This is a genomic window from Streptomyces altiplanensis (genome assembly GCF_053591575.1).
The window spans coordinates 1-84,397 of the sequence record NZ_JBSFUB010000022.1 but is presented as its reverse complement, the minus strand read 5'-3'; the positions used below and the strand labels follow the sequence as shown (position 1 = coordinate 84,397).

The window sequence follows — 84,397 nt, the reverse complement described above, 5'->3', positions numbered from 1 at the left end:
AGGAACGGACGCTTCCTTCGTACTCACCCTCGCGGGCTTTCCTCCGGGCTTTCGTTCGGCATTTCGTGTTCCCGACTCTATCAGACCCTTTCCGGCCCGACTTCCTCGGCGCCTTCCGGTTCCCGCTTCCGCGTTTCCCTTTCCGGCGATTCCGACTCTATCAGTGCTTTTCCGTTTCTCTGACCGTCGTTCCGCGAACATGCAGAATTCAGATCCGAGATAGGGTCTGGACTTGATGGAGGCTGCCGACCTGCGCCCCACTCAGAGGTGGGTGCTGGTGTCAGGCAGGACTACGAGACTACCTCGCTCCGGCAGACGAGGCAAATCCTTCCGGTGCACCCCCTAGGTCCGCCAAGCGGTAGCTCTCATGCGGAACCGGGACTTCTCGTGACTTACCCTTCTGAACAGTACGCCGTCCTGGACAGGTAGTGACGGCGGCACACGAATCTCTCCGCCCCCTGGGAGGCCCCCATGACCAGCGTGACCTCGCCACTTGCTGGACGCGCCATCGGACTTGCCGCAGTCCCCGACCCGGTGTTCTCCGGTGCGATGGTCGGTCCTGGCACCGCCATCGACCCCGTACGTGAGCCCTCGGAGGCCGTGGCCCCCGTTGACGGTGTCATTGTCTCCCTGCACCCGCACGCCTTCGTGGTCGTCGACGCCGACGGGCACGGCGTTCTGACGCACCTGGGCATCGACACCGTGCAGCTCAATGGTGAAGGCTTCGAGCTGCTCGTGAACAAGGGGGACACGGTGACGCGCGGCCAGGCGGTCGTGCGGTGGAACCCGGCAGCCGTCGAAGAGGCCGGCAAGTCGCCGGTGTGCCCTGTCGTGGCGCTCGAGGCCACGGCCGACTCTCTTGTCGACCTGGTCGAGGACGGCGACGTGAAGCCCGGCGACGCGCTTTTCAGCTGGCAGTGACGCCGGCGCCGTCATAACGGCCGCGGGTACGACATCCATCGCGGTGGACTGGACAGAGTGCCGCCGCAACTATCGGAGACGGTGAAATGGAGACAACGCTGCGAGGCGTCGGCGTGAGCCACGGTGTGGCGATCGGCGAGGTTCGGCACATGGGCACGGCGGTTCTGGAGCCGCCGGCCAAGCAGATTCCCGCGGAGGAGGCGGAGCGCGAACAGGGGCGTGCCCGTCAGGCCGTGGAGGCTGTGGCCGCCGACCTGATTGCGCGCGGCAACCTGGCCGGCGGCGAGGCACAGCACGTGCTCGAGGCGCAGGCCATGATGGCGCAGGATCCCGAGCTCATGGCTGACGTGGACCGGCGCATCGCCGTCGGGAGTACGGCCGAGCGTGGCGTGTACGACGCCTTTGCCGCCTACCGGGCTCTGCTGGCGAATGCCGGTGAGTACCTGGCCGGCCGGGTCGCGGACCTGGACGACGTGCGGAATCGTATCGTCGCCCGTCTGCTGGGCGTGCCGATGCCGGGTGTCCCGGACAGTGACGAGCCGTACGTGCTGATCGCGCGGGATCTCGCTCCCGCCGACACGGCGCTGCTGGACCCCGCGCTGGTGCTCGGCTTCGTGACCGAAGAGGGCGGGCCGACCAGTCACAGTGCGATTCTGGCGCGTGCGCTGGGTGTGCCGGCCGTGGTGGCTCTGCCGGGCGCCGGTGAGCTGGCCGAGGGCACGGTCGTCGCGGTGGACGGCAGCACCGGCGAGATCTTCGTCGATCCGAGTGCGGAGAAGCGTGCCGAGCTCGAGGCGGCTGCCGCTGCTCGCAGGGCGGCCTTGTCGGCTTCTACCGGGCCTGGTGCGACGTCCGACGGCCACAAGGTGCCGCTGCTCGCCAACATCGGCGGTCCCGCCGATGTGCCGGCCGCGGTCGAGGCCGGTGCTGAGGGCGTGGGTCTGTTCCGTACGGAGTTCCTCTTCCTCGACGACAGCAAGCAGGCGCCGTCGGAGGAGAAGCAGGTCGAGGCGTACCGCAAGGTTCTGGAGGCGTTCCCCGAGGGCCGCGTGGTCGTGCGGGTGCTGGATGCGGGCGCGGACAAGCCGCTCGATTTCCTGACACCGGCCGAGGAGCCGAACCCGGCGCTCGGTGTGCGGGGCCTGCGGTCTCTGCTCGACCACCCGGACGTGCTGCGTACGCAGCTGACCGCGCTGGCGAAGGCCGTCGAGGGCCTGCCGGTGTACCTGGAGGTCATGGCGCCGATGGTCGCGGACCGTACGGACGCCAAGGCGTTCGCGGACGCGTGCCGTGCGGCCGGGCTGCGGGCGAAGTTCGGCGCGATGGTCGAGATTCCGTCCGCCGCGCTGCGGGCGCGCTCGATTCTCCAGGAGGTCGAATTCCTTTCGCTGGGGACGAATGACCTGGCGCAGTACACCTTCGCCGCTGACCGGCAGGTCGGTGCGGTGTCGCGGCTCCAGGACCCGTGGCAGCCGGCGCTGCTCGACCTGGTGGCGGCCTCGGCCGACGCCGCGAAGGCTGAGGGCAAGAGCTGTGGCGTGTGTGGTGAGGCTGCGGCCGATCCGCTGCTCGCCTGTGTGCTGACCGGGCTGGGCGTCACCTCCTTGTCGATGGGCGCGAAGGCCATCCCTTATGTCCGCGCGACGCTGGCGAAGCACACGCTCGCCCAGTGCGAGCGTGCCGCTGCTGCGGCGCGTGCCACGGACACCGCCGACGAGGCCCGGGCGGCCGCGCAGGCGGTGCTGTCCGGCGAGTGACCGGACGGTTCTTGTGTGGATCCGAGGGCTCCCGGCCGAAACGGCCGGGAGCCCTCGGGCGTATCAGTGGTGGATGTCGGGCTCTTCGATGTCGAAGCCCGGGCAGTACTCGACGCCGGGCTCGGGGGATACGGGATCGCCGGTCTCCGCGTCCGTGCAGTAGGCGCTGAAGACCTCCCCCGCTGTGAGTGCGACCAGTCGGCCCTGCTGGAGCCGCCAGCCGTGGAGCCGGTCGGGTGCCCCGGGCTCGGTGGTCCTCAGTACCACTCCCCCGGGGCTTTCCACGGCGATGCCCGCTGCCAGGACCGTCACGAATTCCGCGCCTCCGGGCTCGGTCAGGCGGACCGGCTCGTTCGCGGTGCGCTCCGCGTGGAGCACGGCGAGGAGCTGTTCCTCTTCGGCCGGGACGCTGCAGACGAGGTGATGGCTGCCGGGGCCCGCCTGTTCGAGCAGGCGCGTGACGAGGCGCGAGGCCCGGTCGAGGGCCTCGCGGCCGATGTCCTCGCCGCACTCGGCGCAGTTGCCCAGTCGGGCCAGGAGCAGGGTCGCGTACTCCCAAGTGGTCTGCCGGACGGCTTCGTTGACGAGCAGGGGCACGAGGCTGTCGATGGGCTGGCCGGTGTACGGGAGGGAGGCGCCGCAGACCGCGACTTCCGCGGTGAAGCGGGTGCGGCTCTGCGGCGTGTCGGGATCGATTCCGGTCGCCCGGCAGAACTCCAGGAAGTCCTCGGGGTCGAAGAGCGCGACGGTGGTGTGCACTCCTTGTGCCGCGAGGGCCCGCAGCAGGCCTTCGACCTCCTTGAGGTAGGCCGTGTGGTCGTCGAAGACGAAGGTCTCGTAGCCCGTCATGGCCGCGAAGTCCTGTTCGTCGGCCAACAGACCTACCGTGCTGGGCGCTTCGCGGCGGAGTGTGCGCCGCATGGCCTTGCTCTTGTGGTGCTTCGTGGACTTGGTGTGCGCCATGACTCCCCCTGAGCGCAGTCGATCATTGCTCACTCACCGTAACCGGCGGCACTGACAACGTACGCTCCGTGAGGTGGCCGCCGACGGTCCGATGTGGGGCGGGCGAGGCCTTCAGTGACGGGTGCGGGCGAGGGTTTCGTAGAAACGGAGGAGGTCGAGGTTGTCGACCGAGCCCGGATTGACGGCCTTGGCGAGGGCCGTGCCCTGGAGGAGACGTTTGACGGGCACCTCGATGCGCTTGCCGGTGAGGGTGTGCGGGACGCCGGGGACCTCGATGATCTCGTCCGGGACGTGGCGCGGGGAGAGCTCGGTGCGGATGGCCTGCTTGATGCGGGTGCGCAGGGCGTCGTCGAGGGTGGCGCCCTCGGCGAGGTGGACGAAGAGCGGCATCCAGTAGCCGCCGTCGGGCTCTTCGAGGCCGATGACGAGGGATTCCCTGATCTCGGGAAGGCGCTCGACCACCTCGTAGATGTCGGCCGAGCCCATGCGGACGCCCTGACGGTTGAGGGTGGAGTCGGAGCGGCCGTGGATGACCACCGAGCCGTGGTCGGTGAGGGTGATCCAGTCGCCGTGCCGCCACACGCCGGGGTAGGTGTCGAAGTAACTGTCGTGGTAGCGGCTGCCGTCGGGATCGTTCCAGAAGTGGACCGGCATGGACGGCATGGGGTTGGTGACGACCAGTTCGCCGACCTCGTTGATGAGCGGCTTGCCCTGGGGGTCCCAGGCCTGGAGGTCGGTGCCGAGGCAGGCTGCCTGGAGCTCTCCGATGTGGACGGGGAGGGTGGGGACCGCGCCGGCGAAGCAGCTGCAGACGTCCGTGCCGCCGCTGACCGATGCGATCCAGAGGTCGGACGCGACTTCGTCGTGGAGCCAGCGGAAACCGTCGGGCGGGAGCGGGGATCCGGTGGTGGCCACGCACTTGACGCGGGAGAGGTCGTAGTCGCGTGCGGGGTGGACCTCTGCCTTGGCGCAGGCCATGACGTACGCCGCCGAGGTTCCGAAGAGGGTGGCTCCGGTGCGCTCCGCGACGCGCCACTGGGCGCCGGTCCCGGGGTAGCCGGGGCTGCCGTCGTACAGGACGACCGTGGTGCCCGTGAGGAGACCGGAGACGAGGAAGTTCCACATCATCCAGCCGGTGGAGGTGTACCAGAAGAAACGGTCCTCGGGACCGAGGTCGCAGTGCAGGCCGATCTGCTTGAAGTGCTCCAGGAGGATGCCGCCCTGGGACTGCACGATGGCCTTGGGCAGACCCGTGGTTCCCGAGGAGTACAGGACCCACAGGGGGTGTTCGAAGGGGACCTGCTCGAAGACCGGTTCCGTGTCCGAGGAAGTGAGCGCGGACCAGTCCGTGGCGCCTTCGGGGGCCTCGGTGCCGAGGAGGGGGATGTGGATCACGGCGCGCAGGGTGGGGAGCTCGCGGCGGAGCTCGGCGACGGTGTCCGTACGGTCGTGCTCCTTGCCGCCGTAGCGGTAGCCGTCGACGGCGAACAGGACGACGGGCTCGACCTGCTGGAAGCGGTCGAGGACGCTGCGGGCGCCGAAGTCGGGGGCGCAGGAGGTCCAGACCCCGCCGACGGCGGCGGTGGCGAGCAGGGCGACGGTGGCCTGGGGGATGTTGGGGAGGTATCCGCTGACGCGGTCTCCGGGGCGTACGCCCAGGGCGCGCAGTCCGGCGGCGAGGGAGCCCACCTGGCGGCGCAGCTCGGACCAGCTCACCGGGACGGGTTCGTGGGTCTCGTCGACGTGGAGGAGGGCGGGGTCGTCCGCGCGGGAGGGGTCCTCGGCCGTGCGCAGGGCGTGTTCCGCGTAGTTGAGGGTGGCTCCCGGGAACCACTGGGCGCCCGGCATGGAACGGTCGGCGAGGACCGTTTCGTACGGCGTGGAGAAGCGCACGTCGAACCAGTCGGCGACGGCCTTCCAGAAGGTGTCGAGCTCGTCGACGGACCAGCGGTGCAGCGCCGCGTATCCGCCGTCGGCCGGTGCTCCGTACCGCTCGGCCGCCCAGCTCTGGAAGCGGGTGACGGCTGCGGCGGCGATGCGGTCCGCGTCCGGCTGCCAGAGGGGCGCGGTGTTCGCTGCTGAGGACATGGGGCGGCTCCCGGGCTGTACGCGTGGTGTGCGTGTGTCGCGCGCACGTGCGAAGGGTGTGCGCACGAGGCGGCTGAAAGGGACGATGCCACGTGATCGTCTTGCGCACCAGAGCGGACCGCCCACAGCCGGGCGTCCGGTCATGTGCGCGCACCACGGGTGAACGGCAGTTGAACGCCCCCCGTGCGCGTGCGTCCGGATGGCAGGGTGAGCCGCATGGACGGTCGTGACCTGGTGCGCTCGGTGAAACTGGTCGGCACGGTGCAGGGGCTGCGCGTCGCGCGCTCCGCGTGGCGGCGGCGTCGTACGGACGCCCGGGGACTGGAGCCGCGGGGAGCCGAGCGGGCCCGGGTGCCCGGTGCGGTGACCGGCGCGGAGCCGCAGCGGGGCGGCGGGGTGGTTCGTTTCGCCCGCTCGGAGCTGCGGGTGATGGTCGCGGTGGGCGGCGCGGTGTTCTGGGGCTGGGACGGTGCGGGTCCGGAGCCCTCGTACGCGCTCGCGGGTGCGTGCCCGGAGCCGGATCCCAGGGCGGAGCTGGAGCCCGACAAGGACGGCGGCTGGCAGGTGGTGTCGGAGCGGCTCACGGTCGCCGTTTCGCGGCACGGTGCTGTGGAGGTCCGTACGCCGGGCGGCGTGGTGCTCCGCCGGGAGCTGCCGCCGCGCTGGTGGGAGCCGGCCGGCGGCGGGCCCGCTCGCTGGCTGCAGCGCAGCGAGGTGCCGGCGGACGCGCGGTTCTTCGGTCTTGGCGGGCGGTCTTCGGGGCTCCGGCTGCGGGGTGGCCCGTACCGCCTGTGGAACGCCGGTCCGGGCGAGAGCCGCGCCCCGGGCGACGAGCCGCTCTCCGTCACCATGCCGGTGCAGTTGGTCGTCTCCGACGCGGGAACGCATCTCGCCTTCCACGACAACACGTGGGAGGGCCGGGTGACGTTGCGGGAGGGCGAGGAGGGGGCGGGGTCGGGCCATGACCGGCCGGGGACGAGTGAGCTGCGCATGGACGGCGGGCCGCTGCGCTGCTGGGTCGTGGCCGGTACTCCGGCGCGCGTGCTGCAGGGCTGGACCGCGCTCACGGGTGCTCCCGCGCTTCCGCCGTCGTGGGCGCTCGGTCCGCAGCACGCACAGCGGGGTCCGGGCGGTGAAGGGGAGGTTCGGCGGACCGTCGCCGGCTATCAGGAGCGGGGGCTTCCGCTGTCCGTACTGCACCTGGAGCCGGGGCCGGGACCGGACGTGGACCACTGCGACCGGCGTCAGGCCTTCGCTGTCGACCGCGGGCGTTTTCCTGGCCTTCCCCGGCTCGCCGCGGATCTCAGGGCGTCGGGGGTGCGGCTGGTCCCGGTGGTCGGTCCCGCCGTCAGGGCTGAGCCCGGCGCCGCGCTGTACGACAGCGGGAAGGCCGTGGGGGCGTTCGTACGGGACGCGCGGGGGGACGAGGTGCGCGGGGCGGGCAGGTCCGGGGAGCGTGTCTACCCGGATTTCACCGATCCGCGCGTGCGTGCCTGGTGGGCGTCGCTGTACGAAGAGCCGTCCGCCCGGGACTTCTGTGGGGTGGGGCACGAGTCGAACGAACCGGTGGCCTTCTCTCCCTTCGGTGATCCGTCGTTGCCGCGCTCCGCACGGCACAGCCTGGAGGGCCGCGGCGGCGATCATCGGGAGGCGCGCAATGTCTATGGGCTGGGGATGGCGCGCGCCGGTTACGAAGGGCTGCGGAAAGCGCGTTGCGGGGAACGGCCGTTTCTCTTCTCGCGCTCCGGGTGGGCAGGCGTACAGAGGTACGGCGGCATCTGTTCCGAGGGGACGGCGACGGGCTGGCCGGGACTGCGCGCCTCGCTCTCCCTCGCACTCGGTCTCGGGTTGTGCGGCGTGCCGTACTCGGGCTCCGGTGCCGGCGGGTTCGACGGCACGCCCTCCCCCGAGCTGTATCTGCGCCGGTTGCAGCTGAGCGCCCACCTTCCGCTGTTCCGTACACATGCCGCGGGCGGCGGGGAGCCCTGGGAGTTCGGTCCGCAGGTGCTCGAACACGCAAGGGCCGCGTTCGCCGAAAGGGAGCGGCTGCTGCCGTATTTCGTGACGCTGTCCCATCTGGCCCACCTCACCGGTGCGCCTTATGTGCGTCCCGTGTGGTGGGGTACGCCCGAGGACCGGGCGCTGCGGGACTGCGAGGACGCTTTTCTTCTCGGGGACTGTCTGCTGGTCGCTCCCGTACTGGAGCACGGTGCGGACCGCAGAGCGGTGCGGCTGCCGCGCGGACGGTGGTACGACACGGCGACCGGTGAGGCGTACGAAGGGCAGAGCCAGGTGCTGCTTGAGGCGCCCCTGTCGCGTGTCCCCGTGCTGGCGCGGGCCGGCGCCGTGATTCCCGTGCGGGGTGACGACGGCGGGCCGGCGCTTGAGGTGTGGGCACCGGCTGCCGGGCGTACCGGAGGAGGACTGTTCGTGAGGGACGCGGGCGACGGCTGGGAGCGGGCGGAGGTCGAGCGGTTCACGACGCGGGTGGACAGCGGCCGGGTGCTGGTGGAGCGGGAAGGCGGCGGAGAGGTGGGGCTTCCGGTGCGGGTACGGGGCTGTTGAGGCGGCGTACCCGGGAACGTTCATTTCGCGTGGCGGTAGCTTCCCGCGAACCATCGGCGCACCGCTTCGGTGTGCAGGGGGAAGGCCAGCTCGGCGGGCTCGCGCAGGAGGTGCCAGCCGGTCGTTTCGTCAGTGGGTGCGGACGGCGGCAGGCCGGCGACGTCGCGTTCGGGGAGCAGTCCGAAGAGGAGAAGGTGGCCGGCCGCGGAGCTCAGCGCGTCGGCGAGACGTACCTGCTCCGCCGCGGCCTCGATCCCGGTCTCCTCGCCCAGTTCGCGTACGACGGCCTGCTGCCAGTCCTCCGCGTGGTCGATGAAACCGCCGGGCAGTGCGGTTCCGCCGAGCCGTGGCTCGATGGCACGGGTGATGACGACGAGTCCGCCGCCCTGTGCGTCGCGTACGGGCAGCAGGGCGACGGCGACGGGCAGAGGGTTGCGATAGGCCGTGTCGCCGCAGACGGCGCAGGTGCGGGGCCAGTCACCGGCCGGCCGGTACGGCGTTCCGCAGCTGGAGCAGTGGGAGTGCCTGACGGGCTTCTTCGTGGGTGCGGACACGGGCGGACTGTACCGGGTCGCCCTTCCCTCCCGGGTCGTCGAACTGGTAGACGAAGGGCCCATGACACGACTTGCTTCCGCGCTGCGCACCCTGGCCACTGCCGCCGTCGCTCTGCTCGCGGCCGCAGCCGCCCCGTCCACGGCGCAGGCCGGCCCCGAACCGAAGGCCCCCGGGGAGTTCGTGTCCCTGCGGTCCGTGGACCCGACGATCATCCAGGAGATGCGCTACACCACCGCGCACAATTTCGTGGGCGTGCCGGTGGACGGTTACCGCCAGCCGGTCTGCATCCTCACCAGGCCTGCCGCGAAGGCCCTGCACGAGGCGCAGACGAAGCTGCTGGGCCGCGGCTACTCCCTCAAGGTGTACGACTGCTACCGGCCGCAGCGGGCGGTCGACCACTTCGTGCGGTGGGCGAAGGACCTCGACGACGAGGCCATGAAGGAGGAGTTCTATCCCCATGTCGACAAGTCGCGGCTGTTCGCGGACGGTTACATCGCGGAGAAGTCCGGGCACAGCCGGGGCAGCACCGTCGACGTGACGATCGTGAGGCTCCCCGCGAAGGCCACCAGGCCGTACGTCCCCGGTGAAGAACTCGTCCCCTGCTACGCGCCCGAGGATGAGCGGTTCCCCGACAACTCGGTCGACATGGGGACTGGTTTTGACTGCTTCGACACGCTGTCCCACACCGAGGACCCTCGCGTCCAGGGCGCGCAGCGTGCCAACCGCAAGTTGCTGAAGGGACTGCTCGGTGAGCTGGGTTTCGTGAATCTCGCCGAGGAGTGGTGGCACTTCACGTACAAGCCGGAGCCGTTCCCGGACACCTACTTCGACTTCCCGGTCACCCGGCGGTCGGTCGCCGGGCACTGACACGTGGCCTCCTGACAGGGCGGGCGACCGGAGCCACCCCCGTGGGTCCCGGCCGTCCGCCCTGTTCTCTTCCTTCGGACGCGCTACAGCCGTATCCGGTTCTCCGCCGGGCCACTACCGTGCGCGTATGGAGCAGCGGACTTTTGATTCGTACGAGGAATTCTGGCCCTACTACGTCGCGATGCACTCCAGGGCCGCGACCCGGTGGGTCCATCTCACCGGCACCCTCACCGGCCTCGCGGTCAGCGCGTACGGCCTGGCGCGCGGCCGGAAACGGTATGCCGCCGCGCTGCCGCTCATCGGGTACGGCGCCGCCTGGCCCGCGCATTTCCTGATCGAGAAGAACAATCCGGCCACCTTCGGGCACCCTGTCTGGTCGCTGCGGGGCGACGTACAGATGATCCGGACGATGCTGGCGGGCCGCGACCGGGAGCTCGCGGAGACCGCCGCCAAGTGGCTCACGGAGAACCGCTGACGCCGGGGCCCGCCCTGCCGGCCGGTTCCGGGCGTGGCGTTCCCGGAAGCCGTTGCCGTCCATGACCTTGACGCTCCATCACCGCCGGTGAACACTTCCCGTTGTCAGTCGGCGTCGCCGTACGACGGCTCCCGGGAACGCGGAGAACGCGTCTGTTCCCGGGGTCCCCCTGGTGCGGTCCAGGGCCTCCCCCACGGGCGATTCCACCGGCTCGGCATGCTCGTCACGGACGCCGGACAGGGCACGGCAAGCCCTGTCCCCGGCTCACCAGCCATGGGAAACGCACCCTGCACTTCAGGACCGGGGCCCGGCCCCGGGCGAGGGCCTAGGAGCCGCCATGAGCAACGGGGACATCTTCGCCGGTGAGATCATCGCGACGGTCGGCCTGGTGCTGCCCGTCCTGGCGTTCGGGATGACCGAGGGGCTCGGGGAGTCCGGCACCCAGGTGCTGATCATGGCGCTCCTGGTCGTCGGCATCGGTCTCTCGCTCGGCGGCCCCACGGGGTACGCCATCAATCCGGCCCGCGACCTCGGACCGCGCATCGTCCACGCCGTGCTGCCGATCCCGAACAAGGGCACGTCCGACTGGGGATACGCCTGGGTGCCGGTGGCGGGGCCGCTGATCGGCGGGGCGCTGTCGGGCCTCGTCTGCAACGCAGCCTTCTGAGCACTGAGAGCTTTCAGCCGAGTTCGGACGAAGGGGACGTCATGACGGAACAAACCGGGCACGCCGAGAAGTACGTCGCCGCAATCGACCAGGGCACCACCTCCAGCCGCTGCATCGTCTTCGATCACAGGGGTGCGGTCGTCGCCGTCGACCAGCGTGAGCACCGCCAGATCTTCCCCAGGCCGGGGTGGGTGGAACACGACGCGACCGAGATCTGGTCCAAGGTGCAGGCCGTGGTGGCGGGCGCGCTCGCCAAGGCCGGCCTGCGCGCCGGGCAGCTCAGCGCGCTCGGCATCACCAACCAGCGGGAGACGACGGTGCTGTGGGACCGGGCAACGGGCAAGCCGGTGCACAACGCGATCGTCTGGCAGGACACGCGTACCGCCGCCCTCTGCCACGAACTGGGCGGCACGGACGGCCAGGACCGCTTCAGGCAAGCGACCGGACTGCCGCTCGCCAGCTATTTCTCCGGGCCCAAGGCGGCCTGGCTCCTCGACAACGTTCCCGGGCTGCGCACCCGCGCCGAGCGGGGCGACATCGCCTTCGGGACCATCGACTCGTGGCTGATCTGGAACCTCACCGGCGGCACGGACGGCGGCGTGCACGTCACGGACGTGACGAACGCCGGACGCACCATGCTGATGAACCTGCGAACGCTCCAGTGGGACCCGGCGATCCTCTCCGCGATGAACGTTCCCGAGGCCGTGCTGCCGGAGATCAGGTCGTCGGCCGAGGTGTACGGGACGGCCGTCGGGCAGCTCGCGGGTGTGCCGGTCGCCTCCGCGCTCGGTGACCAGCAGGCCGCTGTCTTCGGGCAGGCCTGTTACGACGTGGGAACAGCGAAGAACACGTACGGAACAGGAAGCTTCCTGCTTCTCAACACCGGTGGCCGGCCGGTTCCCTCGAAGAACGGTCTGCTCACCACCATGGGCTACAAGATCGGCGGCGAGGCGCCGGTCTACTGCCTGGAGGGATCGATCGCGATCACCGGGGCGCTGGTCCAGTGGTTCCGGGACCAGCTGGGGATCATCCGTTCCGCGGACGAGATAGAGACGCTCGCGGGAAGCGTCGACGACAACGGCGGGGCGTACATCGTGCCGGCCTTCTCGGGGCTGTACGCGCCCTACTGGCGCTCCGACGCACGCGGTGTGATCACCGGTCTCACCCGGTACGTCACCAGGGCACATCTGGCGCGGGCGGTCCTGGAGGCCACCAGCTGGCAGACCAGGGAGGTCGTCGACGCGATGTACCAGGACTCGGGCGTGGCGATCACGACGCTCAAGGTGGACGGCGGCATGACCGGGAACCGTCTGCTGATGCAGCACCAGGCCGATGTTCTGGGCGTTCCCGTCATCCGGCCGAAGGTCTCCGAGACGACGTGCCTGGGCGCGGCGTACGCCGCCGGGCTGGCGACCGGCGTCTGGTCGGACCTGGACGAGCTGAAGTCGCACTGGCGGCGCGACGTCGAATGGTCGCCGCGCATGGAGGCCCGGGAGCGCGACCGGGAATACCACAACTGGCGCAAAGCCGTGGAGCGGAGCTTCGGCTGGGACGAGGAGGGCGGCCAGGGCTGACAGAGCCGGCCCCGGGCCCCGTGACCGCCGCCCGCACCCCTGTCGGCGGGGGTACGGACCGCTCGGGGCCGCGTGGCACTACGGGCCGACGCTTCGGTTCGTTCCGCGGACCGCTCGGAGTCCGTTCCCGGGAAGGCTCAGGTCGTCGCGGTCTGCCGGCGGTCGGCGGAGCGGGCCAGCGCGTGCTCGACCACCGCGATGAGCACCTCCTTGACGGTCTCCCGGTCCCGCGCGTCGCACAGCAGCAGGGGCACGCCCTCGTCGAGATCGAGTGCCGTACGCACCGTCTCCGCCGGATAACGGGCGGCGCCGTCGAAGCAGTTGACGGCAACGGCGAAGGGGATGCCCCGGCGCTCGAAGTAATCGATGCCGGCGAAACAGTCCTCCAGCCGGCGGGTGTCGGCGAGCACGACCGCGCCGAGCGCCCCCTGTGCCAGCTCGTCCCAGAGGAACCAGAAACGGTCCTGGCCGGGCGTACCGAAGAGGTAGAGCACCAGGTCCTCGCGGAGCGTGATCCTGCCGAAGTCCATGGCCACCGTGGTGGTTTTCTTGCTCTCGACGCCTGCGGTGTCGTCGACGGGGCGGCCCGCTTCGGTGAGCGCCTCCTCGGTGCGCAGCGGCCTGATCTCGCTGACCGCGCCCACCAGGGTGGTCTTGCCCACCCCGAAGCCACCCGCGACAAGGATTTTGAGCGTCACCGGTTCGACCGGTCGCTTCTTGCGGCTAGAGCGCCCGAAGACCATTGATTACCTCGCGAAGGATGCTCTCGTCCGGCAGCTCCGCCGGCGGTACGGGTCGGGTCACGTGTACCAGCTCGTCCTCGACGAGGTCGCCGACGAGGACTCTGACCACCCCCACGGGGAGGTCGAGGCCCGCGGCGAGCTCGGCGATCGACTGCGGCGTCTCACTGCAGAGTTCGACGATCTCGACGTGCTCGGGAGCGAGCGTCTGGTCGCGCCCGGGATCGTCGGCCGCGGGCTCGGGGACGACGAGCGCGATCAGGTCGAGCCGGTGCCGGCTCGCACTGCTCGTACGGCCACGCGTCATCGCGTACGGGCGCACCACCGGGCCCGCGTCGTCGTCGAACCAGTGCGGCGGTCCCTGCTGGCCTGCTTCGCTCATGTCAGCCCGCTCACCCTCCGGCGGGCAGACCGGAGCGGGGCGCGGTCGTCAGGTGGGCGCCGACCCGCTTGACCATCAGCGTCATCTCGTACGCGACCTGGCCGACGTCGGAGTCGGAGTCCGACAGGACGGCGAGGCAGCTGCCGTCGCCCGCGGCGGTGACGAAGAGGAAGGCGTCGTCCAGCTCCACCACCGTCTGCCGGACACGGCCCGCGTCGAAGTGACGGCCGACGCCCTTGGCGAGGCTGTGGAAGCCGGAGGCGACGGCGGCGAGGTGTTCGCCGTCCTCGCGTGTCAGGTCCTTGGAGGCACCGGTGGGGAGCCCGTCGCTGGAGAGCACCAGGGCCTTGCGGATGCTGCCGACGCGGTCGACGAGTTCGTCGAGGAGCCAGTTGAGCTCCCCGGAGCCCCGCCCCGTGGTGGTGTGTGCTGTGGCGTTCGGTGCGGTCATCGACCGTCCCTCTCTGGTGTCGTTCCTGGTGCTGTCTCGCCCGGGCCGGGTTCGTCCTCGGCGTTCTGCCGACGGCCGCGCTGCCAGCCGCGTTGGAGCGAAGCCATCCGGCTGCGCACTTCCTCCGCTTCGCGCTCGGCCTGCTGCTCGGTGACCGGTGCGTCGTTCGCGGGTTCGGTGCGGTCGGCGGCCTCGCGCAGCTGCGGGGCGAGGCTGGCCTGACGGACGCGGCGGGGCAGTCCGCCCGGCGGGGGGCCCGGATCCCCGCCCTCGGAGGAGGGTTCCCGTGCGGGCGGTGTGGTGGGCGTGGCGGGGCTCTGGTCGCGTCCGCCGACACGGCGGCCGTGATCGGCGACGAGGGTCGGGGCCTTACGGCGGGGCAGCGGAACGGGGGCTCCGGGGCGCGCGCTTTCGCCGTTCCCGGGAACGTGGTCAAAGGCCTGCTGGTGCTGTTCGCCGGCGGCTTCCCGGGAACGGTCGCGGAAGCGTTCCCCGGAACGACCGCGGAAGCGTTCCCCGGAGCCTTCCCGGGGGCGGAACAGACCGCCGCGCTCGCTCTCCGTGTCCTCGATGTCGGTGACGCCCTCGAACGAGGCCTCTTCGAGGCCCAGCGCCCCCAGAGGCGGCTCGAGTTCGACCGGGCCGTCCAGTATCGCCTGAGCGGCGAGCTCGGCGGGCAGCCGCGAGAGCGTCGTCAGGGACTTGCGGCGTCCGCTGCCCCCCGCCGCTCCGGTCCCCGCCTCCCCGGCGGAGTGCTTGCGGTCGAGCCGGAAGCCGGTGCCGTTCGTCTCGGGCGCGTCCGTGAGCAGGGCTGCCGGAACGAAGACGACCGCGGTGGTTCCGCCGTACGGCGACTGCTGGAGCGAGACCCGGACGTTCTGGCGCTGGGCGAGCCGGCTGACCACGAAGAGGCCGAGCCGGTCGGTGTCCGACAGCTCGAACTCGGGGGTCTCGGCGAGCCGCAGATTGGCGTCGAGGAGGGCTTCGGGCGTCATGCCGAGGCCACGGTCGTGGATTTCGAGGATGAAGCCGTTGGCGACCCGCTCGCCGTGCACCTGCACCGCGGTGTGCGGGGGCGAGAACACCGTGGCGTTCTCCAGGAGTTCGGCGATCAGGTGGGTGAGGTCGGCGACCGCCGGGCCGCCGACACCGATGCGCGCCAGCCTGCGTACCTCGATGCGCTCGTAGTCCTCGACCTCGGCGACGGCGGCCCGTACGACGTCCATGAGCTGGACGGGCTTGCGCCACTGGCGGGAGGGAGCCGCGCCCGAGAGGATGACCAGGCCCTCCGCGTGGCGGCGCATGCGGGTGGTGAGGTGGTCGAGGCGGAAGAGGTCGGCGAGCTCGTCGGTGTCCTCGGTGCGGCGTTCCATGGTGTCGAGGAGCGTGAGCTGGCGGTGGAGCAGAACCTGGTTGCGGCGGGCCAGGTTGACGAAGACCTCGGAAACGCCGCGCCGCATGTCGGCCTGCTTGACGGCCGATTCGACGGCCGCGCGCTGAAGCGTGTTGAGGGCCTGGCCGACCTGGCCGATCTCGTCCTTGTCGTACTCCAGGCGCGGCACCTCGGTCTCCACGTCGACCTCCTCGCCGGCGGCGAGTCTGCGCATGACGCTGGGCAGCCGTACGCCGGAGACCTCGTGGGCCTCCCTGCGGAGACGGGAGAGGTCGCGGACGAGGCTGCGGCCGATCCGTACGGACAGGACCAGCGAAACGACCAGGGCGGCGAAGCCGAGCACGCCGGCGGCGCCCGCTCTGACGAAGACACCGAGAGCGACCGGGTCGACACGGTCCTGGTAACGGTCGCCCGCGTCCTCGCCCTCGCGGGCGAGGTGGTCGAGTACGCCGGTCGCGGTCTCGTTCCAGCTCTTCGCGGTGACGGCGCGCGGGCTCTTGGTGGCGCCCTCGGTGACGAGGTGTTCTTCGGTGGCACGGAGGGGCTCGGTGGCCGGGCTGTCCCAGTAGTCCGCGAAGGCCTCGCGCTCGGTCGCGGGGAGGAGTTCGAGATTGACGTCGTACAGCAGCTCGCGGTTGGCGGCCAGGGCCGAGATCTCGCGCAGCTCGGGCGGATCGAACCGGCCGGCGACGAGGCCGGAGGCGATGAGGGCGTCCTCGCGGGAGAGCATCTCGTGCGCGCGGGCGACGCCGACCAGGGCACGGCCCTGCTTGTCCAGCTCCACGTCTTCGAGGACGTGGAGGGCGGTGAGGAAGGAGTGGCAGGGGTCGACGAGCCGGTTGTAGCGGTCGAGTGCCTCGCGTCTGGTGACGGTGCTGTTCTCGACGGAGCGGCGCAGCGTTTCGATGTCCGCGAAGGCTTTGAGCAGGGAAGTCAGGCGTTTGGACGCCGAGGGCCGCATGCCGTCGCGTACCCCGGGGTCCTGTGCCCGGTCCCTGATCTTCGCGACGGCCTCGTCGGTGGTCTCGCGCTCACGGCGGAGGGCGGCGAGGGCGTCGGAGGCCCGGGGGTCCGCCAGATAGATCAGCGTCTGGCGCCGTTCCTGCCGGATCACCTCGACCGCGTCCTCGACGGGATGGCCCACCTGCTCGACGGTGTGGGCCACATCCAGCATGTGACCGGCCTCGCGACCGGTGATCACGGTGGCGAATCCCCAGAGCGAGGTGAGGGACACGAGCGGCACCAGCAGCAACGCCACGATCTTCCTGCGGATGGACTTCCCGCGAAAGCGCATGGCCTCCCCCAGCTCGACCCCTGCCGGGCAGGGGTGGTGTTCCGTCAATAAACGGCGTGAGCCTACTACTGACACTCGCGCAACTCGAAGGAACGTCCGGGCGATTTTCGGCCGCGCAAAGGCGAGTTGATCGCGAGTTTTCATGCGATTCCGGGAGTCGGCAGGCGCCGTTGTGGCGAAGGACACGTGCACGTACGCCTCTCACCCCGTTGGGGCAGATGGCTGGAATTCTATGGTCCGTGGGAATCTTCGAGGTCTGCCATTCGTCCTGCTGTACGAGGAGCGGACCGGATGAGGCCGTAGTACCTGCCACATTCGGTCCGGGGGGCGGCGTAAAGGGGCGCAAGGCGGGCAGCCACTCGTGAAAGCGCGCGTCGCGCGCCCGAGTTGAGTGCACGCCAGGCGCGGTGGTGGGGAGTGGAAGTTCGATGGATACGGAAGAGCGCCGTACGGCGTCTGCGGCGCCCGTGACGGTCGAGGCCGCCGGGGATTTCCCGGAGCCCGAGGCGGCCGGGGTCCAGCGGCAGTTGTGGGTGGACGAGCCGGCGGTACGGCCGCGGCTGCCCGATCCGGTCCGTACGGCCGCCGTCCGCTCCGTCCTCATCACGTCCCTGACGCTGATCCAGGCGATGGTGGCCTACCTGTGCACGCTGGCGGGATCGTGGCTGGCCTTTCCGATGGTGCTGAGCAGCGTGGGCAGCACAGTGGTCGCCACCTGGGGCGTTCTGGACGTGTGGGTCACCCGGCAGGTGTGGAACCAGCGCCACGGCGTGGTGTCGGTCCCGAGCAGTACGGCGCGCCGGCTGCGGCGCGAGCGGCGGAAAGCCCGCCGGGCGGCCCGCAGGTCCGCCCGGACACGGCAACAGGAGGAGCGGACCCGGCGGGGGACGGGCCGGCTCTCCCAGGCCTGAGACCTGGACGGGCCTGGACGGGCCTGCACGGACCACAGCCCTGGAGACCTGGGCCCCGGACATGCCCGGAACCGCCCGGGGACGGGCCTGCGCCGCGCCCGCCCGTCCCTCGCAGACGTCGCCGCTACTCGGCCCGCTCCGGCGTGCGCTTGAACATCCGCGTCGCCGTGATCTCGCCGTGCACCGTCTCACCGTCCGGATCCTGCTGCGGCAGGCCCGGCCTCAAGTGCTCCTCCACGCTGATGTACTTCAGCCCCGCCCTGAGGTCGGCGTCGTTGCGCAACCGGATGACCAGCGGGAACTCGGCGAGCGCGGTCGTGTCGAACAGTCCGGTCGTGTAGAGCAGCTGGACGCCGAGGGCGTCGGACACCGCCCGCTGGAGCTCCAGCAGGTAGGTGGCGTTGGCGCGGCCGATGGGATTGTCGAGGAACAGCGTCCCCGCGTGCCGGTGCTTGTCGCGGCCCCGGTCGTTGCTGCGCAGTGCGGCCATCGTGCAGTACAGCGCGATCGCGGCCGTCAGCAGCTGGCCACCCGAGAAGACGTCGCCCATCTGCCCGACCGGCACCCGCTCGGCGCGCAGCACGGCGTCCGGCTTGAGGATCTCGACCGAGACGCCCTTCGGCTGGAGCGCGGCCTGAACGCCCCGCAGCAGGAGTGACATTCCGTCCCGGCGCAGGTCCGAGTTCTTCTTGACGGCCGCGCTGGTCGCCTCGTCGATGACCTCACCGAGCCGCTCGACGAGCGTCACCTGGTCGGGCTCCTCGAAGCGGATCCGCAGGAACTCCTGGCCGGACCACTCGCCGAGGCCTTCCGGCAGCTGGGAGAGGCGCTGGGCCGAGCGGAGCGTCGCCAGGGCCGACTCCACGAGGCCCCGGAGCCGGTCGACGATGCTGTCGCGGTTGCGCTCCAGCTGCTCCAGCTCGTCGGTCAGTACGCGCAGCCGGGGCGCGAACGCCGCCGCCCACGCGGCGGCGTGCTCGGGCAGCGCGGCGGCCGGCAGCTCGCGGATCTGCTGGCGCGCGGGGGTGCGTACCTGTTCGTACCGCGTGGAGTTGGCATGCCGTACAAGTACGTCGCTCGCCTCGCGCACCGAGGCCTCGGCGGCGGACAGATCGGTCGAGCAGCCGCGCAGCGAACGGCGGGACTCGGCGGCGGACTGCCGGGCCTCCTCCAGACTGCCCGGGTAGGGGTCGGGCCCCTCGGCGGCCTCGTCCTCCTGGTGGTAGTCCCTGAGCAGGTCGCGCAGCAGCGCCGCCGTCTCGTCGAAACCGCCCGCCGCGTCCTCGGCCGCGCGGTGTGCCCGCAGCAGCTCGGCGTGGGCCGCGCGGGCCGAGTCCAGGGCGTCGGTGCGGGAGGCGAGTTCGGAGGTGGCGGTGCGCAGGAGCGCCTGCGCGTGCTCCGCGTCGGCGGGCACGAGGCCGTCGGGCAGTTCGGTGTGCGCCGTGCCGTCCTCGGGGGCGAGGCGCTCGGCCTCGCCGCGGAGCCTGCCGAGCTGCTCGCTCGCGGCGGACGCCCTCGACTCCAGCATCTGCACGAGGGATTCGGCGCGGGCGACGGCGGCCTGGCGGGAGGGGCCGTCGGCGCCGTCCGTGCCCTCCAGCATCAGGGCGGCCCTGGTGCGGACCTTGTTGGAGAGCCGGTTGAGCTCGGCGAGGGCGGCGCTCTCCTCGCTCTCCGCCCTGGCCTGCTCGGCGCGCAGATCGGCGCCGACCCCGACCTTCTCGTACAGCTGGGACGCGGCACGGTACGCCTCGCGCAGTGCGGGCAGCGCGATGCGCGGTGCGTCCTGGTCCGGCTCCGGCAGCGTCTCGGGAACGCCGGCGATCTCGGCCCGCTCGGCGCGCAGCGTGCGCGCGGTCCTGTGGGCGTCGTCGGCGGCGCGCTGGGCGGCGCGGCGGTCCTCGTCGGCCGCCTTGGCGCGCTCCAGGCAGACCGCGGCCCTGGCCTCCAGCTCCGCGGCCTCCTCGGTCAGCTCGCGCACCTTGACCAGCCAGCCGGCGCGCTCCCGCAGGCGGTAGGCGAGGCCCGCGAGGGCGTCGGCGACGCGGCGGGCACGCTGGGCGGCGTCCTGCCGCTCGTCCCTGACGCGCGCGGCCTCGGCCGCGGCCTCGTCGGCCTCGGCGCGGACCGTACGGGCCTCGGCGAGCGCCGCTTCGGCGGTCTCGGCCGCTTCGCCCGCCCTCCTGGCCGCCTCCGCCAGCTCGGCGAGCATCCCGGGCGGGCAGTCGGCGCGCCAGGAACCGAGGCGGGCCGCGAGCGTACGGTCACCGGTCAGCCGGGCGGCGAGCCCGCGGATCTCCTCGTCGCGGGCGGTCGCCCTGGCCCGCAGCGCCTGGCGCTCCTCGTCGGCCGCGTGTTCGTCGTGCATCGCCGGGTTCGGCGGTACGAGGAAGACGTCGGCGCGGCCCGACGGGGCGGCGCCGGGCGCGGGTACGGGCGCCAGGAGCGCGGCGGCGGTTCCGACGGCGACCGCCGAGCGGGGCAGCAGCGCGGCGCCGGCGAGGGTTTCGCGGGCCCTGACGTGCGCGTCGGGGTCGGTGATGACGACGCCGTCGACCAGCTCGGGCCGGGCGGCGAGCACGGCGGCGTGGTCGGCGGGGTCGACGGCCTGCGCGAGGTAGCGCCAGCCCGGCAGGGCGGGGATGCCGTGCTCGCCGAGGAACTCGACGGTGGCCAGGACGTCGGGGCCGGGGGGCAGCAGCCCTCCGTCGCCGAGTGCCCCGAGGATGCGCGCGTCGTCGGCGGCGGCGGTACGCAGTTCGAAGAGCTGCCGCTCGGCGGAGGTGATGCTCTGGTCGAGCAGAGCGAGAAGGTCCTCGGCGTTGCGGTCCAGCTCCTCGACCGTGAGCGGGCCCTCGGCGGCGCGTCGGGGGGCGTGGACGGACTGGAGCTGCGCGGATCCGGACGCGGAGGTGGTGAACCGGCCGAACGCGTCCGTGCGGGCACCGGCGCCACCGTCCGTCGGGCCCGCTGTGCCGTCGGCGGCTGCGGGGGCCGTGCCGTCCGGACCTGCCGACTCGGTGGTGGCGGTGCCGTCCGGCGATGTTCCGGCCGTGCCTCGGCGGGGCTGCGGTACGGCGGCGGCCACATGGGGCGCCGGCAGGCTGAGCAGCTCCGCCAGGCGGTCTTCCGCCGCCAGCGACTGCGCCGCGCGGCGCTCCGCTTCGTACGCGTGCTCCGCGCCCTGTGCGGCGTCCGCCGCGCGGGCCGCCGCCAGTTCGGCGCGGGACTCGGCGCCGGCGGCCTCCTTCGCCTGCTCCCCCGTCGCCCGGGCGGCTTCACGGGCCGTGTCCCAGGCGGCGACCGCCGCCTTCTCCGCGTCGGTGGCGGCCAGCGCCGCCCGCGCCGGGTCGGCGTCCGGGGCCGTGTCGTCGAGCCAGCCGACACGTACCGCTTCGGCCGTCTCCTGTTCGACCTCGGTGAGGCGCTGGCGCAGGTGCCCGGCCTCGCTGCGGGCGCGCTGCGCCTGGGTGGCGGCCGTGGTGGCGTCGCGGTGCGCCGCCTCACCCGCCTCCTGGAGGGCGGCCGAGCGCTCTTCCTCCTCGGCGGCCACGCGTTCACCGTCCTCGGCCGCCGCGTGCAGGGCCCGTACGAGCTCGCCCGCGGCCGTGGCACGGGCCGCCAGCGCCGGGGCGGCGTCCCGCTCGGCCTCGCGGATGGCGACGGCCACGCGCGCGGAGCGGTCCGCGGCGGCGCGGTGGCGCAGTACGGCCTCGGCGGCCTGCCAGGCGGCGTGCAGCGTACGGGCGTCGGCCAGCTCGCGGCGCTGCGCGCCTGCCGCCTTCTCCGCGGCGGTGAGAGCCAGCGAGGCGTGCCGGTAGGCCAGCTCGCTGGCGATGAGGGAGCTGCGGCTGCGGGCCTGCTCGGCCTCGGTGACGGTGTGCGCGGCGGCGGTGACCTGCTGGGCGAGCTCGGCGGTCCGGCCGCGCTCCTCGGCGGCGCGCGCGGAGAGCCTCCGGGCGAGCGTACGGGTCCTTCGCTCGGCTCCCGCGTGGACGTCGCGGGCGCGCACGCGCGTCTCGGCCGCCTCGACGATGCGTCCGAGCAGATCGACGGAGCCCGCCGTGAAGTCCCGCTCGGCAGTGAGCTCGGCCCGGCGGCCCAGCTTGTTGCCGAAGCCGTGGACGAGGTCGGCGAGGCCGTCGGTGTCCCTGGTGTCGGTGACGGCGCGCAGCAGCAGGTCGGTGAAGTCGGAGTCCTTCTTGACCGCGAAGAGACCGGCCGCCTCGCCCTCGTCCGCGTTCATCTCGCGCTGGTAGCGGAAGAGCTCGGGATCGAGGCCGAGGTCCCCGAGGTGCTCGTTCCAGCGGTCGTGGATCTCTTCCCAGTGGACGTCGAGGTGCGGGTACACCTTGCCCGCTTCGGTGATCGCGTCACGGAAGCCCTTCATGGTGCGGCGGCGGCCCTTCGCGCCCGAGGCGCCCTCGCCGGGCGTGCGGACGGCGGTGGACTCGGCGACCGGCAGCGAGTCGAGGCTGAGCCCGGGGCCGGGGCGGAAGGAGTACCAGGCCTCCGCGAACTTCCGCGGGTCGTTGGACACCTGCCGCCCGCGCCACTCGCTCACCTTGCCGACGACCACGCACTCACCGGTGAGCGTGTGCTGCCACTCCAGTGCCACGTGCCCGCAGTCGTCGGCGAGCAGGAACTTGCGCAGCACGCCGGAACTCGCGCCGCCGAGCGTATTGCGGTGGCCCGGCAGCATCACCGAGAAGATCAGCTTGAGCAGGACGGATTTGCCTCCGCCGTTCTCCAGGAAGAGCACGCCGGCGGGCGCGGGTCTGCGCGGCGGGCCGACGGGGTCCTCTTCGAAGAACTCCGCCTGGGTGGGGGCGGGGTGGGGGACGGGCTTGCCGACTCCGCGCAGGTCAAGCACGGTGTCGGCGTAGCGCGCACCGGCGGGCCCGATGGAGTAGAGGCGGACCCGGGACAACTCGTACATGGCGGCGGACTCTCGTCGTAAGTCGTGAAGCGGCAGGTGTGCGGTGGCCGGCCGGAGACCGGCCGGGAACCGGCTGGGTCAGGCGTGGAAGGGCAGGCCGGCCTCGGCGGTCAGTTCGAGGTCGTCGGCGTCCGGCGGCGGCACGAGCGTCGCGCTGCCGTCGGTCACCGGCACCACGCCCAGTTCCAGCAGCTCGGCCATGGCGGCGCTGCCCGCCATGTCACGGACCTGCAACTGGTAGCGGGCGGTGGTGCGGTACGCCCCTCCGGCGTCGTCACCCGTGCGCTGCAGGAAGCCGGAATCGGTGAGGAAGGCGACGGCCTTGCCGACGATGCCGGTGGTGGAACCGGCCAGCCGCCGCGCGTCCTTGGTGGCGCCGGTCGCGCTGCGACGGGCGTATATCCGCCAGGCCGCTTCGAGGCCGGGGGCCTCGGTGGCCGGGTCGGTGTTCTCGCCCTGGGCGTCGGCGCGGTCCTCGAGACGGCGGCATGCCTGCCGTACGAAGGCGTCGACGCCGTTGACCGTGATGCGGCCGATGTAGTTGTCGTCGGCGAGGTCTTCGGGGCGAGGGAACGCCAGCGCGGCGACAGCCAGGTGGGCGAGGCCGTGCAGGAACCGGTCGGCGGAGTCGGCGGAGGCACGCCGGGCGTAGTCGCCCATGCGTACGGCGAAGACGGAGTCCTCTCCGGCGGAGACCGCCATGCCGGCGCGCGTGGAGACTTCGAGGACGACGAGCCCGAGCCCGGTCGCGACGGCGTCGGCCAGCCGGGCGAAGGCGGGTTCCTCGCGGTAGCGGCGGAGGAGGTCGGCGTACTCGATGTCGCGGGCGGGCAGCAGCTTGGGCTGCAGCCCGAAGGACACGAGCCGGGCGGCGTCGGCGGCGTCGGCGGGCGTGACCGCGCCGTTCGCGGCGGGTGCGTTCGCGACGGGCGGGGGAGGCGAGGGAGCGGTCGTAAACGTCTCGGCCGGCTCGGCGGCGGTGGCCGCGCCGGCTGCGCCACCGACGGGCCGCTCCCTCCACGCGTCGGTGTGCTCTGCGTGGTGGTCACTCACGGCTGCTGCTCCTCGGTACGGAAGTTCTCGGTTTCGGGTACGGACGGGGTGGCGCGCCCGGCGTCCGGGGTGCCCGGACTCGCGGCAGCGACGGCACGGCCACCCGGCGGCGCCTGCCGGTGCGGCGCGTGATCAGTGGCGTGGGCCGCCGCCGCCGGGCCGGTGGCGGAGGAAGAGGCCGGCTGCGGGCGGACCGGGGGCGGCGGAGCCGGGGCGGCGGCCTTGTCCGGAGCGGTCCCGCGCCTCGTGTTCATGCCGTCTCCTTGCGGTCCGCGGTCATCCCGGCCGCGTCCAGCAGGGCCATGCCCACGATCAGGTCGGCGCCGCCGAACTCCGGGTCGTCGAGCTCGGTGCCGTCGTCCACGGCGAACAGCAGCCGTTCCTCGCCCTGCCGGTACGCGGTGCCGACCGGCGGGCTCGCCGCGTGGACCGCGAGCAGCGCGACGAGGTACGGGAGCTCGGGGTCGCGGCGCCGGGCGTCCGCCAGCAGCCCGGACAGCCTGCGCGGTGCGTCGTGCGGCAGGTCGAGCAGCTCCATCGCGCTCGCCAGCTGCTCCTCGCTGAACCGGCTGTCGTCGGGGGTGGCGATCAGGTCGGGCTCGGGCATCTCCGCGCCCAGGTGCTCCCGCTCCGCCGGCGGCGTCAGCAGTATGTCGACCAGGTCCCCGACGCGTACGGCCACGGGCGTGCGCAGCCCGGTGCCGCGCGCGAAGAAGGCGTCGGTGACCCGGATCGCCTGCTCGACCGGCAGCGGCAGCAGCGGGGCGACCAGCTGGCCGTACAGATCGAGTCCCGAGCGGGCCGTGGGCGTGGCGAAGGCCTGGCGGTCCTGCTCGGCGCGGAACAGCGGTCCCGCTTCCAGCAGCCGGGACTGCAGCTGCGTGTGCCTGCGGATGCAGTCCTTGACGATGTCGACGAGCTCGGCCGCGCGCCGCTTGTTCTCCGGGCCCTCGGCCTCGTCGCGCGCCTTGCGGATGTTGGTGAGAATCGCGTTCTCGTGCCGGTAGCGGTCGGCCACGTGGTCGAGCGCCTCGGCGATCATGTCGGGCACGGAGTTGAGCCAGTCGACGGCGCGCACATTGCGCCGGGTGGCCTCCAGCGTCCTGCGCAGCGTCTCGGCGTACTGCACGGTCCGGTAGCGGGCCTGCTCGGCGGCGAGCTGGGCGTCGGCGAGCCGGCCCCGGGTGATCAGGACTTCGAGCTTGACCTCGGCGGCGATCTGCGCGCTGGTGACATCCGTGTCCAGGGCGCCGACGAGGACGTTGACCGCCTCGTCGGTGGTCCGCAGGTAGACACTGCCGCCGTGTCCGGGGACCTCCTCGAGGAGCTTGAAGTCGTAGTCCCTGCGCACGTAGGCGCCGTCCGGGCCGAACGTTCCGTAGACCGCGCGGAAGCCGCGGTCCACGCTTCCCACGTTGATCAGGTTCTCCAGGACCCAGCGGGCGACGCGTTCGTGCTCGGCGAGCGGGCGGTGCGGGGCCTGGGCAGCGACGCGCGGGAGCAGTCTGGCCACTATCTGCTCATGGTCGGCGCCCGTGTCGAAGTCCATGTTGAGGGTGACCAGATCGATCGCGGCGAGGGCGACTTCCGCCATCGCGTAGACCGAGTACTCGCCTGCGAGGTTCGCCTTGCGGACGTCGAGATCATGGAGCGGCGCCGTGCAGGCGAGCGCGCGGAGCCGCCGCGCGAGCCCCTCGTCGGCGGCCGGGCCCTGTGCGGGCCGCGGCCCCGCGCTGAGCTGGGGCGGAACCAATTCCGTCGATGCAGGCGAAGTCACGTGGCCCAGATTAGGTCCTCGCACTGACACCGGTCGAAACGGCGCAGAAGCGACCCCTCGGGACGGGCCGGAGCAGGGGGTCCGGCAGGCGCTCAGGCCCCCCAGTCCCCGGCTTCCATGTGGCGCGCGTACACCTCGGCGAGCTGGGTGCGCGAGTCGTCGAGATAGCCGGCGAGCAGTCGTTCACCGGCCGCGTTGTCGCCCGTCCGCAGGCATTCCAGAATCTGCCGGTTCCGTACGAGATAGGGCTCGTGCAGCCGGCGCGGATCTGCCACCACGTGGAAGGCGAGGCGCAGTTCCGCCAGGACGCTGCGCATCAGCTCGTCGGTGCGCGGGCTGCCGGCGAGGGCGACGAGTTCGCGGTGGAAGTGGATGTTGGCCGTCGACACCCCCTTCCACTCCCCTCGGCGGGCCGCCCGCTCACCGTCGGTGACGGCCTTGTCGAGGCCGCCGAGGGGGAAAGGAGGTGCGCCCAGGCCGCGGACGACGGCGCATTCGATCAGCAGTCTGGTGCGGTAGATGTCCTCGACGTCCTCGACGGCGAGGACCCGGACGAAGACGCCGCGGTTGAGCTGGTGGACGAGCAGCCGCTCATGGGTCAGCAGCCGGAACGCCTCGCGCAGGGTGTTGCGCGAGACGCCGAGCGCCTTGCCGATGCTGTCCTCCGAAAGGCGCTCCCCCGGCGGGAAATAGCCCTCGGCGATACGGGTGCGGAGGATGTCCGCGACTCGCTCCGCCGTGCTGGTGCGGCCCAGCAGGGGGCGGTCGTCAGCCAGCCCTCCGGCCTCGGACTCCGTCGTGCTCACAGCGCCCTCTCCCTCGGTTCCCGCGAACCGGCCGCTCCCGGTGGCGTCCGGTGTCCATCGTAGAAGCAAGAACGAGCCGACATGACTCTTGTCGGATCGTTCAACAATCCCCTACCTTGACGACACCGCACGGTCTCAGCGCACTCCTCCCTCCTCCCCTCCTGCGAGGTGCAGATGAGTACCACCCAGGCACAGCCGGAGCAGAACGAACTCCCTGACGACAACGGAGCGTTCGCCTGGCTGCGCGCCCTCGGGCCGCGCGGCCGCCGCGCGTTCGGCGGAGCGTTCGGCGGATACGCCCTCGACTCCTACGACTTCTTCACGCTGCCCCTGAGCATGGTCGCGATCTCCGCGTACTTCAGTCTCAGCACCGGGCAGACCGGCCTGCTCACGACCGTCACCCTGGTCGTCTCCGCGATCGGCGGCGCCATCGCCGGCATCGCAGCCGACCGCATAGGCCGGGTGAAGGCGCTGATGATCACAGTGATCACCTACGCCCTGTTCACCGTCCTGTGCGGGTTCGCCCCCAACTACGAGACGCTGCTGGTCTTCCGCGCCCTCCAGGGCCTCGGTTTCGGCGGCGAGTGGGCGGTCGGCGCGATCCTGGTCGCCGAGTACTCCTCCGCCAGGCACCGCGGCCGTACGCTCGGCGCCATCCAGAGTTCCTGGGCGGTCGGCTGGGCGCTCGCGGTCATCGTCTGCACGCTGGTGTTCCAGTACCTGGACCCGGACACGGCCTGGCGCGTGATGTTCTGGACCGGCGCGCTTCCCGCGCTCCTGGTGGTCTACGTACGCCGCCACGTCAGCGACGCGCCGGAAGCGGCCGAACGGCGTCTCGCGAGCAGCCACAAGGGATCGTTCACGGCGATCTTCAAGAAGGACCTGCTGCGCACCACGCTTTTCGGCGTGCTCCTGTCCACCGGCGTCCAGGGCGGCTACTACACCCTCGCCACCTGGGTGCCCACCTACCTCAAGACGGAACGGGGCCTCACCGTCGTGGGCACCGGCGGTTACCTGACGTTCCTGATCTCGGGTGCGTTCATCGGTTACCTCACCGGCGGATATCTCACCGACAGGCTGGGCCGCAAGAAGAACATCGCGCTCTTCGCGTTCCTCTCCGCCGCCTGCATCCTCGCCTACACCAACATCCCGGCCGGGGCGAACAACGTGGTGCTCGTCCTGGGCTTCCCGCTGGGGTTCTGCATGTCGGCCATCTTCAGCGGCTTCGGCTCGTTCCTCAGTGAGCTCTATCCGACGGCGGTTCGCGGGACCGGCCAGGGGTTCACGTACAACACGGGCCGTGCCGTGGGTGCGTTCTTCCCGACCCTCGTCGGCTTCCTGGCGGGCAGCTGGGGCGTCGGGGGTGCTCTCATCTTCGGTGCCATCGGTTACGGACTCGCCGTAGTGGCGTTGTTCGGGCTTCCCGAGACGCGCGGGAAGGAACTCCGGTGAACGTCGCCGCGACGGCCAGGAGCCCCCGGGAAGCACGCGCCCTGTTCCGCACAGGGGCCGGCGCGACGACCGCGGGCCGGGCGCCCGGGTACGCGCAGGCCAACCTCCTCCCGGTGCCCGCGGACCGGGCGTACGAGGTGCTGCTCTTCTGCCGGCGCAACCCGAAGCCCTGTCCCGTGCTCGACGTCACCGGAGCCGGCTCCTGGACCACTCTGCTGGCACCCGGCGCCGATCTGCGCACCGACCTGCCCGGGTACCGGGTCCGGCGGGACGGTGAACTCGTCGGCGATCCGGCCGGTCTCGGCATCATGGACCTCGGGCGGCCGGACTTCGGCGACCCCGTGGAAGCACAGCCCGGTGACGTTCCGGTGTTCCGGGCCTGCGGAGTGACGCGGCAGGCGGCCGTGACGGCCTCACGGCCGCCCTTCGCGATCACCCACGCACCGGGCCGGATGTTCATCACCGACGCCCGCGACGAGCAGTTCCGTGTGGCCTGACCAGGAGACGGATCCGTACATGACCTCGGCATCGATCGATCTCAACGCCGACCTCGGGGAGGGTTTCGGGCGCTGGCGGCTGACCGACGACGACCAGCTGCTGTCCGTCGTCACCAGTGCCAACGTCGCCTGCGGCTTCCACGCCGGTGACGCGGCGACCATGCGCCGCGTCTGCGACCTCGCGGCCGAGCGGGGAGTACGGATCGGCGCGCAGGTCTCGTACCGCGATCTGGCAGGCTTCGGACGGCGCTCCATGGACGTCCCCGCGGACGAACTCGCCGCCGAAGTCGCCTACCAGATAGGCGCGCTGGAAGTGTTCGCGCGAGCGGCGGGTTCACGCGTCTCGTACGTCAAACCGCACGGAGCGCTCTACAACCGTGTGGTGCGCGACGAGGAGCAGGCCACCGCCGTCGTCGACGGTGTACTGCTCGCGGGCGGACAGCTGCCCGTTCTCGGACTGCCGGGGTCGCGGTTCCTCGGCATCGCCTCTCAGGCCGGTCTGCCGGTCGTCGCCGAGGCGTTCGCGGACCGCGCGTACACGGCGGAAGGGACGCTCGTTCCGCGCGGGCAGGAGGGCGCCGTCGTCACCGACGAGGTGACGGTCGTCGAACGCTCCCTCTCCATGGCCCGGTCCGGCGTCGTCACCTCGCACTGCGGCAGGCCGGTCGGCGTGCGGGCCCGCTCACTGTGCCTGCACGGGGACACCCCGGGCGCCGTCGGCCTCGCCCGCCGCGTACGGGAGCGCCTGGAGGGCGCGGGCGTCCGTGTGGAGGCCTTCGCATGAGGGCCATGAGTGCCATGAGGGCCATGAGGGCGCTGCCGGCCGGCGACCGTGCCCTGCTGGTCGAACTCGGCAGCGGCGAGGAGGCGGAGGCGTTCCACGCCGAACTGCTGCGCCGCCGCGCGCAGGGCATGCTCCCCGCCGTGCGGGAGATCGTGCCGGCGGCGCGCACCGTGCTGCTCGACGGCCTCGACGATCCCGGGGACTTCGCGCGGCGGCTGGCCGGCTGGGAGATCCCGCCGCTCGCGCCGGGCGCCGGGGGCACGGTCGAGATCCCGGTGCGTTACGACGGCCCCGACCTCGCGGCGGTGGCCGGGCTGTGGGGCGTACCGGAAGACGAGGTGGGGCGGATTCACGCGGCGACCGTGTTCCGGGTGGCGTTCTGCGGGTTCGCGCCCGGGTTCGGCTATCTGACCGGCCTCGACGAGCGGTACGCCGTACCGCGCAGGGGCACGCCGCGCACGGCGGTCCCGGCGGGCGCCGTCGCGCTGGCCGGCGCGTACACGGGGGTCTATCCGCGTGCCTCCCCCGGTGGCTGGCAGCTCATCGGCTCGACGGAGGCAGTGCTGTGGGATCACACCCGGACGCCCGCCGCGCTGCTCACGCCGGGCACCCGGGTGCGCTTCGTACCGGAGGAGCTGTGACGGACCGGGCTTTCGCGGTCGTACGGGCCGGGGCGCTGACCTCCGTACAGGACCTGGGGCGGCCCGGTCACGCCCATCTGGGAGTGCCGCTCTCGGGCGCGCTGGACCGGCCGGCGGGCGCTCTCGCGAACCGGTTGGCCGGCAATCCGCCGGAGGCGGCTCTCCTGGAGACGACGCTCGACGGGTGCGCGGTACGGCCGCGTTGCGCGGTCACCGTGGCGGTCACGGGTGCGCCGTGCCCCGTCACCGTGGACGGGCGCCCCGCCGCCTGGGGCGCACCGGTGCGCGTGGCGGCGGGAGCCGTACTGGAGCTCGGGCGTGCGGTGCGCGGCGTACGGAGCTATCTCGCGTTCGCCGGCGGGGTCGCCGCCGAGCCCGTGCTGGGCAGCCGTTCCACCGATCTGCTGTCGGGGCTCGGCCCCGCGCCGCTGGCCGACGGTGCGGTGCTGCCGCTGGGAGACGTATCGGGGCCGCCGGTGTACGCCGATGCCGTGCCCTGGCAGGGCCCTCCGGAGGAACTGGTGCTGCGGGCCGGCCCCGGTCCCCGTACGGACTGGTTCACCGGGCGGGCGCTGCGCACCCTGGCCACGGCGGTCTACCGCGTCTCCTCCGCGAGCAACCGCATCGGACTGCGCACCGACGGCCCGCCCCTGGAGCGCGCCGTGGCCGGTGAACTGCCGAGTGAGGGCATGGTGCTCGGCGCGGTGCAGGTGCCGCCCGACGGGCGCCCCGTGGTGTTCCTGGCCGATCACCCCACCACGGGCGGCTACCCGGTGGTCGCCGTCGTCGAAGAACAGGACCTGGCCGCGGCCGCGCAGGCCGCGCCCGGCACGCCCGTCCGCTTCGTCCGGGCCGGCCGGCGCTGAGGGCCCGCAAGAAAGCTCTCAGGCGTCCTCAGCCCTCAGCCCTCAGTCCTCAGTCCTCAGGCCGGCCGTAGCCGCCCCCGCCGGGCGTACGGACCACCAGCGTGTCCCCCGGCCCGGCTTCGGCCGTGTCACACCCCTCCAGCGGCGTGACGGTGCCGTCGGCGCGCTCGACGAAGTTGCTGCCGGTCGCTCCCGGCCCGCCGCCGGCCATGCCGTAGGGCGGGACACGGCGGTGGCCGGAGAGCAGCGCCACCGTCATCGGCTCCAGGAAGCGGATCCTGCGTTCCGCGCCGCAGCCGCCCCGCCACCGGCCGGCTCCCCCGCTGCCCTCCCGCACGGAGAAGCTCTCCAGGCGCACCGGGTAACGCCACTCCAGCACCTCGGGGTCGGTGAGACGCGAGTTGGTCATATGGGTCTGCACGGCGTCGGCCCCGTCGAATCCGTCGCCCGCCCCCGAGCCGCTCGCCACGGTTTCGTAGTACTGCACGCGGTCGTTGCCGAAGGTGACGTTGTTCATGGTCCCCGAGCCCTCGGCCTGGACGCCGAGCGCGGCGTACAGCGCGCCGGTCACCGCCTGCGAGGTCTCGACATTGCCCGCCACGGTCGCCGCCGGGTAGGCGGGCGCGAGCATCGAACCCTCGGGGACCCGCACCTCCAGCGGTTCGAGGCAGCCGCTGTTGAGAGGGATCTCCTCGGCGACGAGTGTTCTGAAGACGTACAGGACGGCCGCCATGACCACCGACTTGGGGGCGTTGAGGTTCCCCGGCTGCTGCGGTGCCGTTCCGGTGAAGTCCAGCACCGCGCCGCGCGCCTCACCGTCCACCCGCAGTGCCACCTGGATCACGGCCCCGCTGTCGGTCTCGTAGCGGTACGTCCCGTCCCGCAGCCCGGCGACGATCCGCCGCACGGACTCCTCGGCGTTGTCCTGTACGTGCCGCATGTACGCCTGGACCACCTCGAGTCCGAACTGGCCGGTCATACTGCGCAGTTCGGCGATGCCCTTCTCGTTGGCGGCGATCTGGGCGCGCAGGTCGGCCAGGTTGGTGTCCGGGTCGCGCGACGGATACGGGGCGGCGGCCAGCAGCTCGCGCGTCTCGTCCTCACGCAGCCTGCCGTCCCTCACGAGAAGCCAGTTGTCGAAAAGGACGCCCTCTTCGTGCACCGTACGGCTGAAGGCGGGCATGGATCCGGGGGTGATTCCGCCGATCTCGGCGTGGTGCCCGCGCGAGGCCACCAGGAAGCGCAACGGCCCTCCGTCCACGTCGAACACGGGCGTCACCACGGTGACGTCGGGCAGGTGGGTGCCGCCGTGGTACGGATCATTGATCGCGTACACGTCGCCGGGGCGCATGCTCCCCTCGTTGCGCCGCAGCACCTCCTTGATGGACTCGCCCATCGAACCGAGATGCACGGGGATGTGCGGAGCGTTGGCGATCAGAGCGCCGTGCGCGTCGAAGAGCGCACAGGAGAAGTCCAGCCGCTCCTTGATGTTGACGGAGTGGGCGGTGTTCTCGAGGCGTACGCCCATCTGCTCGGCAATGGCCATGAAGAGGTTGTTGAACACCTCCAGCATGACGGGGTCGACGTCCGTGCCGACCGCCGTCCTGCCGGGGCGCGGACGTACGCGCGTGAGCAGCAGATGTCCGCGCTCTCCTGCGGCCGCCCGCCAGCCCGGATCGACCACGGTGGTGGCGTCGTCCTCGGCGATGACGGCGGGCCCCTCCACGGTGTCCGCCGGCCGCAGGTCGTCACGCCGGTACAGCGGGGTGTCCTGCCTGCGCCCTTCCGTGAACATCCGTACCGTCGCACGGGGTGCCGGCGTTCCCGGGCGCGCGTTCCCTCCGGTGACGTTTCGCGGAACGTACGGTTCGGCCGCGCCCACGGCTTCCACCGAGACGGCTTCGACGACCAGCGGCTTGTCCATGGTGAAGCCGTACCGCGCGCGGTGGTCCGCCTCGAAGGCCGCGGTCATGTCCGGGAGGCCGCCCAGTGCCACCGGCAGGCTCGCGTCCGTACCGGCGTAACGGATCAGTACGCGCGCGTGCGTGCTGATCGCCGTGTCCGCGATGCCGTCGGCGCGCAGCTCCGCACGGGTACGTCCGGCCAGCCGGCCGCACAGTTCGCGTACGCCCCCGAGCGACGCCTCGTCGAACTCCGCCTCGACCGACTGCTCGCGCATGGCGGTGGCGTCGGCCAGCCCGATGCCGTACGCGGAGAGCACGCCGGCCAGCGGTGGCACGATCACCGTGCTGACGCCCAGCGCGTCGGCCACGGCGCACGCGTGCTGCCCGCCGGCGCCGCCGAAGCTGGTGAGGGCGTACCGGGTGATGTCGTGGCCGCGCTGCACGGAGATCTTCTTGACGGCGTTCGCCATGTTCAGGACGGCGATGCCGAGGAAGCCCGACGCGACCTCCTCGGGGCTGTGCCGTACACCGGTCGCCTCGGCGACGTCGTCGGCGAGCCGCGCGAACCCGCGGTGCACGGCCCCGGCGTCCAGGGGCCGGTCGCCGTGCGGACCGAAGACCGCGGGGAAGTGATCCGGCTGGACACGTCCGAGCATCACATTGGCGTCGGTGACCGTGAGCGGGCCGCCGCGCCGGTAGCAGGCGGGCCCCGGGACGGCGCCCGCCGAGTCGGGGCCGACCCGGTAGCGCCGGCCGTCGAAGTGCAGCACGGAGCCGCCGCCCGCCGCGACGGTGTGGATGTTCATCATCGGAGCGCGCATGCGTACGCCCGCGACCTGTGTGCCGAAGTCCCTTTCGAACTCGCCGGCGTAGTGCGACACGTCGGTGGACGTGCCGCCCATGTCGAAACCGATGACGCGCTCGAACCCGGCCTGCCGCGCTGTACGGGCCATTCCGACGACGCCGCCCGCGGGGCCGGAGAGCACCGCGTCCTTGCCGCGGAAGTGCGCCGCCTCGCGCAGTCCGCCGTTGGACTGCATGAACATCAGGCGGATGCCTTCGAGTTCCTTGGCGACCTCGTCGACGTAGCGGCGAAGGACCGGTGAGAGGTACGCGTCCACGACGGTCGTGTCACCGCGCGGCACCAGCTTGATCAGCGGACTGACCTCGTGCGAACAGCTCACCTGGGTGAATCCCAGCCGACGTGCCTCGGCCGCGACGGCGGACTCGTGCCCGGGGTGGCGGTAGCCGTGCATCAGCACGACAGCGGCACTGCGGAAACCGTCGTTCCGCGCGGCGCTCAACCGCCCGGTGACGGCCGCGAGGTCCAGCGGCCGTACGGTCGCTCCGTGCGCGTCGATCCGTTCCGGGACCTCGACGACGCGCTCGTACACCGCCTCGGGCAGCACGATGTGGCGGTCGAAGAGCCGGGGACGGTTCTGGTAGGCGATCCGCAGGGCGTCCCGGAAGCCTTCGGTGACGATGAGCACGGTCGGCTCGCCGCGCCGTTCCAGGAGCGCGTTGGTGGCGACCGTCGTGCCCATCCTGACGCTGTCGACCCGGTCGGCCGGGACCGGCTCGTCCGGTCCGAGCCCCAGCATGAGCCGGATTCCGGCGACGGCCGCGTCCCGGTGGCGCTCCGGGTCGTGCGAGAGCAGTTTGCGGGTGACGAGCCTTCCGTCGGGCCGTCGGCCCACCACATCGGTGAAGGTGCCGCCACGGTCGATCCAGAATTCCCAGCGCCCGCTCATTCACCCATTCTGGCAAGGGGCGGCGCGGTCGGCGCGGGTACGGCGGCGAGCGCGGCCGAGAGCGCCCGGGAAGCGCGCAGACCGAGCCGCGCGCCGGTCCCGCGGGCGGCAAGGCGGCGGGCGGTCCGCAGGGCGCAACGGGCAACGCCGTTGACGCCGGGGACAAGGATTCGGTGAGGACGACGACACGCACACCCGTGTTGTCGTCAGGCCGGGAGTGGCCCGGCCTGCTTGGATCCGTCCGGCCGAGGAACGTCCTATGCGTGTGCGGCCCCCGTGCCCGCGCCCGTCACGCGTTCCCGCACGCCCTCCCGCACCCGCTCGGACAGCCGCCGTCGGGCCCGCTCAGACGGCGGGCGCGTCGGGCCCGATCCTGCTGCGTACGGCGGTCTGCACCTCGGCCTCCTCGGCCGGATCGGCGGCGAGCCGCCGCAGTCTCTCCGCCACGCGCGCGTCGCCGGTCTCGGCGTGCAGCGCGGCCAGCTCCCTGGTCGTCTCCTCGCAGTCCCACAGGCACTCGACGGCGAAGCCGGTGGCGTACGACGGGTCGGTGGCGGCCAGGGCGCGCGCCGCGCGGCCGCGCAGGTGCGAGGAGGCCGTCTCCCGGTAGACGTGGCGCAGTACGGGCGCCGCGGCACAGATGCCCAGCCGCCCCGCGCCGTCCACGAGGGTCCACAGGAGCGGTGCGTCGGGCCCGTCCGCCCGTACGGTCTCCCGCAGCGCACCGAGCACGAGCGGGGCGTCCCCGGCCTCGCCCCGGCAGGCGAGCACACCGGCGGCCGACGCCCCCAGTGCGTCGGGGCGGTGCACCCAGCCGCGGGCCCGGTCCACCGCGTCGGCGCCGCACATCCGCTCGAAGGAGGCGACGGCGGCTTCCGCGACGGTACGGGAGGGGCTCTGGGCCGCCGCCTCGATGAGGTCGAGCGCGGCAGGGTCGCGTGACGCGGCGAGGTAGTGCAGGGCGGTGCTGCGCGCGCCGTCCTGGCCGCTGCGGGCGGCCTCGACGATCGCGGACCGGTCCGCGGGTCCCGCGACGGCCGTCAGGCACCGGGCGGCCGGCACATGCAGCGGCGTACCGCGGTCCAGGCCCTGCTGGGCCCAGTCGAACACCGCCTGGACGCTCCAGCCGGGCCGGGGCCCGGACGGTCGCATCTGCCGCTGCCAGCGGGCGAACGACCCCTGTTCCTGGGCCGTCCGCACGCGGGCGCCGACGCTTTCGCGCGGGTCCTCGGACCACAACCGCCAGGGCCGGGGCTCGAAGGCGTCCCGTACGGCGGAGGCCAGTGCGGCCTCGCCCCCGGGGGTGGCGGGGAACCGGGCGAGCACGGGCAGGGCGAGGCCGCGCAGTCCGGCGTCGTCGTCGCGCAGGGCGAGCTCGTCGAGGGCCCAGGTCCAGTTGGCACCGGTCCTGGTGTACCGCCGCAGCAGCGCCACGGCGTCATTCCTGCCGTACGAGGCGAGGTGGCCCAGTACGGCGAGGGCGAGGCCGGTCCTGCCCTCGTCGGTGTCGACGAGGTCCTCGGGGTCGAAGAGGTGCTGCTCGATCGCTTCGAGCCCGCCGTCGAGATCCAGGTAGAGGCGCGCGTAGTACAGGGAGCGGTTCTCGACGTGCCAGTCGTGGCGGGGGTCGTCGAGGACGCAGTGGTTGAGGGCCGCGAGCGCTTCGGGGCGCGGCGCGGCGAGCGCGTGCAGCGTGCCGTCGCCGCGGCCCCTCTGCAGGAGGCCGAGCAGGGTGCCGCTCGGCGCTATGACTGGATCGAACATGGAAAAAGCCTCACATCAAGCTGTCGACGCAACCGGGATACGTGCCGTGCCTAGGCCGCGCGACACCCTGTCCGGTCGTCCGCCGTCGTCTCTTGCCCGCTGTAGACCATCTTCCTCTGCCTCTCGTCGGTGGGCCCGGAGCGGGCCCGTTCACATTCCCCGTGGTCCGGCGGCTTCCGCCGGTCCCCGCGCATGTGAATCCGTCGTCATGATGACCCAGCCATTTCGCCGACGCGACCACATTTACGACGCCCCGGTCACTGGGCGCCGAACAGCTCCAGCAGGTCCTTCTTGTCGAACATCCGTGCCGTGTCCACGGCCGACGGCGTTCCGGCGGACGGGTCGGCGCCCCCGTCGACCAGCGCGCGGATCACCGCCTCCTCACCCTTGAAGACGGCTCCGGCGAGCGGCGTCTGCCCCCGGTCGTTGGCCCGGTCCGGGTCGGCGCCCCGGCTCAACAGGGCCTGCACGGCGCCGGCATGGCCGTGATAGGCGGCGAGCATCACGAGGGAGTCGCCCCGGTCGTTGGTGAGGTTCGCGGGCACGCCGGCGTCGACGTACGCGGCGATCGCCTCGGCCTCGCCCCGGCGTGCCAGGTCGAAGATCTTGGTAGCCAGCTCGACCACCTCGGGATCCGGGGTTTCGCTCATCGGACGGACCGCCTTCCACTGCCGTTCACTGCTGTGACCTGTACGTACGACATCGGAGCCGTACGAGTGAATCGTCAGGGTACTGCCCGTCCGCCGACATGACCCGGCCCGTCGGCGGCAAAGATCACGGCGAGCGGACCCACATCGGCCACCTCGGTGAAAAACCTGAAAAGTACCCCATTTGCACCTTTTGCCGTATGGCTACATGCTGTGAGCCTGGAAGAACTCATGGTGACTGTCCCCTCAACCAGGAGAACCTCATGATCCTGTCCATCTCAGGCGTCGTACTGCTCGGCATCATCGTCTTCCTCTTCTTCCGGAAAGACGGTCTCAAGGCCTCGCACGCCATCGTCTGCGCACTGTTCGGCTTCTATCTGGCAGGCACGGCCATCGCCCCGAGCATCAAGGCCGGAGGCGCCAGCCTCGCGGGCCTGCTGGGCGGGATCAAGTTCTGACCTGCCGCAACCGCTCCAACCCCACCAGGAGACCGAAGTGGCCCGGCGCCCACTCCCCCGCATTCCGAGCAGCAGCAGTGCCCCGATCGCCCGCAGCCGCGAGATCGCGCGCACCGCAGCCGACAGCGCCACCGACGTCCTCCATCCGCTGATCACCGTCACACGTGGTCTCCGGCGGCTGGCCGCCGCCGGCCGGCGCACATGGGCCGCCATGCCCAAGGACCGGCGTGGTCCCGCGCTGTTCCTGGCGTCGGCCGTCGTCCTGGTGGTCGCGCTCATCCCGTACGGACCGCTGCTCGTCCTGATCACGGTGATGGCCGCGGCCGCCTGGAAAGGGCGGGAACGCACCGCCGCACCCGGGCCCGGCGAAGCCGAGAAGGACCGGCTCCGGGCCGTCTACGAGGCCCTGGTGCCGCACTTCTCGGTGGCCGAGGACCCCGCCCCGCTGTTCACCCACGGCGGCGAGTGGGACAAGGCGTTCCCCGAGTACGCCTTCGACGACGGCCGGCTCGTCCGGCTGCTGGTGCGCTACCCGGCGTACTTCACCGACGGCGACGCCTCCTCCCGGGCCCGCGTCGAGCGGCTGCTGCACGCCAAGTCGGGCCGCGGCCGCGAGTACCACTTCGCCTGGGACGAGGAGGGCAACCAGCTCCTCATGACGGTGCTCCCCGCGCTGTCCACCGCCATCGCCGCCCAGCGTTTCGTCACCGCCCCGGGCGAGACCGTACTGGGCTTCACCGACGCCGGGGCGGTCCAGCGGACCGTACCGGTCACGGAGGGCGACAGGACGTACAACGCTCCCCCGGTGATCTGGCGGACGGGTCCGCGCTCCACCGAGCCGCACCTGCTCGCCGTGGGACACCCGGGAAGCGGTACGACCAGCCTGCTCCGCTCGATCGCCCTGCAGGCCCTCCAGCACGGTGACGTGGTGATCGTCGAGGGCAGTGGCACCGGCGAGTACGCGTGCCTCACCGGACGCGACGGCGTACTGGCCGTCGAATGCAGCGTCGCGGGAGCGCTCGCCAGCCTGGAATGGGCCGCGCACGAGACCGAGCGGCGGCTGATCGCCGCGAACCGTGCCCGCCAGGCCGGACACCCCGCCCCGGAAGACACGAAACGCCCTCTGTGGATCCTGCTGGACCGGCCGAGCGTGTTCGGCCACCTGGCGGCCGCCGACGGGCACACCGACCCCCAGCAGCTGCTCCAGGTGCCCCTGCGGCACGGCAGGGCGGCGAACGTCACGGTGGTGGTGGCGGAGCAGTTCGACACCGTGGAGGCCCTGAGCGAGACCGTACGCTCCCACACACGCGCGCGCGTGGTGCTCGGTCCGTCCGCTCCCGGGCAGGTGGAGTCCGTGCTGGGAGAGCCGCCGCACACGACGCCGATCCCCGACACCCCTCCCGGCCGCGGTTACGCACGGCTCGGCGCCGGTCCCGTGATGCGGCTCCAGGTCCCGGCCACGCCCGACCCGTACGACGACGCGACGAGCGAGGCACACCGGCAGGCCGTCATCGACCTGCTTCCCGAGCGCCTGGACGTGCCGGAGGCGCGCTCCGGGAAGCAGCCCCGGGTCCTGCCTCCCGCGCAGGAACCGGAGCCGGTGCCCGCCGAGGGCTGACCCCCCGAAGACCCGGAGAGCCGGCGGAGGCGGGTCAGGCGACGAACGTCCGCGGGGCTTCGGTGCCGGAGCTCGCTCCGCTCTCCACGAGCCTCGCGGCCGCCGCCAGCCGCACCGCCGCCTCGTCCGCCACCGGTCCCCCGACGGTGAACGGCAGCCGGACGTACCCCTCGAAGGCCCCGTCGACGCCGAAGCGCGGCCCCGAGGGGACCCGTACACCGACGCGCTCGCCCATCTCGGCGAGCCGCGAACCCGACAGCCCCCCGGTGCGGACCCAGAGCGTCAGCCCTCCGCGCGGGACGTCGAATTCCCAGTCGGGCAGTTCCCTGCGCACCGCTTCCACGAGCGCGTCGCGGTTCTCGCGCGCCTGCGTGCGGCGGATCTCCACGGCCTGTTCCCAGCCGCCCGTGCTCATCAGCCAGTTGACGGCGAGCTGTTCCAGTACGGGCGTCCCGAGGTCGGCGTACGCGCGGGCCGCCACCAGACTGCGGATCACGTCCGGCGCCGCCCGCACCCAGCCGATGCGCATGCCCGCCCAGAATGCCTTGCTGGCGGAGCCCACCGTCAGGACCGTGCTGCCCGACGGGTCGAAGGCGCAGACCTGCCGCGGCATGGCGACATCCGCGTCCAGGAAGAGCTCCGTCATGGTCTCGTCCACGACGAGAACGGTCCCGGCCGAGCGCGCCGCGTCGACGAGCCCGCGCCGCTGGTCCTCGTCGGCCAGGGCGCCGGTCGGGTTGTGGAAGTCCGCGACGACGTACGCGAGGCGCGGGGCGGCGTCGCGCAGGACCTGCCGCCATCGCGGCAGGTCCCAGCCCGTGAGCCCCTCGGCCATCGCGACGGGCACCAGCCGGGCACCCGCCTCGCGCATCAGCTGGAGGATGTTGGCGTACGACGGCGACTCGACGGCGATCCGCTCGCCCCGGCCCGCGAAGAGATGGCAGATGGCGTCGATCGCGCCCATGGCGCCGGTGGTGACCATGATCTGCTCGGGCATGGTCGGGATGCCGCGCTCGGTGTACCGGTCGGCGAGCATCTGCCGCAGCGCGGGCAGGCCCGCCGGGTAGTCGCCGTGCGTGTGCGCGTACGGCGGCAGCTCCTCCAGCGCGCCCTGGACGGCGCGGGTGAGCCACGGCTCGGGCGCGGGCAGGGAGGCGCAACCGAGGTCGATCACGGAGCCGAGGGACTCGGGCGGCAGGGGTTCGAGGCCGCGCGCGGGCAGCGGGTTGCCCGCGGGGACGGCGGTCCAGCTGCCCGCGCCCCTGCGCGACTCCAGGAAGCCCTCGGCACGCAGGGCCTCGTACGCCGTGGCCACGGTGGTACGGCTGACGGCCAGGGCCACGGCCAGCTCGCGCTCGGCGGGCAGCCGCGCGGCGACCGGCACACGCCCTTCGAGCACCAGCAGCCTTATGCCGTCGGCGAGGGCGCGGTACGCCGGCGGCTTGCGCGTGCCGGGCCCCTGCGGGCGCGCCTGCTGGGCGTTGAGCTGCCTGGCGAGCTGGGCCGCACCGACCGCCGAAGTCCACTGCGCCATAATTTCCAGTCCACCTAACTCGAATTGGCCATGGATAGCATCTTCTTCCAAGCCACACAGTGTCACGCAGCGGTCCACTGACGCCACCATCTCCCTCTCTATCCGAGGAGCACCTCTTGTCCAGGGAACTCACCCGCCGGCTGCTGCAGCTGTACGTCGGTCTGGCGCTGTACGGAGTGAGTTCGGCGGTGCTCGTGCGCGCGGGCCTCGGCCTCGAACCCTGGGGGGTGCTGCACCAGGGCCTCGCCGAGAAGACCGGACTGACGATCGGCGTGGTCTCGATCGTCGTCGGCGCCCTGGTCCTGCTGCTCTGGATTCCGATCAGGCAGCGCCCCGGGCTCGGCACCGTCTCCAATGTCGTGGTGATCGGCATCGCGATGGACGGCACGCTCGCCCTCGTACCCGACGTGCACGGCCTGGCCGGGCAGATCCCGCTGATGCTCGCCGGCATCGTGCTCAACGGCATGGCGACGGGCCTGTACATCGCCGCCCGGTTCGGGCCCGGTCCGCGCGACGGGCTGATGACCGGCCTGAACCGCGTCACCGGGCGCTCCATCCGGCTCGTGCGCACCGCGATCGAGGTGGCCGTCGTCGCCACCGGCTTCGTCCTGGGCGGCTCCCTCGGCGCCGGCACCGTCGTCTACGCCCTCGCCATCGGACCGCTCGCCCAGCTCTTCCTGCGCGTCTTCGCCGTTCCGGCGCCGGAGACCGGCACCACGGTCGTCGTCGCCGGTTCACGGGAAGGCACGACGATTCCCCGGTGAACCGTGACCGTGTACGCCACCCCTATCTGAACCACCCCGCGCCACTCGCGTTCGCCCACCGCGGCGGGGCGGCCGACGGCCTGGAGAACACCGCGGCGGCGTTCCGGCGCGCCCGTGAAGCCGGGTACCGGTACTTCGAGACGGACGTGCACGCCACGGCGGACGGCCGGCTCGTCGCTTTCCACGACGCGACCCTGGACCGGGTGACGGACGCGCGGGGACGCATTTCCGCGCTTCCCTGGAACGTCGTCAGCCGCGCGCGGGTGGCGGGAAACGAGCCGCTGCCCCTCTTCGAGGAACTGCTCGAGGAGTTCCCCGAAGCCCGCTGGAACGTGGACATCAAGGCCGAGCCCGCCCTCGCACCCCTGGTCGACCTGATCCGCAGGACCGGCGCGTGGGACCGTGTGTGTGTCGGATCGTTCAACGAAAACCGGGTGGCGAGGGCGCAGCGCCTCGCGGGCCCCCGCCTCGCCACCTCCTTCGGCACCTCGGGTGTCCTGGGGCTGTGGCTGCGTTCACGCTCGCTGCCCGCCCCCGTGCGCCGCAGCGCGGTGTGCGCCCAGGTACCGGAGGCCCAGGGCGGTGTCAGAGTGGTCGATCACCGCTTCGTGCGGACGGCGCACGCCCTCGGCCTCCAGGTCCACGTGTGGACGGTCAACGACCCGGGCCGGATGGCAGCGCTTCTCGATCTCGGCGTGGATGGCATCATGACGGATCACATCGAGACGTTGCGCACGGTGCTGGCCGAGCGGGGTGCCTGGGCCTGATCCCGTCCCGTGCCCGCGACGGCACGGGGACGAGCGAGGGGGTGCGCGGTGAGCGCTGGCACCGTGGACCGTACCGACGGCGCGGAGGAGGCGGACGGCCCGGACGGGGCGGCCGGCCGCAGGCGCGAGCAACGCGGCTGGTACTTCTACGACTTCGCGTGCTCCGTCTACTCGACGAGTGTGCTCACGGTCTTCCTCGGCCCCTACCTGACGGCGGTCGCGAAGGCGGCGGCGGACGCGGACGGCTTCGTCCACCCGCTGGGCATCCCGGTACGGGCGGGCTCGGTGTTCGCGTACGCCGTCTCCGTGTCCGTCGTGGTGGCTGTGCTCGTCATGCCGCTGGCGGGCGCGGTCGCGGACCGCACGGGCCGCAAGAAACCGCTGCTCGCGGCCGCCGCGTACGTCGGGGCGGGCGCGACGGCGGGCATGTTCTTCCTGGACGGGGACCGCTATCTGCTCGGCGCGTTCCTGCTGATCGTCGCCAATGCCGCCCAGTCCGTCGCGATGGTGCTCTACAACGCCTATCTCCCCCAGATCGCCCGGCCGCACGAGCGCGACAAGGTCTCCTCGCGCGGCTGGGCGTTCGGCTACACGTCCGGCGCCCTCGTGCTCGTCCTCGACCTCGTCCTCTATTCGGGACACGAGAGCTTCGGGATCCCGGAGTCCACGGCCGTCCGGATCTGCCTGGCCTCGGCGGGCCTGTGGTGGGGCGCCTTCACGCTCGTGCCGCTGCGCCGGCTTCGCGACCGGAGGGCGACGGCGAGCGGCGACCGCGCGCCGGGCGGGGCCGGCACGGGGTGGCGCCAACTGGCCGCCACCGTCAAGGACATGCGCCGCCATCCGCTGACGCTGTCCTTCCTGCTGGCCTATCTGGTCTACAACGACGGCGTCCAGACAGTGATTTCGCAGGCGTCGATCTACGGGTCCGAGGAACTGGGCCTCGACCAGACGACGCTCATCACGGCCGTCCTGCTGGTGCAGGTGCTCGCGGTCGCCGGCGCGCTCGGCATGGGCCGGCTGGCCCAGCGGTTCGGCGCCAAGCGCACCGTCCTCGGCTCGCTCGCGGCCTGGACCCTGACGATCGGCGCGGGCTACTTCCTGCCGGCCGGGGAGCCCGTCTGGTTCTACGCCCTGGCCTCGGCGATCGGCCTGGTCCTCGGCGGCAGCCAGGCCCTGTCCCGCTCCCTCTTCTCCCACATGGTGCCGCGCGGCAAGGAGGCGGAGTACTTCTCGGTCTACGAGATGAGCGACCGGGGCATGAGCTGGCTGGGGCCGCTGGTCTTCGGGCTCACGTACCAGCTGACCGGCAGCTACCGGGACGCGATCATCTCGCTCGTGGCCTTCTTCGCCCTGGGATTCGCCCTGCTCGTCCGGGTGCCCGTGCGGCGGGCCGTGGAGGCGGCCGGAAACCCCGTGCCGGAGCGAATTTAGACACGTGAAGTGAAAGGCCGGTAGTGTACGCCTTTGGCCTGCCAGGCGGACCGTTACTGCGCGCTCGGATATCGACAACGCTGGGTGACATCTGCTGCCAGAAGTGACAAACCAGGCACTGGTGGGTACCCAACTTTTGGGAAAAAGCAGCGGCACGACGGGCGACGCATGACCCGCAACGGGAATCTTTACCGCCGACCGGACGTTGACCGGATGACGACGACAGCGACACCTGTCCTGTGGGCGACAAGCCCGGGAGGCACGATTCATGAGTGAGCGAGCTCTCCGCGGCACGCGACTCGTGGTTACAAGCTACGAGACCGACCGCGGCATCGATCTGGCCCCGCGCCAGGCGGTGGAGTACGCATGCCCGAACGGACATCGATTTGAGATGCCGTTCTCGGTAGAGGCCGAAATTCCGCCGGAGTGGGAGTGCAAGGCGTGCGGCGCCACGGCACTCCTGGTGGACGGCGACGGGCCTGAGGAGAAGAAGGGCAAGCCCGCGCGTACGCACTGGGACATGCTCATGGAAAGGCGCACCCGCGAGGAGCTCGAAGAGGTCCTGGCCGAAAGGCTTGCGGTACTGCGATCCGGCGCCATGAACATTGCGGTGCATCCGCGGGACAGCCGCAAGTCCGCGTAACGCCCCGGCGTTGCGCCTGACGGCAGTCAGCACAACAGCAAGAGCCGCGGGGCCGTGACACAGCGAGTCTGCTGTCACGGCCCCGCGGCTCTTGTCATTCCACAAGCGACCGCGCCAGGGGGGCCGGCGGAGGCGTCAGGGGGTCAGCGGCGGCCGCAGGCCGTCGTCCCGCCGCGGCGCGGGCCGCGTGTCCTCCCGGACGACCTCACCCTGCACGACCTTGCCGTCCGGGCGGTGAATGCGGGCCTGCTGGAAGGCGTCGCCCAGGCTGCCGGCGCCGGCCGCGCTCATCCTGCGCTCCAGGGAACGCTCGGCGTACCTGCCGAGGAACGACCGGACGGGCGGTACGAGCAGCAGCAGCCCCGCCGCGTCCGAGACCAGTCCCGGCAGCATCAGCAGCAGACCGCCGAGCATCAGGAAACCGTTGCCGCTGCTCCCCCGCCGCTGCGCGGGCGTCTCGCCCGACTGCTGCCGCTGGAGCGTCTCGGTGAGGTTCCTGAAGGCACGGCGGCCCGCCCGCTTGATGACCACGGAGCCGAGCATGACGCCCGCCACCAGCAGCAGGAACACCGTGGATCCGCTCGTGGCACCGGCCACGACGGTCAGCAGCCAGATCTCCAGCACCAGCCAGGCGGCGACGGAGAGAGGTACGAGGGTGCGCGCACGCGAGCGCTTGGGGGCTGTCGGGAGCGGTGAGCCGGTCGTCATGCCCCCAGTGTGCCTGGGCGGGCGCCTGGACGGCGTAAAGAAGAGATCAGGTGGGCCTGCGCCCGAGGAGCTTGTTCGCGCGGGAGCCGACGCCCCACGCCGTCACGCGCCACAGCGCCTCGACGACGATGTCACGGCTCATCTTGCTGTCGCCCAGCTCGCGCTCGACGAAGGTGATGGGCACCTCGACCACGTGGTACCCCGCCTCGACCGCACGACGGGCGAGGTCGACCTGGAAGCAGTACCCCTGGGAGGCGACCTCTTCGAGGCCGAGGCCTTCCAGGGTCTGCGCGCGAAAGGCCCGGAAGCCGCCCGTGACGTCGCGGATCGGTACACCGAGCAGCACCCGCGAGTACGTGCTGCCGCCCCGGGAGAGCACCTCGCGGTGCTTGGGCCAGTTGACGACGCGTCCGCCCGGCACCCAGCGCGAGCCGAGGACCAGGTCGGCCCCCTTGAGGGCGGTCAGCAGGCGCGGAAGCTCCTCGGGCTGGTGCGAGCCGTCCGCGTCCATTTCCACGAGTACGCCGTACTCGTGCTCGATGCCCCAGCGGAAGCCCGCCAGGTAGGCCGCGCCGAGCCCTTCCTTGCCCTTGCGGTGCAGGACCTGGACCTGGTCGTCGCCGGCCGCGATCTCGTCGGCGATCTTTCCGGTGCCGTCGGGGCTGTTGTCGTCGGCGACCAGGACGTGCGCGTCGGGGACCGCCGCACGCACCCGGGAGACGATCGGCTTGATGTTCTCGGCCTCGTTGTAGGTCGGAATGATCACCAAGGCTCTGCCGAGCGGGCCGTAACGCCTCTGACCGCCGTCGTTCACTGCTTCCCCTTAATGTCCGTACACAGTTGCCCCACCATAGCGAGCGTGGTCCGGCAGGCCTGCACGGATGCCGTCGGGAGGAAGCGGAAAGCCGTTCTGCGGGTCGGGGCCCGGCGTCCTTCGGGCCGGCCCCGGGCCCGCCGGCTGCGGGTCGGCCGAGAGCCGTTGTCTACTGAACATCCGGGCCCCACCCGGGTCCCACCTTCCCCGGGCTCCCGAGGAGCAGGGGGGACCCCGCCCGGCTGAACCTTCCCTCGCCCCCGAGGCGCGGGCGCTGAACCTGGCTCCGAGTACGGGTGCGCCGGTGCGGCACACCGCCCCATGACCCAGCGGCGTTCGACGACTGCGTGGAGGTCTGCCGGTCGGACGTCCTGCGGTGGACCCGGCCGAACCTACCGGCCGGTGGCCGCTTTCTGTCAATAGCCGTTCGACCTGCGGCGTTCATTCAAATCACCAGGTCAGTGCGGAAGGTACGCGAGGAATACGACGACCCCTGGGAACACCGATCGGCGGTACCGCGCCCGCGCACATCACCCGTTCGGCCGCACGAAGACGGTCTGTCCGAAGACCACGGTCCGCAGGCAGACGGGGAGTTCGGCACCGGGCGTGAGGTCCGGCAGCCCGGGGGTGCCGGAGCGCGGGTCGGTCGACCAGCGGGCGACCCGGTCGTCGGGCGCCTGCACCACGAGTTCGTCGGCTCGCCAGACCGCGTAGTCGGCGGGGGCGCCGGGGACCAGGGTGCCCGCGTCGTCGCGGCCGACGGCCCGCCAGCCGCCCCGCGTGTGGGCGGTGAAGGCGGCGCGTACGGAGATCCGGTGCCCGGGCGTGCGGTGGAAGGCCGCCGCCCGGACCGTGCCCCACGGGTCGAGCGGGGTGACCGGGCTGTCGGAGCCGAAGGCCAGCGGCACCCCGGCGCGCAGCAGGGCGGCGTACGGATTGAGCGTACGGGCCCGCTCGGCGCCCAGGCGCTGCGCGTACATGCCGTCCTCGCCGCCCCAGGCCGCGTCGAACGCGGGCTGCACCGAGGCGGTCAGACCGAGTTCGGCGAAGGCGGCGATGGTGGCGGGGGTCAGCATCTCGGCGTGCTCGACGCGGTGGCGTGCGGCGCGGATCCGGGCGAGGCCGAGCTTCTGGGCGGCGGCGCGCACCCCGTCGACGACCGAGGTGAGGGCCGCGTCGCCGATGGCGTGGAAACCGGCCTGGAGTCCGGCTTCGGTGCAGGCGGCGACATGGGCGGCGACGGCGGCCGTGTCGAGGTGGGCGGTGCCGGCGTGGGGGGCGTCGGCGTACGGGGCGTGCAGGCAGGCGGTGTGCGAGCCGAGGGACCCGTCGACGAAGAGGTCGCCCGCCGCGCCCACCGCGCCGAGTGCGCGAACGCGCTCGGCGTCCTTCGCACCCGCGACCTGCTCGGCCCAGTAGCCGAAGACGCGCGGGCCCGGCTGCTCCGCCGCCAGCTTCAGCAGGCCGGTGAAGTCCTCCTCGTCGGAGATGTCGGGCCCCGCGCACTCGTGGACCGCACCGATGCCGAGCGAGGCGGCGTGCGCGAGCGCCGCGCGCTGCGCCTCGGCGCGCTGCGCCGGCGTGACGGCGCCGTGCGCCGCGGCGCGTACGGCGTGGTGGGCGGCGGCGGTGAGCGGGGCGTCCGGGTGGTAGCCCGTCAGGCCGGTGATTCCGGGGACCAGGTCGAGGAGGGCGGTGGTGACGACGGCCGAGTGGACGTCGATCCGGGGCAGGTAGAGCGGGCGCCCGCCGGCCGCCTCGTCGAGTTCGGCGCGGGACGGGGGCCGCTGTTCGGGCCAGCGCGTGGCGTCCCAGCCGTGCCCGAGCAGGATGCGGTCCGCCGGGGCTGCGGCGGCGTGCGCCCGTACGAGATCCAGCGCACCGGCGAGGGAGCGCGCACCGGAGAGATCGAGGCCGGTGAGGGCGAGACCGGTGGACGTGGTGTGCACGTGTGCGTCCGTGAACGCCGGGGTCACCAGAGCCCCTTCGAGGTCGATCACCTCGTCGACACCCGGAGCGAAGGCGTCGGCCGCCCCTTCGGAGCCCACCCAGGCGACATGTCCGCGCTCGACGACCATCGCGGTGGCGAAGGGATCGGCGGGGCTGTGGACGTCTCCGCCGCGCAGCAGCACGGTGCGGTGTTCGACCTGGGGGGCGGGGGCGTTGTGCTCGGTCATGGGGACCAGTCTCGCCCCTCGCGCGGGAGGTTCCGTGCGCGGGGGGCGGGGCGGGGTCAGATCTGCGGCGGGCGGGCCTCGTACGGGGTGGAGAGGACCACGGTCGTACGCGTGGACACGCCGGCCAGGGAACGGATGCGGGTCAGCAGGTGCTCGAGTTCGAGCGGGGTGGCGACCCGCACCTTGAGGATGTAGTTCTCGTCGCCGGCCACGCTGTGGCACGCCTCGATCTCGGGCACGCCCGCCAGCCGTTCCGCGATGTCGTCGGGGGCGCTGGGGTCGAACGGTTTCACCGAGATGAACGCGGTGAGCGGCAGCCCGACGGCCTCGGGGTCGACCACCGCGGCATAGCCGCGGATGACCCCCCGCTGCTCCAGCCTGCGCACGCGCTGGTGCACGGCCGAGGTGGACAGGCCCGTGGCCTTGCCCAGGTCGGTGTAGCTCATCCGCCCGTCCTTGACGAGCAAATCCACGATCTGACGATCCAGCTCCTCCATAGCGGATCAACCTATTGCCCCGGAGGGCCTCCGGCACAGCCGGAAGCCCTCCGGAGGGCACCTGCGACGGGCATGTGACGAACGCCACACGCCTGAGGCCGTGTCCATCGGGCAGGCGCGATTACCACGCGTGCGTGACGGGAAGTGCTTGCTGTGGTCGAGGTCGCAGCGCCTTGTCGGCCCACCCGAGGGGGAGTGTCTCCATGCAGAGCCCGAAGCGCACCGGACGTACCGAACCGGAGCCTGTCGAATCCGTCGACTCCGTCGACGACAACGAGGTCGACGATCTCGACGACTTCGACGCGTACGACACCTTTGAGATGTACCGGGTGATCTGCCCGGACTGCAACCAGCCGATCGCGCTGCTGGCGGACGAGAACGTCCTGCCCGAGCACGCGAAGTGCCCCACCCCGTGGAACCCGTTCGGGCTCACGGCGTGCGCGGGCACCGGGCGCCCGGCGGCGGACGCCAAGCCCGCCGACGAGAGCCTGGAGGTCCAGGAGCAGGAAACGGCGCTGCTGCTGACGCTCCCTCAGGGGCTCGACTGGCGGACTCAGCCGTTCTCGCACGTCGGCGGTCCGGGCTCGCGTCCGCTCAAGGTGTCGCAGCTGCGGCGCGCGGCGTAGGGCCCGTCCGGCGGGTACTTTTCCCGCCGCGTCCCACGTGTTCCCCCCGCCCCTTTCCGGAGGGGCGGGCAGTGCGGATTACCGCGTGAACGGACGCTCGAATGGGATCGGCGATAACCCCGGCGGCTCTGCGGCTGTTGACCCGATATGACCCTGCAGTACACATCGGTCGGCGACGGACTCCGACGTCTCGTCCCTCCGCCCTCCGTCTCCGCAGAATCGGTTCCGCATCCCGCCGATCCGCCCCTCTACCGGGCGCTCCTGCGCCAGTGGCACAGCAAGGGCCGGACCCTGCCGGGGCGCCGCGACCCGGAGTGGTCCCGGCTCGTGACGGCCCCGGCCTGGCCGGAGTCGGGGCGGATCAGCGGGTCTCTGGGCCCACGAGACGGCGGGCGATGACCATGCGCTGAATCTGGTTCGTACCCTCGACGATCTGGAGCACCTTCGCCTCGCGCATGAAGCGCTCGACGGGGAAGTCCAGCGTGTAGCCGTAGCCGCCGAGCACCTGGACGGCATCGGTCGTCACCCGCATCGCCGTGTCCGTGCAGAACAGCTTCGCCATCGCCGCCTGCTGCGAGAAGGGCCGCCCGGCGTCCCGCAGGCGCGCGGCCGCGAGGTACAGCGCACGGCCCGCTTCGATCTGCGTCGCCATGTCGGCGAGCATGAAGCGCAGGCCCTGGAAGTCGGCGATCGGCCGGCCGAACTGCTGCCGCCCGGTGGCGTACGAGACGGCCTCGTCCAGGGCGGCCTGGGCGACACCGACCGCACAGGCCGCGATGCCGAGCCGCCCCGAGTCGAGCGCGGACAGCGCTATCGCGAAGCCCTGGCCCTCCTCGCCGATGCGGCGGGAGTCCGGGACCCGTACGCCGTCGAAGTTCAGCTGGGCGGTGGGCGAGCCCTTCATGCCCATCTTCTTCTCGGGCGCGGCGGCGCTGAGCCCCTCCGCGTCGCCGGGCACCAGGAAGGCCGAGATGCCCCGGGCGCCCTCCTCGCCCGTACGGGCGAGGAGGGTGTAGAAGTCGGCGATCCCGCCGTGGGTGATCCATGCCTTCGTACCGGTGACGACCCAGTCGTCACCGTCACGCACGGCCTTGGTGCGCAGCGAGGCCGCGTCGGATCCGGAGGCGGGCTCGGAGAGGCAGTAGGCGCCGAGCAGGCCGCCGCCGAGCATGGCGGGCAGGTGCGCGGTCTTCTGCTCCTTGGTGCCGTAGCCGGCGAGGGCGTGGCAGGCGAGGCTGTGGACGCTGACGCCGAGGCCGACCGTGAGGCGGGCGGCGGCGAGCTCTTCGAGTACCTGGAGGTACACCTCGTACGGCTGGTCTCCGCCGCCGTACTCGGCGTCGTACGGCAGGCCGAGCAGACCGGATTCGGAGAGCAGCGCGAAGATCTCGCGCGGGAAGTGCCCGGCCTCCTCCTCGGCTGCGGCCCTGGGGGCGATCTCCCGCTGGATCATGTCGCGCACCAGCGCGAGCAGGTCCCGGGACTCCTCGGTGGGCAGCTGACGTTCCACCGGCTGCGGGGCGCGGTCGGACATTGCGGCGCTCTCCTCCCTGTCGGGCGCTGCGGCGGGCACGCGCGCAGGGTGTGGCGGCGCCGCCGGTCTCACTGCCTGGCCGCCGGCACTCCTTCCGGATCACGGAAGTCGCAGGCAGGCGGCTGTGGCGCGTTGAGTATGCCCGATGGAATGACGTACGTCACGGGATCGCGGACGGCGCCGGGCAGCTCGGTCGCGGTCCCTCGATCGTACGGAGTGCGGCGCCCGGCAGCGCGGCGAGCGGCTCACGCACGGCGCCGCGCCCCGCGGGCCGCGTGACCGTGTCCGGGCGCGGATGCCGGTGTCACATGAGGCCGGCCTGGGTGACGAACATGGCGAGGACCACGACGAGGGTCCAGCCCAGGACGTGCTCCAGGATCTTGGGGCCGTCCTCACCGGGGCCGCCGGTGCCGGTCCGGGTCTCGATGCGGGTGATGTCGGCGGTGGTCGCAGTCATGGGATCCACAGTGCCCCCGGGACCGGCCCCGGGGTAGATGACGTTCGTCACGCCCCGGGGCGTCCTCCGGGGTCAGCGGATACCGACGGCCGCCAGAGCCCGCTGCTGGGCGGGGGTGGGGCTGGCGGGCCAGTAGAGGTAGCAGACGCCGCCTGTGCCGGACGCCACTTTCCCGCTCGCGTTGTAGCGCTTGGTGCGGAGCCAGATGTTCTCCCACTCGCGGCGCTTGTAGACCCGGCGTACGGCCTCGTTGCCGGGCGAGGCGGGGTCGTTCGCGATCACGTCGCCGTCGGGGGTGAAGCCGATGACGGTCATGAGGTGGCCCGCCGTGCCGTACCCCGCGCCCGTCAGCTCCTTCTCGAGGAAGGACTGCGAGGTGATGGCCGGGATGCCCGCGCCGACCAGCGTCTCCAGGTCGGCCAGCGAGTGGAGGCGGGTGACGACGGCGTTCATGTCCTCGTACGTCGCGGCGTACGCGGCGTTGAAGGGCCAGTTGCCGCACCCGTCGTACTGGTAGTCGAACGTGAAGCGCGCCGCGTGGCAGACCTGCGGGTCCGCGAAGGCCGGATCGACCCAGGCCAGGTCCTCGGCGGTGGGTTCGCGGCCCCAGTACTCGATGACCATCTGCGAGGAGGTGGGGCTGCACCACGCCTCGCCGCCGTTGTCGTACTCGGGGTACTGCCCGATGTGCGTGTTCTGCGAGTAGCGGGGGACGACGAGTTCGCGGGCGACGCCGGCCCGCGAGGCGGGCACGGTGAAGCGGTCCGGGACGTCGGAGGCCATCGCGCCGAGCCGCCACACGGTGGGGGTGAGGCCGGTGCCGGGCTTGCGGTGGAGGGTCAGCCTCAGCCGGTACGAGGCCAGGCGCAGGCCGGTGGCGGCGTCGTCGACCGAGAGGGTGTCGGTCCAGACGCTGCTGCGGCCGTCGCTCTGGCCGTCGACGGAGGTGCGCCTGATGTCGGCGTCCCCCGCCGCCCAGCGGCCCATCACGTACCAGGGCGTCGTGGTGCCGTCCGCGTAGGTGCCGCGCAGCTCGACCGCGATCCAGGTGCCGGCCGGGGTGTGGGCGTTCCAGGAGGCGATGATCTCGGTCGCCGGGACCGTGGAGCGGTGGACCGGGGAGGTCCACGTCGCGCTCTCCCAGGTGGAGGTCGCGCCGGTGTGCGGATCGGTGTAGCCGGTACGGGCCGACGGCACGGCGATGGCCAGTCCGGGCCTGCGGCCCCCGACGACCTTGGTACCGGCCCCGGCGCCGCCGCGCCAGTCCGTGGCGGAGGACCAGAAACGGTTGTCGACCAGCCGGGGCGCCGCGGCGCCGGTGGTGCGGGAGGCGGGCGCGGCGGTGGGGGCTGCGGTGGCGGATGCCGTCGTGGCGCCGGCGGACGCCGCCGCGGCGACGGCCGCCGCGGCGGTCAGGACGGTGCGGCGCGAAGCGGGTCTGGTCATGGGCATGGACCCCCAGTGGGATGCGGGTGCGCAAGCAGGTGCACGGCAGTGGGCCAACTATGGACGGTCGCGGCCGACTTCTGCCAGCACCCGGGACCGCGTCGCGCCACCAATATTGGTGTCGACCACTGGCGTGACCTGCGAGAGCGCGGGGGGGCAGGGGTGGTCCTAGGGTGGGAGGGGTGGAACACCTCGACCAGCTCGCCGCTTCCCTGCGCGCCCTGCCGCCCTCCTGCGGCCCGGTGCGCCTGATCGCGGTCGACGGGCACGCGGGCTCGGGCAAGAGCACCTTCGCCGCCCGGCTGGCGGCGGCGCTCGGCGGTGCGCCCGTACTGCACCTGGACGATCTGGCCACCCACGAGGAGCTCTTCGCGTGGACGGGACGGTTGCGCGAGCAGGTGACGGGCCCGCTCTCCCGGGGCGAGAGCGCACGGTACGCGGCGTACGACTGGACGCTGCGCCGCTTCGGGACCGCGCGGCCGCTGGGTCCCGCGCCCGTGATGCTGGTCGAGGGGGTCGGGGCCGGGCGCGCCGCCGTACGTCCGGATCTCGCACGGCTGCTCTGGATGGATCTGGGCGCGCGGGAGTCGTGGGCGCGGGGGCGGCGCAGGGACGGGCCGGCGCAGGCGGAGTTCTGGGACGGCTGGACGGCGGCGGAGACCCGCCATTTCACCGCGGACCCTTCGCGGCCGTACGCGGATCTGCTGGTACGGCAGTGCCAGGAGGGGTACGAGTGGAGGCCGGGGCCTTCTGCGACAGCGCGGCCGGACCATTCCGTCACGCTCCGCGACTGCCTGCTCCCGCCCTCGGAAACGGCCTGAAAACCTCCCCCGTGAGTGCCTCAACTCCGCTTGACCCAGGGGGCGTACAGGTCTTACGTTCTCAATGTGCGGCTTTTCGAGGCCGCCGCAGACGCGAAGCCCCCGGTTGTTCCCCCGTGATCGGGGGCTTCGCTCTGCCCCCGTCACCCCTCTCGGGGCGCCAGGTGAGGCGATTCGCTCACTCTCGGTCACCGCCGCTTCCCGGCCTGCGCCACCCTTAGGCTCGGGCCTCCCGCACAGGTACGATGCCCTTCGGTGCGGTCAAATCCCGTTCGTGGCAAAGCGGTTCTTGAGACCTGCTGCCGGGCGCAGCCCGACGGCACATCACGGGGGGCACGGTTCGTGGGGGACGTGACGGAATTCGGCACGCAGGGCGTGAACGCCCCGGCCGACCTCGCCTGGCTGCGTGGTGTCGACGCGTACACGATGGGCGCGTACCCGCAGGCCGAAGAGGAGTTCAGGGCCGCCGTACGGATGGACCCCGGCATGGCCGACGGCTGGCTCGGACTGCACGCGCTGCGCGTCGACACCACCACCGCCCTGCTGCGCATGTACCGCCACCGCGAGCGCTTCGGCGAGCAGCGCGCCCGCCACCGGCGGACCCTCAACTCGTGGTACTGGCTGGGCTGGTGGGTCCAGCCCGTCCTGGAGAAACCGCGCGACCTGCTGCTCGCGCACGCCTCCCACTGGCTCGACGGCCGCCATGTTCCCGAGCTCGACCGGGCGCTGGCCGGACTGCCGCCGGTGGACGCCGATCCGCAGGTGCGGTTCCTGCACGCCTGCCGTGCGTACCTGGTCAAGGACTGGGAGCAGCTCGTACGCCACACGGATCCGCTCGTCGACGACCCGCTGCTCGGCATCGAGACGGGGCTGTTCGGCGGCATGGCGCGCGTGCGTCTGGAGATGTACGGGCAGGCCGAGCCGATGCTGTCGGCCGCGCTGATGCGCTGCCGCAGCGAGCAGCCGCAGCGCAAGGAGCTGCGCTACTGGCTGGCCCGCGCGCACGAGGGCACCGGGCGCAGCGCGGCCGCGCTGCCGCTCTACCGGGCCGTGCACCGGGTGGATCCGGCCTTCATGGACACCTCGGCGCGGCTCGCGGCGATCGCCGAGGGGGACGGGTACGAGGACTCCGCCGGCTTCGCCACCGTGTCGCTGACCGGAATCGGCCAGGACGCGGTGGACGCGGCGGGCGACTCGGAGAGTCTGCTGGGGCCGGAGGTCCTGGAGGGGCGCGATCTGCGGCTCGGTGACGGGGGCCAGCCGCCGCCCGGCGCGGTGCCGGGCGCCGGGGACAGCGGCGTACGGGAGAAGGCGGGCATGGTGCCGAGGCCGGTGCCCAAGGTCTTTCCGGCCGGTCCCCCGGATTCCGCGCTGCTGGCCGAGGCCCTGGCGGAGCTGGAGCGCATGGTCGGCCTCGAACCGGTGAAGCGCCAGGTCAAAGCGCTGTCCGCGCAGCTGAACATGGCCAGGCTGCGGGCCGGGCAGGGCCTCCCCGTCCAGCCGCCGAAGCGCCACTTCGTCTTCTCCGGCCCCTCCGGCACCGGCAAGACCACGGTCGCGCGGATCCTGGGGCGGGTCTTCTACGCGCTCGGGCTGCTCGGCGGCGACCATCTGGTGGAGGCCCAACGAGCCGACCTGGTGGGCGAGTTCCTCGGCCAGACCGCCGTCAAGGCGAATGATCTGATCGACTCGGCGATCGGCGGGGTGCTCTTCGTCGACGAGGCGTACTCCCTCTCCAACTCCGGTTACAGCAAGGGCGACGCGTACGGCGACGAAGCCCTCCAGGTGCTGCTGAAGCGCGCCGAGGACAACCGGGACCACCTCGTCGTGATCCTGGCCGGCTACCCGGAGGGCATGGACCGCCTGCTCGCCGTCAACCCCGGGCTCTCCTCCCGCTTCACGACCCGGGTGGACTTCCCCAGCTACCGGCCGCAGGAGCTGACGTCCATCGGTGAGGTGCTGGCCGCCGAGAACGGCGACGCGTGGGACGAGGAGGCGCTGGAGGAGCTGCGCAGCATCAGCGGGCACGTCGTCGACCAGGGCTGGATCGACGAGCTGGGCAACGGCCGTTTCCTGCGCACGCTGTACGAGAAGAGCTGTGCGTACCGCGATCTGCGGCTCTCCGGTTACGCCGCCACCCCCACCCGCGACGACCTGGCGACGCTGCGGCTGCCGGACCTGATGCAGGCGTACGGCGAGGTCCTGTCGGGGCGTGGCCCGGCGGACCGGGGGCGGCAGGAACCGCCCGCGCTCTGAACGCGCGCGGACGGTCCGCCCGTCACCCCACCAGGGCCGCCGGTCCGTCCGCTGCCGCCGTCGTGCCCCGGGCCAGCTGGGACACCACCACCCGGTGCGCGGGGTCGCGCACCTCGCCGACCAGCATCTCCAGCACGTCCTCCAGCGCGACCAGCCCGAGCACCCGCCCCGTCCCGTCCGCGACCTGCGCCAGGTGTGTCGCGGCGCGGCGCATCACGGTCAGGGCGTCGTCCAGGGGGAGCTCGGCGCCGAGCGTCGCCATCGGGCGCCAGACCTGCTGCGGCACGGCCCGTTCCCGCTCCTCCAGGTCGAGTACGTCCTTGACGTGCACGTACCCCATGAAGGACCCGCCGTCGGCGCACACCGGGAAGCGCGAGTAGCCGGTGCGCACCGTCAGCTCCTCGATCTCGCGCGGCGTGACCGAGGGGCCGACGGTGACCAGGGACGCCCGGTCGAGCAGGACGTCGGTGACCGGGAGGCTGCCCAGTTCCAGTGCGTCCTCCAGGCGCTCCTGCTCCCCCGGCTCCAGCAGCCCCGCCTGGCCCGAGTCCTCGACGAGCCGGTTGAGCTGCTCGCTGGTGAACACCGCCTCGACCTCGTCCCTGGCCTCGACCCCGAACAGCCGCAGTACCAGCCGCGCGCACGCGCCGAGCCCCGCGGTCACCGGACGGCACAGCCGTGCGAAGCCGACCAGGCCGGGGCTCAGCCACAGCGCGGTCCTCTCGGGCGCCGCCATGGCGAGGTTCTTGGGGACCATCTCTCCGACGACCAGGTGCAGGAAGACCACCACGGCGAGCGCGATCACGTACCCCAGCGGATGGATCATCCCTTCGGGCAGGTGCGCGGCGTGGAAGACCGGCTCCAGCAGGTGCGCGACGGTCGGCTCCGCGACCGCGCCGAGCGTCAGCGAGCAGACGGTGATGCCGAACTGCGCCGCCGCCATCATCTGCGGCAGGTTCTCCAGCCCGTGCATCACCTGCCGGGCGCGCGCCGAGCCGCCGGCCGCGAGCGGTTCGATCTGGCTGCGGCGTACGGAGACGAGCGCGAACTCGGCGCCGACGAAGAAGCCGTTCGCCAGCACCAGGAGCAGTGCGAACAGCAGTTGGACAGCGGTCATCGCACGGCCTCCGGGACCTGCGCGGCAACGGTACGGACGAAGCGCACCCGCTCGGCGCGGTAGCGGCCCACCCGGCGCACGGAGAGCCGCCAGCCGGGCAGTTCGGCGCGGTCGCCGGGGGCCGGAATGCGCCCCAGCAGGTCCGCGACCAGGCCGGCCACGGTCTCGTACGGCCCCTCGGGCACTTCGAGCCCTATGCGCCGCAGGGTGAGGACCCGGCAGCTGCCGTCCGCCTCCCAGGCCGGGCAGCCGTCCTCGGCGGGCGCCGCGGCCAGTTCCGGCCACTCGGTGTCCTCGTCGTCGTGCTCGTCCCGGACCTCTCCGACGAGCTCCTCGACGATGTCCTCCAGCGTGACGACCCCGGCCGTACCGCCGTACTCGTCGACGACGACGGCGATCGGCTGCTCGCTGCGCAGCCGCTCCAGGAGCCGCTGCACGGGGAGGGTCTCCGGAACCATCAGCGGTGGTACGGCGATCCGGGCCACCGGGGCCCGCCGCCTTTCGTGCACGGGCACGGCGAGCGCGTCCTTGAGGTGGACCATGCCCACGACCTCGTCGATGCGCTCCCGGTAGACGGGGAAGCGCGAGAGACCGGTGGCACGGGTGAGGTTGAGTACGTCCGCGGCGGTCGCGGAGGACTGCAGGGCGCTGACCTTCACGCGCGGCGTCATGACGTGCTGTGCGGTGAGTCCGCCGAGCGAGAGGGCCCGTACGAACAGATCGGCGGTGTCCTGTTCGAGGGCGCCGGCCCGCGCCGAGTGGCGGGCGAGCGAGACGAGCTCGCCCGGGGTACGGGCGGACGCGAGCTCGTCGGTGGGCTCGACGCCCAGCGTGCGCACGAGCCGGTTGGCGACCGCGTTCAGGAGCGCGATCACGGGCCGGAAGACGGTCGAGAACAAGTGCTGCGGTCCGGCGACGAACCGCGCGACCTGCAACGGCCTGGAGACCGCCCAGTTCTTCGGGACGAGCTCGCCGATCACCATCTGCACGGCGGAGGCGAGCAGCATGCCGACCACGACGGCGACGCCGGGCACTGCCGCTTCGGGTATGCCGGCCGCGGTGAAGGGGCCGGACAGGAGCTGGGCGAGCGCGGGCTGGGCCAGCATGCCGACCACCAGTGAGGTGATGGTGATGCCGAGCTGGGTTCCCGAGAGCTGGAAGGACAGCTCGCGCAGCGCCGCGACGACGGTACGGGCGCGCCGGTCGCCTTCGGCGGCGGCCCGTTCGGCGTCCTGCTTCTCGACGGTGACCAGGCCGAATTCGGCGGCCACGAAGAAGCCGTTGGCGAGGATCAGGAGGAATGCTGCGGCGAGCAGCAGGAGGGGGATGGTCATGCCGCCGCCCCGGAAGAAGGGGCGACGCGGATACTGCCGGACGATCCGTCCATTGCTGGAGGGAGTCACTCCTCGGGTCGCAGGTGCCCCGCGGGCCGATGGAGGCCCTGACATGCGGAGCGGGGCGCACTCGGCGCCGCCTTCCACAGAGTAAACGGGACCGGGCCGGGGCGGGCAGGGGCTCAGCCGGTGTGCGTGCCCGTGCCGCGGGATTCCACCAGGGCGCGCAGCGCGCGGGCGTCGCGGATGGCCTGCTGCTTGGCGACGCCGGGCTGGATGCCGAGGGCGGGCAGGCTGGTGCCGTCGCTGAGGTCGAGGAAGACCCAGGCGTCACCGGGGCGCAGGTTGACCCGCAGGATCTCGGCCCACTCCAGCCGGCGCCTGGTGGTCAGGTTGACCACCGTGACCCCGGACTCGTCGGCGACGATCTTGGGACGGCTCAGCAGCAGCAGTACGCCGAAGAGCAGCAGCGCGGTGAAGACGAAGGCGGCCCGCTCCCCGCCGCCGAGCGTGTCGAGGAGCAGGGCGACAGCGGTGATGACGGCGAACATCGCCGCCCCGACGGTCAGGAGGACGGCCCGGGTGCGGGTCGGCCGGAAGGTGACCGGCAGGGCGGGGAGCTCGGGCTGTGACACGGCGGTCGTGTTCCTTCGGGAGGCGCGGAGTGAGGGAGTGGGTCAGAGACGGCAGGCGTGGATGGCCGTGGTGAGGATGGCGCGGGCGCCGAGCTCGTACAGGTCGTCCATGACACGCTGGGAGTCCTTGGCCGGGACCATCGAACGGACCGCGACCCAGCCCTCGTTGTGCAGCGGCGAGATGGTCGGCGACTCCAGGCCCGGGGTGAGGGCGACGGCCGCTTCGAGGTGCTCGGCGCGGCAGTCGTAGTCCATCATCACGTAGCTGCGGGCGACCAGGACGCCCTGGAGGCGGCGCAGGAACTGGGACACCTTGGGGTCGACGGTCTCCTCGGCGGAGACGCCGGTGCGGCGGATGACGACCGCCTCGGACTTCATGATCGGCTCGCCGATCACTTCGAGGCCCGCGTTGCGCAGGCTGGTGCCGGTCTCGACGACGTCGGCGATGACCTGCGCGACGCCCAGCTCGATGGCCGTCTCCACGGCGCCGTCCAGGTGGACGACGGCGGCGTCGATGCCCTCGTCGGCGAGGTGCTTGGCGACGATGCCCTCGTAGGAGGTGGCCACCGTCATGCCGCCGAAGTCCTTGACGCTCGTCGCGGTGCCGGGCTTGGTGGCGTAGCGGAAGGTGGAGCGGGCGAAGCCGAGCTGGAGGATCTCCTCGGCGTCGGCGCCGGAGTCCAGGAGCAGGTCGCGCCCGGTGATGCCGATGTCGAGGCGGCCCGAGCTCACGTAGATCGCGATGTCACGGGGGCGCAGGTAGAAGAACTCGACCTCGTTCTCGGGGTCGACGAGGCGGAGCTCTTTCGACTCCTTGCGCTGCTGGTAACCGGCCTCATGGAGCATCTCCGACGCAGGTCCGGAGAGGGAGCCCTTGTTGGGGATGGCGATGCGCAGCATGAGGTCTGGTTCCTTCTGTGCGGTGGGAGTTCTGCGTGCGTACGTGAGTGAAGGGGGCGGAGCTCAGAGGTGGGCGTAGACGTCGTCGAGCGAGATCCCGCGGGCGACCATCATCACCTGGACGTGGTACAGCAGCTGCGAGATCTCCTCGGCGGCGGCTTCCTTGCCCTCGTACTCGGCGGCCATCCAGACCTCGGCGGCCTCTTCGACGACCTTCTTGCCGATGGCATGCACGCCCTTGCCCACCAGTTCGGCGGTGCGGGAGGTGGAGGGGTCGCCGGTGGCGGCCTTGAGCTGGAGCTCGGTGAAGAGCTCTTCGAAACTCTTGGGGGGTTTGTTCGCCATGATGGTCCTAAGAGTACGGGGTGGCCTGCGGACACTCAGCGCCAGGGTTCGGCAACCGTGCGCAGTGTGGTCGCGGTGGCGACGGCGGCGGTGACCGCCTCGTGGCCCTTGTCCTCGGTGGACCCTTCGATTCCGGCCCGGTCCAGCGCCTGCTCCTCGGTGTCGCAGGTCAGTACGCCGAAGCCGACGGGGACACCGGTGTCGACGGAGACCTGGGTCAGGCCGTTGGTGACGCCCTGGCACACGTACTCGAAGTGCGGTGTTCCGCCACGGATGACGACGCCCAGGGCGACGATCGCGTCGTAACCGCGGCCGGCGAGGACCTTCGCGACGACGGGGAGCTCGAAGCTGCCGGGGACCCGCAGGAGGGTCGGCTCGTCGATGCCCAGCTCGTGGAGGGCGCGCAGGGCGCCGTCGACGAGGCCGTCCATGACCTTCTCGTGCCACTGGGCCGCGATCACCGCCACCCGGAGGTCGCCGCAGTTCTTGACACTCAGTTCGGGTGCGCCCTTGCCGCTCACGCGTCTCTCCTTCTTGCTTGCTGACGTGGTTACTGGTTGCCGCAGGTGGAGGCGGAGGCGCCGTCCAGCCACGGGAGGTCGTGTCCCATCCGGTCCCGCTTGGTGCGCAGGTAGTGGAGGTTGTGCTCGCCCGCCTCGACGGGCATGGGCTCGCGTTCGAGGACGGTCAGGCCGTGCCGGACGAGCGCCTCGGTCTTCTCGGGGTTGTTCGTCATCAGCCTGAGGCTGTGCACGCCGAGGTCTTCGAGGATCTGCGCCCCGGCCGCGTAGTCGCGGGCGTCGGCGGGCAGGCCCAGCTCCAGGTTGGCGTCGAGGGTGTCGCGGCCGAGCTCCTGGAGTTCGTACGCGCGCAGCTTGGACAGCAGCCCGATGCCGCGCCCCTCGTGGCCGCGCAGGTAGACGACGACGCCGCGGCCGGTGTCGGTGATGCGCCGCATGGACGCTTCCAGCTGGGGGCCGCAGTCGCAGCGCTGCGAGCGGAAGATGTCGCCGGTCAGGCACTCGGAGTGGATCCGGACGAGGACGTCGTCGCCGTCGCCGATCTCGCCGTGGACGAGCGCGACGTGCTCGACGCCGTCGACGGTCGAGCGGTAGCCGTACGCCGTGAACTCCCCGAAGGCGGTGGGGAGCTGGACGGTGGCCTCGCGGCGGACCTTGGGGTCGGAGGTGCGGCGGTAGGCGATCAGGTCCTCGATGGAGATGATCGTCAGGCCGTGCTTGCGGGCGAACGGGATCAGCTCGGGCAGCCGCAGCATCACGCCGTCCTCGCCGGCGATCTCGACGATCGCACCGGCCGGGCGCAGGCCCGCGAGCCGGGCGAGGTCCACGGCGGCCTCGGTGTGGCCGTTGCGCACGAGTACGCCGCCGGGCTTGGCGCGCAGCGGGAAGACGTGGCCGGGGCGGACGAAGTCGCCGGCGGTGGAGCGGCCGCTCGCCAGGAGGCGGAGGGTGGCGGCGCGGTCGGCGGCCGAGATGCCGGTGGTGACGCCGTGTGCCGCGGAGGCGTCGACGGAGACGGTGAAGGCCGTGCTCATCGACTCGGTGTTGTGCTCGACCATCTGCGGGAGTTCGAGCCGCTCCAGCTCGTCGCTCTCCATGGGCGCGCAGATCAGGCCCCGGCACTCGCTCATCATGAAGGCGACGATCTCGGGGGTCGCCATCTCTGCGGCGATGACGAGGTCGCCCTCGTTCTCGCGGTTCTCGTCGTCGACGACGACCACGGGGCGGCCCGCGGCGATGTCGCGGACGGCCTGCTCCACGGGGTCGAGGGCCAGGTCCTCGGTGTTGTCGGTGCTGTACCAAGTGGGCAGGGCGCTCATGCTGCTGCTCCTTCCATGGCGGGCTCGACGCTCGGGCGCGAGCGCTGCCACCAGTCGTAGGCACCCCAGAGGACGAGGGCGAGGTAGACGACGTACACGAGGCCGGAGAAGGCCAGCCCGCTGCTGAAGGCGAGCGGTACGCCCACCAGGTCGACCAGCAGCCAGGCGAACCAGAACTCGACCAGGCCGCGGGCCTGGGCGACCATCGCGACGAGCGTGCCGACGAAGATGTACGCGTCGGCCCAGGGGCTCCAGGACAGCGACGGGTACAGGGTGAAGAGGCCGCCGACGGCCAGCGTGCCGACGGCCGCTCCGGCGAGCAGCAGCGCGCGCTCGCGCCAGGTGGCGAAGCGGACGGCGATCGAGCCGTCCTGGGCCTGCTGCCTGCCGAGCTGCCACTGGCGCCAGCCCCACAGGGCGACGCCGATGACGAGCAGCTGCTTGCCGACGCCGCCACTGAGGTTCGCGGAGGAGTACGCGGCGACGAGGACGACGCCGGAGAGGAACTGGGCGGGCCAGGTCCATATGGAGCGGCGCCAGCCGAGCGCGAGGGCGACCAGGCCGATGGTGTTGCCGATCATGTCGGACCACAGGATGTGCTGGTCGAAGGCGGTGAACGCCTCGCTGTTGAGCCAGGACACGGCGCTCACTTCACGGTCTCCTTCCGGCCGGACGGGTCCGCGCCGAGCAGCCGCTCGACGTACTTGGCGAGTACGTCCACCTCCAGGTTGACCTGGTCCCCGGCCTGCTTGATGCCGAGGGTGGTGAGGGCGAGGGTGGTGGGGATGAGGCTGATGGTGAAGTAGTCGTCCCCGGCCTCGACGACGGTGAGGCTCACGCCGTCGACGGTGATGGAGCCCTTCTCGACGACGTACCGCGCGAGCTCCGCGGGGAGCGAGACCCTGACGATCTCCCAGTGCTCGGACGGCTCGCGGCCGGTGATCGTGCCGGTGCCGTCCACGTGGCCCTGCACGAGGTGTCCGCCGAGGCGGCCGCCGAGCGCCATGGGGCGCTCCAGGTTGACGCGGGAGCCGACGGCGAGGGCGCCGAGGCTGGAGCGGGTCAGCGTCTCGGCCATCACGTCGGCGGTGAACTCACCGTCCCCGCAGTCCACGACGGTGAGGCAGACCCCGTTGACGGCGATGGAGTCGCCGTGCTTGGCGTCCTCGGTGACGAGCGGGCCGCGCAGGCGGAAACGGGAGGCGTCACCGAGGTTCTCGACGGCGGTGACCTCACCCAGCTCTTCGACGATTCCGGTGAACACTCAGTGCTCCTTCGATGCGGGGGTGGCGGGGACGGCGGTGATGCGCAGATCGGGGCCGATGCGGGCGGTCTCGGTCACGTCGAGCCGCAACGCTTCGGTGAGGGTGGTGATTCCGGCGTCGGCGAGGGCCGCGGGGCCCGCGCCGAGCAGTACGGGGGCGAGGTAGCCGGTGACCGTGTCGACCGCGCCGGCCGCGACGAAGGCCCCGGCGAGCGTCGGACCGCCTTCGAGGAGTACGGAGCGCACGCCGCGGGCGTGCAGGGCGGCGAGCAGCGCGTGGATGTCGAGACCGGTGGCGGCGCGCGGCAGCCGTACGACGTCCGCTCCGGTTTCGGCCAGGTGCGCCGCGCCGGCGTCCTCGGCGACCGCGATCAGTGTGGGCGCGGCGTCGTCCAGGACGCGGGCGCCCGGCTTGACGGCGGTGGCGTCGGTGTCGACGACGACGCGCAGGGGCTGGGTGGCGCCCGCGACGCCGCGTACGGCGAGGTGCGGGTCGTCGGCGCGCAGCGTGCCGGAGCCGACGATCACGGCGTCCGCCTCGGCGCGCAGCCGGTGGACGTCGGCGCGGGACTCGGCCGAGCTGATCCAGCGGCTGGTGGAGTCGGCCGCCGCGATCCGGCCGTCGAGCGTCGCGGCGTACTTCCACCGGACGTGGGGGCGGCCGAGGCGTACGGAGGTCAGCCAGGCGGTGTTGCCCGCCCGTGCCTCGTCCTCGAGCAGGCCCTGCTCCACCTGGACCCCGGCCGCGCGCAGGGTGTCGGCGCCGCCGGTGGCCTGCGGGTTCGGGTCCGCGACGGCGTACACGACGCGGGTGATCCCGGCGGCGAGGAGCGCCTGGGCGCAGGGGCCGGTGCGACCGGTGTGGTTGCAGGGTTCGAGGGTGACGTACGCCGTACCGCCGCGCGCCCGCTCCCCCGCCTCCCGCAGGGCGTGCACCTCGGCGTGCGGGCCGCCGGCGCGCTGGTGGAACCCGGCGCCCGCGAGCCGTCCGCCGGCGTCGAGGACGACGCACCCGACGACCGGGTTGGGGCTGGTGGAGCCGAGTCCGCGGGCGGCCAGCTCGATGGCCCGGCGCATGGCGTTCGCGTCGGTCGTGGCTGCTTCGGCTGCGGTGGCCACCGGGTCCTCCTGCCTCTTCGGGCACGGACTCCGGGGCTGTCGATGACGACAGGGAGCGGGATACGCCAACGGGTGCGTACGGGACGCCGTGGCCGGAAAAGAGGGGTCGCCCCGGGAGGGACGATCCGCACACCGCCGACAGCGGCGTACCCATGACCTGTGACGGCCCGCCGCGCACTGCCTCCCATCCGGACTTTCACCGTCGGTACAGGAATTTCACCTGTTCAACCGGTCACTGGAGGTGACCGGGTCGCGGACTATAACCGCCGGTTCGGAATTACACCGACCCCGGAGTGCGCTGCTGCTGGTACACGGTCAGTGTGCCATGCCCGGCCGGATGCCATGCACACGATCTCTTGTGGCCCGGCTCACAGGAGATTGGTCCATACCTATTGACGCTCTGGTCTAGTCCTCTTAACGTCTGCGTCACAAGACGATCACCCGTCGTTCGCTGTGCCAGGCCGAGCCTCCCCAGGAGGAACAGACCGTGCTGTCCCCCACCCGAGCGAGAACTTCCCTGCTCGCCACCGGCGCCGCCGTCGCCGGGCTCCTGCTCAGTTCGCTCACCGCAGGCGTCTCGCACGCCGCCGACAACGAGTCCTGCCGCCCGGACGGGCTGTACAAGACCCCGGGCGTCGACGTCCCGTACTGCTCGGTCTACGACACCGAGGGCCGCGAGAAGATGGGCGCCGACCACCAGCGCCGCGTCATCGGCTACTTCACCGGATGGCGTACGGGCAAGAACGGCGAGCCCGCCTACCTCGCCTCCGACATCCCGTGGGACAAGGTCACCCACCTCAACTACGCCTTCGCGCACATCGGGAGCGACCACAAGATCTCGGTCGGCTCCGACGGCGAGAAGAACGCCGCGACCGGGATGACCTGGCCGGGCGTGGCCGGTGCGGAGATGGACCCGGCGTACGCCTACAAGGGCCACTTCAACCTGCTGAACAAGTTCAAGAAGAAGCACCCGGACGTCAAGACGCTCGTCTCCGTGGGCGGCTGGGCGGAGACCGGCGGGTATTTCGCGGACAACGGCGACCGGGTGAATTCCGGCGGCTTCTACTCGATGGCGACCCACGCGGACGGCTCGGTCAACCAGGCCGGCATCGACACCTTCGCGGATTCGACGGTCGCGTTCATCAAGAAGTACGGCTTCAACGGCGTCGACATCGACTACGAGTACCCGACGACGATGAAGGACGCGGGCAATCCACTCGACTTCTCGTTCTCGAACGCGCGCCGTGCCGGGCTGGTCAAGGGCTACGCCGCGCTGATGAAGTCGCTGCGCGAGAAGCTCGACCGGGCCGGCGCCGCCGACGGCAGGCACTACCTGCTGACCGTGGCCGCGCCTTCGTCCGGCTACCTGCTGCGCGGCATGGAGACGTTCCAGGTCCAGAAGTACCTGGATTACGTCAACATCATGTCGTACGACCTGCACGGCGCCTGGAACGAGTACGTCGGCCCCAACGCCTCGCTCTTCGACGACGGCAAGGACGCCGAACTGGCGGCCGCGGGTGTGTATTCCACCGCGCAGTACGGCGGGACCGGTTATCTGAACACCGACTGGGCCTACCACTACTTCCGCGGTTCGATGCCGGCCGGCCGCATCAACATCGGTCTGCCCTACTACACGCGCGGACACAAGAACGTGCAGGGCGGTACGGACGGGCTGTGGGGCAGGGCGCCCGCGACGGACTGCCCGGCCGGCGCGGGGCTGACCAAGTGCGGTGACGGCGCGGTCGGCATCGACAACCTCTGGCACGACAAGGACACGGCGGGCAAGGAGTCCCCGGCCGGTTCCAACCCGATGTGGCACGCGAAGAACCTGGAGAAGGGCGTCGTCGGGGACTACGTCACGAAGTACGGCTTCCCCGCCGACACCAGGCTGACGGGCACGTACGTCCGCAAGTACGACTCGACGCTCGTCGCGCCCTGGCTGTGGAACGCGCAGAAGAAGGTCTTCCTGTCGACGGAGGACGAGCAGTCCGTCAAGGCCAAGGCCGACTACGTGGTGGACAGGGGCATCGGCGGCACGATGGTCTGGGAGCTCGCGGGCGACTACGACTGGAACGCGGCCAAGGGCCAGTACGAGATCGGCGACTCGCTGACGACGGCGATGTACGAGAAGTTCAAGTCGGCCTCGCCGTACGGCGCGAAGCGGTCCACGGTCGACCTGCCGGCGAAGGCGCTCGACATCGGCGTGGACTTCGGGCAGTTCCCGCTCGGGGACTCGAACTACCCCATCAGCCCGAAGCTGAAGATCACGAACAACTCGAAGGCGACGCTGCCGGGCGGTACGGAGTTCCAGTTCGACTACGCGACCTCCGCGCCCGCCAACGCCAAGGACCAGTCCGGCTTCAACACGAGGATCGTGCGCAGCGACCACACCGCCCCGAACAACATCGGCGGTCTCAAGGGCGACTACAACCGCGTCTCGCTGAAGCTGCCGGCCTGGCAGACGCTGGCGCCGGGCGCCTCGGTCGAGCTGGACTTCGTCTACTACCTGCCGACGTCGACCCCGTCCAACTGGACGGTGACCTTCGGCGGCCAGTCCTACGCCCTGGCAGGCGACCTGGCACGCGGTACGACCGTGGTGGACCCGGGGACGGACCCCGGACCGGGCCCCGGTCCCGGACCGACGCCGGGCCCGGGCGGTCCCTGCACCGCACCCGCGTGGAGCGCTTCGTCCGAGTACGGCAGCGGTACGACCGTCGCCCACAAGTCGCGCACGTGGAAGTCCAAGTGGTGGACCAAGGGCGAAGAACCGGGTACCACCGGTGAGTGGGGAGTCTGGCAGGACCTCGGCGCCTGCTGAGCCTGCTCCCCGGCTGAACGCCCGGCGGCGGTGACCGGCCCTTCCCGCCGCCGGGCTCCCCCCTGTTCCCGTGTGTGTTCCCGCGTTCGCGCCCCGGTCAGCTCCGGGGCGCGAACACGTCGTCCTGGACCGCGTCCCTCGCCGCGAGCAGCGCGCCCCGCAGTACCGCGCCGTCGCCCAGTTCCCCGGCCCTCACTTCCGTGCGCAGCGGTGACATCGCGGCCAGCCGGCCGGTGACGCGGTCGGCGAGGGCCGCGCCGCCCGCGTGACCGGTCTCGCCGCCCAGGACGACGCAGCCCGGGTCGAGGACCGCGGAGACGGCCGCCGCCCCGACGGCCAGGTGCCCGGCGAGGGCGTCGAGGAACGCCTCGCCGCGAGGGCCCGCGGCCAGGGCCGCCCGTACGCCGGCCGCGCCGGAAGCGGTCCCGGCCGTCCCGAGGCCGTGGAGCGCGGCGAGTTCGCCGATCGCGGCGCCGCCGGCCAGGGAGTGGAACCCGCCGCCGCAGTCCGTCGCCGACGGCAGGCCCACGGTGCCGGGCACCGGCAGGAAACCGACCTCGCCCGCGCCACCGGACACCCCGCGGCGGATCCTTCCGTCGAGCATGAGTGCCGCGCCCACGCCGCGGCCCAGCCAGAGCAGCACGAAGGTGTCGCGGTCGCGGGCCGCGCCGAGCCGGTGTTCCGCGACGGCGGCGAGGTTGGTCTCGTTCTCCACCAGCAGCGTGGCCGGCAGGCGCTCCTGCAGGGCGGCGACCAGCCTGCGGTGCCAGGCGGGAAGGCCCGTGGTCGCGCGGAGTTCACCGGTGGCCGGGTCGATCAGGCCCGGCGCGCCGATCCCGATGCTGTGCAGCCGCCGCACTCCCGCCTCGCGGGCGGTGCGTTCCAGCAGCGCCACCGCCTGCTCGACGGCGGGTTCCGTGCCGGTGAGGTCGGCGTCGATCGGCAGGGTCGCCTCGGCGAGAGTGGCGCCGAGCAGGTCGGCGACGACGACGGAGAGGCCCTCGGTGCGCACGTCGAGCGCGGCGAGGTGGGCGCGGTCCGCGACGATCCCGTACAGCCTGGCATTGGGGCCCCGGCGCTGGGCACCCGCCTCCCCCACCACGGTGATCAGGCCCGCGCCCTGGAGCCGTTCGACCAGGTCGGCGACGGAGGGGCGGGAGAGTCCGGTCAGCGTTTTGAGCTGTGCCGCCGTCAACGGGCCCTCGTCCTGGAGCAGCTTGAGGGCGAACCGGTCGTTGATGGCCCGGGCGGTGCTCGGTGATGCGGGCATGCCGGGATCCTCTCAGATCTATTTATCAGGCAGGCTGCCTGATAGTTTACTTCGGCACCTGGACACGAGAGACGCAGCGGGGAGGACGCGAGGGATGCCGGACGACAGGGTCTTCAGTCAGGAACGGTTGAAGCGGGCACGGTACGCCGTGGCCGCCGTCTTCTGCGTGCACGGCGCGGTCACCGGAAGTTTCGCCACCCGCATCCCCTGGATCGTGGACCACACCGGCGTCAGCGCGGGACAGCTCGGTCTCGCGCTGGCCTTCCCGGCGATCGGCGCCTCGGTGGCGATGCCGCTGGCCGGCGCGATCAGCCACCGGTTCGGAGCGCGCAGCGCGCTGCGCGGCCTGCTCGCGCTGTGGACGCTCTCGCTGACGCTGCCCGCGCTGTCGCCGAATCTGCTCACGCTGTGCGCCGCGCTCTTCGTGTACGGCGCGACGGCGGGCATGGCGGACGTGGCGATGAACGCCCTCGGTGTCGAGATCGAGAACCGGATCGACAAGTCGATCATGTCGGGGCTGCACGGCATGTGGAGCGCGGGCGCGCTGATCGGCTCGGCCGCGGGAACGGTCGCCGCGCACCTCGGCAGTGACGCGAGGCTGCACCACGCGCTCGCCGCCGCCGCGCTGACCGCCCTCGGCCTCGCCGCCTGCCAGGGGGTGATCGACCTGCGCAGCGCGCCGGACGAGGAGGCCCCGCCGCGCTTCGCGCTGCCGCCGAAGTCGGCGCTGGTGATCGGCGCGGTCGGGTTCTGCGCGGTCTTCGCCGAGGGCGCGAGCCTGGACTGGTCGGCGGTCTACCTGCGGGACGTGCTGGACACCTCGCCGGGTCTGGCGGCCGCGTCGACGACCGCGTTCGCGCTGACGATGGCGGTGGCGCGGCTGGCCGGGGACCGGGTGGTCGACCGCTTCGGCCCGGTACGCACGGTCCGGGTGGGCGGCGTCGCGGCGACGGCCGGTGGCCTGCTGGTCGTCATGGCGCCCCACCCGGCGCTCGCGATGGCCGGGTTCGCGCTGGTGGGTCTGGGCGTCGCGGTGGTCGTACCGCTGGCCTTCGCCGCGGCGGGACGCAGCGGGCCGAATCCGAGCCAGGCGATCGCGGGCGTCGCGACCATCACGTACACCTCGGGGCTGATCGCCCCGTCGGCGATCGGCGCGGTCGCCGACGCGACGTCGCTGGTGGTGTCCTTCGGGCTGGTCACGGTGCTGGCGTTCGGCCTGGTGGTGGGGGCGGGGGTGCTGCGCGGCGCGGGCCGCGTCCCGGCGGGCACCCGAAGCGACGCCTTCGCCCCGGCCGCCGCGGCGAAGGACTAGGCGGCGCGCCTCACGGAGAGGGGAGGGCGAAGAGCGCCGTGCCAGCGGGCTCGGGCCGCCGCTCCGCACGGCGAGTGCAGGTTGTTTTCGGCCGTAGCATGGCTTGGTCCATTTCTGACCGAATCTGTCTGTACGGGAGCCACGATGAAGCTCGGGGTGCGCTGGACCCTGCACGGCGACGGGCGGACCCCCGCCCCCCGGAGCCGTCGTACGCCCCGACGAGCGCCTGTCATGGCCCCGTACGGCCGGGCTCGGCGCCCAGCACGTGGTGGCCATGTTCGGGGCGTCGTTCGTCGCTCCGGTCCTCATGGGCCTGGATCCCAATCTGGCCATCATGATGTCCGGTGTCGCGACGGTCATCTTCCTGCTGGCCACCCGCGGCAGGGTGCCCAGCTACCTCGGCTGTTCGCTCTCCTTCGTCGGCGTGGCCGCCACCATCCGCGCCTCCGGCGGTGACAGCGCCACCGTCACCGGCGCGGTCCTCGTCGTCGGCCTGGCGCTCTTCCTCGCCGGCCTCGCCGTGCAGAAGTTCGGCGCCCGCATCATCCACGCGGCGATGCCGCCGGTCGTCACCGGCGCCGTCGTCATGCTGATCGGTTTCAACCTGGCCCCGGTCACGGCGTCGACGTACTGGCCGCAGGACCAGTGGACGGCCCTGCTGGTGATGCTCTTCACCGGACTGGCCGTGGTCTGCCTGCGCGGCTTCTTCTCCCGCATCGCGATCTTCCTCGGCCTGCTCTTCGGGTACGGGATCTCCTGGCTCTTCGACCGGCTCTTCGGGAAGATCCACTCGCCCGCGGGCGGCGCCGAGGCGGTGGACCACTGGCGGCTCGACCTCTCCGCGGTCGGCCGGGCCGACTGGATCGGTCTCCCCTCCTTCCACGCGCCGAGCTTCGAGTGGTCGGCGATCCTCGTCGCGCTGCCCGTCGTCATAGCGCTGATCGCGGAGAACGCCGGGCACGTCAAGGCCGTCGGCGAGATGACCGGCGACCCCCTCGACGACAAGCTCGGCACCGCCATCGCGGCCGACGGCATCGGGTCCATGCTGTCCACCGCCGTGGGCGGGCCCCCCAACACGACGTACTCCGAGAACATCGGCGTCATGGCGGCCACCCGCGTCTACTCGACCGCCGCGTACTGGGCCGCCGCCGGTTTCGCGCTGCTCTTCGGTCTCTGCCCCAAGTTCGGCGCGGTCGTGGCGGCCATCCCCGGCGGTGTCCTCGGCGGCATCACCGTCATCCTGTACGGCATGATCGGCCTGCTCGGGGCGCAGATCTGGACCAACGCCCGGGTGGACCTGCGCAATCCGCTGAACCTGGTACCGGCCGCGGCGGGCATCATCATCGGTGTCGGCGGCGTCAGCCTCAAGATCACCGACACCTTCGAACTGGGCGGTATCGCGCTCGGCACGATCGTCGTCATCACCGGCTACCACGTCCTGCGCGCCCTGGCCCCCGCCCATCTGAAGGAGCAGGAGCCGCTGCTGGACGCGGGCACGTCGACGTACGACACACAGGCCGGGAAAACCGGCCCGTCCGGCGACTGAGGACGGGGCCGGGTCGGCACCTGCGGGCGGTCCGTTCCCCCGTTCTGGGGAAGACCCGGCCTACGGCGCCCGGGGAAAAGCCCAGGGCTGGGACGCTGCCCGTATGGCGCAGATCGAGCACTTCCCAGCTCAGGCGGACCGCACCCGGACCTCGGTCGACACTGTCGTGGCGCGGATGCGTTCCTTCCGCTGCGACTGGCCGCCGTCGGACGGCCTCGCGGTCTTCAACCGGGTCTACCTGGCGGTCACCGAGGAGATCGACCGGCGTATCGACGCCGGCCTGTTCCCCGACGCCCGCACCGCCGCCGCCCTCGATGTGATCTTCGCCGAGCGCTACCTGACAGCCGTCGACGCCTCGGCGGCGGGACGGCGTGCGCCCGCCTGCTGGCGGCCGCTGCTGCAGTACCGGCGTCACCCGGGCGTACGGCCGCTGCAGTTCGCGCTCGCGGGGATCAACGCGCACATCGGACACGACCTGGCGCTGGCCGTGGTCGACACCTGCCATGCGCTCGGCTGCCGGCCGGCCGACCTGGAGGGGGACTTCGACCGGGTGGGCGACACGCTCGTGGCGCTGGAGGAGCGTATCCGCGAGGAGCTGATGCCGGGCCCCGACCTGCTGGAAGTCGCCGATCCGCTGACGCACCTGCTCGGCTCGTGGAGCCTGGAACGGGCCCGCGACGCCGCCTGGTCGGCGGCCCGGCTGCTGTGGGGCCTGCGAGGGCTGCCGGACCTGGCGGAGGACTTCAGGGAACGGCTGGACGCGGGGGTGGGACTGGTCGGGCGGATGCTGCTGACGCCGCTGTCCTGCGGCGACTGACCCCCGGCCCCTGCCCTCCCGGCCCCTCATGGGAGGCGCCACCGGGGACGGCCGGCCGGCGGCCGCCCGAATCCTGCCGGTTGGTGGCCACCCGGGGCCGGCCGGATCGCGGCCGGCCCCGGGGGCACATTCTCGGTCGCCGGGCCCGGCGGTCCGGCTCGGCGGCCCGGCCCGGACCTCCGGCTCAGTCCTCCGGCAGCTCGACCGGGGCGATCTCGTCGTAGACGTCGCCGGGGCCCGGGTTCGTCGGGTCGGTCGTACCGCCGAAGTGGTGCATGACGCCCCACACCGCGTTCAGCGCGGTCTGCACGGCGCCCTCGGCCCAGCCGGCCGTCCAGGAGATGTCGTCGCCCGCGAGGAAGATGCCGCGCTTGTCCTCGGGGAGGCGGTCCTGCATGAAGTGGGTGAACAGGCGGCGCTGGTAGCGGTAGTGGCCGGGCAGGTTCGCCTTGAACGCGCCCATGAAGTACGGCTCGTTCTCCCACGACACCGTCACCGGGTTGCCGATGATGTGCCGGCGGATGTCGACCTTGGGGTAGATCTCGCCCAGCGACTTCAGCATGACCTCCATCCGCTCGTTCGCGGACAGCGGCAGCCACTTGAGGCTGTCGTCGCACCAGGTGTACGAGAGGCAGATGACGGCGGGCTTGTCCGGGCCGTCGTCCAGCAGGTACGTACCGCGCGTCATCCGGTCGGTGAGCGTCATCGACATGACGTCACGGCCGGTCTCCTCGTCCTTGTCCAGCCAGAACGGCCGGTCGACCGGCACGAACAGCTTGGACGACTCCATGTAGTGGGTGCGCTCCATCGCCGTCCAGTGGTCGATGGGGAACAGCGAGTCGTCGCAGGTGATCTTGGAGAGCAGCATCCAGGACTGCGCGGTGAAGATCGCCGCCTGGTACGTGCGGATGTCGCCGGAGGCGTCGGTGACGGTGATCCGGTTGCCGGCCGTGCGGTGCAGGCGCGTCACGGCGGGCTTGGGCTCGCCCGCGTGGAGGGACTTCAGCGACGTGCCGAGCGGCCAGTGCACGAGCTTGGCCGGCTCGCGCTCCCACAGCCGGACGGGGAGCTGCTGGCTGCCGCCGACGATGCCGCGGTGGTGGTCGTCCGCCTCGGTGTAGACGACGCGCAGGATCTCCAGGATGGAGTTCGGGAAGTCGGTGTCCCAGCCGCCGGTGCCGAAGCCGACCTGGCCGAAGATCTCGCGGTGCCGGAAGGACTTGAATGCCTCGGAGTCGCAGAGGAAGCCGTAGAAGGTCTGGTTGTCGAGCTTCTCGACGAGCTTGGCCCAGATCTCACGGATGCGCGGTACGTCGCGCTCCCGCATGGCCTGGTTCATGTCGGAGAAGTCGGCGCCCTCTTCGAGGCAGGCGTTCCAGGCGTTCATGACGTCGCGGTAGACCTGCGGCAGGTCGTCGACGGTCACGGCGTAGTGCGACTCGCCCTTGAGGTCGACGACGGTCGACGGGGTCTCGGGGGCCAGCGGGTTGGGGAACGCCTTCGTCTCCAGGCCCACCAGGTCGATGTAGTGCTGGAGCGCCGTCGAGGACGGCGGGAAGCGCATGGCGCCCATCTCGGCGGTGAGCGACTCGTCGCAGCCCTCGAAGCCGACGGTGCGCAGCCGGCCGCCGATCTGGTCGGCCTCGTAGACGACGGGCTTGAGGCCCATCTTCATCAGCTCGTACGCGGCGATGATGCCGGACAGGCCGCCGCCGATGACCGCGACCTCGGTGCCGTGCTCGGTCGCCGGTATCTGGCCGAGGCCCGCCGGGTGGGCGAGGAAGTCGTCGTACGCGTAGGGGAAGTCCGGACCGAACATGGTGATCGGCGGCTGCGCGTCGGTGTGCTGGACGGCGGTGGGCACCGTGGACGTCATGGGGTACGGACTCCTTGCAAAGCGGAAAAAAGAGGGGGGAGGCGGCGGGAGCGTCAGGCCAGGGACGCGTACAGACCGGGGCGGCGGTCGCGCAGATACGGGTTGTTCTCGCGCGAGGCCCGCAGGAACTCGGGGTCGGCGTCGCCGAAGACCAGCTCCTCGCCGCGGCCGGCGCGGGCGCGGGAGGCGCCGTCGGGACCGGCCAGGCAGCTCAGCCCGACGAACTCGAACTCGCCCTCGGGGCCGGTCCGGTTGACGTAGGCGACGTACATCTGGTTCTCGAAGGCCCGCACGGGGACCACGGACTCGGCGACGAACTGGAACGGGTGCATCTGTGCGGTGGGCACCAGCAGCAGGTCGGTGCCCGCGAGCGCGTGGGCGCGGACGTTCTCCGGGAACTCCACGTCGTAGCAGATCATGAGGCCGACGGTCAGGCCGCCGAGCTCCGCCTGGACGACCGTGTCGTCGCCGGGCGTGAACCACTCCTGCTCGAAGCAGCCGAAGAGGTGGGTCTTGCGGTAGTTCGCGAGGCGGGCGCCGTCGGGGCCGATCAGCTGGGCGGAGTTGTAGACGCGCTCGCCGTCGCGCTCCGGGTAGCCGTAGTGGACGGCGAGCCCGTGGCGTACGGCGATGTCGGCGACGGCGTCGGCCGACTCCCCGTCGGCGGGCTCGGCCAGCCGGTGCACGTCCGCGCCGATGGCGTAGCCGGTCAGGAACATCTCCGGGCAGACCAGCAGCCCGGCGCCGGCCGCTGCCGCACGGCCCGCGGCCTCGTCGAGGACCTTGAGGTTCGCTTCGACGGAGCCGGGACGGCCGGAGCTCTGGAGCAGGGCGGTGCGGAGCGGCGGCATGGCAGACCTCGGGCAGATGGGGGGCGTGCGGGAGACGTTAAGACGGTACGGTCCGCGCTCACCCCCGGACAAGGCGCGACCGTTGCGGACCGACCGTCGATCCGTTGCGCAATCAGGGCCCGCTGCGGCGATTCGTTGCGTACCCACCGGGGGGACTGCGGTCGTACGGCCCGTACGCCTCGGGGCGGACCGTACGGGCCGGGCTCCCGCCGCGCGGCGGACCGCGGTGCGTGCTCCGGCACGATGTGCGCGAGGCGCGCCGGCGGAAGAGTGAGGGACGTCCGGACAACAGCCGGACCACCCGACCGAGGAGCTGTCATGAACCGTCCGACCCGCCACCGTACGAAGATCGCCGCGCTCGGCGCCGCCCTGCTGATCACCGCCGGGGCCGCCGGCACCGCCCTCGCCGCCGGGGACGGCGTCCCGCGCGGCAAGGAGCGCGAGGCGGCGGCGCTGACCGGCACGGCGAAGCTGTACCGGCCGGCCGGGGACGACATCACGTTCACCTTCGACGCGCATCTGGCGGCGAAGGACACCATGGACCCGGAGAAGGCGTACGGCACCTTCCGCTTCGAGCACGTCTTCCCGGACGGCACCTCGGGCTGGGCCAGGGGGAAGGTCGACTGTCTCGTGACGGGCGGCAAGGTCGCCGTGGTCACCGGCGTCATCACCGACACCGACCGGCCGGGCATGGGCAAACGGGTCGGGATCTCGGTCCACGACCAGGGGAGGAACGACCGACTGGGCTACAGCTGGATCGGCCGGGACGTGGAGAAGCAGGAACTGCCCAAGTGCATGAGTTCCGCCCCGTTCGAGAAGATCAGGACGGGCTCGGGCGACTTCAAGGTGCTGCCGTGGCAGCCGGTGTACGAGCAGGCCCCGGCGAAGGGCTAGGCGGGCGAGCCCGACGAGAAGCGCCTGAGCAGCGGGGAGAGCACGAGCACCGACTTGGTGCGCTCGACGAACGGCTCCCCCGCGATCCGCTCCAGCACCCGCTCGAAGTGGCGCATGTCGGAGGCGAAGATCTGGACGACGGCGTCCGCGTCGCCGGTGACGGTCGACGCGGACACCACCTCCGGGTAGCGCGACAGGCCACGGCGGATGTCCTCGGGGGACGTGTTGTGGCGGCAGTACATCTCGATGAAGCCCTCGGTCTCCCAGCCGAGGGCGGCCGGGTCGACGCGGACGGTGAAGCCGGTGATGGCTCCTTCCGCCCGCAGCCTGTCCACGCGCCGCTTCACGGCGGGCGCGGACAGGCCGACCTCGGAGCCGATGTCCGCGTAACTGCGGCGGGCGTCCTCGGCGAGGGCGTGGACGATGCGTTCGTCGAGATCGTTCAGTCGCACTACGGGTGGATCACTTCTCTGCGGTGGCCAGACTGGAGCGGCGCAAGCCGTAGAGGAAGTAGAACACGAGCCCGGCGATCATCCAGCCAACGAAGTAGAGCCACGTGAGGCCACCGAGCTGGAGCATGTTGTAACCGCAGGCGATAAAGCCCAGGATCGGCGTCACCGGGAACAGGGCCACGCGGAACGTGCGCGGCATGTCCGGCCGCTTGTACCGCAGGATGATCACCGAGACGTTCACCAGAGCGAAGGCGAAGAGGGTGCCAATGCTCGTGGCGTTCGCGAGCTCGCCCAGCGGAACGAAGGCCGCAAGGACGCCGCAGAAGACGGACACGATCACCACGTTGGCCCTGGGCGTGCCGGTGCGGGAATCCACCTTCGCGAAGACCTTGGGCATCAGACCGTCGCGTGACATCGCGAAGAGGATGCGGGTCTGGCCGTACAGCACGGCGAAGACGACGCTCGCAATGGCGACGACAGCTCCGGCCGCCAGAACGACGCTCCAGAAGCTGTGCCCCGTGACGTTTTCCATGATCTTTGCCAGGGCGGCGTCGGTGCCCTCGAAGTCCTGCCACGGCATGGCGCCGACGGCGACCAGGGCGACGAGGCAGTAGAGCACGGTGACGATCAGCAGCGACAGCATGATCGCGCGCGGCAGGTCCTTCTTCGGGTTCTTGGCTTCCTCACCGGCGGTGGAGGCCGCGTCGAAGCCGATGTACGAGAAGAACAGGGTGGCCGCGGCGGCGCTGATGCCGGTGATGCCGAGCGGGGCGAGGGGGGCGTAGTTGCCGGCCTTGATGCCCATGAAGCCGATCGCGCAGAAGAGAACCAGCGTGGCGATCTTGATGACGACCATGATCGTGTTGACGCGGGCGCTCTCCTTGGCTCCACGCAGCAGGAAAACCATGGCCAGCAGCACTACAAGGAGGGCCGGCAGGTTGATGAAGCCGCCCTCGCCAAGGGGGGCCGACACCGACTGCGGGATGGTGACGCCGATGGTGCCGTTGAGCAGCTCATTGAGGTACTGACCCCACCCGACCGCGACGGCGGAGACGGAGACTCCGTACTCGAGAACGAGGCACCAGCCGCAGATCCAGGCGATGACCTCACCCATGGTCGCGTAGGTGTAGGAGTACGAGGAACCGGACACCGGTATGGATCCGGCCAGCTCCGCGTAGGAGAGGGCGGAGAAGAGGGCGGTGAGTCCGGCTATGACGAACGCGATCGCGACGGCGGGGCCCGCCTTCGCCGTGCCCTCGCCGAGCACGACGAAGATTCCGGTGCCGAGCGTGGCACCGATGCTGATCATGGTCAGCTGCCACATGGTGAGCGAGCGACGGAGCGAGCCGCCCTCGCCCTGGCCGCCCTCGGCGACGAGCTGCTCGACGGGCTTGCGCCGCATCAGCCGGCTGCCAAGCTGCGGACGCTTGGATTCCGGTTGGGGAGTGACGGGTGGCGCTGCGTCCAACACTGGGGTGGCTCCTTATCGCTGCCGATCGGGAAGGCGGCGACCGCGACGGTCCACTCGGGGCGTAGAAACAGCCCGGAGCTCGGGAACCGCCGAGCAGGCGGTCCCCGCCACTCCACGTACAGCGCGAAGCCTACGAGGAGTGCGTTCCCGTCCGTAATGCAGCAACCTTGCGTATCGACGGAGGATTATTGCGCGCAACCGCGACACATGGCTCTTTGTTGCGCCTCACCTTTCGATTTCCGTTTTGTCCGTTACGACGCACACCCCGCGCACACCTCGCGCACACCCCCTTCCGCACCCCCGCACACGACGACCGGAGGCCCACCATGACGACAACGGACCGGACAGGCCATGCGGGCCGGACAGACGCGGCGGGATGGCTGGACCCCGGCCCCTTCCTGCGCGGCGTCGCCTGGCGCGACGGCCTTCGCGCCGTGCGCGCCGACCCCGCCGACCTGGACCGGCTGCCGTGGGACACCGTGGAGCGCTCCGCCGTCCCCGTCGGCGTACGGCTGGAGTTCACGGCGCGCGGCGCCACCGCCGTCGACATCCGCTACCGCGCGGCCCTGCCCGGTCCCGGCAGCGCACTGCGCGACCTCGCGCACACCTTCGCGCTGTGGCACGACGGCTCCCTCGTGACGGAGGTCAGCGAGGCCCCGGCGCGGGAGACGGTCGTACGGATCGGGCTGCCGGACCGCCCGGGCCGGTTCACGGTCCACCCGCCGGAGAGCCAGTGCCCGGAGATCCTCGGCCTGCGGCCGGTCGGCGGCTCCCTCTCCCCTGCCCCGCCCCAGCCCCGCTGGCTGGTGCACGGCGACTCCATCACCGAGGGCTGGTGGTCCACCCGCCCCGCCCACGCCTGGCCCGCCGCGGCCGGCCGTACGCTCGGCCTGGACGCCGTGAACCTCGGTCACGCCGGCGCCGGCCGCGGTGAACTCGCCGTCGCCCAGCAGCTCGCGGGCCTGCCCGCCGATCTCCTGACTCTCGCCTTCGGCACCAACTGCTGGTCCCGCACCCCCTTCTCGGCGCCCCTGCTGCACGAGACGGTGCGGGCCTTCATCGGCCTCGTACGCCAGGGGCACCCGGACACCCCGCTCCTGGTCGTCTCCCCCGTCCTGCGCCCCGAGGCGGAGCGGGCCCCCAACGCCCTGGGCGCCACCCTCGCCGACCTGCGCACCGCCCTGGAGGAGGCCGTCCTGGCCGGCATCGCCGCGGGCGACGGCCGGCTGGCCCTGCTCCCCGGCCTCGGTGTGCTCGGCCCCGGACATCTCGCGGACGGCCTGCACCCGAACGACGCGGGCCACGCCCTCATGGCCGACGCGGTCGCCTGCGCCCTGCGCGAGGCGCGCTTCGTCGGGCCGTCAGGTCCCTGAGGGCTCCGCCCGCGTTCACCCACGGCGTGAGCATTCGAGGGACCAGAGGGTCATGGGAACGCAAACAGCGGGTAAGGGAGCCCGTGATGACTGAGGAGCCGCCCATGGTTGTCCTGGATTCGCCGCAGGAGAACAGCGCGACAGCCCGGGAGGCCGCCGCCGATTACCTGACCCAGCACTGCCCCTGGGCCGACCTCGACGCCGTGCTGCTCGTCATCAGCGAACTGGTGACCAACGCCGTGCGGCACACCTCCGGCTGGTGGCGCCTCACCCTCCTCGTGGGCCCGGAGGAGCTGGTGGTCGAGGTGGACGACTCCAGCGACCGGCTTCCCGTCGCCCGCGAACCGGACTTCTCCGGCGGCGGCGGGTTCGGCTGGCACATGGTGCACAGGCTCGCGGGGCGGGTGGAGGTCAGCCCGCTTCCCGAAGGCAAGCGGGTACGGGCGGCCTGGCCGCGTCCGGCGCAGGCGTACTGGGGCGGCGCGCCCGGCGCACTGCCCGCAAAACCTGGGCCGGCCCGGCCGGGACCGCCGCCGTGACGGCCTTCGGCGAGGTCGTGGACATCATGCGGCGTCACCTGCGGACCCGGCCGCCCCTGCCCTCGCCCGAGCCTCTCACACAGCCGGTCACGCGCTCCCGGAACACCGTCTGACCTGGGCTTTTCCTGCGCCCGGACCTAAAATTCCCTGATGAGGGAAGGGGACCGGATGGACCGGGACATACGCACGGTGGACGATGTACTGAGGCTTCTGGACGGCCTGTTCGCGCCGGAGGCGGACCGCTGGACGTCCGGCGGGGCTTCCTGGTGGGACAGTTTCTACGCGGACCGCTCGAAGCCGGTGCCGTTCTTCGTGGCGAAGCCGGACGAGAGCCTGGTCTCGTACGTCGACCGCGGCCTGATCACCGCGGGCCGTGCCCTCGACCTGGGCTGCGGCCCGGGCCGCAACGCGCTCCACCTCGCCTCGCTGGGCTTCGAGGTGGACGCCGTCGACCTCTCCCCCGCAGCCGTCGCCTGGGCCGAGGACCGCGCCCGCGAGGCGGGGGCCGACGTACGGTTCCACTGCGGCGACGCCTTCGCTCCCACCGGCACCGGACTGGGCGGCCCGTACGACCTGATCCACGATTCCGGCTGCTTCCACCACCTGCCGCCGCACCGCCGCGTCAGCTACCTCGCCCTTCTCGACCGGGCCCTCGCGCCCGGCGGGCATTTCGCCCTCACCTGCTTCGCGGCCGGCGCGATGGGGTCCGAGCTCCCCGACGCCGACTTCTACCGACGGCCCGGCCTCCACGGCGGCCTCGCCTACACGCCGGAGTCCCTGCGCCGGATCTTCTCCGGCCTGACGGAGGTCGAGCTGCGCCGCATGCGCGACGAGCCGCCCGAGTCCCCGTCCTTCGGCGAACCCTTCCTCTGGACGGCCCTGTTCCGCCGGGACGCCGGGCGTGGGATCGAATCGGCGGACGGACACGTCCTCCCGTGAGATCCGCATCCTCCGACGCACTCGTGGGGGTCCTGCGGGACCTCGACGAGTGCGTGGTCTCCCTCGACCGCCTCGGCTCGCGTCAGACGTCGGGAACCGCGGACGAGCACACGGTCGGCACGTTCGTCGCCGCCTGGCGGGTCGCTCCCCGTCCGGCCCACGCCCGGGCCGTCATCAGTGCCGCCCCCGACGCGCGGCTGAGCGAGGCAAAGAACCTGGCCGTCGACGGCCTGTGCGAACGGGGCCGGTTCTCCGGCGACCGGAGCGGGCCGCGCACGAGGCCGTGACACGGCGAAGGACCCGTACGGCCGGGAGCCGTTCCCGGGTTCACCGCCGGGGCCGGCCGGCCCCGGCGGCAGAGCCCCCGCCTGCACCGCGGCCGGCCCCCGCGGAAGCGGGGACCGGCCGGGGATGACAGGCGGGAGCGGCAACTGCCGGGACGTCAGCTCCAGCTGGCGTGCAGCGGCTTGCCCTCGGCGTAACCGGCGGCGCTCTGCACACCGACGATCGCCTTCTCGGCGAACTCCTCCAGCGAGGCGGCACCGGCGTACGTGCACGAGGAGCGGACACCCGCGATGATCGAGTCGATCAGGTCCTCGACGCCCGGACGCGTCGGGTCGAGGAACATGCGCGAGGTGGAGATGCCCTCCTCGAACAGCGCCTTGCGCGCACGGTCGTACGCCGACTCCTCGCTCGTACGGTTGCGTACGGCGCGGGCGGACGCCATGCCGAACGACTCCTTGTAGGCACGGCCGTCGGCGGAGTGCTGGAGGTCGCCGGGCGACTCGTACGTACCGGCGAACCAGGAGCCGACCATGACGTTGGACGCGCCCGCGGCGAGCGCCATCGCGACGTCACGCGGGTGGCGGACCCCGCCGTCGGCCCAGACGTGCTTGCCGAACTTCTTCGCCTCGGCGGCGCACTCCATGACGGCGGAGAACTGCGGCCGGCCCACGCCGGTCATCATGCGGGTGGTGCACATGGCGCCGGGGCCCACACCGACCTTGATGATGTCCGCGCCGGCCTCGATGAGGTCGCGCACGCCCTCGGCGGCGACGATGTTGCCCGCGACGATCGGGACCTGCGGGTCGAGCCCGCGCACGGCCTTGACCGCGGCGATCATCGACTCCTGGTGGCCGTGCGCGGTGTCCACGACGAGCGTGTCCACGCCGGCGTCGAGGAGCTGCTTGGCCTTGCCCGCGACGTCGCCGTTGATGCCGACGGCGGCCGCGATGCGCAGCTTGCCTGCCGCGTCCGTGGCGGGCGTGTAGAGGGTCGCGCGCAGAGCGCCCTTGCGGGTCAGGACGCCGACGAGGCGGCCGTCCTCGTCCACGGCGGGCGCGTACTTGCGGTTGGCGTGGTCGAGCCGGTTGAAGGCCTCGCGCGGGTCGATTCCGGCGTCCAGCAGGACCAGGTCGCGGGACATGACCTCGGACAGCTGCGTGAAGCGGTCGACGCCGGTCAGGTCGTGGTCGGTGACGACGCCGACGGGGCGGCGCTCCGCGTCCACCACGACGCCCGCGCCGTGCGCCCGCTTGGGCAGCAGCGACAGCGCGTCGGCGACGGTCTGCGAGGGGGCCAGGACGATCGGGGTGTCGAGCACCAGGTGGCGCGTCTTCACCCAGGAGACGACCTCGGTGACGACCTCGATCGGGATGTCCTGCGGGATGACGACGAGTCCGCCGCGACGGGCCACGGTCTCGGCCATCCGGCGGCCGGCGATCGCGGTCATGTTGGCCACGACCAGCGGGATGGTGGTGCCGGTGCCGTCGGGCGACGTGAGGTCCACGCCCTGGCGGGAGCCGACGGCCGAACGGCTCGGCACCATGAATACGTCGTCGTACGTGAGGTCGTACGGCGGCTTCAGATCGTTGAGGAAACGCACGTGCTGAACATCCCAGTCGTTCGGAGTTGGCCCCCGGGCATTTCAGCCGGGGAAAAACGCACGTACTTCAGTGTCCCACGACCGTGCCGCTACACCCTCCGGGTCGATCATCCAGGTCACAGCGGGTGCCCTGGTCGGATCCTCCAAACGAAACCGCGTCCCGTCCGCGCTCCGGCCCGGCCGGCTCAGTCGTCAGGGTCCGCCCGGTCCAGCGCGGGCCGCGGCGCCGTGCCCGTCTCGTTCAGCAGGTAGTCCGCCGCGGCGGTGTCCGTGACGAGGCTGGTGACCAGGCCCGAGCGCAGTACGGCGTCGATGGCGGCCGCCTTGCGCAGCCCGCCCGCGATGGCCACCACCTCGGGGACCCGCCGCAGCCGGTCGGCCTCGACGGTGATGCACCGCTCGCCCAGGTCGCGCCCGACCCGGCGGCCCTCGGCGTCGAAGAGGTGCGCGGACATCTCGGCCGCGACGCCCAGCGAGGCGTAGTGCGCGCGCTCCTCGTCGGAGAGCATGTCGTGGACGGTGGAGATGCCCGGCTCCCAGGAGCCGATGGAGACGGCCGCGACGGTCACCTTGTCGAAGTACTCGAAGGCGCGGGCGATGCCGGTCTGGCTGCGCAGCGCCGCCGCGGTCGCCGGGTCGGGCAGCAGCATCGGTGCGTAGATGGGGTGCGCCTCTCCGCCGGACACCTGGGCGGCGCGGCGCACGGCTTCGACGGAGCCGCGCTCCGCCGTGCCGGCGTCGTACACGCCGGTCAGCTGGACGACCGTGCACGGCGGCAGCTGGTGCAGGGCCGCGGCCATGTGGATGGTGGACCGGCCCCAGGCCAGGCCCAGCACGTCGCCCTCGGTCACCAGTTCGCCGAGCAGGTCGGCCGCGACCTCGCCCAGGTTCTCCGGGTCGGTGGGCGCGCTCCCCGCGAAACCGGGCGTTCCCGGGAGCGCGTCCTCGGGTGCGTCGGCCGGGGACTCGACGACGACCGCGTGCCGCAGGCCGTAGCGGGCCCGCAGCGCGTCGGAGCGCTCCGCGTCCAGCTCGGCGGGCACCCTGATCTCGATGCGCACGAGATCGCGTTCGAGGGCGGTCTCCAGGACCCTGGCCACCTTGAAGCGGCTGACGCCGAACTCCTCGGCAATCTGGATCTTGGACTTGCCCTCCAGGTAGAAGCGGCGGGCCATGGCCGCCGCCTGGACCAGCTCTGCGGGTCCCATCCGCAGAGCTGACCGGCCCGCCGACATTGCAGACACCGCGTTCTCCTCACTGCTGTTCACACACGGGGCTCGCTGTTCATCCTGTCAGATGACAGAGACCTTGATCAGCCCCGAAGGGCGGCGTTCACCGAGCTGTGGCTCAGTGGTTGCATGCCCAGGCCGCGGTGGCCGTGGCTTCGGTCGCCTGGTTGCGCAGCATGCGCACCGCGGCGGCCGGGTCGTCCGTCCCGTACACGGCGGAACCGGCGACGAAGACGTCCGCGCCCGCCTCGGCGCACCGCTCGATCGTCGACGCCGACACACCGCCGTCGACCTGGAGCCACATCTCCAGACCGTGCTTGGAGATCAGCTCACGGGTACGGCGGATCTTCGGCAGCATGATGTCGAGGAACGCCTGGCCGCCGAAGCCCGGCTCCACGGTCATGATCAGCAGCATGTCGAGCTCGGGGAGCAGGTCCTCGTACGGCTCGATGGGCGTGGCCGGCTTCAGCGCCATGGAGGCACGGGCGCCCTTGGCGCGGATCTCGCGCGCCGTCCGTACGGGTGCGGCGGCGGCCTCGGCGTGGAAGGTGACCGATCCGGCACCCGCCTCGACGTACTGCGGAGCCCAGCGGTCGGCGTCCTCGATCATCAGGTGGCAGTCGAGCGGGATGTCCGTCGCCCGGCTGAGGGCTTCCACGACCGGGACGCCCAGCGTCAGGTTGGGCACGAAGTGGTTGTCCATCACGTCGACATGGAGCCAGTCCGCGCCCTCGACGGCCTTGGCCTCCTCGGCGAGCCGGGAGAAGTCTGCGGACAGGATGCTGGGATTGATCTGCGCGGCCATGACCCAAGCCTGCCATGTTCCGCGGCGGTTCCCGTCCCCGGTACGGACCAAAGCTTCCGGGATTCCGGCCCCCGTGGCGGTGGCACGCCCCGGGGAGCGGCCTCCCGGCTGCCCAGGACGGACAAAACCACCCAAGTCCCGGACAGCACCGAGGAGTCCACCGGCCGGCCCCGCCGCCGGCGGACGGCTACGCGGTCCGGCGCAGCAGCGCCAGGTACATCGCGTCCGTACCGTGCATGTGCGGCCACAGCTGTACGTCGGGCCCGTCGCCCAGCGCCGGTACGTCCGGCATCAGCGGCCTGGCGTCGATCCACTCGACCTCGACCGGCCGGTGCCCGCCGCGCCCCTTGATCACGTCGTCGACGACGACCCGGGTCTCGGCGAGGTGCGGCGAGCAGGTCGCGTACCCCACGACGCCGCCCACGCGCACCGCGTTCAGCGCCTCGCGCAGCAGCCCGCGCTGGAGCGGGGCGAAGCCGTCCAGGTCCTCGGCGCGGCGCCGCCAGCGCGCTTCCGGGCGGCGGCGCAGCGCGCCGAGCCCGGAGCACGGGACGTCCACCAGGACGCGGTCGAAGGAGCCGGGGAGCCACGGCGGGCGCGTGCCGTCGGCGGCGACGACCTGATACGGGCCGGGGTTGCCGTGACACGGGCGCTGGCCGAGGCGCGGCGCCGGGGCGGCCTCTCGAAGGCCGACCAGGAGGCGCTCGCCGGGATCGGCATCGACGTCATGG

At 72.0% G+C, this 84,397-nt stretch carries 71 protein-coding genes, 3 pseudogenes and 1 riboswitch; of the genes and pseudogenes, 32 read left to right on the top strand and 42 right to left on the bottom strand.

The window, feature by feature from the left end; all coding sequences use genetic code 11:
• The 3 genes from ACWD0Y_RS13445 to ptsP form a co-directional block, all read left to right on the top strand.
• On the top strand, window positions 1-183 hold a 183-nt coding region (locus ACWD0Y_RS13445; protein ID WP_450260484.1), incomplete at its 5' end, for a hypothetical protein.
• Between the two features lie 288 nt (window positions 184-471).
• Window positions 472-921, top strand: a complete 450-nt coding sequence (locus tag ACWD0Y_RS13440; protein ID WP_093801949.1) for a PTS sugar transporter subunit IIA — start codon at window positions 472-474, stop codon at window positions 919-921.
• Window positions 922-1,007: 86 nt separating this feature from the next.
• Window positions 1,008-2,678 carry a phosphoenolpyruvate--protein phosphotransferase gene (gene ptsP, locus ACWD0Y_RS13435; protein WP_450260483.1) on the top strand — a complete coding sequence of 557 codons (1,671 nt, stop codon included), beginning with the start codon at window positions 1,008-1,010 and terminating at the stop codon, window positions 2,676-2,678.
• A gap of 63 nt (window positions 2,679-2,741) precedes the next feature.
• Here ptsP and ACWD0Y_RS13430 read toward each other — a convergent pair whose 3' ends face one another.
• Window positions 2,742-3,641: a hypothetical protein gene (locus tag ACWD0Y_RS13430; RefSeq protein WP_450260482.1), complete on the bottom strand. Its 900-nt coding sequence runs from the start codon at window positions 3,639-3,641 to the stop codon at window positions 2,742-2,744.
• A 111-nt stretch (window positions 3,642-3,752) separates the two neighbouring features.
• Complete coding sequence (locus ACWD0Y_RS13425) at window positions 3,753-5,729, bottom strand: acetoacetate--CoA ligase (protein ID WP_450260481.1); 1,977 nt, start codon at window positions 5,727-5,729, stop codon at window positions 3,753-3,755.
• Between the two features lie 216 nt (window positions 5,730-5,945).
• Here ACWD0Y_RS13425 and ACWD0Y_RS13420 point away from each other — a divergent pair, with 216 nt between their 5' ends.
• Complete coding sequence (locus ACWD0Y_RS13420; RefSeq protein WP_450260480.1) at window positions 5,946-8,294, top strand: glycoside hydrolase family 31 protein; 2,349 nt, start codon at window positions 5,946-5,948, stop codon at window positions 8,292-8,294.
• A gap of 20 nt (window positions 8,295-8,314) precedes the next feature.
• Here ACWD0Y_RS13420 and ACWD0Y_RS13415 read toward each other — a convergent pair whose 3' ends face one another.
• Window positions 8,315-8,911, bottom strand: coding sequence for an NUDIX domain-containing protein (locus ACWD0Y_RS13415; protein WP_450260479.1), 597 nt, complete (start codon window positions 8,909-8,911; stop codon window positions 8,315-8,317).
• Between ACWD0Y_RS13415 and ACWD0Y_RS13410 the strand changes: the two genes are divergently transcribed.
• The 4 genes and pseudogenes from ACWD0Y_RS13410 (at window position 8,910) to glpK (ending at window position 12,432) form a co-directional block, all read left to right on the top strand.
• On the top strand, window positions 8,910-9,716 hold the full coding sequence (locus tag ACWD0Y_RS13410) for a M15 family metallopeptidase (protein WP_450260478.1): 807 nt from the start codon (window positions 8,910-8,912) through the stop codon (window positions 9,714-9,716). The two genes, ACWD0Y_RS13415 and ACWD0Y_RS13410, sit on opposite strands and share 2 nt — an antisense overlap.
• A gap of 127 nt (window positions 9,717-9,843) precedes the next feature.
• Entirely contained in the window at window positions 9,844-10,191 is a 348-nt protein-coding gene (locus ACWD0Y_RS13405) for an Mpo1-like protein (protein ID WP_450260477.1), read from the top strand.
• 295 nt (window positions 10,192-10,486) lie between these two features.
• A pseudogene (locus ACWD0Y_RS13400) lies at window positions 10,487-10,858 on the top strand (MIP/aquaporin family protein); the annotation flags it as partial.
• Window positions 10,859-10,899: 41 nt separating this feature from the next.
• Window positions 10,900-12,432 carry a glycerol kinase GlpK gene (gene glpK / locus ACWD0Y_RS13395; RefSeq protein WP_450260476.1) on the top strand — a complete coding sequence of 511 codons (1,533 nt, stop codon included), beginning with the start codon at window positions 10,900-10,902 and terminating at the stop codon, window positions 12,430-12,432.
• A gap of 137 nt (window positions 12,433-12,569) precedes the next feature.
• On the opposite strand, the gene ACWD0Y_RS13390 is transcribed toward glpK, so the two are convergent.
• The 4 genes from ACWD0Y_RS13390 to ACWD0Y_RS13375 are packed head-to-tail and all read right to left on the bottom strand — an operon-like array spanning window position 12,570 to window position 16,692.
• Window positions 12,570-13,175, bottom strand: coding sequence for a GTP-binding protein (locus tag ACWD0Y_RS13390; RefSeq protein WP_450260475.1), 606 nt, complete (start codon window positions 13,173-13,175; stop codon window positions 12,570-12,572).
• Window positions 13,156-13,554 (bottom strand): DUF742 domain-containing protein, encoded by a 399-nt coding sequence (locus ACWD0Y_RS13385; protein ID WP_450260474.1) that lies wholly within the window; start codon window positions 13,552-13,554, stop codon window positions 13,156-13,158. Before ACWD0Y_RS13385 ends, ACWD0Y_RS13390 begins: the two co-directional genes overlap by 20 nt.
• A 10-nt stretch (window positions 13,555-13,564) precedes the next feature.
• Window positions 13,565-14,005: a roadblock/LC7 domain-containing protein gene (locus ACWD0Y_RS13380; protein ID WP_450260473.1), complete on the bottom strand. Its 441-nt coding sequence runs from the start codon at window positions 14,003-14,005 to the stop codon at window positions 13,565-13,567.
• Window positions 14,002-16,692: a sensor histidine kinase gene (locus tag ACWD0Y_RS13375; RefSeq protein WP_450260472.1), complete on the bottom strand. Its 2,691-nt coding sequence runs from the start codon at window positions 16,690-16,692 to the stop codon at window positions 14,002-14,004. The genes ACWD0Y_RS13380 and ACWD0Y_RS13375 overlap by 4 nt, the downstream gene beginning before the upstream one ends.
• A gap of 428 nt (window positions 16,693-17,120) precedes the next feature.
• Here ACWD0Y_RS13375 and ACWD0Y_RS13370 point away from each other — a divergent pair, with 428 nt between their 5' ends.
• Window positions 17,121-17,603 (top strand): hypothetical protein, encoded by a 483-nt coding sequence (locus tag ACWD0Y_RS13370; protein ID WP_450260471.1) that lies wholly within the window; start codon window positions 17,121-17,123, stop codon window positions 17,601-17,603.
• 124 nt (window positions 17,604-17,727) lie between these two features.
• On the opposite strand, the gene ACWD0Y_RS13365 is transcribed toward ACWD0Y_RS13370, so the two are convergent.
• From ACWD0Y_RS13365 to ACWD0Y_RS13345, 5 genes are all read right to left on the bottom strand, one after another.
• Window positions 17,728-22,542: a hypothetical protein gene (locus ACWD0Y_RS13365; protein ID WP_450260470.1), complete on the bottom strand. Its 4,815-nt coding sequence runs from the start codon at window positions 22,540-22,542 to the stop codon at window positions 17,728-17,730.
• 78 nt (window positions 22,543-22,620) lie between these two features.
• Window positions 22,621-23,595: a hypothetical protein gene (locus ACWD0Y_RS13360; protein ID WP_450260469.1), complete on the bottom strand. Its 975-nt coding sequence runs from the start codon at window positions 23,593-23,595 to the stop codon at window positions 22,621-22,623.
• Window positions 23,592-23,849 carry a hypothetical protein gene (locus ACWD0Y_RS13355; protein ID WP_450260468.1) on the bottom strand — a complete coding sequence of 86 codons (258 nt, stop codon included), beginning with the start codon at window positions 23,847-23,849 and terminating at the stop codon, window positions 23,592-23,594. Before ACWD0Y_RS13355 ends, ACWD0Y_RS13360 begins: the two co-directional genes overlap by 4 nt.
• Complete coding sequence (locus ACWD0Y_RS13350; protein WP_450260467.1) at window positions 23,846-25,372, bottom strand: hypothetical protein; 1,527 nt, start codon at window positions 25,370-25,372, stop codon at window positions 23,846-23,848. Before ACWD0Y_RS13350 ends, ACWD0Y_RS13355 begins: the two co-directional genes overlap by 4 nt.
• Window positions 25,373-25,464: 92 nt before the next feature.
• Window positions 25,465-26,178, bottom strand: a complete 714-nt coding sequence (locus ACWD0Y_RS13345; protein ID WP_450260466.1) for a GntR family transcriptional regulator — start codon at window positions 26,176-26,178, stop codon at window positions 25,465-25,467.
• 174 nt (window positions 26,179-26,352) lie between these two features.
• Here ACWD0Y_RS13345 and ACWD0Y_RS13340 point away from each other — a divergent pair, with 174 nt between their 5' ends.
• From ACWD0Y_RS13340 to ACWD0Y_RS13320, 5 genes are read left to right on the top strand one after another with little or no spacing between them, the layout of a single operon-like run.
• The gene (locus tag ACWD0Y_RS13340) at window positions 26,353-27,630 is read left to right on the top strand and encodes an MFS transporter (RefSeq protein WP_450260465.1); all 1,278 of its coding nucleotides are present in this window, start codon (window positions 26,353-26,355) and stop codon (window positions 27,628-27,630) included.
• Complete coding sequence (locus ACWD0Y_RS13335; RefSeq protein ID WP_450260464.1) at window positions 27,627-28,127, top strand: D-glutamate cyclase family protein; 501 nt, start codon at window positions 27,627-27,629, stop codon at window positions 28,125-28,127. Before ACWD0Y_RS13340 ends, ACWD0Y_RS13335 begins: the two co-directional genes overlap by 4 nt.
• A 19-nt stretch (window positions 28,128-28,146) precedes the next feature.
• Entirely contained in the window at window positions 28,147-28,911 is a 765-nt protein-coding gene (locus ACWD0Y_RS13330; RefSeq protein ID WP_450260463.1) for a LamB/YcsF family protein, read from the top strand.
• A 23-nt stretch (window positions 28,912-28,934) separates the two neighbouring features.
• Window positions 28,935-29,552: a 5-oxoprolinase subunit B family protein gene (locus ACWD0Y_RS13325; RefSeq protein WP_450260487.1), complete on the top strand. Its 618-nt coding sequence runs from the start codon at window positions 28,935-28,937 to the stop codon at window positions 29,550-29,552.
• On the top strand, window positions 29,549-30,418 hold the full coding sequence (locus ACWD0Y_RS13320) for a 5-oxoprolinase subunit C family protein (protein WP_450260462.1): 870 nt from the start codon (window positions 29,549-29,551) through the stop codon (window positions 30,416-30,418). The genes ACWD0Y_RS13325 and ACWD0Y_RS13320 overlap by 4 nt, the downstream gene beginning before the upstream one ends.
• 49 nt (window positions 30,419-30,467) lie before the next feature.
• Here the strand turns inward: ACWD0Y_RS13320 and ACWD0Y_RS13315 are convergent, their stop codons facing one another.
• The 3 genes from ACWD0Y_RS13315 to ACWD0Y_RS13305 all read right to left on the bottom strand — a co-directional run bounded on the left by ACWD0Y_RS13315 (window position 30,468) and on the right by ACWD0Y_RS13305 (window position 36,487).
• Window positions 30,468-34,073, bottom strand: a complete 3,606-nt coding sequence (locus tag ACWD0Y_RS13315; protein ID WP_450260461.1) for a hydantoinase B/oxoprolinase family protein — start codon at window positions 34,071-34,073, stop codon at window positions 30,468-30,470.
• A 345-nt stretch (window positions 34,074-34,418) separates the two neighbouring features.
• A complete protein-coding gene (locus tag ACWD0Y_RS13310; RefSeq protein WP_450260460.1) occupies window positions 34,419-35,837 on the bottom strand; it encodes a HEAT repeat domain-containing protein in 1,419 nt (472 codons plus the stop codon).
• Between the two features lie 257 nt (window positions 35,838-36,094).
• On the bottom strand, window positions 36,095-36,487 hold the full coding sequence (locus tag ACWD0Y_RS13305) for an ankyrin repeat domain-containing protein (RefSeq protein WP_450260459.1): 393 nt from the start codon (window positions 36,485-36,487) through the stop codon (window positions 36,095-36,097).
• A 260-nt stretch (window positions 36,488-36,747) separates the two neighbouring features.
• Between ACWD0Y_RS13305 and ACWD0Y_RS13300 the strand changes: the two genes are divergently transcribed.
• Window positions 36,748-36,942, top strand: coding sequence for a hypothetical protein (locus ACWD0Y_RS13300; RefSeq protein ID WP_450260458.1), 195 nt, complete (start codon window positions 36,748-36,750; stop codon window positions 36,940-36,942).
• Between the two features lie 37 nt (window positions 36,943-36,979).
• A complete protein-coding gene (locus ACWD0Y_RS13295; RefSeq protein WP_450260457.1) occupies window positions 36,980-38,560 on the top strand; it encodes a hypothetical protein in 1,581 nt (526 codons plus the stop codon).
• Window positions 38,561-38,594: 34 nt separating this feature from the next.
• On the opposite strand, the gene ACWD0Y_RS13290 is transcribed toward ACWD0Y_RS13295, so the two are convergent.
• Window positions 38,595-40,094 carry an SCO1417 family MocR-like transcription factor gene (locus tag ACWD0Y_RS13290; RefSeq protein WP_450260456.1) on the bottom strand — a complete coding sequence of 500 codons (1,500 nt, stop codon included), beginning with the start codon at window positions 40,092-40,094 and terminating at the stop codon, window positions 38,595-38,597.
• A gap of 116 nt (window positions 40,095-40,210) precedes the next feature.
• On the opposite strand from ACWD0Y_RS13290, the gene yczE reads away from it, so the two are divergent.
• The 4 genes from yczE to ACWD0Y_RS13270 all read left to right on the top strand — a co-directional run bounded on the left by yczE (window position 40,211) and on the right by ACWD0Y_RS13270 (window position 43,699).
• Window positions 40,211-40,858, top strand: coding sequence for a membrane protein YczE (yczE, locus tag ACWD0Y_RS13285; protein ID WP_450260455.1), 648 nt, complete (start codon window positions 40,211-40,213; stop codon window positions 40,856-40,858).
• Entirely contained in the window at window positions 40,855-41,625 is a 771-nt protein-coding gene (locus ACWD0Y_RS13280; protein WP_450260454.1) for a glycerophosphodiester phosphodiesterase family protein, read from the top strand. The genes yczE and ACWD0Y_RS13280 overlap by 4 nt, the downstream gene beginning before the upstream one ends.
• Window positions 41,626-41,673: 48 nt before the next feature.
• A complete protein-coding gene (locus ACWD0Y_RS13275) occupies window positions 41,674-43,056 on the top strand; it encodes an MFS transporter (RefSeq protein ID WP_450260453.1) in 1,383 nt (460 codons plus the stop codon).
• 268 nt (window positions 43,057-43,324) lie between these two features.
• Window positions 43,325-43,699, top strand: a complete 375-nt coding sequence (locus ACWD0Y_RS13270; RefSeq protein WP_014044757.1) for an RNA polymerase-binding protein RbpA — start codon at window positions 43,325-43,327, stop codon at window positions 43,697-43,699.
• A 135-nt stretch (window positions 43,700-43,834) separates the two neighbouring features.
• On the opposite strand, the gene fxsA is transcribed toward ACWD0Y_RS13270, so the two are convergent.
• The 4 genes from fxsA to ACWD0Y_RS13250 form a co-directional block, all read right to left on the bottom strand.
• The gene (fxsA, locus tag ACWD0Y_RS13265) at window positions 43,835-44,407 is read right to left on the bottom strand and encodes an FxsA family membrane protein (RefSeq protein ID WP_450260452.1); all 573 of its coding nucleotides are present in this window, start codon (window positions 44,405-44,407) and stop codon (window positions 43,835-43,837) included.
• 46 nt (window positions 44,408-44,453) lie between these two features.
• Window positions 44,454-45,221 carry a polyprenol monophosphomannose synthase gene (locus tag ACWD0Y_RS13260; protein WP_450260451.1) on the bottom strand — a complete coding sequence of 256 codons (768 nt, stop codon included), beginning with the start codon at window positions 45,219-45,221 and terminating at the stop codon, window positions 44,454-44,456.
• Between the two features lie 530 nt (window positions 45,222-45,751).
• Window positions 45,752-47,398 carry an amidohydrolase gene (locus ACWD0Y_RS13255; protein WP_450260450.1) on the bottom strand — a complete coding sequence of 549 codons (1,647 nt, stop codon included), beginning with the start codon at window positions 47,396-47,398 and terminating at the stop codon, window positions 45,752-45,754.
• 56 nt (window positions 47,399-47,454) lie between these two features.
• Window positions 47,455-47,895, bottom strand: coding sequence for an Lrp/AsnC family transcriptional regulator (locus ACWD0Y_RS13250; protein WP_450260449.1), 441 nt, complete (start codon window positions 47,893-47,895; stop codon window positions 47,455-47,457).
• 203 nt (window positions 47,896-48,098) lie between these two features.
• On the opposite strand from ACWD0Y_RS13250, the gene ACWD0Y_RS13245 reads away from it, so the two are divergent.
• Window positions 48,099-48,521 carry a hypothetical protein gene (locus ACWD0Y_RS13245; RefSeq protein ID WP_450260448.1) on the top strand — a complete coding sequence of 141 codons (423 nt, stop codon included), beginning with the start codon at window positions 48,099-48,101 and terminating at the stop codon, window positions 48,519-48,521.
• A 361-nt stretch (window positions 48,522-48,882) separates the two neighbouring features.
• Here the strand turns inward: ACWD0Y_RS13245 and ACWD0Y_RS13240 are convergent, their stop codons facing one another.
• The 3 genes from ACWD0Y_RS13240 to ACWD0Y_RS13230 all read right to left on the bottom strand — a co-directional run bounded on the left by ACWD0Y_RS13240 (window position 48,883) and on the right by ACWD0Y_RS13230 (window position 51,958).
• Complete coding sequence (locus ACWD0Y_RS13240) at window positions 48,883-50,055, bottom strand: acyl-CoA dehydrogenase family protein (protein ID WP_450260447.1); 1,173 nt, start codon at window positions 50,053-50,055, stop codon at window positions 48,883-48,885.
• Window positions 50,056-50,359: 304 nt separating this feature from the next.
• Window positions 50,360-50,512 (bottom strand): SCO1431 family membrane protein, encoded by a 153-nt coding sequence (locus ACWD0Y_RS13235; protein WP_450260446.1) that lies wholly within the window; start codon window positions 50,510-50,512, stop codon window positions 50,360-50,362.
• 72 nt (window positions 50,513-50,584) lie between these two features.
• Window positions 50,585-51,958 carry a peptidase C39 family protein gene (locus tag ACWD0Y_RS13230; protein ID WP_450260445.1) on the bottom strand — a complete coding sequence of 458 codons (1,374 nt, stop codon included), beginning with the start codon at window positions 51,956-51,958 and terminating at the stop codon, window positions 50,585-50,587.
• A gap of 182 nt (window positions 51,959-52,140) precedes the next feature.
• Between ACWD0Y_RS13230 and ACWD0Y_RS13225 the strand changes: the two genes are divergently transcribed.
• Together ACWD0Y_RS13225 and ACWD0Y_RS13220 are read left to right on the top strand one after the other, a co-directional pair.
• Entirely contained in the window at window positions 52,141-52,779 is a 639-nt protein-coding gene (locus ACWD0Y_RS13225; RefSeq protein ID WP_450260444.1) for a uridine kinase family protein, read from the top strand.
• Between the two features lie 342 nt (window positions 52,780-53,121).
• Entirely contained in the window at window positions 53,122-55,035 is a 1,914-nt protein-coding gene (locus ACWD0Y_RS13220; protein WP_450260443.1) for an AAA family ATPase, read from the top strand.
• Window positions 55,036-55,057: 22 nt separating this feature from the next.
• Here ACWD0Y_RS13220 and ACWD0Y_RS13215 read toward each other — a convergent pair whose 3' ends face one another.
• From ACWD0Y_RS13215 to ribD, 10 genes are all read right to left on the bottom strand, one after another.
• Window positions 55,058-56,152 carry a hemolysin family protein gene (locus ACWD0Y_RS13215; RefSeq protein ID WP_450260442.1) on the bottom strand — a complete coding sequence of 365 codons (1,095 nt, stop codon included), beginning with the start codon at window positions 56,150-56,152 and terminating at the stop codon, window positions 55,058-55,060.
• Window positions 56,149-57,486, bottom strand: coding sequence for a hemolysin family protein (locus ACWD0Y_RS13210; RefSeq protein WP_450260441.1), 1,338 nt, complete (start codon window positions 57,484-57,486; stop codon window positions 56,149-56,151). The genes ACWD0Y_RS13215 and ACWD0Y_RS13210 overlap by 4 nt, the downstream gene beginning before the upstream one ends.
• A 182-nt stretch (window positions 57,487-57,668) precedes the next feature.
• Window positions 57,669-58,121, bottom strand: coding sequence for a PH domain-containing protein (locus tag ACWD0Y_RS13205; protein WP_450260440.1), 453 nt, complete (start codon window positions 58,119-58,121; stop codon window positions 57,669-57,671).
• Between the two features lie 42 nt (window positions 58,122-58,163).
• Entirely contained in the window at window positions 58,164-59,021 is an 858-nt protein-coding gene (gene hisG / locus ACWD0Y_RS13200) for an ATP phosphoribosyltransferase (protein WP_450260439.1), read from the bottom strand.
• A 63-nt stretch (window positions 59,022-59,084) separates the two neighbouring features.
• Window positions 59,085-59,366 carry a phosphoribosyl-ATP diphosphatase gene (locus tag ACWD0Y_RS13195; protein ID WP_093801904.1) on the bottom strand — a complete coding sequence of 94 codons (282 nt, stop codon included), beginning with the start codon at window positions 59,364-59,366 and terminating at the stop codon, window positions 59,085-59,087.
• 35 nt (window positions 59,367-59,401) lie between these two features.
• Window positions 59,402-59,887, bottom strand: coding sequence for a 6,7-dimethyl-8-ribityllumazine synthase (ribH, locus tag ACWD0Y_RS13190; protein ID WP_093801903.1), 486 nt, complete (start codon window positions 59,885-59,887; stop codon window positions 59,402-59,404).
• Window positions 59,888-59,916: 29 nt separating this feature from the next.
• Window positions 59,917-61,206 carry a bifunctional 3,4-dihydroxy-2-butanone-4-phosphate synthase/GTP cyclohydrolase II gene (locus tag ACWD0Y_RS13185; protein ID WP_450260438.1) on the bottom strand — a complete coding sequence of 430 codons (1,290 nt, stop codon included), beginning with the start codon at window positions 61,204-61,206 and terminating at the stop codon, window positions 59,917-59,919.
• Window positions 61,203-61,856, bottom strand: coding sequence for a nicotinamide mononucleotide transporter family protein (locus tag ACWD0Y_RS13180; RefSeq protein WP_450260437.1), 654 nt, complete (start codon window positions 61,854-61,856; stop codon window positions 61,203-61,205). Before ACWD0Y_RS13180 ends, ACWD0Y_RS13185 begins: the two co-directional genes overlap by 4 nt.
• Window positions 61,853-62,470 carry a riboflavin synthase gene (locus ACWD0Y_RS13175; RefSeq protein WP_093801900.1) on the bottom strand — a complete coding sequence of 206 codons (618 nt, stop codon included), beginning with the start codon at window positions 62,468-62,470 and terminating at the stop codon, window positions 61,853-61,855. Before ACWD0Y_RS13175 ends, ACWD0Y_RS13180 begins: the two co-directional genes overlap by 4 nt.
• Window positions 62,471-63,589, bottom strand: a complete 1,119-nt coding sequence (gene ribD / locus ACWD0Y_RS13170; protein WP_450260436.1) for a bifunctional diaminohydroxyphosphoribosylaminopyrimidine deaminase/5-amino-6-(5-phosphoribosylamino)uracil reductase RibD — start codon at window positions 63,587-63,589, stop codon at window positions 62,471-62,473.
• 170 nt (window positions 63,590-63,759) lie between these two features.
• Window positions 63,760-63,890: riboswitch (FMN riboswitch) on the bottom strand.
• Window positions 63,891-64,076: 186 nt separating this feature from the next.
• Here ribD and ACWD0Y_RS13165 point away from each other — a divergent pair.
• Window positions 64,077-66,407 (top strand): chitinase C-terminal domain-containing protein, encoded by a 2,331-nt coding sequence (locus ACWD0Y_RS13165; protein ID WP_450260435.1) that lies wholly within the window; start codon window positions 64,077-64,079, stop codon window positions 66,405-66,407.
• Window positions 66,408-66,504: 97 nt separating this feature from the next.
• Here the strand turns inward: ACWD0Y_RS13165 and ACWD0Y_RS13160 are convergent, their stop codons facing one another.
• The gene (locus ACWD0Y_RS13160; RefSeq protein ID WP_450260434.1) at window positions 66,505-67,677 is read right to left on the bottom strand and encodes an ROK family transcriptional regulator; all 1,173 of its coding nucleotides are present in this window, start codon (window positions 67,675-67,677) and stop codon (window positions 66,505-66,507) included.
• Window positions 67,678-67,771: 94 nt separating this feature from the next.
• Between ACWD0Y_RS13160 and ACWD0Y_RS13155 the strand changes: the two genes are divergently transcribed.
• The 3 genes and pseudogenes from ACWD0Y_RS13155 (at window position 67,772) to ACWD0Y_RS13145 (ending at window position 71,352) form a co-directional block, all read left to right on the top strand.
• Window positions 67,772-68,989: an MFS transporter gene (locus ACWD0Y_RS13155; protein ID WP_450260433.1), complete on the top strand. Its 1,218-nt coding sequence runs from the start codon at window positions 67,772-67,774 to the stop codon at window positions 68,987-68,989.
• Window positions 68,990-69,133: 144 nt separating this feature from the next.
• Window positions 69,134-70,529: pseudogene (locus ACWD0Y_RS13150) on the top strand (uracil-xanthine permease family protein); the annotation flags it as partial.
• Between the two features lie 109 nt (window positions 70,530-70,638).
• The gene (locus ACWD0Y_RS13145; RefSeq protein WP_450260432.1) at window positions 70,639-71,352 is read left to right on the top strand and encodes a DUF5995 family protein; all 714 of its coding nucleotides are present in this window, start codon (window positions 70,639-70,641) and stop codon (window positions 71,350-71,352) included.
• A 184-nt stretch (window positions 71,353-71,536) separates the two neighbouring features.
• Here the strand turns inward: ACWD0Y_RS13145 and ACWD0Y_RS13140 are convergent, their stop codons facing one another.
• Entirely contained in the window at window positions 71,537-73,228 is a 1,692-nt protein-coding gene (locus ACWD0Y_RS13140; RefSeq protein ID WP_450260431.1) for a flavin monoamine oxidase family protein, read from the bottom strand.
• A 53-nt stretch (window positions 73,229-73,281) separates the two neighbouring features.
• Window positions 73,282-74,079 (bottom strand): carbon-nitrogen hydrolase family protein, encoded by a 798-nt coding sequence (locus tag ACWD0Y_RS13135; RefSeq protein ID WP_450260430.1) that lies wholly within the window; start codon window positions 74,077-74,079, stop codon window positions 73,282-73,284.
• A 318-nt stretch (window positions 74,080-74,397) separates the two neighbouring features.
• Between ACWD0Y_RS13135 and ACWD0Y_RS13130 the strand changes: the two genes are divergently transcribed.
• On the top strand, window positions 74,398-74,973 hold the full coding sequence (locus ACWD0Y_RS13130) for a Repetin (protein ID WP_450260429.1): 576 nt from the start codon (window positions 74,398-74,400) through the stop codon (window positions 74,971-74,973).
• Here the strand turns inward: ACWD0Y_RS13130 and ACWD0Y_RS13125 are convergent.
• Window positions 74,970-75,425: an Lrp/AsnC family transcriptional regulator gene (locus ACWD0Y_RS13125; RefSeq protein WP_069929730.1), complete on the bottom strand. Its 456-nt coding sequence runs from the start codon at window positions 75,423-75,425 to the stop codon at window positions 74,970-74,972. The two genes, ACWD0Y_RS13130 and ACWD0Y_RS13125, sit on opposite strands and share 4 nt — an antisense overlap.
• A gap of 10 nt (window positions 75,426-75,435) precedes the next feature.
• Window positions 75,436-76,827: an amino acid permease gene (locus ACWD0Y_RS13120; protein ID WP_450260486.1), complete on the bottom strand. Its 1,392-nt coding sequence runs from the start codon at window positions 76,825-76,827 to the stop codon at window positions 75,436-75,438.
• Window positions 76,828-77,222: 395 nt separating this feature from the next.
• Between ACWD0Y_RS13120 and ACWD0Y_RS13115 the strand changes: the two genes are divergently transcribed.
• The 4 genes from ACWD0Y_RS13115 (at window position 77,223) to ACWD0Y_RS13100 (ending at window position 80,034) form a co-directional block, all read left to right on the top strand.
• A complete protein-coding gene (locus tag ACWD0Y_RS13115; protein WP_450260428.1) occupies window positions 77,223-78,269 on the top strand; it encodes a GDSL-type esterase/lipase family protein in 1,047 nt (348 codons plus the stop codon).
• Window positions 78,270-78,373: 104 nt separating this feature from the next.
• A complete protein-coding gene (locus ACWD0Y_RS13110) occupies window positions 78,374-78,808 on the top strand; it encodes an ATP-binding protein (RefSeq protein ID WP_450260427.1) in 435 nt (144 codons plus the stop codon).
• Window positions 78,809-78,976: 168 nt separating this feature from the next.
• Complete coding sequence (locus tag ACWD0Y_RS13105) at window positions 78,977-79,747, top strand: class I SAM-dependent methyltransferase (protein ID WP_450260485.1); 771 nt, start codon at window positions 78,977-78,979, stop codon at window positions 79,745-79,747.
• Window positions 79,744-80,034, top strand: a complete 291-nt coding sequence (locus ACWD0Y_RS13100; RefSeq protein WP_450260426.1) for a hypothetical protein — start codon at window positions 79,744-79,746, stop codon at window positions 80,032-80,034. The genes ACWD0Y_RS13105 and ACWD0Y_RS13100 overlap by 4 nt, the downstream gene beginning before the upstream one ends.
• A gap of 155 nt (window positions 80,035-80,189) precedes the next feature.
• Here the strand turns inward: ACWD0Y_RS13100 and ACWD0Y_RS13095 are convergent, their stop codons facing one another.
• From ACWD0Y_RS13095 to ACWD0Y_RS13080, 4 genes and pseudogenes are all read right to left on the bottom strand, one after another.
• Window positions 80,190-81,632, bottom strand: coding sequence for a GuaB1 family IMP dehydrogenase-related protein (locus ACWD0Y_RS13095; RefSeq protein WP_450260425.1), 1,443 nt, complete (start codon window positions 81,630-81,632; stop codon window positions 80,190-80,192).
• Window positions 81,633-81,817: 185 nt separating this feature from the next.
• On the bottom strand, window positions 81,818-82,900 hold the full coding sequence (locus tag ACWD0Y_RS13090) for a sugar-binding transcriptional regulator (protein WP_093801885.1): 1,083 nt from the start codon (window positions 82,898-82,900) through the stop codon (window positions 81,818-81,820).
• Between the two features lie 79 nt (window positions 82,901-82,979).
• On the bottom strand, window positions 82,980-83,666 hold the full coding sequence (gene rpe / locus ACWD0Y_RS13085) for a ribulose-phosphate 3-epimerase (RefSeq protein ID WP_093801884.1): 687 nt from the start codon (window positions 83,664-83,666) through the stop codon (window positions 82,980-82,982).
• A gap of 187 nt (window positions 83,667-83,853) precedes the next feature.
• Window positions 83,854-84,397 (bottom strand): annotated as a pseudogene (locus tag ACWD0Y_RS13080) (rRNA cytosine-C5-methyltransferase); the annotation flags it as partial.

What these genes read in the sequence shown, in the direction of transcription:
- ACWD0Y_RS13440 (WP_093801949.1), top strand. Translation starts at nt 472, where the DNA reads ATGACCAGCGTGACCTCGCCACTTGCTGGACGCGCCATCGGACTTGCC.
- ptsP (WP_450260483.1), top strand. Translation starts at nt 1,008, where the DNA reads ATGGAGACAACGCTGCGAGGCGTCGGCGTGAGCCACGGTGTGGCGATC.
- ACWD0Y_RS13430 (WP_450260482.1), bottom strand. Translation starts at nt 3,641, where the DNA reads ATGGCGCACACCAAGTCCACGAAGCACCACAAGAGCAAGGCCATGCGG.
- ACWD0Y_RS13425 (WP_450260481.1), bottom strand. Translation starts at nt 5,729, where the DNA reads ATGTCCTCAGCAGCGAACACCGCGCCCCTCTGGCAGCCGGACGCGGAC.
- ACWD0Y_RS13420 (WP_450260480.1), top strand. Translation starts at nt 5,946, where the DNA reads ATGGACGGTCGTGACCTGGTGCGCTCGGTGAAACTGGTCGGCACGGTG.
- ACWD0Y_RS13410 (WP_450260478.1), top strand. Translation starts at nt 8,910, where the DNA reads ATGACACGACTTGCTTCCGCGCTGCGCACCCTGGCCACTGCCGCCGTC.
- ACWD0Y_RS13415 (WP_450260479.1), bottom strand. Translation starts at nt 8,911, where the DNA reads ATGGGCCCTTCGTCTACCAGTTCGACGACCCGGGAGGGAAGGGCGACC.
- ACWD0Y_RS13405 (WP_450260477.1), top strand. Translation starts at nt 9,844, where the DNA reads ATGGAGCAGCGGACTTTTGATTCGTACGAGGAATTCTGGCCCTACTAC.
- glpK (WP_450260476.1), top strand. Translation starts at nt 10,900, where the DNA reads ATGACGGAACAAACCGGGCACGCCGAGAAGTACGTCGCCGCAATCGAC.
- ACWD0Y_RS13390 (WP_450260475.1), bottom strand. Translation starts at nt 13,175, where the DNA reads ATGGTCTTCGGGCGCTCTAGCCGCAAGAAGCGACCGGTCGAACCGGTG.
- ACWD0Y_RS13385 (WP_450260474.1), bottom strand. Translation starts at nt 13,554, where the DNA reads ATGAGCGAAGCAGGCCAGCAGGGACCGCCGCACTGGTTCGACGACGAC.
- ACWD0Y_RS13380 (WP_450260473.1), bottom strand. Translation starts at nt 14,005, where the DNA reads ATGACCGCACCGAACGCCACAGCACACACCACCACGGGGCGGGGCTCC.
- ACWD0Y_RS13375 (WP_450260472.1), bottom strand. Translation starts at nt 16,692, where the DNA reads ATGCGCTTTCGCGGGAAGTCCATCCGCAGGAAGATCGTGGCGTTGCTG.
- ACWD0Y_RS13370 (WP_450260471.1), top strand. Translation starts at nt 17,121, where the DNA reads ATGGATACGGAAGAGCGCCGTACGGCGTCTGCGGCGCCCGTGACGGTC.
- ACWD0Y_RS13365 (WP_450260470.1), bottom strand. Translation starts at nt 22,542, where the DNA reads ATGTACGAGTTGTCCCGGGTCCGCCTCTACTCCATCGGGCCCGCCGGT.
- ACWD0Y_RS13355 (WP_450260468.1), bottom strand. Translation starts at nt 23,849, where the DNA reads ATGAACACGAGGCGCGGGACCGCTCCGGACAAGGCCGCCGCCCCGGCT.
- ACWD0Y_RS13340 (WP_450260465.1), top strand. Translation starts at nt 26,353, where the DNA reads ATGAGTACCACCCAGGCACAGCCGGAGCAGAACGAACTCCCTGACGAC.
- ACWD0Y_RS13330 (WP_450260463.1), top strand. Translation starts at nt 28,147, where the DNA reads ATGACCTCGGCATCGATCGATCTCAACGCCGACCTCGGGGAGGGTTTC.
- ACWD0Y_RS13325 (WP_450260487.1), top strand. Translation starts at nt 28,935, where the DNA reads ATGAGGGCGCTGCCGGCCGGCGACCGTGCCCTGCTGGTCGAACTCGGC.
- ACWD0Y_RS13315 (WP_450260461.1), bottom strand. Translation starts at nt 34,073, where the DNA reads ATGAGCGGGCGCTGGGAATTCTGGATCGACCGTGGCGGCACCTTCACC.
- ACWD0Y_RS13310 (WP_450260460.1), bottom strand. Translation starts at nt 35,837, where the DNA reads ATGTTCGATCCAGTCATAGCGCCGAGCGGCACCCTGCTCGGCCTCCTG.
- ACWD0Y_RS13305 (WP_450260459.1), bottom strand. Translation starts at nt 36,487, where the DNA reads ATGAGCGAAACCCCGGATCCCGAGGTGGTCGAGCTGGCTACCAAGATC.
- ACWD0Y_RS13300 (WP_450260458.1), top strand. Translation starts at nt 36,748, where the DNA reads ATGATCCTGTCCATCTCAGGCGTCGTACTGCTCGGCATCATCGTCTTC.
- ACWD0Y_RS13290 (WP_450260456.1), bottom strand. Translation starts at nt 40,094, where the DNA reads ATGGCGCAGTGGACTTCGGCGGTCGGTGCGGCCCAGCTCGCCAGGCAG.
- ACWD0Y_RS13270 (WP_014044757.1), top strand. Translation starts at nt 43,325, where the DNA reads ATGAGTGAGCGAGCTCTCCGCGGCACGCGACTCGTGGTTACAAGCTAC.
- fxsA (WP_450260452.1), bottom strand. Translation starts at nt 44,407, where the DNA reads ATGACGACCGGCTCACCGCTCCCGACAGCCCCCAAGCGCTCGCGTGCG.
- ACWD0Y_RS13255 (WP_450260450.1), bottom strand. Translation starts at nt 47,398, where the DNA reads ATGACCGAGCACAACGCCCCCGCCCCCCAGGTCGAACACCGCACCGTG.
- ACWD0Y_RS13250 (WP_450260449.1), bottom strand. Translation starts at nt 47,895, where the DNA reads ATGGAGGAGCTGGATCGTCAGATCGTGGATTTGCTCGTCAAGGACGGG.
- ACWD0Y_RS13245 (WP_450260448.1), top strand. Translation starts at nt 48,099, where the DNA reads ATGCAGAGCCCGAAGCGCACCGGACGTACCGAACCGGAGCCTGTCGAA.
- ACWD0Y_RS13240 (WP_450260447.1), bottom strand. Translation starts at nt 50,055, where the DNA reads ATGTCCGACCGCGCCCCGCAGCCGGTGGAACGTCAGCTGCCCACCGAG.
- ACWD0Y_RS13235 (WP_450260446.1), bottom strand. Translation starts at nt 50,512, where the DNA reads ATGACTGCGACCACCGCCGACATCACCCGCATCGAGACCCGGACCGGC.
- ACWD0Y_RS13230 (WP_450260445.1), bottom strand. Translation starts at nt 51,958, where the DNA reads ATGACCAGACCCGCTTCGCGCCGCACCGTCCTGACCGCCGCGGCGGCC.
- ACWD0Y_RS13215 (WP_450260442.1), bottom strand. Translation starts at nt 56,152, where the DNA reads ATGACCGCTGTCCAACTGCTGTTCGCACTGCTCCTGGTGCTGGCGAAC.
- ACWD0Y_RS13210 (WP_450260441.1), bottom strand. Translation starts at nt 57,486, where the DNA reads ATGACCATCCCCCTCCTGCTGCTCGCCGCAGCATTCCTCCTGATCCTC.
- hisG (WP_450260439.1), bottom strand. Translation starts at nt 59,021, where the DNA reads ATGCTGCGCATCGCCATCCCCAACAAGGGCTCCCTCTCCGGACCTGCG.
- ACWD0Y_RS13195 (WP_093801904.1), bottom strand. Translation starts at nt 59,366, where the DNA reads ATGGCGAACAAACCCCCCAAGAGTTTCGAAGAGCTCTTCACCGAGCTC.
- ACWD0Y_RS13185 (WP_450260438.1), bottom strand. Translation starts at nt 61,206, where the DNA reads ATGAGCGCCCTGCCCACTTGGTACAGCACCGACAACACCGAGGACCTG.
- ACWD0Y_RS13160 (WP_450260434.1), bottom strand. Translation starts at nt 67,677, where the DNA reads ATGCCCGCATCACCGAGCACCGCCCGGGCCATCAACGACCGGTTCGCC.
- ACWD0Y_RS13155 (WP_450260433.1), top strand. Translation starts at nt 67,772, where the DNA reads ATGCCGGACGACAGGGTCTTCAGTCAGGAACGGTTGAAGCGGGCACGG.
- ACWD0Y_RS13145 (WP_450260432.1), top strand. Translation starts at nt 70,639, where the DNA reads ATGGCGCAGATCGAGCACTTCCCAGCTCAGGCGGACCGCACCCGGACC.
- ACWD0Y_RS13140 (WP_450260431.1), bottom strand. Translation starts at nt 73,228, where the DNA reads ATGACGTCCACGGTGCCCACCGCCGTCCAGCACACCGACGCGCAGCCG.
- ACWD0Y_RS13135 (WP_450260430.1), bottom strand. Translation starts at nt 74,079, where the DNA reads ATGCCGCCGCTCCGCACCGCCCTGCTCCAGAGCTCCGGCCGTCCCGGC.
- ACWD0Y_RS13130 (WP_450260429.1), top strand. Translation starts at nt 74,398, where the DNA reads ATGAACCGTCCGACCCGCCACCGTACGAAGATCGCCGCGCTCGGCGCC.
- ACWD0Y_RS13120 (WP_450260486.1), bottom strand. Translation starts at nt 76,827, where the DNA reads ATGCGGCGCAAGCCCGTCGAGCAGCTCGTCGCCGAGGGCGGCCAGGGC.
- ACWD0Y_RS13115 (WP_450260428.1), top strand. Translation starts at nt 77,223, where the DNA reads ATGACGACAACGGACCGGACAGGCCATGCGGGCCGGACAGACGCGGCG.
- ACWD0Y_RS13110 (WP_450260427.1), top strand. Translation starts at nt 78,374, where the DNA reads ATGGTTGTCCTGGATTCGCCGCAGGAGAACAGCGCGACAGCCCGGGAG.
- ACWD0Y_RS13105 (WP_450260485.1), top strand. Translation starts at nt 78,977, where the DNA reads ATGGACCGGGACATACGCACGGTGGACGATGTACTGAGGCTTCTGGAC.
- rpe (WP_093801884.1), bottom strand. Translation starts at nt 83,666, where the DNA reads ATGGCCGCGCAGATCAATCCCAGCATCCTGTCCGCAGACTTCTCCCGG.